Source organism: Mucilaginibacter sp., assembly GCF_028288225.1.
Taxonomy (GTDB): Bacteria; Bacteroidota; Bacteroidia; order Sphingobacteriales; family Sphingobacteriaceae; genus Mucilaginibacter.
The window spans coordinates 1-103,037 of record NZ_JAQBOC010000051.1 but is presented as its reverse complement, the minus strand read 5'-3'; the positions used below and the strand labels follow the sequence as shown (position 1 = coordinate 103,037).

Annotated in this window: 88 protein-coding genes and 2 pseudogenes; 39 read left to right on the top strand and 51 right to left on the bottom strand. The window is 40.8% G+C overall.

Going from position 1 to position 103,037, the window contains the following annotated elements; translation table 11 throughout:
• Window positions 1-198 (bottom strand): hypothetical protein (locus JWQ54_RS15945; RefSeq protein ID WP_299586592.1); only part of this gene is annotated, 198 nt, incomplete at its 3' end.
• Window positions 199-305: 107 nt separating this feature from the next.
• Here JWQ54_RS15945 and JWQ54_RS15940 point away from each other — a divergent pair.
• A complete protein-coding gene (locus tag JWQ54_RS15940; protein ID WP_299586589.1) occupies window positions 306-2,060 on the top strand; it encodes an ABC transporter ATP-binding protein in 1,755 nt (584 codons plus the stop codon).
• A 68-nt stretch (window positions 2,061-2,128) separates the two neighbouring features.
• Here the strand turns inward: JWQ54_RS15940 and JWQ54_RS15935 are convergent, their stop codons facing one another.
• The 6 genes from JWQ54_RS15935 to JWQ54_RS15910 form a co-directional block, all read right to left on the bottom strand.
• The gene (locus JWQ54_RS15935) at window positions 2,129-2,782 is read right to left on the bottom strand and encodes a response regulator transcription factor (protein WP_299586587.1); all 654 of its coding nucleotides are present in this window, start codon (window positions 2,780-2,782) and stop codon (window positions 2,129-2,131) included.
• A 40-nt stretch (window positions 2,783-2,822) separates the two neighbouring features.
• Entirely contained in the window at window positions 2,823-3,608 is a 786-nt protein-coding gene (locus JWQ54_RS15930; protein WP_299586584.1) for a sensor histidine kinase, read from the bottom strand.
• Window positions 3,578-4,225 (bottom strand): hypothetical protein, encoded by a 648-nt coding sequence (locus tag JWQ54_RS15925; protein ID WP_299586582.1) that lies wholly within the window; start codon window positions 4,223-4,225, stop codon window positions 3,578-3,580. Before JWQ54_RS15925 ends, JWQ54_RS15930 begins: the two co-directional genes overlap by 31 nt.
• An 11-nt stretch (window positions 4,226-4,236) precedes the next feature.
• A complete protein-coding gene (locus JWQ54_RS15920; RefSeq protein WP_299586579.1) occupies window positions 4,237-4,656 on the bottom strand; it encodes a hypothetical protein in 420 nt (139 codons plus the stop codon).
• A 234-nt stretch (window positions 4,657-4,890) separates the two neighbouring features.
• Window positions 4,891-11,301, bottom strand: coding sequence for an alpha-2-macroglobulin family protein (locus JWQ54_RS15915; RefSeq protein WP_299586576.1), 6,411 nt, complete (start codon window positions 11,299-11,301; stop codon window positions 4,891-4,893).
• Window positions 11,302-11,737: 436 nt separating this feature from the next.
• Window positions 11,738-15,061 carry a vitamin B12-dependent ribonucleotide reductase gene (locus JWQ54_RS15910; RefSeq protein WP_299586573.1) on the bottom strand — a complete coding sequence of 1,108 codons (3,324 nt, stop codon included), beginning with the start codon at window positions 15,059-15,061 and terminating at the stop codon, window positions 11,738-11,740.
• Window positions 15,062-15,487: 426 nt separating this feature from the next.
• On the opposite strand from JWQ54_RS15910, the gene JWQ54_RS15905 reads away from it, so the two are divergent.
• The gene (locus JWQ54_RS15905) at window positions 15,488-16,009 is read left to right on the top strand and encodes a thioredoxin family protein (RefSeq protein WP_299586570.1); all 522 of its coding nucleotides are present in this window, start codon (window positions 15,488-15,490) and stop codon (window positions 16,007-16,009) included.
• A 447-nt stretch (window positions 16,010-16,456) separates the two neighbouring features.
• On the opposite strand, the gene pyk is transcribed toward JWQ54_RS15905, so the two are convergent.
• Together pyk and JWQ54_RS15895 are read right to left on the bottom strand one after the other, a co-directional pair.
• Window positions 16,457-17,893 carry a pyruvate kinase gene (gene pyk / locus JWQ54_RS15900; RefSeq protein ID WP_299586567.1) on the bottom strand — a complete coding sequence of 479 codons (1,437 nt, stop codon included), beginning with the start codon at window positions 17,891-17,893 and terminating at the stop codon, window positions 16,457-16,459.
• 68 nt (window positions 17,894-17,961) lie between these two features.
• Window positions 17,962-18,387 (bottom strand): IPExxxVDY family protein, encoded by a 426-nt coding sequence (locus tag JWQ54_RS15895; RefSeq protein WP_299586565.1) that lies wholly within the window; start codon window positions 18,385-18,387, stop codon window positions 17,962-17,964.
• A gap of 144 nt (window positions 18,388-18,531) precedes the next feature.
• Here JWQ54_RS15895 and JWQ54_RS15890 point away from each other — a divergent pair, with 144 nt between their 5' ends.
• The 3 genes from JWQ54_RS15890 to rnc are packed head-to-tail and all read left to right on the top strand — an operon-like array spanning window position 18,532 to window position 20,777.
• On the top strand, window positions 18,532-18,768 hold the full coding sequence (locus tag JWQ54_RS15890; RefSeq protein ID WP_031266521.1) for an acyl carrier protein: 237 nt from the start codon (window positions 18,532-18,534) through the stop codon (window positions 18,766-18,768).
• Between the two features lie 21 nt (window positions 18,769-18,789).
• Window positions 18,790-20,043 carry a beta-ketoacyl-ACP synthase II gene (fabF, locus tag JWQ54_RS15885; protein ID WP_299586562.1) on the top strand — a complete coding sequence of 418 codons (1,254 nt, stop codon included), beginning with the start codon at window positions 18,790-18,792 and terminating at the stop codon, window positions 20,041-20,043.
• Between the two features lie 8 nt (window positions 20,044-20,051).
• A complete protein-coding gene (gene rnc / locus JWQ54_RS15880) occupies window positions 20,052-20,777 on the top strand; it encodes a ribonuclease III (protein ID WP_299586559.1) in 726 nt (241 codons plus the stop codon).
• A gap of 166 nt (window positions 20,778-20,943) precedes the next feature.
• Here the strand turns inward: rnc and JWQ54_RS15875 are convergent, their stop codons facing one another.
• On the bottom strand, window positions 20,944-21,702 hold the full coding sequence (locus tag JWQ54_RS15875; RefSeq protein WP_299586557.1) for a hypothetical protein: 759 nt from the start codon (window positions 21,700-21,702) through the stop codon (window positions 20,944-20,946).
• Window positions 21,703-21,942: 240 nt separating this feature from the next.
• Here JWQ54_RS15875 and JWQ54_RS15870 point away from each other — a divergent pair, with 240 nt between their 5' ends.
• Window positions 21,943-22,401 (top strand): PA2169 family four-helix-bundle protein, encoded by a 459-nt coding sequence (locus JWQ54_RS15870; protein ID WP_299586555.1) that lies wholly within the window; start codon window positions 21,943-21,945, stop codon window positions 22,399-22,401.
• Between the two features lie 120 nt (window positions 22,402-22,521).
• On the opposite strand, the gene JWQ54_RS15865 is transcribed toward JWQ54_RS15870, so the two are convergent.
• Window positions 22,522-28,629: an MBG domain-containing protein gene (locus tag JWQ54_RS15865; protein ID WP_299586552.1), complete on the bottom strand. Its 6,108-nt coding sequence runs from the start codon at window positions 28,627-28,629 to the stop codon at window positions 22,522-22,524.
• A gap of 400 nt (window positions 28,630-29,029) precedes the next feature.
• On the opposite strand from JWQ54_RS15865, the gene JWQ54_RS15860 reads away from it, so the two are divergent.
• Window positions 29,030-29,764 (top strand): acyl-CoA desaturase, encoded by a 735-nt coding sequence (locus tag JWQ54_RS15860; protein WP_299586550.1) that lies wholly within the window; start codon window positions 29,030-29,032, stop codon window positions 29,762-29,764.
• Between the two features lie 85 nt (window positions 29,765-29,849).
• Here JWQ54_RS15860 and JWQ54_RS15855 read toward each other — a convergent pair whose 3' ends face one another.
• The 6 genes from JWQ54_RS15855 to JWQ54_RS15830 form a co-directional block, all read right to left on the bottom strand.
• On the bottom strand, window positions 29,850-30,158 hold the full coding sequence (locus tag JWQ54_RS15855) for a HigA family addiction module antitoxin (protein WP_299586548.1): 309 nt from the start codon (window positions 30,156-30,158) through the stop codon (window positions 29,850-29,852).
• A gap of 34 nt (window positions 30,159-30,192) precedes the next feature.
• Window positions 30,193-30,831 (bottom strand): ATP-binding cassette domain-containing protein, encoded by a 639-nt coding sequence (locus JWQ54_RS15850; protein WP_299586545.1) that lies wholly within the window; start codon window positions 30,829-30,831, stop codon window positions 30,193-30,195.
• Window positions 30,832-30,938: 107 nt separating this feature from the next.
• A complete protein-coding gene (lpxA, locus tag JWQ54_RS15845) occupies window positions 30,939-31,724 on the bottom strand; it encodes an acyl-ACP--UDP-N-acetylglucosamine O-acyltransferase (RefSeq protein WP_299586542.1) in 786 nt (261 codons plus the stop codon).
• Window positions 31,721-33,130, bottom strand: a complete 1,410-nt coding sequence (locus tag JWQ54_RS15840) for a bifunctional UDP-3-O-[3-hydroxymyristoyl] N-acetylglucosamine deacetylase/3-hydroxyacyl-ACP dehydratase (RefSeq protein ID WP_299586539.1) — start codon at window positions 33,128-33,130, stop codon at window positions 31,721-31,723. Before JWQ54_RS15840 ends, lpxA begins: the two co-directional genes overlap by 4 nt.
• 69 nt (window positions 33,131-33,199) lie before the next feature.
• Complete coding sequence (gene lpxD, locus JWQ54_RS15835; protein WP_299586536.1) at window positions 33,200-34,240, bottom strand: UDP-3-O-(3-hydroxymyristoyl)glucosamine N-acyltransferase; 1,041 nt, start codon at window positions 34,238-34,240, stop codon at window positions 33,200-33,202.
• A 117-nt stretch (window positions 34,241-34,357) separates the two neighbouring features.
• Window positions 34,358-35,593, bottom strand: coding sequence for an HD domain-containing protein (locus JWQ54_RS15830; protein WP_299586533.1), 1,236 nt, complete (start codon window positions 35,591-35,593; stop codon window positions 34,358-34,360).
• 259 nt (window positions 35,594-35,852) lie between these two features.
• Between JWQ54_RS15830 and JWQ54_RS15825 the strand changes: the two genes are divergently transcribed.
• From JWQ54_RS15825 to JWQ54_RS15800, 6 genes are all read left to right on the top strand, one after another.
• Entirely contained in the window at window positions 35,853-37,406 is a 1,554-nt protein-coding gene (locus JWQ54_RS15825; RefSeq protein ID WP_299586530.1) for a bifunctional response regulator/alkaline phosphatase family protein, read from the top strand.
• Between the two features lie 146 nt (window positions 37,407-37,552).
• Window positions 37,553-37,687, top strand: a complete 135-nt coding sequence (locus tag JWQ54_RS15820; protein WP_299586527.1) for a hypothetical protein — start codon at window positions 37,553-37,555, stop codon at window positions 37,685-37,687.
• Complete coding sequence (gene tsaE, locus JWQ54_RS15815) at window positions 37,678-38,109, top strand: tRNA (adenosine(37)-N6)-threonylcarbamoyltransferase complex ATPase subunit type 1 TsaE (protein ID WP_299586524.1); 432 nt, start codon at window positions 37,678-37,680, stop codon at window positions 38,107-38,109. Before JWQ54_RS15820 ends, tsaE begins: the two co-directional genes overlap by 10 nt.
• 50 nt (window positions 38,110-38,159) lie before the next feature.
• A complete protein-coding gene (locus JWQ54_RS15810) occupies window positions 38,160-39,386 on the top strand; it encodes an alanine dehydrogenase (RefSeq protein ID WP_299586521.1) in 1,227 nt (408 codons plus the stop codon).
• A 2-nt stretch (window positions 39,387-39,388) separates the two neighbouring features.
• Window positions 39,389-40,069, top strand: coding sequence for a M15 family metallopeptidase (locus JWQ54_RS15805; RefSeq protein ID WP_299586518.1), 681 nt, complete (start codon window positions 39,389-39,391; stop codon window positions 40,067-40,069).
• 94 nt (window positions 40,070-40,163) lie between these two features.
• Window positions 40,164-41,162 carry a YihY/virulence factor BrkB family protein gene (locus tag JWQ54_RS15800; protein WP_299586515.1) on the top strand — a complete coding sequence of 333 codons (999 nt, stop codon included), beginning with the start codon at window positions 40,164-40,166 and terminating at the stop codon, window positions 41,160-41,162.
• Between the two features lie 44 nt (window positions 41,163-41,206).
• Here the strand turns inward: JWQ54_RS15800 and JWQ54_RS15795 are convergent, their stop codons facing one another.
• Window positions 41,207-42,532 carry a D-alanyl-D-alanine carboxypeptidase gene (locus JWQ54_RS15795; RefSeq protein ID WP_299586514.1) on the bottom strand — a complete coding sequence of 442 codons (1,326 nt, stop codon included), beginning with the start codon at window positions 42,530-42,532 and terminating at the stop codon, window positions 41,207-41,209.
• Between the two features lie 53 nt (window positions 42,533-42,585).
• Between JWQ54_RS15795 and JWQ54_RS15790 the strand changes: the two genes are divergently transcribed.
• Together JWQ54_RS15790 and JWQ54_RS15785 are read left to right on the top strand one after the other, a co-directional pair.
• Entirely contained in the window at window positions 42,586-43,827 is a 1,242-nt protein-coding gene (locus JWQ54_RS15790; RefSeq protein WP_299586512.1) for an aspartyl protease family protein, read from the top strand.
• 185 nt (window positions 43,828-44,012) lie between these two features.
• Window positions 44,013-46,619: a zinc-dependent metalloprotease gene (locus tag JWQ54_RS15785; RefSeq protein WP_299586510.1), complete on the top strand. Its 2,607-nt coding sequence runs from the start codon at window positions 44,013-44,015 to the stop codon at window positions 46,617-46,619.
• Between the two features lie 157 nt (window positions 46,620-46,776).
• Here the strand turns inward: JWQ54_RS15785 and JWQ54_RS15780 are convergent, their stop codons facing one another.
• On the bottom strand, window positions 46,777-47,043 hold the full coding sequence (locus JWQ54_RS15780; protein WP_299586508.1) for a hypothetical protein: 267 nt from the start codon (window positions 47,041-47,043) through the stop codon (window positions 46,777-46,779).
• A gap of 215 nt (window positions 47,044-47,258) precedes the next feature.
• On the opposite strand from JWQ54_RS15780, the gene JWQ54_RS15775 reads away from it, so the two are divergent.
• Together JWQ54_RS15775 and JWQ54_RS15770 are read left to right on the top strand one after the other, a co-directional pair.
• Window positions 47,259-48,173: a hypothetical protein gene (locus tag JWQ54_RS15775; RefSeq protein ID WP_299586505.1), complete on the top strand. Its 915-nt coding sequence runs from the start codon at window positions 47,259-47,261 to the stop codon at window positions 48,171-48,173.
• A 182-nt stretch (window positions 48,174-48,355) separates the two neighbouring features.
• The gene (locus tag JWQ54_RS15770) at window positions 48,356-51,274 is read left to right on the top strand and encodes an outer membrane beta-barrel protein (protein ID WP_299586503.1); all 2,919 of its coding nucleotides are present in this window, start codon (window positions 48,356-48,358) and stop codon (window positions 51,272-51,274) included.
• 124 nt (window positions 51,275-51,398) lie between these two features.
• Here JWQ54_RS15770 and JWQ54_RS15765 read toward each other — a convergent pair whose 3' ends face one another.
• Window positions 51,399-51,779 carry a response regulator gene (locus tag JWQ54_RS15765; protein ID WP_299586501.1) on the bottom strand — a complete coding sequence of 127 codons (381 nt, stop codon included), beginning with the start codon at window positions 51,777-51,779 and terminating at the stop codon, window positions 51,399-51,401.
• 92 nt (window positions 51,780-51,871) lie between these two features.
• On the opposite strand from JWQ54_RS15765, the gene JWQ54_RS15760 reads away from it, so the two are divergent.
• Window positions 51,872-52,072, top strand: coding sequence for a hypothetical protein (locus JWQ54_RS15760; protein WP_299586499.1), 201 nt, complete (start codon window positions 51,872-51,874; stop codon window positions 52,070-52,072).
• 88 nt (window positions 52,073-52,160) lie between these two features.
• Here JWQ54_RS15760 and JWQ54_RS15755 read toward each other — a convergent pair whose 3' ends face one another.
• From JWQ54_RS15755 to JWQ54_RS15745, 3 genes and pseudogenes are all read right to left on the bottom strand, one after another.
• The gene (locus JWQ54_RS15755) at window positions 52,161-52,574 is read right to left on the bottom strand and encodes a response regulator (protein WP_299586497.1); all 414 of its coding nucleotides are present in this window, start codon (window positions 52,572-52,574) and stop codon (window positions 52,161-52,163) included.
• Window positions 52,575-52,810: 236 nt separating this feature from the next.
• Complete coding sequence (locus JWQ54_RS15750; RefSeq protein WP_299586495.1) at window positions 52,811-54,748, bottom strand: ATP-binding protein; 1,938 nt, start codon at window positions 54,746-54,748, stop codon at window positions 52,811-52,813.
• A 65-nt stretch (window positions 54,749-54,813) separates the two neighbouring features.
• Window positions 54,814-55,302, bottom strand: a pseudogene (locus JWQ54_RS15745) (ATP-binding protein); the annotation flags it as partial.
• Here JWQ54_RS15745 and JWQ54_RS15740 point away from each other — a divergent pair.
• The 3 genes from JWQ54_RS15740 to JWQ54_RS15730 all read left to right on the top strand — a co-directional run bounded on the left by JWQ54_RS15740 (window position 55,302) and on the right by JWQ54_RS15730 (window position 56,675).
• Window positions 55,302-55,754: a helix-turn-helix transcriptional regulator gene (locus JWQ54_RS15740; protein WP_299586596.1), complete on the top strand. Its 453-nt coding sequence runs from the start codon at window positions 55,302-55,304 to the stop codon at window positions 55,752-55,754. The pseudogene JWQ54_RS15745 and the gene JWQ54_RS15740 overlap by 1 nt on opposite strands.
• An 11-nt stretch (window positions 55,755-55,765) precedes the next feature.
• Window positions 55,766-56,260: a hypothetical protein gene (locus JWQ54_RS15735; protein ID WP_299586492.1), complete on the top strand. Its 495-nt coding sequence runs from the start codon at window positions 55,766-55,768 to the stop codon at window positions 56,258-56,260.
• Window positions 56,261-56,378: 118 nt separating this feature from the next.
• Window positions 56,379-56,675: a hypothetical protein gene (locus tag JWQ54_RS15730; RefSeq protein ID WP_299586489.1), complete on the top strand. Its 297-nt coding sequence runs from the start codon at window positions 56,379-56,381 to the stop codon at window positions 56,673-56,675.
• A 13-nt stretch (window positions 56,676-56,688) separates the two neighbouring features.
• Here the strand turns inward: JWQ54_RS15730 and JWQ54_RS15725 are convergent, their stop codons facing one another.
• The 3 genes from JWQ54_RS15725 to JWQ54_RS15715 form a co-directional block, all read right to left on the bottom strand.
• Window positions 56,689-57,780, bottom strand: coding sequence for a hypothetical protein (locus tag JWQ54_RS15725; protein WP_299586487.1), 1,092 nt, complete (start codon window positions 57,778-57,780; stop codon window positions 56,689-56,691).
• 2 nt (window positions 57,781-57,782) lie between these two features.
• Complete coding sequence (locus tag JWQ54_RS15720; RefSeq protein ID WP_299586485.1) at window positions 57,783-58,607, bottom strand: hypothetical protein; 825 nt, start codon at window positions 58,605-58,607, stop codon at window positions 57,783-57,785.
• A 368-nt stretch (window positions 58,608-58,975) separates the two neighbouring features.
• Window positions 58,976-59,212, bottom strand: coding sequence for a hypothetical protein (locus tag JWQ54_RS15715; RefSeq protein ID WP_299586483.1), 237 nt, complete (start codon window positions 59,210-59,212; stop codon window positions 58,976-58,978).
• Window positions 59,213-59,543: 331 nt separating this feature from the next.
• Here JWQ54_RS15715 and JWQ54_RS15710 point away from each other — a divergent pair, with 331 nt between their 5' ends.
• Window positions 59,544-59,759, top strand: a complete 216-nt coding sequence (locus JWQ54_RS15710) for a helix-turn-helix transcriptional regulator (RefSeq protein WP_299586481.1) — start codon at window positions 59,544-59,546, stop codon at window positions 59,757-59,759.
• Window positions 59,760-59,871: 112 nt separating this feature from the next.
• Here the strand turns inward: JWQ54_RS15710 and JWQ54_RS15705 are convergent, their stop codons facing one another.
• Window positions 59,872-60,609, bottom strand: a complete 738-nt coding sequence (locus tag JWQ54_RS15705; RefSeq protein WP_299586479.1) for an N-6 DNA methylase — start codon at window positions 60,607-60,609, stop codon at window positions 59,872-59,874.
• A 575-nt stretch (window positions 60,610-61,184) separates the two neighbouring features.
• Here JWQ54_RS15705 and JWQ54_RS15700 point away from each other — a divergent pair.
• Window positions 61,185-62,105 (top strand): hypothetical protein, encoded by a 921-nt coding sequence (locus tag JWQ54_RS15700; protein WP_299586476.1) that lies wholly within the window; start codon window positions 61,185-61,187, stop codon window positions 62,103-62,105.
• Between the two features lie 105 nt (window positions 62,106-62,210).
• Here JWQ54_RS15700 and JWQ54_RS15695 read toward each other — a convergent pair whose 3' ends face one another.
• Both JWQ54_RS15695 and JWQ54_RS15690 read right to left on the bottom strand, forming a co-directional pair.
• On the bottom strand, window positions 62,211-65,132 hold the full coding sequence (locus tag JWQ54_RS15695; protein WP_299586473.1) for a type IV secretion system DNA-binding domain-containing protein: 2,922 nt from the start codon (window positions 65,130-65,132) through the stop codon (window positions 62,211-62,213).
• Between the two features lies 1 nt (window position 65,133).
• Complete coding sequence (locus JWQ54_RS15690) at window positions 65,134-65,577, bottom strand: hypothetical protein (RefSeq protein WP_299586470.1); 444 nt, start codon at window positions 65,575-65,577, stop codon at window positions 65,134-65,136.
• A 387-nt stretch (window positions 65,578-65,964) separates the two neighbouring features.
• Here JWQ54_RS15690 and JWQ54_RS15685 point away from each other — a divergent pair, with 387 nt between their 5' ends.
• From JWQ54_RS15685 to JWQ54_RS15660, 6 genes are all read left to right on the top strand, one after another.
• On the top strand, window positions 65,965-66,465 hold the full coding sequence (locus JWQ54_RS15685) for an SLATT domain-containing protein (protein ID WP_299586468.1): 501 nt from the start codon (window positions 65,965-65,967) through the stop codon (window positions 66,463-66,465).
• 481 nt (window positions 66,466-66,946) lie between these two features.
• A complete protein-coding gene (locus tag JWQ54_RS15680) occupies window positions 66,947-67,696 on the top strand; it encodes a hypothetical protein (protein ID WP_299586465.1) in 750 nt (249 codons plus the stop codon).
• Window positions 67,697-68,294: 598 nt separating this feature from the next.
• On the top strand, window positions 68,295-68,462 hold the full coding sequence (locus tag JWQ54_RS15675; RefSeq protein WP_299586463.1) for a hypothetical protein: 168 nt from the start codon (window positions 68,295-68,297) through the stop codon (window positions 68,460-68,462).
• Between the two features lie 212 nt (window positions 68,463-68,674).
• Window positions 68,675-69,748, top strand: a complete 1,074-nt coding sequence (locus tag JWQ54_RS15670; RefSeq protein WP_299586461.1) for a hypothetical protein — start codon at window positions 68,675-68,677, stop codon at window positions 69,746-69,748.
• A complete protein-coding gene (locus tag JWQ54_RS15665) occupies window positions 69,745-71,670 on the top strand; it encodes an NUDIX domain-containing protein (RefSeq protein ID WP_299586459.1) in 1,926 nt (641 codons plus the stop codon). The genes JWQ54_RS15670 and JWQ54_RS15665 overlap by 4 nt, the downstream gene beginning before the upstream one ends.
• An 18-nt stretch (window positions 71,671-71,688) precedes the next feature.
• The gene (locus JWQ54_RS15660) at window positions 71,689-72,219 is read left to right on the top strand and encodes an HD domain-containing protein (RefSeq protein WP_299586456.1); all 531 of its coding nucleotides are present in this window, start codon (window positions 71,689-71,691) and stop codon (window positions 72,217-72,219) included.
• Between the two features lie 62 nt (window positions 72,220-72,281).
• Here JWQ54_RS15660 and JWQ54_RS15655 read toward each other — a convergent pair whose 3' ends face one another.
• Window positions 72,282-73,319, bottom strand: coding sequence for a type IV secretory system conjugative DNA transfer family protein (locus tag JWQ54_RS15655; RefSeq protein ID WP_367187104.1), 1,038 nt, complete (start codon window positions 73,317-73,319; stop codon window positions 72,282-72,284).
• A 261-nt stretch (window positions 73,320-73,580) separates the two neighbouring features.
• On the opposite strand from JWQ54_RS15655, the gene JWQ54_RS15650 reads away from it, so the two are divergent.
• Complete coding sequence (locus tag JWQ54_RS15650) at window positions 73,581-74,510, top strand: site-specific integrase (RefSeq protein ID WP_299586453.1); 930 nt, start codon at window positions 73,581-73,583, stop codon at window positions 74,508-74,510.
• Between the two features lie 77 nt (window positions 74,511-74,587).
• Here JWQ54_RS15650 and JWQ54_RS15645 read toward each other — a convergent pair whose 3' ends face one another.
• The 6 genes from JWQ54_RS15645 to JWQ54_RS15620 all read right to left on the bottom strand — a co-directional run bounded on the left by JWQ54_RS15645 (window position 74,588) and on the right by JWQ54_RS15620 (window position 79,452).
• Window positions 74,588-75,265: a hypothetical protein gene (locus tag JWQ54_RS15645; protein WP_299586450.1), complete on the bottom strand. Its 678-nt coding sequence runs from the start codon at window positions 75,263-75,265 to the stop codon at window positions 74,588-74,590.
• Entirely contained in the window at window positions 75,259-76,218 is a 960-nt protein-coding gene (locus tag JWQ54_RS15640; protein WP_299586448.1) for a hypothetical protein, read from the bottom strand. Before JWQ54_RS15640 ends, JWQ54_RS15645 begins: the two co-directional genes overlap by 7 nt.
• A gap of 149 nt (window positions 76,219-76,367) precedes the next feature.
• Window positions 76,368-77,732: a hypothetical protein gene (locus tag JWQ54_RS15635; protein ID WP_299586445.1), complete on the bottom strand. Its 1,365-nt coding sequence runs from the start codon at window positions 77,730-77,732 to the stop codon at window positions 76,368-76,370.
• Window positions 77,713-78,294 carry a hypothetical protein gene (locus JWQ54_RS15630; protein WP_299586442.1) on the bottom strand — a complete coding sequence of 194 codons (582 nt, stop codon included), beginning with the start codon at window positions 78,292-78,294 and terminating at the stop codon, window positions 77,713-77,715. Before JWQ54_RS15630 ends, JWQ54_RS15635 begins: the two co-directional genes overlap by 20 nt.
• A complete protein-coding gene (locus JWQ54_RS15625; RefSeq protein WP_299586440.1) occupies window positions 78,275-78,754 on the bottom strand; it encodes a hypothetical protein in 480 nt (159 codons plus the stop codon). The genes JWQ54_RS15630 and JWQ54_RS15625 overlap by 20 nt, the downstream gene beginning before the upstream one ends.
• Window positions 78,751-79,452: a multiubiquitin domain-containing protein gene (locus JWQ54_RS15620; protein WP_299586438.1), complete on the bottom strand. Its 702-nt coding sequence runs from the start codon at window positions 79,450-79,452 to the stop codon at window positions 78,751-78,753. Before JWQ54_RS15620 ends, JWQ54_RS15625 begins: the two co-directional genes overlap by 4 nt.
• Before the next feature lie 433 nt (window positions 79,453-79,885).
• Here JWQ54_RS15620 and JWQ54_RS15615 point away from each other — a divergent pair, with 433 nt between their 5' ends.
• From JWQ54_RS15615 to JWQ54_RS15590, 6 genes are all read left to right on the top strand, one after another.
• On the top strand, window positions 79,886-80,242 hold the full coding sequence (locus JWQ54_RS15615; protein ID WP_299586436.1) for a helix-turn-helix transcriptional regulator: 357 nt from the start codon (window positions 79,886-79,888) through the stop codon (window positions 80,240-80,242).
• Between the two features lies 1 nt (window position 80,243).
• Window positions 80,244-80,795 carry an ImmA/IrrE family metallo-endopeptidase gene (locus JWQ54_RS15610; RefSeq protein WP_299586434.1) on the top strand — a complete coding sequence of 184 codons (552 nt, stop codon included), beginning with the start codon at window positions 80,244-80,246 and terminating at the stop codon, window positions 80,793-80,795.
• 438 nt (window positions 80,796-81,233) lie between these two features.
• Window positions 81,234-82,127, top strand: a complete 894-nt coding sequence (locus JWQ54_RS15605) for a tyrosine-type recombinase/integrase (protein WP_299586431.1) — start codon at window positions 81,234-81,236, stop codon at window positions 82,125-82,127.
• Window positions 82,128-82,235: 108 nt separating this feature from the next.
• Complete coding sequence (locus JWQ54_RS15600; RefSeq protein ID WP_299586429.1) at window positions 82,236-82,508, top strand: helix-turn-helix transcriptional regulator; 273 nt, start codon at window positions 82,236-82,238, stop codon at window positions 82,506-82,508.
• A gap of 435 nt (window positions 82,509-82,943) precedes the next feature.
• On the top strand, window positions 82,944-83,408 hold the full coding sequence (locus JWQ54_RS15595) for a hypothetical protein (protein ID WP_299586427.1): 465 nt from the start codon (window positions 82,944-82,946) through the stop codon (window positions 83,406-83,408).
• A gap of 104 nt (window positions 83,409-83,512) precedes the next feature.
• Window positions 83,513-85,009: a recombinase family protein gene (locus JWQ54_RS15590; RefSeq protein ID WP_299586424.1), complete on the top strand. Its 1,497-nt coding sequence runs from the start codon at window positions 83,513-83,515 to the stop codon at window positions 85,007-85,009.
• Here JWQ54_RS15590 and JWQ54_RS15585 read toward each other — a convergent pair.
• The 4 genes and pseudogenes from JWQ54_RS15585 to JWQ54_RS15570 form a co-directional block, all read right to left on the bottom strand.
• Window positions 84,981-86,039 (bottom strand): annotated as a pseudogene (locus JWQ54_RS15585) (YifB family Mg chelatase-like AAA ATPase); the annotation flags it as partial. The gene JWQ54_RS15590 and the pseudogene JWQ54_RS15585 sit on opposite strands and share 29 nt — an antisense overlap.
• 232 nt (window positions 86,040-86,271) lie before the next feature.
• Window positions 86,272-87,027 (bottom strand): UDP-2,3-diacylglucosamine diphosphatase, encoded by a 756-nt coding sequence (locus JWQ54_RS15580; RefSeq protein ID WP_299586421.1) that lies wholly within the window; start codon window positions 87,025-87,027, stop codon window positions 86,272-86,274.
• 64 nt (window positions 87,028-87,091) lie between these two features.
• On the bottom strand, window positions 87,092-87,514 hold the full coding sequence (locus JWQ54_RS15575; protein WP_299586418.1) for a response regulator: 423 nt from the start codon (window positions 87,512-87,514) through the stop codon (window positions 87,092-87,094).
• Between the two features lie 530 nt (window positions 87,515-88,044).
• Window positions 88,045-90,000: a von Willebrand factor type A domain-containing protein gene (locus tag JWQ54_RS15570; protein WP_299586415.1), complete on the bottom strand. Its 1,956-nt coding sequence runs from the start codon at window positions 89,998-90,000 to the stop codon at window positions 88,045-88,047.
• Between the two features lie 81 nt (window positions 90,001-90,081).
• Here JWQ54_RS15570 and JWQ54_RS15565 point away from each other — a divergent pair, with 81 nt between their 5' ends.
• Window positions 90,082-90,651: a sigma-70 family RNA polymerase sigma factor gene (locus JWQ54_RS15565; protein WP_299586413.1), complete on the top strand. Its 570-nt coding sequence runs from the start codon at window positions 90,082-90,084 to the stop codon at window positions 90,649-90,651.
• Entirely contained in the window at window positions 90,644-91,975 is a 1,332-nt protein-coding gene (locus JWQ54_RS15560) for a carboxypeptidase-like regulatory domain-containing protein (protein ID WP_299586411.1), read from the top strand. The genes JWQ54_RS15565 and JWQ54_RS15560 overlap by 8 nt, the downstream gene beginning before the upstream one ends.
• 100 nt (window positions 91,976-92,075) lie before the next feature.
• Here the strand turns inward: JWQ54_RS15560 and JWQ54_RS15555 are convergent, their stop codons facing one another.
• The 5 genes from JWQ54_RS15555 to JWQ54_RS15535 form a co-directional block, all read right to left on the bottom strand.
• On the bottom strand, window positions 92,076-92,804 hold the full coding sequence (locus JWQ54_RS15555; RefSeq protein ID WP_299586408.1) for a DUF4197 domain-containing protein: 729 nt from the start codon (window positions 92,802-92,804) through the stop codon (window positions 92,076-92,078).
• A gap of 67 nt (window positions 92,805-92,871) precedes the next feature.
• A complete protein-coding gene (locus JWQ54_RS15550; protein ID WP_299586405.1) occupies window positions 92,872-93,885 on the bottom strand; it encodes an inorganic phosphate transporter in 1,014 nt (337 codons plus the stop codon).
• A 6-nt stretch (window positions 93,886-93,891) separates the two neighbouring features.
• Window positions 93,892-94,542: a DUF47 domain-containing protein gene (locus tag JWQ54_RS15545; RefSeq protein ID WP_299586403.1), complete on the bottom strand. Its 651-nt coding sequence runs from the start codon at window positions 94,540-94,542 to the stop codon at window positions 93,892-93,894.
• Window positions 94,543-94,591: 49 nt separating this feature from the next.
• A complete protein-coding gene (locus tag JWQ54_RS15540) occupies window positions 94,592-95,656 on the bottom strand; it encodes an ATP-binding protein (RefSeq protein ID WP_299586401.1) in 1,065 nt (354 codons plus the stop codon).
• Between the two features lie 155 nt (window positions 95,657-95,811).
• Complete coding sequence (locus tag JWQ54_RS15535; RefSeq protein ID WP_299586398.1) at window positions 95,812-96,345, bottom strand: YceI family protein; 534 nt, start codon at window positions 96,343-96,345, stop codon at window positions 95,812-95,814.
• 140 nt (window positions 96,346-96,485) lie between these two features.
• Here JWQ54_RS15535 and JWQ54_RS15530 point away from each other — a divergent pair, with 140 nt between their 5' ends.
• A complete protein-coding gene (locus JWQ54_RS15530; protein WP_299586396.1) occupies window positions 96,486-96,725 on the top strand; it encodes a hypothetical protein in 240 nt (79 codons plus the stop codon).
• A gap of 83 nt (window positions 96,726-96,808) precedes the next feature.
• Here JWQ54_RS15530 and JWQ54_RS15525 read toward each other — a convergent pair whose 3' ends face one another.
• From JWQ54_RS15525 to JWQ54_RS15500, 6 genes are all read right to left on the bottom strand, one after another.
• Complete coding sequence (locus JWQ54_RS15525) at window positions 96,809-98,119, bottom strand: carbohydrate porin (RefSeq protein ID WP_299586393.1); 1,311 nt, start codon at window positions 98,117-98,119, stop codon at window positions 96,809-96,811.
• A 208-nt stretch (window positions 98,120-98,327) separates the two neighbouring features.
• Entirely contained in the window at window positions 98,328-98,969 is a 642-nt protein-coding gene (locus JWQ54_RS15520; RefSeq protein WP_299586391.1) for an HD domain-containing protein, read from the bottom strand.
• A gap of 8 nt (window positions 98,970-98,977) precedes the next feature.
• Window positions 98,978-99,589, bottom strand: a complete 612-nt coding sequence (locus JWQ54_RS15515; protein WP_299586388.1) for a SprT-like domain-containing protein — start codon at window positions 99,587-99,589, stop codon at window positions 98,978-98,980.
• Window positions 99,590-99,698: 109 nt separating this feature from the next.
• Window positions 99,699-101,813 (bottom strand): ferrous iron transport protein B, encoded by a 2,115-nt coding sequence (gene feoB / locus JWQ54_RS15510; protein WP_299586386.1) that lies wholly within the window; start codon window positions 101,811-101,813, stop codon window positions 99,699-99,701.
• A gap of 11 nt (window positions 101,814-101,824) precedes the next feature.
• Window positions 101,825-102,040, bottom strand: coding sequence for a FeoA family protein (locus JWQ54_RS15505; RefSeq protein WP_299586383.1), 216 nt, complete (start codon window positions 102,038-102,040; stop codon window positions 101,825-101,827).
• A 151-nt stretch (window positions 102,041-102,191) separates the two neighbouring features.
• A partial coding sequence (locus tag JWQ54_RS15500; RefSeq protein WP_299586380.1) for an Rpn family recombination-promoting nuclease/putative transposase occupies window positions 102,192-103,037 on the bottom strand: 846 nt, incomplete at its 5' end.

Here is a 103,037-nt window from a genome sequence, read left to right as displayed (position 1 = left end):
CTTTCCTGATGCGTCTTTTTCCCTTGCATAGCCTAATATACTAAAAACCAATATTTTAATCAATATTTCAAAGAACTTAATTTTAGCCATTGCTGACTTATCTAGTTGCGCAACAATCACCAAGCGGTAAGGAGGGAAGCAGAATTCTAAACTTAATGGTATTGCCTGAGCCCCCGGTGCGGGAATTGTATGAAACAAAGATGAGAATCGGGTATAGCCCTAAAATAGTCCAAATGTCAAATTAAAGTGAATGAGGTGCTTAGCCGTTCGCTTTTTTTATTTTTGTGAAAATTGTATATTAACGAATGAAGATTCTCTTATCATATCTGTCAAAACACCGCTGGGTTGTTGCGCTTGCACTGCTTATGGCGGCATTAAACATTGGTTTTTCACTGCTCGATCCCTACATTACCGGCCGCATTGTTGATGAGGTGATTGAAAAACGCACCACACTGCATTATGATCAATACATTCATAACATAATAGTATTGATAAGTATGGCAATTGGCGTTGCAATGGTATCGCGCATAGCAAAAAACTTCCAGGATTATTTTACCAATATCATTACCCAAAAAGTAGGTGCAGAAATGTATGCCGATGGTTTAACCCATTCATTAGAGCTCCCGTACCAGGTATTTGAAGATCAGCGCAGCGGCGAAACGCTTGGCATCTTGCAAAAGGTGCGTTTAGACTGCGAGAAGTTTATTACCTCATTTATCGGCATCTTGTTCGTGAGCCTTATCGGGATGGTTTTTGTAATTGTGTATTCTGTACATGTAAGTTATAAAGTAACGCTTGTTTATTTTGCCGCTATCCCGATAATTACGTTTGTAAGCATGGCCATGAGCCGTAAAATAAAGACTATCCAAAAGCGGATCGTATCTGAAACCACAGCCCTTGCGGGGTCTACTACAGAATCATTAAGAAATATTGAATTGGTTAAAAGTCTTGGTTTGGTAAAACAGGAAATTGAGCGCCTAAATAATACTACTTATAAAATACTGGGACTTGAGCTTAAAAAAGTAAAATATGTACGCAGCATGAGCTTTGTTCAGGGCACAACGGTGAATTTTGTAAGGAGCGTGATGGTGGTAGTTTTGCTGTTGCTTATTTTCCAGAACACCATTTCGCCGGGACAATATTTTAGCTTTTTATTCTACTCGTTCTTTTTGTTCAACCCTTTGCAGGAACTTGGCAATGTGATTCTTTCATGGCGTGAAGCAGAGGTGTCGCTGGGGAATTTCACCGGGATATTAAACACACCTATTGACAAAAAGCCCGAAAAGCCGGTATTGCTTGAAAAGGTTAAAACCCTCACTTTTGATAATGTTAGCTTTAAGCATTTAACCGCCAATCGCAACGCGCTCAATAATATCAGCTTTGAAACTAACACGGGCGAAACCATTGCTTTTGTGGGCCCTTCAGGATCAGGAAAAACCACGTTGGTTAAATTGCTGGTTGGACTTTATCAGCCATTAGAGGGCGATATTTTATACAACAACATCCTAAGCAAAGAAATTGACCTTGACCAGCTACGTGAAAAGATCGGCTTTGTAACACAGGATACCCAATTGTTCTCAGGTTCGATAAGAGAAAACCTGCTATTCGTTCGCCCGGGTGCTACTGATGAAGAATGTATGGACGTATTGGAGCGTGCAGCCTGCCAAAGCCTGCTGGCACGGGCAGATAAAGGCCTGAGCACTGTTATTGGCGAGGGCGGTGTAAAAGTGTCCGGCGGTGAAAAACAGCGATTGTCAATTGCCCGTGCCCTGCTGCGCAGACCCGATATTTTAGTGTTTGATGAAGCTACCTCATCGTTGGATTCTATCACCGAGGAGGAGATCACCGAAACTATCCGCGATGTATCTGTACTTGATAATCACATCACCATATTAATAGCTCATCGCCTGTCGACCATTATGCATGCCGATAATATTTATGTGCTGGAAAAAGGTAACATCATTGAAGCTGGCAAGCACTTTGACCTTATCGCCCAAAAAGGATTGTATTACGCCATGTGGCGCCAGCAGATAGGCGAGAAGGTTAGTGTGGAAGTATAAAGTTGGTAGTCTTGAGTCTTAAGTCAAAAGTAATTTCAGACTCAAGACTTTCGACTTCGAACTTAAGACTAAACATCAATAATCCCAGTTTTTATAGCGAAGATAACCAGGCCCACGAGGTTTTTTGACCGGGTTTTTTCAAATAAGCGCGCGCGATAGCCTTCAACGGTGCGGATGCTTAAGCAGATCTTATCGGCAATTTCCTGGTTGGAGTATTCCTGGCAAACCAGTCGCAAAACTTCTATTTCACGTTCGTTAAAATCAGCCAGGGATTGTGCGGCATTGCCGGGTTGGTTATTACCTGCCAGCTGCTTAATCAGCGTTATTGAAAGGTGTTCGTTAAAGTAGTAATCTTTATAAAAAACGGTTGATATGGCCTCAATGATCTCTTCGGGCTCGGCATTTTTTAGCAAATAGCCTGATGCGCCCGCTTTCATCATATCCACAATATACTTGTCCTCGTTAAACATGGAGAGGGCAAGCACCTTTATATGCTTATATTTTTGTTTAACAAGGTTTGTGGTTTGTATGCCGTCCATTTCGGGCATTTTAATATCCATCAATATTACATCGGGTGTAATATCGGTAAGCATCCCAAGCAGCTGTTTGCCGTTTGATGCCTCCAATACTAAATCAAAGTCGGCACAATCTTCCAGGGTAGCTTTTAAACCATTCCTGAAAATCTTATGGTCATCCGCAATGGCTAATTTGATTCTTCCCATGATTTAAATAAAAGTCAATAAATATAGTTATAATCAGTAGTTATACTATTACTCTAATAATTGTAATGGTACCGTTCCTGGGTTTAGTATATACATTTATCTCACCGTTAATGAGTTGAACACGGCTTTCGAGGTTTTTGAGTCCAAAACCGTGTTTAATTTCATTTATATTAAATCCTTTGCCATTATCTTTAAATTCCATTATCAGCTCCCCGGCGTCTTTGGTAATAGTTAAGTGAATAATGGTAGCTTCTGAATGTTTAATCACGTTGTTAAACAGTTCTTGCGCAATCCTGTAAAACGCCAGCTCAATTTCTGGCGCTAATCTTACGTCATCAAGGTTATTTTTACAATGAACCTTAACGCCGGTATTTTGCTCAAATTTTAAACACAATCCCTCCAGTGCTTCTTTTAGCCCATAATCTGTTAAAACAGGGGGCAGCACATTATGTATAATATTGCGGATCTCCAGGATGCACTCATCAGTTAGCTTGCGGGTATCAGCCAGCAATGGCTCCTTCTCCTGGCCAACGGCGGTTTTATCAAGCCGGTGCAGGTTAAGCTTTATGGCTGATAACACCTGACCAACACTGTCATGCAGGTCTTCGGCCAGGCGTTTGCGTTCGCTTTCCTGTGTTTCAAAAACAGCGTTCAGCAGGTCTATTTGTTTTTCATCATGCAGCTTGCGCAGATCTACCTGGTTCTTTATCATTTTCCGTTGATAGATGATTACGAAAAAGAATAAAAAGCCAATAAGTATAACAATTACAAGCGTTCCTGTAATTAATACCGGGATCAGGTCGTTTTCTGGAGCTGTGGTTTGCAAAGCAGTCCTACTGTAAATAAAATGTTAGCGATAATATTGGTTACATTGTTAATCATATAATACCCTTCCTGGTGGGTATTTAACAATTGTTTAAAAAGCATAAACAAAAAGGTATTTATCGCATAATAAAATAACACCCCCGCATTTACCCAAAACAAACCTTGTTTTTCAATATGTATAAATTCCTGCCTGTTTAACAGTTGATAAAAATACGCTAATGAAAAGCAAATAAGCAATACACTTAAAATAGTATTGGCTATTGAAGGATATTCCCAAATGCCTTCTACAAAAAACAAATTAAATATGGAGATAAGAAAGGCTGTTAAACCCAATATTACGATTGTTTTTTGGAGGGTTGTTTTAATAAATGCGTAGTAATAAATTGCCGTAAAAAACAACATACTAATTAATATAAAAATGCGCAGGATTGGATAATTATTACGTACAATCAGGTTCATTGTCAAAAAAAGCCCCAGATCAACCAAAAATGACACCAGGAAAAATGCTGCTGCTATTCTTAATACTTTATCCAGGTTCTTGTAATTGTATAATGCTGCTATAACCGGAAGACATCCTGATATAATAGAAAAAATATTTAGAAAGGAAGCTGCAGACATAAGTTATTTTATTACAGTTCAGACGCTTGTGCCGACATTGCGGTTTTAGGGCATCCAGGCGAACCAGGGCATGGTGTGGATTGTTGTGCTACCACATCAAAAGCTGTTACTGTTTTCATTTCAGTTTTTGATAGTTTTTGAGCCGAGGCTGTATTAAGCATATCATGACCATCAGCTGTTACGCCTGTTATTATAAGGTGTCTTTCGCCGCCATTTTCATTATGGGCTTTGCTGTGTGCGTTATGAAAACGCAGACCTACACAACCCGCCTGACTCAATATTTTTTCCAGTATTTCTTTACCAAAAAAATGTGAATGCGGTTCATGCGGATGCCTGTCCCTGTGGTTTTTTGCCCAGCTTATAGATAATTCCAGGTCCCACTCTTCTCCTTCTTTGCCGGTTAGAAGATCAGGTTTTTTCGAGTTTTCCATTGTTTAAATTTTTAGGTTTTTAGTAATAAATTTTTATAAAACTAATATTTATAAGTTATTATTTCAATCGGCCCAAAATGCACCGCAAACTATTTTCGATTTAAAAAATATGTAACAAATTCATTATCAGATACAAATGATAAGTTGCAACTTTTTGGCAATAAAACATCGCGTAGTTTTACGCATTAAATTCCGTGCTACTACGGAGTGAAAATATTAGCTTTTTGGGCCTTATCAAGGCCTTATAATTATCCTGCCCCCATTTGAGTGTGCATTAAATTCAGGCGCATACATGCTTTGGATAGTGGTTATACCGGTAGAAAAATCTCCCGGCTGTGCTACCCGCAGCTGGTATTCAAATACATAGCTGCCCTTGATAAGGTAACTTATAAAAAAGTTGGTAGCCACATCTTTAGTTACCTGGTAATAGTATAAGCCATCCTGGTATTTATAAGCTGATAAAGCTTCAACCGGTTCGGTTCCGGAGGGCCGCAGATCTTTTAATTGTACATATTCAAAATCGCGGTCAGCTTTGAGGTTTATTACCACTTTTAGTAAATCTCCGGTTTTGGGCTGATGCGTGGCATCAACAGCAAGCAATACTGCCCCGGCATCGGTTTGCTTTTGGATATAATATTTTCTTTCCAGCTGTATATTTGTTTGTGCCGATATGATCTTATCCAAATTCTCCAGATATTGCCAATGCACCGCCCCCCAGTTAATATTGGCGCTGTTATTCTTTATTTCGATTTTTCCTAACGATGGCTTAACCTGTTCGTCAACCCAGGTAGTTTTAAGATAGCCAGTTCCGGCATCGGCTTTAATGCCGGGCTTTAATTCTTCCAGTGGTTTTCCGTCGATCTTAATTGCCGATGCTCCGTTATCTTTAAGCAGGTCATTACCCTGCAATAACAAAGCATAGCAGGCAGCAGCTGTAGCCGTAGTAGTTTTCCAGTTGCTGGTTTGTTTATTGCGCAGCAGCCAGATCTTCATTTCGTTAACCGCTTTGGCGTTATTGCCGGCTTCTGTAAATAGCGCTATCATTAGGCTCTGCGTTGCCACCGGGTCCTGGTACCAATAATACCCCCGCTGATTTTTCGCCCAATACATCCCCATCTCGTCACTTTGTTGCGCGGTTTCTAAAAGGGAACGCTCTATCTGCATAGTTATATTGGGCTTTTTATACCGCTGCATGGTTAAGGCAATCATTCCCCGCTCATAAACATTGCGCTGGGTCCACTGTGCCGTTGCGCGGGTTAAGTAATCCGCAAGCAAAGTTTTTAAGCCGCTATCCATTGGTTTATTTAAAAAATAACTGCGGGTAAACCAGGTATGGATCTCTATGGCATCAAGCTGCCGGGTTGCATAGCCTTTGTTTTTCTTTTGTTGTTTATCAGTTGTTATTAATTGCTCATCCGCATATTTCAGCGCGTTGTTCGCTATGGCTTCCAGGTTCTTGTCGTCATTAATATTTAAATGATACAACTCACCTATGCCCTCCAATATGTGCTGGGTTATAAAACGGTCGGACCTGTCGCCGCCAAACCATGGGAAACCGCCATCAGGCAATTGCATCTTTTGCAGTTTTTCTAAATTGATCCTTAGCTCGTCGCTCATTTTATTAAGGTCGAACAATAGTGCGATCCGTTTTTTCTGTTCCGATTCATTAACAGCGTCCCGCAGCCACGGTGTTTCTTCAATTAATGTTGATTTCAGCTCCTGGTTCTTTTCAAGGTTCGAGAGCAGTTCGGTACTGTTGGTATTTTTCCACTGATCAAACACCTGTTTAATGGCAGGCAGCTTATTAATCAAACTGGTAGCCAAACTATTTGCGTAGTATCGAGTAAACGTTTGTTCCGAACATTCATACGGAAACTCCATTATATAAGGCAAAGCCTGCACCGCATACCATGCCGGGTTTTGCGTGTACTCCAGCGTTAAAGTTTTGTTTTGCAGGGTCGTGCTGGTTTGGTTTACCAGCTTATCAAAAGTAAAATTGCGGGTTTGTCCGGCACGCACCATCATCGGCATTGATTCAGTAACCAGCATCCGGTTTGGAAGTACCGGCAGGGTATTCTCTTCGCCATCGGTAAATTGACCGGCATCAGCAATGAGGCGGTAGGTCAGCGCATCCAATCCGGCAGGGATTGCGAATTGAAAAGTAACAGCTTTATTAGTGCTGCCTGCAATTTCAAATTGCTGCTCTGCATCTGCCTTAGTAATAAACAAATTTACCGGCTGCATATTTAAGGCATTAAACAGCTGCATTTTAATAGTACCTTTTAATGTTTTATCAGCCAGATTAGCCAAACGGGCAGATACCGCAATAGTATCCCCCTCCCTCAAAAAACGCGGCATATTGGCGCTTATGCTCAGTTGTTTTTGGGTAACAACTTCATTTTCAATGTAGCCGGTTTGCAGCTCCTTTGTATGCGCAAGACCACGGAATTTCCAGCGGGTAAGCGCTTCAGGGATGGTAAAATCAATCAGGATCTGTCCTTTTTCATCCGTGTGCAGCTGCGGGTAAAAGAACGCGGTTTCACTGAAGTTTTTACGGATGGTGATGGGTTTTTCAGGCTTACTTTTGTAAATATAATCCCCCGCCCCGATATATCTGTTAGCTTTTACCTCCATATCCGCTTTAAGGACCGGCGGCGGGAATTTTAAATACCCATTGGTTGATTGTGCAACACTGTTGCCATAAAGTACTTCAGCATTTTTATCTGCCTTTAATGATTTAACTCCCGGGTCTGCAACTTTCAATTCTTCAAGTACAGGCCCGTTATAATCGCGCCCGAACTCTACAGTTATTTGCATCACTGCTTTGGTTCTAATTTCTCTGACACGGAAAGGTTCCCGGCTAAAAACAAGGATGCCATTTACCGGCACTTTAATTTTAAAATACCCTTTTGAGTTTGAACGTGTGCTTATCCTGGTATTTTTAATGGTGATTTTTACCCCGCCCAGGATGCGCCCATTAAACAACACCTTTCCGCTTATATCATAGCCATTTTTCACCAGCGACGCATTTTTAAAATACTCACCAGCCAGCTTTTTATCGGCTTTCTGGTCGGCAAGGTACTCTTTTACCTGTTCCAGATAGCTGTTGTAGCCGTTATTGTCGCCGCCATAATAATCATAGCCAAATAAATTCAGCTGCTCGTACACTATATCGGCAGGCATGTGCAACGTTACATCCTGCCCTTCATTGGTATTTGCTTCCGATTCGCTGGCGAACGCTTCATCAACCCAAATGTAATAATCGGGGGTATATGGCGCATTGTTGCTGTAATCTGTGCGCCAGTATTGTGCCGGGGCAATATCATCCAGCGATGCATCGTATAAGGTAGCTAACATCTCGGCAACGTTCTTTTCATCGGCCCCGGTTATTTGCAGTTTCCATTGTTCTTTTTCGCCGGGCTGCAGTTTGTTCCGGTAGGTAATGAAACGCACATCGAGTTTTTTAACCGTGTCGGTTACTTTTACCTGGTTGTAAAAGCGGTACATTCGGTTATCATTCACTGTTAAAAACTGTACCGCAAGCGTGTTTTTCTCCGTAGCCGGCACATCAACCTTTACGGTTTGCTGAAATGGCCCAATCAGCACAATCCACTTCGACGAAAGTAGCCGCGGCCCGTCATAAGTTTCCATCAACACATGCGACGGCTTATCTATACCAATTAAATACTCGAGCTGTGCGCCCGGTTTTACATAGGTTGTAAGCGGCATTCCGTCTTCGGTTTTTAAGGTGGGCGTTGCTTTGGACAATACCTGTATAAACTGGTTTAAATATGATGTATCGCCCTTATTGGTACGGGCATTAATAACAATTTTATATATCCCTGCCGGCTGTTTTTTCAAGATGCTCAAATCCAGCATAGCGGCGGCGCTGTCGGCGGTAATTTTTGCTTCGCTTATTTTATCTAACACCGGCATTTTATAAGGATCGTCGTCGCCCTTCCAGGCATAGGCCGGGAATGCTTTTTTAAATTCATCCGTCGTTAAAATAAATTGGTCGCCCGTTTGCCAAACACGGGTTTTAATATACTGTTGCGGCTGTTTTATGTTGTAAATTTTTATTGTAACCGTTCCCTTTTGCGGCTGCCCGTTTGCATTGTTAAGTTTTATGGGGATGATGGCATTGTCCGCAACTGCCAGTTTTTTGGGGATTGTAGTAACAATCTCAATCTCTTTCGTACTTACCTGTATTGAGGTGGAAGCGCTTTGCGTTTCGCCCGAAGCATCGGAAACGTCGGCGTTTACTGAAAAATAAACCGAATAATCAAATGGATAAGCGACAACCTTTGCCGTATCTCCCATTGCTTTAAACCTGACTTCAAATTCACCCTTATCGTTCGTTTGGATAGTATCAGTGGCAACTTCTTCGTTTCGCGACCAAATTGACCCTATATTGCGATTTTTTGAAAAGCTCTCATCATATATTGGCATTGCCCGGCTGGTGACGTGGTAAGCTACTTTAGCATTTGATATGCCATAACCCGAAAAAGCCATTACCTTTCCTTTCACTTTTACCGAATCGCCAAAACGGTAGGTGGCTGTAACCGGCAAAAACGTGACCTGAAAAGTTGGCCGCTTATATTCCTCAACCCGCACGTATGCCCGGCCCTTCAAAGTCCCTATTGAAACATTGCCCGCTGTAATGCTCTGCGGGACAATAAACGAGCCCTGCACTGAGCCGAATTCGTTGGTTTTTAAGGTGAGTTCGCCTATAACCTTGTCATTCATATCGCGCAGTTTTACGTCCTCACTTTCACCGGGCATTATGGTGTTTTTGCCATTGCTGGTGCTAACTGCCAGTCCCTTAAAATAAATGGTTTGGCCGGGGCGGTATAATTGCCTGTCCGTAAAAAATATAGTGTTAACCTGGTTGCCGCTGTTGTAGCCGTAGTTGGGCTCAGGTACGTTAAACTCGTCCTGGTCATCGCTGTAACTGTCATTTTTATACGACAAGCTAATATGATATTGCTCGCTTTTTCTAACGTCAAAAGTATATTTGCCATCAGCATCCGAAAGCCCGGTTAAAACGGCGGTTGTTACTTCCTTATTCTTTATGTAGCCGGTGCGCAATAAGGTAATCTTTACACCTGTCAAAGGTGCGCCGCTGTCGCGGTCAACAATCCGCATCTCGGTTTTGCCGCCGGGGTTTCCCCGGGTTGTATATGACAGATGAGTAACCTTAAAACCGGTTATTGCCGCCATCCGGTCGTTGGCTGCTTTTGCGTCATTCACCAAAACAATATAATCGCCAATGGGTAACGCATCTATTTTAAACTCGGCGCTGTGTGGGCGATAGTCTTTTGTCCCAGGTAATGCCAGTTGCTGTTCCTGCACGGGGTGCATTTGCTGCAATTGCTTTAATACACCGGCATTGGGTGATACCTCGGTAACTTTGTGCCAATTACTTTTACCGCCCAGCTTTTTTACCTGCGCAGCAGTTAATTGATATATCGCGAGTTTGGCTTCGGTTACATTGGTGTAGCTTACCAAGCCCAATAACGGCTTGCCGGGCACGTTGACAGTCTCAACCATGGCCGAAAGCGATTTATCTTCAATTTCGGCCACCATGCGTGCTGCAGCTTTGCCGCCATGGCTTTTGGGGTATAGTGTTGTCGCTTTTTTTAAATAGCTATGTGCCATAACCAGGCTGTCCTGCTGTTTATAATAATCACCAATCAGCACCAATGCCTCAGCGCTAATAGGGTTTGTTGAAAAATTATCAGCTACTTGCCGTAGCGCTTTTATATACAGCGAATCCTTCCCCGTAATACTGCCTTGGGCAAACAATACGCCAAGCCGTTTTATATCGATATCGGCCAACGCTTCGCGGTTGTTTTTTTCGAGGTGGAAAAGCGTGGCCTGCTGCAAAAATTTGATGCCTTTGTAAAGGGTTGAGACTGTGTCGGTGGTTTTAATATCCAAACCGGCAAAGGTGCGACTGTCACTAAAAAAACGCGGGTCATTCAATGTAAACGGCAGCCGGGGCTTGTTAATAGCCGCCTCGTCCGAAAGGTAGAAATCAAAGGCCCGTTGCACTAGCAAATCATATAAAGTTGGCCGCAGGTAGCGGGTTTCTTTATCGCCTTCCAAAACCCCGTCAAGTACACCTACAGGGGTATTTTGTTCCTTTAGCGCATCCTGTAGCGAAAGCGCATACATGCGGCTGGTTTCATTAATTACAGTTTGGATGTCCCAGTTACGGAAATCTACATCCTGTTTCTCCAGCTTAGTGCGCTGGCCAAAGCGGTAGCGGTTTTCCTTGTAATACTCCCGGTACATCTGCGCCAGCTGCGATTGCAGCACCGGCTTAACCGGGAAATCAGCCTTGTCGATATCTACCTTTAACCGGGTAATAATGGCAACCAGCGCATTCTCCTCGAGATACGATTGGAAAGTCATCCGGTATATCACTGCCCTTACCTGTTGAGGCGCATTTTTATCAGCCCGGGCCATGGCATCCAGCTTATCTACCTCCTTAAGCGCCGATTTTGGTAAGCCAACATTTGCTAATGAATCAATCCGGAAGCCAAGCCTTTCATATTTATCCTGGGCATAGCCGGTATTAACACAAACAAGTAGACTTATAACAAACAGGTATTTGAGGATTTTATAAAATTTTAATGACATATATTTTCAGGTGAAGGGATTTTATCAATGCAATATAGATGCAGCGTCTGGGAGATTTCCATAAAGCGAATTTATTTTTTATGATTATTCGTCAGTGTCATTGCCTTAAAATTAAAATATGGAAAGTTAAAGGTTTACGGAGCATGGTTAATAAGGTTATCACTAGGTGAAGCTAAGCAATTTACGATTAACCAATTATTTTAACATGTTAAAGAATGTTAATATCTATTTCATTAGGTCTCTTCCGACCGCCCCCCCAACAGCCATAACATACCCCCACAAAAAAGCCCCGGCAAACTACTCCGGGGCTAACTAAAATTAAACTATAAAACTGAACACAAAACGCCTGTTTTAGAAGGTCATTGGTCATCCGTCATTAGTCATTGCCTTTCGCTTCATTGCCTTTCGCCTTTAACCTTTATCCTTTCGCCTCTCCTTACGAGCATCCCATCGAACTACCGCAATTTAAACATTTATAGCAAGTTCCCGAGCGTATGGTAGTATGTCCGCAGCTATTGCAGGCCGGGGCATCGCTTTGTACACCCATGCTCAGGTCAACACTATATTGCTTCTTAATGCTGCTACTGCTACTATCAACTGGTATGGGCTGATAAACATTGCTCTCATCGGTATTAAAATCACTGTCGTCCATTTGCGGGTTGCCAATAACACCATTTTGCTCTGTTATTACGTGTACAAGGTCTGTACGGTTTTGATATTCGTAACCCAGCATTCTGAAAATATAATCAATAATACTTGTCGCACTTTTAATATTGGCATGACCAACCACCATACCGGCAGGCTCAAAGCGGGTAAAGGTGAACTTCTCTACATATTCCTCCAACGGCACGCCATACTGCAATCCCACCGAAACGGCAATGGCAAAACAGTTCATCAATGAGCGGAAGGTGGCACCCTCTTTGTGCATATCCACAAAGATTTCGCCCAAAGTGCCATCTTCATACTCACCGGTACGAACAAACACTGTTTGCCCGTCAATACTTGCTTTTTGCGTATAGCCCCTCCGTTTAAACGGCAAACTCTTCTTTTGCACCACCCTTGAGAGCTGGCGCATAAAGTTAGTGTCCTTTGATTTTTCCATTATCGCCATAGCCGCTTCTATCACCTGCTCGCTGGTCAAATCGCTCAATTTTACATTGGCAGCCTGGCCCAAAACCTCTTCAACAGTATCCAGCTTTTCGTCACTTACGGCTTCTTTTGTATCTGATTTTGTAGATAACGGCTGCGACAATTTACAGCCATCGCGATAAAGCGCATTGGCTTTTAAGCCTAATTGCCACGATAGCTCATAACAATCTTTTATCTCATCAACGTTAGCCTCATTGGGCAGGTTGATGGTTTTTGAAATAGCGCCTGACAAGAACGGCTGTGCTGCAGCCATCATTTTTATATGCCCGTGCGAGTGGATATAACGCTCGCCTTTTACGCCGCACTTATTGGCACAGTCAAATATTGGGTAATGCTCGGTTTTTAAATAAGGGGCACCCTCAATGGTCATAGTACCGCAGATATACTCATTAGCTTCGGCAATCTCCTTGCGGCTAAAACCTAATCCTTTTAATACATTAAAATCAGTAGCGTTATATTGCTCTGCTTTAAAGCCAAGGCGTTTTAAACAATCTTCGCCAAGCGACCAGATATTAAAGGCAAAACTAATTTCGAAGGCAGCAATAAGACCTTTGTCAAGTTTCTTCAGCTCATCATCAGTTAAACCTTTTGCTCTAAGCGAATCGGTATTAATATGCGGAGCGCCTTTTAAGGTGGCTGCACCTTTGGCATAGTTTACAATTGCGGTAACTTCATGACTTGCATAACCCAAATTTCTTAAAGCCTCGGGCACTGCCTGGTTAATGATCTTAAAATAACCGCCGCCCGATAGTTTTTTAAACTTTACCAAAGCAAAATCTGGCTCAATGCCTGTGGTATCACAATCCATAACAAGGCCGATAGTACCCGTTGGGGCAATAACAGTAGTTTGTGCATTGCGGTATCCGTACCGCTCGCCCATTTCAACTGCCTTATCCCAGGCATTGCATGCGGCGGATAACAGGTAATCAGGACAATCGGCCTGTTCAATTCCCGGAGGAGTTATTTCCAGGCCTTCATAGTTCCCGGTAGAGTTATAGGCAGCATAACGGTGGTTGCGCATTACACGCAGCATATGCTGTTTGTTATCTTCATAACAACTAAAAGTACCCAATTCCCTTGCCATCTCGGCCGAGGTTGCGTAGGCAGTGCCAGTCATGATAGCGGTAATGGCGCCACTGATAGCGCGGGCCTTTTTGCTGTCGTAAGGGATCCCGTTCAGCATCAATGCCGAACCAAGATTAGCATAACCTAAACCTAATGTGCGATAATCATATGATAACTGTGCAACTTCCTTAGACGGGAACTGCGCCATCAGTACAGAGATCTCTAATACTATGGTCCAGATGCGGCAGGCATGCTCAAAGCCTTTCACATCAAACACACGGGTCTTGGGATCAAAGAAATGGGCAAGGTTGATGGAGGCCAGGTTACATGCCGTATTATCCAAAAACATATATTCCGAACATGGGTTGGATGCATTGATCCTGCCGCCTTCCGGACAAGTATGCCATTCGTTTATCGTGCTGTCAAACTGTACCCCCGGATCAGCACAGGCCCAGGCTGCAAAGGCAATCTCATCCCATAATTTTTGTGATGAGATAGATTTAACAGCCTTGCCTGTCATCCTGCTGGTTAAGTCCCATGGCTTGCCATCTTTTAAAGCCTTAAAAAAACTGTTAGGAATGCGTACCGAGTTATTTGAATTTTGCCCGGATACAGTTTTATAAGCTTCGCCTTCATAGTCAGACGAGTATCCGGCTGCTATCAATGCAGCCACTTTCTTTTCTTCTTCAACCTTCCAGTTTACAAAGCTTTCTATTTCGGGGTGGTCCAAATCCAGGCAAACCATTTTGGCTGCCCTGCGGGTAGTCCCGCCTGATTTGATAGCGCCGGCTGCCCTGTCGCCTATTTTAAGGAACGACATCAGGCCTGATGAATAACCACCGCCTGCAAGTTTTTCACTATCACCCCTGATCTTTGAATAATTGGTGCCAACACCCGATCCGTATTTAAAAATGCGTGCCTCGCGTACCCACAGATCCATAATACCACCTTCATTCACCAAATCATCATCAACAGAAAGAATAAAACAGGCATGCGGCTGCGGGCGCTCATACGCCGATGTTGATTTGCTTAACTTCTCTGTTGTTGGGTCTACATAGTAATGCCCCTGCGGCTTCCCGGTAATGCCGTATGAGTTATACAAGCCGGTATTAAACCATTGCGGTGAGTTTGGCGCGGCCAGCTGCCCGGCAACAGTATAAACTATTTCATCATAAAAGATCTCAGCATCGGTTGGGGTGGCAAAATAACCGTAGCGTTCTCCCCATTCCATCCAGCAGGCAGCCATACGGTGGGCAACCTGTTTAATGCTATTTTCAGACCCTGTGGTTCCATCAGGCAGTGGCACACCGGCCTTGCGGAAATATTTTTGCGCTAATATATCGGTAGCCACCTGGCTCCATGTGGCAGGCACTTCTACATCGCTCATTTCAAATACCGCATCGCCGGATGGATTGCGGATTACCGATGACCGTTTTTCATATTTAAACAGATCAAAAACGCTGATCCCTTCTTTGGTAAAATACCTTTCAACTTTTAATCCTTTGCCGTTTTCGGTGATTGCTTTTTTGTAGATGTCGTCTCCCATTTTAATACAAGTGTAGTAAGTAGAATATTCAGTTAAGAAAAACTATAGGGGTTTTACGTAAAGCTACATACACATGGCAATGGAATTCAATTCAGAGTTTTCCACACTGTGTGAAGAAGGTGCCTGCTTATAGCGTAATATTGGTCAAATTATTAACTTACAGCCATTTAAATGTGTTGAAAAGTGATTTTGTGGATGAACGGGCGGGTCGAATTGAATTCGACCAAAGCGTTTGCTAAAAATGTGGCCGGGGCATGTCACATTAGCACAAATAACAATTTATTGCATATTGCTTTAATCCTGTTTAACGGAATAGGGTAGTATCCACGTGCTCCTTTAAATATTAAACAACTATTATAAGGCTGACCAACTTGTGCAATTCATTAAAATTGCAGAATTTAGTAGATCATAACATCAATATTAGATATGAAAAGGCTATTGTTTATTGCATCATTCGTAATAATAGGTTTTGGCGTAAAAGCACAAACCGCAGCCGCCCCTGTTAAGCTAACCGACACCGCCAAACTCTATCATCCTGAAGCAGATGCTAAGGCCGATATTGCCAATGCGGTAAAAAAGGCATCTGCCGGGCATAAAAATGTGTTGCTGCAAATTGGCGGCAACTGGTGTATTTGGTGTATCCGGTTTAACGACCTGGTTACCCGCGATCCTGACCTGGATAAATATGTACGCGATAACTATGTTATTGTACACGTAAATTACAGCAAAGAGAACACTAACGATAAGCTGCTTGCAGAGCTGGGCTATCCGCAGCGCTTTGGCTTCCCGGTATTTGTGGTGCTTGATGATAAAGGCAACCGGTTAAATACCGAAAATTCAAGCTATTTGGAAGAAGGCAAAGGCCATAGCAAAGAAAAAGTGATGGGCTTTTTTAAGGATTGGTCGCCGGCAGCAATTGACCCGAAGAGTTACGAGAAGGCGAAATAAGATATTAATCTTTGATCATCCCCGCTGGCTGTGTCCTCACAGCTCGCCACAGGACAGGAAGTGGGATAAGCAGCGGAAGAACACACCCATCCACCCCTCTCACGAGAGAAATCGCACTACCCGGGCTTTTAAAGAAACCCTTCTAACACGACAGGTTTCACACCCATCATTATTTTAGAAATGTATTATATTTTTACATAAATATAATACTAATTAAACTTTGGCTTCGTTATTGTAGTCCTAATTGGTATAACAAAAAAGTGACAATATGAAAACTTTAAGAATTTGTTGGGACTATTACTTCGCCAATTTAAATAAATTACGGGTAAAAGCCTGCCAGGCGGAGGTGTATTAATATTTAGTGAGTGGTTGATTGGGTTGATTAAGTGAGTAGTTAAATTTAAAAAAACTTAATCAACCGCTCACTTAATCAACTTAGTCAACCCATTATTCAATAACAGTAACCTTAAGCATATTGGTTTTGGCCCTTTTTGAAATTGGCACCGAAGCTGTGTTAATTACCACATCACCTTCCTGTACCAGGTTAGCCGCTTTAAGCATGTTATTTACATCGCTTATAGTTTGGTCGGTGCTTTCTTCCTTGTCATAATAAAAGGTACGTACGCCCCATAGTAGGCTTAATGCATTTAAAAGGTGCTTGTTGGCGGTAAAAATATAAGTGCCGGCTTTTGGCCTGTAGCTTGATATTTCAAAGGCGGTATACCCTGAGGTTGTCATTGATACAATACCTAGTGCATTGGTATGCTCAGCCAAATAAACCGCCGAACCACATACAGCATCACTTAAATAATCAACAGATTTTGTATCAGTATTCGCCGCTTTATCGGTGTTGAAAGGATAGCCCAGATCTTCAACATTGCGAATAATTTTTGCCATTGTTTCAATAACTATTACCGGGAACTCACCAACCGAAGTTTCTCCACTAAGCATTACTGCATCAGCGCCATCAAGTACAGAGTTGGCAACGTCGTTCACCTCTGCACGGGTTGGGCGTGGTGTTGTGATCATTGATTCAAGCATCTGCGTAGCAACAATTACCGGTTTTGATGCTTCACGGCATTTGCGCGCAATCATTTTTTGCAATAATGGCACTTCTTCCAGCGGCATTTCAACGCCCAGGTCGCCACGGGCAACCATTACGCCATCAGTAGCAGCAATTATTTCATCAATATTATCAATAGCCTCAGGCTTTTCAACCTTGGCAATTACTTTGGCAGCTTTGCCGCTATCAGCAATTATTTTCTTTAATTCAAGTATATCCTGGCCGGTACGTACAAATGAAAGGCCTATCCAATCTACGTCCCAATCCAAAGCATATTTAAGGTTTTCAAGGTCCTCCTCTGTTAGGCTTGGGATTGATACTTTTGTGTTTGGCAGGTTAACACCTTTACGCGATGTTAAGATCCCGCCGTGTACAATTTCGCAAACAACGGTATCAACTTTGTTGGTTTCAATAACCTTCATCTGGATCTTTCCGTCATCGAGCAAAATAATTTCATCCGGCTGTACATCCTGCGGGAAGGTATCATAAGTTATGTAGATCTGGTTATCATCACCAATCAGCTCATGCGTGGTAATATTTATACGGGTTCCGTTAACCAGGTGAATGCCGCCGTCTTTTACCAGGCCTATGCGGATCTTAGGTCCCTGCAGGTCGGCTAATATGCCTACATTGGTTTTATATTCTGCATTTATTTCGCGAATGGTATCAATCACTGCTTTATGATCCTGTGCTTTTCCATGCGAAAAGTTTAAACGGCAAATGTTAACGCCAGCCTGTATCATGGCTAACAAAACTTCTTTTTTTGCCGAAGCGGGCCCCATTGTGGCAACGATTTTAGTCCGGTTATAATATAATTTCATACTTACTTGGTTAATGCAGCTTATAAAGGTTATGTTTAGTGTACCTGTAACACTTTTAAAAATTTGCGCTAAAATAAGAGATTTTCACGTGATTTTATTTTTTTAGGATCAATCTTTACTGCGGCAACAATTTCCGGTATCTTATTTAAAGCTGAAATTAGGTTATCAAGGTCATTCTCATCGATATAATTTTTTATCAACAGAAAATAATCTGCCTTCCGCATCTCGGGTATCAGATAACCGTCAGAGCCTTTATTGGCGATAAAATAAAAATCAGTCCCTGTTGCTTCCCAATTATAGTGATAAATAGAAAATAAAACAGGCTCAATTCCGTGGTTAATGTCAACTTCCAGATCGGGAATTTTTACCAAATTGAAGCTTAAAGCCTTGTTAATCAGATAACAAACGCGATAATCTTTCAGCGAAGTTGTGACCGCAATGAGAACAAAATCAAGATCGATCTCAAACTTTAAAAATTTCCTGTTCAAAATCATTACTTTTGCAGCGGTAAAAATACAAAATCGAAACACTTGCAATAAAATATTGTTGCATATAATGCAAAAGTTTTTAGATTTGATATTTAACAGAATTTATTTTTCTTTGCACTGAATTTATTTAATCATTTAAACTATAAGACTATGTCTGATATCGCTTCAAGAGTAAAAGCTATTATCGTAGAAAAATTAGGTGTTGACGAAAGTGAAGTTACACCCGAAGCTAGCTTCACCAATGATCTTGGTGCTGACTCGTTGGACACCGTGGAATTAATCATGGAGTTTGAAAAAGAATTTAACGTAGCTATTCCTGACGATCAGGCCGAAACTATCGGAACTGTAGGTCAGGCTGTTGCTTACCTTGAAAAAAACGTTAAATAAGAACTCCCCCAACCTTATTAAATGGAGTTTAAAAGAGTTGTTGTAACCGGGCTTGGAGCACTCACCCCAATTGGTAATAACGTTCCTGAATACTGGGAATCATTACTTAATGGTGTGAGTGGCGCTGCCTTGATTAAGAGTTTTGATACTGAGAAGTTCAAAACCAAATTTGCGTGCGAAGTAAAAAACTTTGATGCGGATGCCTTTTTAGGCCGGAAAGATGCACGAAAGCTTGATCCCTTTGTTCAATATGCCCTATTTTCAACAGAAGAAGCGGTAAAAGATGCAGGGCTGAATTTTGATTTGCTTGATACCAATCGTATCGGCGTTATCTGGGGTTCGGGCATAGGTGGTTTAAAAACGTTTTTAGATGAGGTTGTAAACTTTGCTAAAGGCGATGGTACACCACGTTTTAACCCGTTCTTTATTCCAAAAATGATAGCTGATATTGCCCCTGGCCATATCTCTATAAAATATGGTTTACGCGGACCAAACTTTTCTACAGTTTCTGCCTGCGCATCATCAAATAATTCGCTTATTGATTCATTTAATTATATCCGCCTGGGTAAAGCTAATATGTTTATAAGCGGAGGTTCTGAAGCTATTATTAATGAAGCAGGTATTGGCGGATTTAACGCCATGCATGCCTTGTCAACCCGTAATGATGATCCGGCAACGGCATCACGTCCTTTTGATTTGGATAGGGACGGCTTTGTAGCAGGTGAAGGTGCAGGAACTATTATACTGGAAGAGCTGGAGCATGCTAAAAAACGCGGAGCAAAAATTTATGCCGAAATGATTGGCGGCGGCATGAGTGCCGATGCTTATCACATGACAGCCCCGCATCCGGAAGGATTAGGCGCTGCCCTGGTAATGAGACATGCTTTGGAAGATGCAGGTATTACACCGGCAGATATTGATTATGTAAATGTGCATGGTACATCAACGCCAATAGGCGACCCGCAAGAGGTTAAGGCCATACAGGATGTTTATGGCGATGAGATTTACAGGATAAATATAAGTTCAACCAAATCAATGACAGGGCATTTATTAGGTGCTGCGGGTGCGGTTGAGGCCATTGCTGCTATTTTAGCTTTAAAAAATGACATTGTTCCGCCAACGATCAATCATTTTACTGATGATCCGGCTTTTGATCCAAAAATTAATTTTACGTTCAATAAGGCACAGAAACGTGTAGTAAATATAGCACAAAGCAATGGGTTTGGTTTTGGCGGGCACAACGCTTCTGTGATATTTAAAAAGTACGAAGAATAATACACTGGATGCCTATAAGTCGTTTTTACAAGCTATATTTCTCTCCCAATAGAAAATATGTAAAGATTTTAAAAAATTTGCTCGGTTTTGTACCGGGCAATTTGTCGTTATACAAACTGGCATTCCGGCATAAATCTGTTGCGCAAAATATAAAAAAGGGAGTTAAGAACAGTAATGAGCGACTTGAATTTTTAGGCGATGCCGTGCTGGGCAGCGTAGTTGCCGAAGTGCTTTTTAAACTTTATCCATATGAGGACGAGGGCTTTTTAACCGAGCTGCGCTCAAAAATTGTAAGCAGGAATAACCTTAACCAACTTGCCCGTAAACTTGGCTTTGATAAGCTGATAGAATATGATAGCCGCATGCTTAACTCATCAAGACAAGGCTCATTGCTTGGTGATGCCTTTGAAGCGCTGATAGGTGCAGTATACCTGGATAAGGGCTATGATTTTACACGCAGCTTTTTGGTAAATCATATTATCAAATCGCATGTGGATATTCATACGCTCGAACAAACCGAAAGTAATTTTAAAAGTAAGCTGATTGAATGGTGCCAGCGCCACAGCAAGGATATTTCGTTTGACCTGGTTAGTAATGAGGAAGGTGAAAACGTCAAGCTATTTACTGTACAGGCCCTTATTGACGGTGAAGTAATGGGGCAGGGAAAAGAATTCAGCAAAAAGAACGCCGAAAAGCTTGCCGCCGAAAAAGCTTGTGAAGCACTGGGGATCTGAGGGATTTCGATGGGTTGAAACCCATCGTTACAAAATGCTTCGAGCCTGCGGGTCTTAAAAAAGCTTTAGTATAAAGTCATATGAATCATCAGAGGCGTAGCCTCGGACAATATTGTAACAACGGATTTTAATCCGTTGAAAACAAGACGGCAATGGATCAGGATGCTTACGGCTGATCCTGCTTTGGCTTGATAAATGTCGGCTGGTTAAGCTGCTGTAGTTTTTCTTTATCAGCTGATTTATCGTAAAATTCGTATGATTTCCTGATCTGTTTTATTAGTTCATAATCATTCCATCCTTTAAGGTCTTCGTAGGATGGTGTATAATATTCCATAAACTTTTTCGCAACGGTATCACTGGTATTGGTTACCCGCGCTACAAGCGCTACACTATATCTTCGCCTAACCTCGGCATATTCAAGTTCGCCCTTTGAGAAGTTTGCAAAGCGGCGCGCATTGCTGGGGCCTTTACCAAAAAGCTCATATAGCCCTGTTAATGGCGATGTTAAAAAAGACAATACCGGTGGTTTCCCATCGTAATAAATGCCTTGCTTCCTATATTCGCCCATTACTTCGTTTAATTCCTGGCGCTTTGTCTGGCCTTTTATAGTAACCTGGTCAAGCTGGATAACAGGCTGCATGTAAACGGGGATATCAGCCTTGGCGGTAATTACAACCTTTTGGTCTGTATAATTAATTTTACTAAAAATAAGGGTATCACCAATGGTTGCATCGATAGAAAACCATCCAAGCTCATCACTCATTTTAATATCCCTGCTCCGCAAATTGGTTATCAGCACCTGGGCTATCCTTTCAACACTCACGCTCCTTGATATAACACCCCTTACAACAAACGTTTGCTGGGCTTGCGCCTGAATCAAAGAGCTAAGGCAAAGCAGAATAATTGTAAAAATTTTATAGCGCATCCGGGGCAAAGTTAAAGATTGTATGCCAGAGTAAATGTAAAAAAATGTTAAAGTGAGTGGTTACCGGTTGTAGATTAGCATTTCGTTAACTATAATCGAAGGCCAAAACCACAAAATTCAGGCGGGAAATCTATTTTCCGATTCCCTAAAAAAACTGTCTTATTTACTAATTGCAGCCCCATTATTATCCCAGTTTTTGGCAGGATAGTTGTGCATTTTATATATTCAAAAACTATAGCTATGGAAGCCATTGAAAAATCAATTGAGGTATTAAACGACCTGATAGAAATTAACAACGACCGTGTTGCTGGCTTCACCCATGCGGCAAAAGAATTAAATGATAAAGATCTTGATCTAAAGGTTCTTTTTAAGGAGTTAAGGGATGATAGCCGTGAAAATGTGCATGAACTTGGTACGGCTATAAATAAAAATGGCGGAGAAGTTGAAATGAGCATGAGCGGGAGCGGTACCTTGCATCGCATTTGGCTTGATGTTAAAGCTACCTTTAGCGGGCACAACCGTAAAAGTATATTAGCAGAATGTGAACGCGGTGAAGATGCTATAATAAAAGCATATCAAACGGCCCTGTCTCCAAATAGCGGTTTGTCTCCTGCATTTAAAGAAATTGTGCTGCGCCAGCAAAAAGGCATTGTAGCATCACATAACAAAATAAGAGCATTGCGCGATAGCGAGACATAAATGTTGAGGACTGATTAATTTGCAGTTTAGATATAAACAAATTCTGAACAAGTGCTGCTTTTATGAGCAGCCTTTGTTTAGAACTTGGGGGGTTTGGTGAGTATGGCTACACTTATTCTACTAATATTTTATCAGGAAATAACCCGTTTTATGCCTTAAAATCCCTTTATCCTTATATTCCAAAATATAAAAATAAGTGCCCGCGTGCTGCATTGTTCCGTTAATGCTGGAATGTCCGTCAAACACTTTATTTACATTGTTGTAACCTGACGTTTCGTATACCTTTTGTCCGCTTTTGCTCATTAACACCAGCTTATTATCCGGATAATTTAATATGCCATCAACCATCAGCACATCTCCCACGCCATCACCATTTGGCGACATGGAATGTTTTACTGCAGGTTGCCCGGTTGCATCAAGAGCCAAAGTATCAACCTGGAAACTTAAAGCCATACCCTGTGTTGCCGCGACGTCTACTTTAATGTTTAATGTGGTAATACTGGTTCCTCCTGAATTATAGGCCGTAATAGTGTAATTTGTAGCTGCATGCACAGCTGTTGGCGTACCGCTTATAATACCTGTTATAGGGTTAATAGTTAAACCGGAAGGTAAAGCCGGACTTATGGAATAACCTGTAGGCCCAATTTTTCTGATCATAAAATTATACATGTCTTTTACATATAAATTGCCGGATGCATCAAAAGCCATACCTGCAGGATTGTTAAAACGTGAACCTGCAAGGTCTGAGTTTATTACGCCAGCCGTAGTACCTGCATAAGTAGTTACAACCCCGGCTTGAGTAACTTTGCGAATAAGCTGGTTACCTGAGTCGGCTATATATAAGTCTCCTCCTTTATCTATAGCAATCCCCTCTGTAAAATTAAACCTGGCCTGGCTGCCCGTTCCATTAATTGCTGAGCCATAAAAGCCAAAAACCTGGCCGGCTATTGTTGTAAATGTGCCATCGGGGGTTATTTTGTTTACATCATCATATCCTGTAGTATATAAATTTCCTGCGCCATCTATAGTTATTCCATAATCCAGAATTAAACCGCTATTATACAATAACGTTGTTACTACCCCTGCCGGGGTAATTTTCCTGATTTTTCCGTAATCTAAAACAATAATATTTCCCGAAGCGTCTGTAGTAAGATCCTGTATTTGTGAAAAACCTGCTGCGGAACCCGTCCCATCATATGAAGTATTACTGCCTCCGGCAAGCGTAGTTACTACACCATCCGGAGTTATTTTTCTTATGTATCTCACATCAGAAACATAAAAATTGCCCGATGAATCAATGGTAATAGCATTAGGGCTTATAAAGCCTGCGTTTGTACCGGTTCCATCACCTAATCCATTATTGTCGCGGTTCCCGGCAAACGTGCTAACAACACCTGCCGGTGTAATTTTTCGAATTACAAAATTAAACTGATCAGCCAAATACATATTACCCGCTTTATCAAAAACCATTTTGCCAGCACCTGCAGCAAACCTTGCCGCAGTTCCGTTTCCATCCAAATAGGCACCCACCCCGCTTCCTGCAAACGTGCTTACTGCCTGCTGTGTATTTAAAGGTACTGCACCACCGGTGTTTACAGGGCTTAAAGGTGCTATAGCGTTATCTTTAGTGTATGTTTGCGCTTCCCCATAACTAATTGATGGTGCTGCTACTGTTGATGAATTAACAGTGAAACTAACAGATACCGAACTGCTTCCCATTGTATTATAGCCCGTAATGGTAAATGGGGTTGTTGGTATTATTGCCGTTGGGGTACCACTAATTACTCCTGTTGTGCCGTCAAATGACAACGTCTGTGGTAGTGGCGGATAAATGCCGTAGCCGGTAATATTTATTTTTTCAATTTCGTTGTTTCCGCTATCACTGATATAAAGGTTGCCCATGTCATCTAAAGCTAAAGAGCTGGGCGTCATTAATGAAGCCGTGTTATATGATGGCACAGTGAAGATGTGACTGCTTGCTACAGTTGTTACTACGCCGCCGGGGGTTATTTTCCTAATTGATCCGCCAAAAGAATCAGCCACATATATATTTCCCGCCTTGTCAATAGCTAATCCCATGGGGTTGTAAAAACTTGCTGCCGTTCCGGTACCATTAGCACTACCTGCGGTACCGCTTCCAGCAAAGGTTGTTACTACACCCGCCGCGGTTATTTTGCGGATAAGGTTGTTACCCGAGTCGCCCACATAAACGTTTCCGGCGGCATCGGCAACAACCCCGCGGGGTGTTAAAAAAGTTGCCGCAGCGCCTGTGCCGTTATCAGCCCCGCCCATACCATTTCCGGCAAGAGTTGATACAATACCTTCAGGCGTTACTTTACGGATCTTATTATTACCATTGTCGGCAACGTACAAATTCCCTGATACATCAATTGCTATATTATAAGGATTTTTAAAAGTTGCAGCAATCCCGGTACCGTCTGCCGAACCTGCAGCGCCACTGCCGGCAAAGGTTGTTACAACTGCCGTCGGTGTTATTTTACGAATAACATTCCCGCCATATTCGGAAACGTAAATATTACCCGATATATCAATAGCCAGGCCCCAGGGAGCATTAAAGCTTGCTGAGGTGCCAGTGCCATTTATGGTACTGGCATTACCGCTTCCGGCAAATGTACTAACTACTCCAGCCGGAGTTATTTTGCGGATAAGGTTATTATAGGCATCGGCAACATATAAATTACCGGCCTTATCTGTAGCGGTGGCTACAGGGTTACTAAATTTTGCTGCCGGACCTGTGCCATTAATGGCTCCCGCGGCGCTGTTCCCTGCTAACAGGCTCACCTGACCGTAAATAGCCTGGGGAACCGCACCGCCAGTATTTGCCGGGGTTAACATTGTTATAGGTAAACCTAGTACATATGGCTCTGGCTGATTATAACTTATTGCCGGAACAGCACCCGCTACAGGGTTATTAACAGCAATATTTAAATTAAATAAACTGTTGCCACCCAGGTTAGCGGCGGTTACAACGTATGTTGTTGCCGGGCTTACCACTGCTGTTGTACCACTTATAACACCCGTTGGCCCATCAATATTTAAACCGGCAGGCAAGGCAGGGCTTACACCATAGCCGGTTAAATTTATTTTCCTGACGACACGGTTATAACTATCAGCAATATATAAACTCCCGGAGCCGTTTGTGGTTAAGCCCATCGGGTTGTAAAAGCGTGCGGCGGAACCTATACCATTTATTGCGCCTGATGACTGATTGCCCGCGATGGTTACAACTGTTCCATCGGGCGTGATCATCCTTATAAAATGGCTATCGGTTATGTATATATTGCCCCAAATATCGGTGGTTATGCCGTTTAATTCACTAAAACTTGCTGAAGTGTTTTTTCCGTCAATAAATGCATTACGCCCAGAGCCTGCTAATGTGGTCACTACCCCGGCGGGCGTAATTTTACGCACCAGGTAGTTAAAAGCATCATCCACATAAATATTACCCGAACCATCTGAGGCAATGCCACGCGGGCTATGAAAATAGGCGACCGTACCGGGTCCGTTTAATGATCCCTGATTACCACTGCCGGCAAAAGTTGTTACCACCGCGGCAGGAGTTATTTTCCGGATAATGTTATGATATGAATCGGCCACATAAATATTCCCTTCGGGGTCGCAGGTTAAGCCGTCAATATAACCAAAACTGGCAGCCGTACCTGTGCCATTGTCTGTGCCAAAAGTCCCACTGCCCGCAAATGTAGTTACCACGCCGGCGGGGGTTATTTTACGGATAACAAAATAGTTTACTTCACCAACATATAAATTACCGCTCGGGTCAATGGCTATTGATCTGGGGTCAACAAAGCTGGCTGCTGTGCCGGTTCCGTTAACTATAGCACCTGTACCATTACCGGCAATGGTAGTTACTATGCCGGCAGGGGTTATTTTCCTGATGATATTATTACCTGCATCGGCAATATAAAGATTGCCGGCAACATCAGATACAACAGCTTGAGGTAACGAAAAACTGGCCGCCGTACCTGTCCCGTCAACCGCACCTATTGTACCGCTGCCTGCATATGTGGTAACCTGCCCATAGGCGGCGGCAGGCACTGCTCCGCCCGCATTGGTTGCACTCAATGCAGGTATTTTAATCCCGCTTGTATAAAGCTGTGGGTTTGAATAACTGATAAGCGGCGCGTTTAGGCCCGATGCTACATTTAAAGTACCGGCCACATAAGTAATGGCATAGTTTGCAGCAACAGCCCCGCTTACAGTAATTGGATAGCTGCCTGCGGCTGAAGTTGTTGTAGCTGTTGTAGATACTGTAGGCTGTGTAGTTAAACTTGCTGTGGTGTTGTCATTTACAAAACCGGTATAAGTTACCGTTAATGCCGGGTTTGCCGCGCCGTAAGCTTTTGTTTTATTTTCGGCTGTTATAATTAATGGGGCTTTACTTACTGTTAGTGCCCCTGCAATATATTTAATTGTATAATTTGCCGAAGCAGCACCGCTTGCTGTTATTGGATACGACCCTGGTATTGATGCGGCTGTTGCTGTAGTTGCAAATGCCGGTTTGGTTGTTAGGCTTGTTTCGGTATTTTCATTTACAAAGCCTGTATAACTTGCTGTAAACGCGGGGTTTACCGCCCCGTAAACCCTTGATTGGTTTATCGCGGCAATAGTTAAAGGTGCGGGGTTTATTGTTATTTTGCCTGCTAAATAAGTGAAGGTATAATTTGCAGAAGCCGCCCCATCCGGGATTAACGGATAACTGCCAACCGCCGACGCAGTCGTAGCCGTTGTAGTAACTTTTGGCTTTGTGGCTAAACTGGCCTCTGTGTTACCGTTAACAAAGCCAACATATGCTGTTATAAATGTGGGGTTTGCCGCGCCATATGTTTTTACCTGGTTAGCTGCGATAACTGTTAGCGGCGCTTTGTTAACGGTTAAGGCACTGTTAACATATACAATAATGTAGCTTGCTGCTACTGCCCCGCTTACCGTTATCGGGTAACTTCCCGCTGGAGATGTTGTTGTTGCTGTTGTTGTTATTGTTGGTTTGGTTGTTAAACTAGCGTCTGTACTGCCATTTACAAAACCGGCATAGGTAAGTGTTAAGGCGGGGTTTGCCGCTCCGTAGGTTTTTGTTTTGGTTACCGCTGTTATTGTTAATACCGGCTTGGTAACAGTTAAGGTGCCGTTAACATAGGCGATGGTATAATTTGCCGCTGCTGCCCCGCTCACTGCTATCGGATAACTTCCTACCAGCGACGCTGCTGTTGCCGTAGTGGTAATTGTTGGCTTGGCTGTTAAGGTTGCCTCGGTATTGCCATTTACAAAACCGGTATAAGTTACTGCTAAAGCGGGGTTGGCTGCTGTATAGGTTTTGGTTTGGTTTACGGCTTTTATTATCAAAGCAGCTTTATTAATGGTTATTTTACCTGCTAAATAGGTAAAGGTGTAGTTTGCAGAAACAGCCCCGCCAGGGGTTAAAGGATAGTTTCCCGGTACAGATGCTGTTGTTGCCGTAGTGGTAACAGTTGGCTTTGTGGTTAAACTGGCTTCGGTATTGCCATTAACAAACCCCACATATGCCATTACAAATGCAGGGTTTGCAGCTCCGTAACTTTTAACCTGATTTGCCGCAACAACGGTTAATGTTGCTTTATTAACGGTTATTTTACCTGCTAAATAGGTAAAGGTGTAGTTTGCAGAAACAGCCCCGTCCGGGGTTAAAGGGTAATTTCCCGGTACTGATGCTGTTGTTGCCGTAGTGGCAACAGTTGGCTTTTTAGTTAAACTGGCCTCAGTATTGCCATTAACAAAACCTACATAAGCAATTACAAATACAGGATTTGCGGCTCCATATGTTTTTATTTGATTTGCAGCAATAACAGTTAATGCTGCTTTATTAACCGTTAGCGTTTGCATAACAGCTGCAGCTGCGTTATAATTTGCGTTTCCGGCCTGTGTTGCTGTAATTATCGCTGTGCCAGCTGCTATTATATGGATCTTGCCACTTACAATGGTTGCAACGGCTGTGTTGTTGCTGGTATAAGTAACGGCTAAACCTGAACTGGCCTTAGCGGCCGGATCCAGATCTGCCGCACCGTACTTTTGTGCAGCCATCGCAGTAAATGTAATGGCTTGATTTGTTTTGGCAAACCCATTAGAGTGATTATTATTTACGCGTATAAATTTGGCATCGGATCCCGGTACAATAAATATAAATACTAACAGGAAAAGTATAATTTTATTCATATTGTGATATTAAGGCCTTAAGCATAACAGCCGGTTATTCGTCAACAGGATTATAATAAATGGACTGTATTCATCCTGATCAAAAAATTTATATTTCTTCGTCAAAAAATGCCGTTTTATGCATGTTTATTTTGAAAAAGTATTGCTGTTGCAATATAAGCAACAAGTATTCAAAGTATTACAGCGATGATAAATAATTATTATTTTCGTTTGTGTTAAAGTTTGATCGTTTTAATATGATAATAATAATTTCACCTCCTCCTTTTAAAATCTCTAAATTCTCTTAATTCCGTACACCTTATTAACAGGTATATCAATATAAATACGCGCCAAAATATTTTAATTGTATCTTTGTTGCAGATTATAAAAACAATTCCGTTACAAATTATATTATATCCTCGTGATCATCCTCATATTCTTTCTTGCGCATTGGTTTCTGTCATTATTTTTTCAAACATTTTTTTTGCACCGGTATGCTTCACACAAAATGTTTAGTACGCATAAATTTAACGAGCGTGTTTTTCACCTGTTAACTTTTATTTGCCAGGGTTCATCATTTTTAAATCCGCGGGCGTACGCCATAATGCATCGTGAGCACCATGCTTACAGCGATACGGAAAAAGACCCGCATTCACCTTATTTTTTCAGGGACGTTTTTCAAATGATGTGGCGCACGGCACAGAGCTATAAGCTTTACGAAAAACGCTTAAAAGAGCCCGATGCACAGTTTAAAGGCAACTACCCCGAATGGCGCTTACTGGATTACTGGGGCTCAACGTTTGTATCACGAATTATATTTGGCGTATTATATGTAGCATTTTACGTGTTTTTTGCCACCCATTGGTGGATGTTCCTGCTGCTGCCAATTCATTTTATGATGGGGCCTATCCATGGGGCTATAGTTAACTGGTGCGGCCATAAATATGGTTATGCTAATTTTGATAACGGCGACAAATCAAAAAATTCAACTCCTTTTGATTTCTTTATGCTGGGTGAGCTGTTCCAGAACAATCACCATAAGCGCCCAAACAATGCCAATTTCGCTGCTAAATGGTTTGAGTTCGATCCGGTTTACCCGGTAATGAAATTTATGCACTGGATTCGGCTGATAAAGCTTAGAGAAGCATATTTGTAATTGAGCTGAAAGGTTAAAGGTTTTGCCTGAGAAAGCCCTGTGAAGTTTTCAAACTTTACAGGGCTTTTTTAATTTCAGAATTATTTTAAGAAGCGTGACTTATTAGTTCTGGAGAAATCCTGTGAATCCCGTGTACTCGTCCACTGTGTTTAACTTTCCAAATATCATCGGCTTTTTGCATATCCAGCCAAAATTCAGCGTTAACTCCGAAAGCATCTTCAAGACGCACTGCCATTTCGGCTGAGATAGATGCCCCCTCATTAACAACTTCGGACAGCTGTTTACGGCTAACTTGTAAATTTTGGGCTGTTTTAGTAATTGACAGCTTCATTTCTTTTAAAATATCTTCCCTCAAAATTGCACCGGGGTGAACCGGTGGCATGTTGTTTTCCATATCTAAGAGTTTTCTTTCTTATACCTTTCGCCCTTTACCTTTTACCTTTCGCCTCTCCCTTATAATCCGTTATGTTCAACCTCTCATCACAAAAACTATATTCATGTTCCTGATTTGAGCAGATGATGGTTAGGCGATTTGCGGCAAATTTTTGTACCAGGCTTAAATACCAGTCAACACCCTGGGTGTCTAAATTAGAGGTTGGCTCATCAAGCATCAGCATGGGTGTATCTGAACAAAAGGCAAGCGCCAATTTAAGCCGCTGTTTCATCCCTGATGAGAAATACTTGATCATTTTATTTTTACTGCTGTCCATGGCAAGTAATTCAATCACCTCATTTTTATCTATCCCGGCTTTATAAGGTTTAAATTTAAAATGAAAATCTATGACCTCGCCAAGCGTAAATTCTTCAATTAATTCAAGGTAAGGCGCGGCGAGGCTAAGGTGCTTATAAACCTCGGTAATCTCCACCCCGGCATCATTATAAAAATAATTGAGCTGCCCTACAGAAGGCGCAAGGCTGCCATTCAGAACCTGCAGCAAGGTGGATTTGCCGGAACCATTCGGCCCAAGGATAGCATAGGTTTTATTATCAGTAAAAGTATGATCAACTCCCCGGAAAATCCACTCACGGTTAAAACGGCGGCCAATGTTTTGGAGGGAGATTTTCATAGTCCATGGACCATGGTCGATGGACCATGGCTATTTTTGGTGGAGATTAATGAAACAAGTTACACATTTTAACTATGGTCCATGGACTATCGACCATGGACTATCAACTAACTATTCCCAAACCCCTTCATGATACCCCGTTGTGAGTTTTGAACAAAATTAATGATCTCATCGCGCTCAACAGTTGGGTTAAATTCAGCCTCGATTATATCAAGAGCTTTGGTCATGTTATATTTTTTAAGGAATATAATGCGGTAAATTTCCTGGATCTCGTTAATGGTTGCTGCCGAAAATCCCCGGCGGCGTAATCCTACCGAATTTATACCGATATATGATAATGGTTCGCGGCCAGCCTTTGTAAACGGGGGGACATCCTTACGCACAAGGGATCCGCCCGAGATCATGCTGTGTGCACCTATCTCAACAAACTGGTGCACAGCTGATGTACCGCCAATAAAAGCATAATCATACACGTTAATATGTCCGGCAAGCTGTACCGAATTTGCTATGATCACATTATCGCCTATAACACAATCGTGCGCTACGTGCACATAAGCCATCAACAGGCAATTGCTGCCAATGGTGGTTGTGTTTTTATCAAGCGCAGTGCCACGGTTAAGGGTTACGCATTCGCGGATGATGGTATTGTCGCCAACCGAAACAGTGCTTTGCTCGCCACGATATTTCAGATCTTGCGGTGGGGCCGATATTACTGCACCAGGAAAAACACGGCAGTTTTTACCTATCCGTGCGCCATCCATAATTGTGCTGTTGGAGCCTATCCAGGTGCCTTCGCCAATTTCGACATCCTTATGAATGGTAACAAATGGTTCAATTACCACATTATCGGCTATTTTAGCCTGCGGATGTATATATGCCAGGGGCTGGATCATGCTTCTTCAGTTTTTGTTCTTTTTACTATTTGTGCCATCAGTTCAGCTTCAACAACTATGCGTTCGCCAACCATACCTATTCCTTTCATTTGTGCAATACCGCGCCTTATCGGGGCCATCAGGCTGCAATGAAAAATAATGGTATCGCCGGGCACCACCGGGGCCTTAAACCGGGCATTTTCTATTTTAAGGAACAAGGTAATATAATTTTCAGGATCGGGCACTGTATTTAATACTAATATGCCTCCTGTTTGTGCCATCGCTTCAATTTGCAGTACCCCCGGGAACAATGGCGTTCCGGGAAAATGCCCCCGGAAAATCTCCTCGTTCATGGTCACATTTTTTAACCCCACAACATGACTTTTAGTTAATTCAAGAATTTTATCTATCATTAACATAGGCTGCCGGTGCGGAAGAATGTTCATGATCTGAACGGTATCATACACGGGCTTGGTATTAGGGTCGTATATTTTTATATGCTTGCGGCTTCTTTCCTTTTTTATAAGGGTTTTTATTTTTTTGGCAAAGGCTACGTTAGCTGCATGGCCGGGCCTGGCAGCCATAATATGTCCGCGTAATGGAACGCCTACCAGGGCCAGATCGCCTATCATATCAAGCAGTTTATGCCTTGCAGGCTCGTTTTGGTGCCTAAGCTCAATGTTGTTGAGGATCCCCTGCGGTGCTACTTTTATATCTTTACGGTTAAATATTTTTGCCAGGTGCGCTAATTCCTCCTCGTCAACTTCCTTATCAACCACTACAATGGCGTTGTTTAGGTCGCCGCCTTTTATAAGATCGTGCTTTAACAGCATTTCCAGCTCATGCAAAAAACAAAACGTGCGGCACGAGGCTATTTCTTTAATAAACTCTGACATGGTTGAGATACTGGCGTGCTGGCTGCCTAAAACCTGCGAGTTATAATCAACCATACAGGTAAAGCGATAATCATCCAGGGGCATGGCCACCATTTCAACCTTGCGGTCGGGTTCAGAGTAATGAATGTTATAAGGGATGTGGTAATATTCGCGATCGGCCTCTTGTTCAACAAGCCCCATATCTTTTATGGCATCAACAAATTGGATGGAACTGCCATCCATTATAGGGGTTTCAGGGCCATCCATGTCAATCAGCACATTATCAACTTCTAAGCCAACCAACGCCGCCAGTACGTGTTCTATAGTGCTAACACTGGCTCCGTTTTGCGAAATAGTAGTGCCCCGCGAGGTATCCGTTACGTTGTCAACATCGGCATCAATAACCGGTGATCCATCTATATCAACCCGCCTGAATTTATAACCATGATTTTCAGGGGCAGGATTAAAGGTCATCGTAACGCTTTGACCGGTATGTAAACCTGTGCCCGAAACCGAAACCGGCGCTTTAATAGTTTTTTGTTTTACATTCATGTTTTATGGTCATTGGTCATTGGTCATTAGTCATTAAGTCATTGGTCTCAGCACACGGAAAAATCCGCACTAATGACCTTTCTTCAATTCCGTAATTATTTTTTCAAGTTCGTTAATTTTTCTCTCTAATTCAGGCAGACGGTTTATAACAATTTGCGAGCGCATATGATTTGAATAAGGCTGTGCCGGCGAGCCCATCCATTTCTTACCTTCATCAGTTAAAGACCGGCTTATACCTGATTGTGCTTGTATCTGTGTGCCTTTGGCGATAGTTATGTGGCCCACAACGCCCACCTGTCCGCCGATGATGCAATTTTCGCCAATCTTTGTGCTGCCAGAAATGCCCGTTTGTGCAGCAACCACCGTATTTGCCATTATCTCAACATTATGGGCCACCTGTATCAGGTTATCAAGCTTAACCCCTTTGCGGATTATAGTTGATCCCATGGTTGCCCTGTCTATAGTTGTATTTGAGCCTATTTCAACATCATCCTCAATAACTACATTGCCTATTTGGGCTATTTTACTATAAGTACCGTCGCCTGCGGGGGCAAAACCAAATCCATCGGCACCAATTATAGTACCTGAGTGAATAATTACGTTGTTGCCAATTTTACAGTCAAAATAAATTTTTACGCCTGCATACAAGGTTACATTATCTGCAAGCTCAACATCATCGGCAATATAAGTTTGCGGGTAAATTTTGCAGTTATTGCCAATTTTAACATTTGGACCGATATAAGAAAACGCACCTATATATACATTTTCGCCCACGGTTGCTGATGGGTGGATAAAACTGGGCTGCTCAATACCGCTTTTGTTTAATTTTAGGGTGTTGTACTTCTCAAGCAAAATGGAAATTGCACTGTACGCATTTTCAACGCGGATGAGCGTGGCTTTAACTGGTGCAGAAAGCACCTGGTCGTTATTTACAATTACAACAGACGCATCTGTTGTATACAAGTATTGTTCATATTTTGGGTTGGCCAAAAATGAAAGTGATCCGGACCGGGCTTCCTCTATCTTACCCAGTTGATTTACCGGCACTAAGGGGTTACCTTCAACTGTTCCATTAAGCATTAAAGCTAATTGCTGTGCGGTAAATTGCATCGGGCAAATTTAATTTTTAATAGTGTAGTAACAAAATTAGTTGATTAGGTTGATTAAGTGAGTGGTTGATTAGGTTGAACTCAGCTATGTATAGATAACTTACTCAACCTAACCAACTCAATCCAACCTAATCAACTCCTTTTTATAACAAAGTATATATTTTTTTACGGTTTTTGCTAATGCCTCCAAATTTGAGTTGTCGCTGGCTGCCGTAATATCTTTTATCGATCCATTTTTCATCAGGATCCGGATATTGCCATCGCCCGGTTTATAGGCTTTGTTGCGGATGGTGTCTTCAAAAACAAAATAGGATGCATCGTGCTCATTTATACCATATTTTTCAATTGCATGCCTGGTTAATTTGGCAATAAATTCTTTATCGGGCGGTTCGTTGGAAATATCAACTTTGTACAAGTCACGCTGAACAAGGTCGGTGCATAGTTTTGACAGTACAAAATCAGGGTGCATTGCCCATACTTTTACCGCTGCCATAATATCGGTATCATCAAGGCTTGCAAAGGTTTCCAGGTAATGGTCCTCATTCATAAAAGCATCACGGCTGATGGGTTTTTTCAGAAATTTGCTCAGGGCAGGTGTTGTAAAGACCTCTTCGCCCCTTAAAGCCAGCTCGCGGCTGCGCTTAAGTATTTTTACCAGCAGCTGTTCGGCAGCTATTACTGTTTTATGCAGGTAAACCTGCCAGTACATCAGTCTGCGGGCAATTAAAAACTTTTCAATTGAATAGATGCCTTTCTCTTCAACCACTATCTGGTCATCAACTACGTTAAGCATTTTTATTATGCGGTCTGAGCTGATCACTCCTTCAGAAACGCCTGTAAAAAAACTGTCGCGGTTCAAATAATCCATCCTGTCCATATCCAGCTGGCTGGATACTAGTTGGTGCAAAAACTGGCGCGGGTAATTACCTTCAAAAATATTTATAGCCATGCTAAGCTTTCCGTTAAATTGCAGGTTAAGCCTTTGCATTATCATAGTAGAAATATCCTCGTGCGAGATGTTTTCAACTATACTCTCTTCTAAAGCATGTGAAAACGGGCCATGACCAATATCATGCAGTAATATGGCAATGGTTACAGCTTCTTCCTCTTCTTCACTAATTTGGTGTTCCTTATTGCGCAGGGTTTCAATGGCCATGCTCATTAAGTGCATTGCCCCAAGCGCATGGTGAAAGCGGGTGTGCAGGGCACCCGGATATACCAGGTGGGTCATGCCCACTTGTTTTATATATCGTAACCGCTGAAAATAAGGGTGTTCAATCAGGTCGAATATCAGCTCCGTTGGGATGCTGATAAACCCGTAAACAGGGTCGTTAATTATTTTCTTTTTATTCAATGTGGTTATAAACTGTGCAAAAATGTTAAATAAAGGTAAAAGCTGTGTCTTATATTTGTTAATTTATGTTAATCCCTTTAATAAGTAACAACAAAAGCCGTGCTTTGGGGTTTAATAAGTCTGAATCAGAGTTTTCAGAATTTAAGAATTAGCCGGATGAGGCTAATTAAAATCCATATCTTCAACAACTTCAATTCTGTTGATCTTCAATTTCCGAAAACGCTGATTCTGATTATACATACTACTTAAAATATATACCATGCAGGATACCACTATATTATGGGCCGATGATGAAATTGACCTTTTAAAGCCCCACGTACTTTTTTTAACAGAAAAAGGCTACAAGCTTACAACCGTAACCAATGGCAACGATGCAGTTGAAGCGTTCAAAAATAACCATTTTGATCTTGTTTTTTTAGATGAAAATATGCCGGGCTTAACCGGGCTGGAAACATTGTCGCAGATAAAAAATATCAATAACGATGTTCCCATTGTTTTGATCACAAAAAACGAAGAGGAATACCTGATGGAGGATGCCATAGGATCAAAAATTGATGACTACCTGATAAAGCCGGTAAACCCAAAACAGATTCAGCTCACCATAAAAAAGCTTACCGAAAATAAACGGCTGGTTACTGAAAAAACTACCATGGCTTATCAGCAGGATTTCAGGAACCTGGGCATGACCCTTAATGAAAACCTGAGCTACCAGGAATGGGTTGACGTATACAAAAAACTTATTTATTGGGAACTGGAGCTGGAGCAGTTAGAAGATGCCGGGATGCACGAGATCCTGACCCTGCAAAAAGCAGAAGCAAACGTGCAGTTCTGCAAATTTATTGAACGTAATTATATAAGGTGGCTAAAAGAACCGGAAAACGCACCTATCAATTCATCGCAATTATTTAAAAAGAAGGTGTTCCCTCTCCTTGATGGAAAGGGACCGGTATTTTTTATACTGATAGATAATTTACGTTACGACCAGTTTAAGATCATCAACCCTATTTTAACGGAATATTTCAGACTGGAGGATGAGGACGCTTATTACAGCATTTTACCAACAGCTACACAATATGCACGTAATTCTATATTCTCGGGACTGATGCCATTAGATATGGAAAAACGCTACCCCGAAATGTGGCAGAATGACGAAGACGAAGGTGGAAAAAATTTATATGAAGGAGATTTTATTACCGACCAGCTAAAGCGTGTAATGCGCAGGGACGTTAAACACTCTTATCATAAAATTTTAAATATTGATGAAGGCCGTGCCTTAAACGAATCGGTAAACAACCTTATGCAAAACGAGCTCAATGTGGTTGTTTATAATTTTGTTGATATGCTGTCGCATGCACGTACAGATATGCAGATGATCCGTGAGCTGGCCAGCGATGATGCTGCCTACCGTTCATTAACGCTATCATGGTTTGAACATTCGCCATTATTTGACCTGCTTAAATTTTTGGCTCAAAAACAAGTAAGAGTTGTTATCACTACAGATCATGGTACTATCCGGGTTAGGAACCCGAGTAAAATTGTGGGCGACAGGAACACCAATACTAACCTGCGGTATAAACAAGGTAAAAACCTGAATTTTAATCCGAAGGAAGTATTTCATGTTCGTAATCCGCACGATGCCATGCTGCCCAAGCTGCATGTAAGCTCAAGCTTTGTATTTGCCAAGGAAGACAGCTACTTTGTTTATCCAAACAACTACAATCATTTTGTTAACTTTTATAATGAAACTTTCCAGCATGGCGGGATCTCGTTAGAAGAAGTTTTGATTCCGATTGCGGTTTATGGGCCTAAATAAAATATTATTTTTATTTTTGATCGTTATCCCTAATGTCATTGCGAGGAATGAAGCAACCTCGTAGCTTGCATATCCGACATGCTTGCGATGAGATTGCCACGCTATCGCTCGCAATGACAAAGTGGGTAATTTTTAAGCAGATTACAATGAAACAAATTACGCAAAAAGCTAAGAGTAAACAGCCAGATAGAAAAGTAAGATTGAGTAAACTTTTCGGTGCAATAAAACTCAAAGAAGATGCTGTAGTTCTTCAAAGAAGATGGCGCGATGAATGGAACTAACACCGATGCTTTTAACCGCTAATTCCACTACCCAACTTCCTTCCATCGCATCTGAAATAATTTCATTTGCAAGAGGCATACGGATCTTTCTTTTTTATGGCGATATGGGGGCCGGCAAAACCACGCTCATCAAAGCCTTATGCGAAAGCCTGGGCACAACCGAGCCTGTAACAAGCCCTACGTTCTCAATAGTAAACGAGTACATCGGCACAAAAAACAGGATCTACCATTTTGATTTTTATCGCCTTAAAAACCAAACCGAGGCACTGGATATGGGCTACGAAGAATATTTTTATTCAGATGCTTACTGTTTTATTGAATGGCCCGAAAAAATCCCCGACCTTTTGCCTGCAAATTATATCAGTATTAACATTAAAGTGCTTGATGATAATTCCCGGCAGATAATTATTAAGCAAATATAATTTAACTTAAACGTTTTTTGCTTAACTTCATCAGCCAGAAATTAAACATAATGAGTTCAGGGAAATACAGTGGGTTTTCAGACATTGCCAAGCAAGCTTTGATGCAACCCCAGGAATCAATGCTGGAGGTTAAGAATAAAAAAAATAAACTTTATATCGGAATCCCAAAGGAGATCTCCTTCCAGGAGAACAGGATCCCCTTAACGCCTTTATCCGTTGCTTTATTAATAAATAACGGCCACGAGGTAATGCTGGAAAGCAATGCCGGACAGGCCGCCAATTTTTCAGATAAAGATTACAGCGAGCAAGGTGCACAAATTGTTTACGACACCAAAAAGGTGTATGAGGCTGATATCATCATAAAGATAGCTCCGCCAATGTTGGGCGAAATCGAGATGATGAAACCAGGTCAAACGCTTATCTCGGCGCTGCAGTTATCAACCCTTAAATCTGAAACCATTAATGCTTTGATCAACAAAAAGATCACCGCGCTTTGTTTTGAGCATTTACGTGACGAGGGCAATTCATTAAGCGTGGTAAGGGCCATGAGCGAAATTGTTGGGGCTACATCTATATTAATAGCTGCGGAGTACCTGAGTAATATATTTGATGGCAAAGGCTTAATGCTCGGAGGCATAACCGGAGTGCCGCCAACCGAAATTGTAATATTAGGGGCCGGTACCGTGGGCGAATATGCTGCCCGTACTGCTATATCACTGGGAGCCGAAGTAAAAGTTTTTGACCCTTCAATTTATAAATTGCGCAGGCTGCAAAATAATATAGGCAGCCGGGTTTTTACCTCTGTAGTGCAGCCTATTGTTTTAGAAAAAGCCATAACCACTTGCGATGTTGCCATAGGCGCAATGCGCGCCGAAGCAGGTCGTAGTCCCTGCATAGTGTCAGAAGCCACGGTTAGCCGCATGAAGCCCAATTCGGTTATAATTGACGTAAGTATTGACCAGGGCGGATGTTTTGAAACGTCAGAAATAACTAACCACACGCATCCCACTTTCAGAAAATACGATGTTATCCATTACTGCGTGCCAAATATAGCATCGCGCGTTGCACGCACGGCCACCTATGCGCTTACTAATATTTTTGCACCCATTTTGCTGGATATAGGCGATCATGGCAGTTTAAAGGACCTGATCTGGGCAAAATCAGGCATGCGGGATTCTGTTTATATTTATAAAGGGCAGCTTACCAATAAATATATCGGCGAGCGATTTTCCATACCTTGTAAAGACCTCGACCTGCTTATAGTTTCCCATCGTTAATTATGAAGCGCTTCATCCTGCTCAATCCTTTTGTGCTGATAATTAATATGGTTTTCGGGCAGCATTATAAATATATTGATAGCTCAAAAGTTATGGGTCTAAAAAGCTATGTCAGTGAAATTAAGCAGCACCCCGATTCGCGCCTGGTAGAAATTAAAAAATATATCCCTGAAATTGTATTGGACATAAGGTATGCCACCACTAATAATTTTACACATCATCGCATGTATCCACAGGCCAGGGCGTTTGCCAGGCTGCCGGTTGTAATGGCTTTAAAAGATGTGGAAACCGATTTAAAAGCCCAGGGTCTTGGTTTAAAAATATATGATGCTTATCGCCCCTATACTATCACCGCAAAATTTTACGAGATAACACCTGATACCAATTTTGTTGCCGATCCGCGTAAGGGCTCCAAGCACAATCGTGGCTGCGCCATTGACCTTAGCCTTATTGATTTAAAAACCGGCAAAGAGCTTGATATGCCTACAGCTTTTGATAGCTTTAGCCGGAAAGCCGCTGCAGACTACCCTGATTTGCCCAAACAGCAGATCGCAAACCGTGAGCTGCTGAAAAGCGTGATGCAGGCGCATGGATTTAAGGTTATAGCAACAGAATGGTGGCATTATGATTTTAATGGTTGGGCAAACTATCCCCTGCTTGATATTCCTTTCGCTGCAATTTAATAACGTTGATTTAAAAATTGCCTGCAAACATTTTTAGCTATTAAATATTATTATAGATAATAGTTGAACATGTGAAACAATATTTTAGTTTACAATGGCATTTAAAACCGGCATGAAAGTTTTCAGCGCAGCATATCTTAAAGAATTCTGGAAAGTACTGGTAGCAACGTTTTTGGGTTTTATTAATGATAATGGCTTAAAATTAAGCGCTTCGCTGGCCTACTACACCATTTTTTCAATAGCACCTTTACTTATCCTTATCATCTCTATAGCGGGCCTGGTTTGGGGGCATGATGCCGCTACAAACGCTTTATACCCGCAAATTACTCACTATATAGGTGCACAGGCCGCCCTCCAGGTGCAGGATATATTAAAACATCTTGAGTTATCAGGTAAATCAGGCACGGCAGTTATTATTGGAGTTGTCATTTTATTAATAGGTGCAAGCAGCATTTTTATAGAGATCCAGGATTCGTTAAACATTATATGGAGGGTAAAGTCTAAACCCCAAAAAGGCTGGCTAAAATTGATCGAAAACAGGTTTCTTTCATTTTCATTAATTATAAGTTTAGGTTTTTTATTATTAGCATCTTTATTGGTAAATTTTATTATAGATGCATTGGGTAAAAGAATAGAACATTTTTTACCGGCAATAACAGGCCCAATATTAAAGGGGGTAAACCTGGGTATTACCCTTATTGTAATTACAACATTATTTGGGATAATATTTAAGTTTTTGCCTGATGTTAAAATTCGGTGGAAAGATGTGCGGTCGGGGGCAATTTTTACGGCATTGCTTTTTATGCTGGGTCAGTATGGTATAAGTTTATATATTCAATATACAGCACAAGGCTCTGCTTATGGCGCGGCGGGTTCAATTATTGTTATTTTAGTCTGGATTTATTACACAGCTGCAATTTTATATATAGGCGCCGAGTTTACACAGGTATATGCCGAAGCCACTGGCTGCCGTATTGAACCTGCAGATTATGCAGTAAGCGTTCAGCAAACGGAGGTATTAAAAGATGTATCCGTGTTGCCTGCCCAAAACCCCGCGCTTAAGGGTGCTTTGAAGCCGGGTGAAAAAAGTTGATTAAGTTTGGATTTCTCAACAACCTAATTAACTCAATCAACCACTCACCACTCATCATGTATAAAAGTAATTATCCGCACCATTTCGTCCCTTATTTCTGTAGCGGGGCGGGTAAAATTATTGTTCATAAATGAAAAGGCCAGGCGTTTCCCCTTTTTTGTAACAAGGTAGCCGCTTTGATTATAGTTATTTGAAAATGATCCTGTTTTTGCCCAAACAAATGGCTGCCCGTTTTCTGTTTTATAGATCTTTTTAAGGCTGCCTGTAGCACCCCCCGCAGGCAGCAGGCTATGCACCAGTTCTTCGTTTTTTACCTCATCCAAAATTTTGCATAAAAGAGAGATGATACTTCGGGGTGTAAATAAGTTATATCGTGAAAGCCCCGAACCATCAACCCATTGCGGTGTATCAGGCAAATCATTTAAAAAATGAGCCTTTGAATAATTTATAACAGAATCCGTATTAAGTGTTTGAAATTTTGATGATGAGCAAGCCAGCAAAAGCTGTTCGGCAATAAAATTATCGCTGGGTAGCAGCATGCGCCTGTAAACAGAGTCAGCATTAACATTATATATAATTTGAGCGTCGGCAGCAAGGGGAAGGTGTACTATGGTTACTGGTTGTTTTAAAGTATCCATTAATAAGTCTGCCGTTAACTCAGCGCTTGTTTTCCATGGGATCTCCTGTTTGAAATTTAGTGGCAGCGGCATAAAAGGATAAACAAAAGTATTACTCAAAAAATCACGCTTTACCATAAACCTGCCAGGCCGGTAAAGCGTATCGCATTTTAAATATTTTTTCAGGTAAGCAGGCCTTATTTGCAGCGTGTCATTCTTGTCGGCATATAAAACAGCCACGTTATCCTCAATCGGGAGCTCTGTTATTTCGGCCTGGTAGTAATCATTATAATCGTCCCAGGCCCAGCCTGTTCCATAAAACGGGTTAGTGTAACTACCCGGAGAAAAAAATAGCTTTTTACCGCTGTTCTTTAAAAAACTAATACCGTTGGTGCCTTTTAAATCGCTGTGCAAAAACGAAGGATCGCCGGTTCCCCAAAATATCAGCGAATCGTTATGAATTACATATTTTAATGCTGGTAACGAGTCCCCAAGCATTTTAAGACAGGTATAAAAGGTAAATAGTTTGGTATTTGAAGCAGGTGCGAAATATTTATCATCATTAAGCTTATATATCATTTTTTTATTATCCAGGTCATACAACGCGAACCCGGTGAAATGATCATTCATTATTTGCGAACGTTTAAACAGTTTTTTGATTTTTCTTTTTCTTATTTTACCTGCATCAGCGTTATGAAAAGATATAAGCAGGCTAATAATAACCGTTATCAGTATGTATACTTTTCGTTGCATAGGTGCTAATTTTATATGATTAATGCGTATATTTAGTAACCAAATATAAACGTTTGTTAATTAGACTATTCCATACCATAAAACACTTACGTGTTATTGTACTGTTAATGCTGTTATGCTGCTGTCATTTAGCTGCAAATGCTCAATATTTTGATCTGAAAGGCAATAATAAGCGTACTACTATCCCTTTCCGAATGATACGGGATATGATAATTATTCAGTTAAATATAAATAGCAAGGGTCCCTTCAATTTTATTTTAGATACAGGTGTGGGCCTTATGCTGATAACTGATCCAAAATTAGTCGACTCCATAAATATTGTTAGTAAACGTACCTTGAAAATATCAGGAATAGGCGAGGGCGATGCGTTTGAAGCCTATGTTACTTCGGCCTTAGATGTGCAGATCCGCGGCCTGACCAGCTATGATGTTGCAGCAGCTATATTAAAGACCGACCATTTCGGGCTTTCAAATTATGCAGGTATTCCAATTCATGGTTTGCTGGGATATGAATTTTTTAATAACCTGGCGGTTAAGATAGATTTTTCTGATAGCACACTAACTGTTTCAAAGCCAAAAAACATGAAGCTTTTCAGAAAAGCAAGTAAGATTCCAATCAGTATTGAAGACAGGAAACCATATATAAATACAAAAGTTACATACGCTGATGGGGTTAAAGCCGATAATAAGCTGGTGTTTGACCTTGGCGCCGGGCACTCTTTATCACTTGAAAATGCTATTGAAAAACATGGCCTTCCTGCAAAGTTTGTAAAAGCCAATTTGGGAGTGGGATTAACCGGGCCGGTAAACGGCTTTTTAAGCAGGGTAAAAGAGCTTGACATTGGAAAATATAAAATAAAGGATGTGATAACTTCTTTTCCGGAAGGCGAACAATTTAAGTCCCTGGCTGTAAAGCGCGATGGCAATCTTGGTATTGGCATACTTAAACGGTTTACCGTTATTATTGATTATCCTGATAGCGCCTTGTATTTAAAACAGGGGTCGAACTTTAAGCAGCCTTTTGAGCATGATATGAGCGGCCTGGAATATTATAGTGCCGGGGAAAATTTTAGCCGTATAATTATAAGCAGGGTTGAGCCAGGATCGCCGGGAGATTTAGTTGGATTGGCTAAAGATGATGAGATACTTGCCATAAACTTAAAGCCTGTTGTAAAAATGACCCTTGAGCAGATCGATAGCATATTTAAATCGCAAGCCGACCGTAGTCTTTTACTGGAGATCTATCGTGATAATCGCAGGGACGATGTGATATTAACCTTAAAACGACGGATATAATTAAGCTGCTGATAATGGAACTTTTACATACATCAGGGCAATCGTTAAATATCTAAAGCACTTTTCGCTATCCCCCCTAAAGGGTGAATTTAACTGCTACAGTGTAATAAAAATGTTGCTATTGGTAAATGCTTTGTATTTTGCATAAGTTTACATTTTAACCCTGGTTATTTAAATTGATATATATGACTAAACAATTACGTGCAAACTCTTATTTATGCATAACAGCCGTTGTTATTGCTGTAATTGCAGGCTCCTGTAAAACAAAAAAAGAGGCAACAGGACAAACAGTAACTCTTAAAACCACAGCCACCCCTACAGGATCAAGTGCTACAGCAACTATAGGCTCCGGTAAAAAGGAAGGAATTAAAAAATTCGGAGACCTTATCCCGTCTAAAACCAAAGTTGATAGCGGGCTTTTTAATACTTATAAAGTTGATGGTAAGTATTATTACGAGATCCCTGATTCATTATTGAATCGTGAAATGCTGGTAGTTACCCGCCTGGCTAAAACCCCTGCTAACATACAGGTATCAAACCAGCAATATGGCGGCGAAAAAACAAACGACCAGGTATGGAAATGGGAGCGGCATGATAAGCAAATATTTATCAGGGTGCCCAGCTATTCAGTAAGGGCCGATAGTACAAGTGATATGTACAGATCTGTAAAAAACTCAAACCTTGATGTTGTGCTGGCATCATTTGATATAAAAGCTTATAATAAGGATACTACAGGGGTTGTAATTGATGTGTCTGATTTTTATAACGGCGATATAACCGCAATCGGGATCACAGAAGATGTGAAGAAAGCCTATAAAATTTCTGCTTTAGATAATTCAAGATCATTTATTGATACTATAAAAAGCTTCCCTATAAATACAGAGGCCCGCGTATTAAAAACGTACCGTGCTACTGAATCTCCAACAGATAATACCAACGCCGCCATAACATTTGAATTAAATACTTCTATGTTATTATTGCCAAAAATACCAATGGACGTTCGTTTGAGGGATACAAGGGTAGGGTATTTTGGACAACGCCAAACAGATTACGGAACGGATGCACAAAAGGCTGAGGTAACATCATACATACACCGCTGGAAACTGGAGCCTAAGGATGAGGCTGCTTATGCCAGGGGAGAATTGGTTGAACCTAAAAAACAGATAGTTTTTTATATTGATCCGGCTACGCCTAAAAAATGGGTGCCGTATCTTATTCAAGGGATAAACGATTGGCAAAAGGCTTTTGAAGCAGCCGGATTTAAAAATGCGATCGTTGGCAAGGCAGCACCAACTGCAAAAGAAGATCCCGAATTTAGCACTGAGGACGCCCGGTACAGCGTAGTAAGATACTTTGCTTCAAATGTAGAGAACGCTTATGGACCGCATGTAGCTGATCCGCGTACGGGTGAAATATTGGAAAGCCATGTAGGCTGGTATCACAATGTTATGCAGTTACTGCGCGATTGGTATTTTGTTCAAACCGCCGCTGTAAACCCCGAAGCACGCAAAGCAAAGTTTACAGATCCGCAAATGGGCGAGCTGATCCGTTTTGTTTCATCGCATGAAATTGGTCATACCCTTGGCCTGCCGCATAACTTTGGTTCAAGCTATGCTTACCCCGTTGATTCATTGCGTTCAAAATCATTTACTGATAAACATGGTACTGCACCATCAATTATGGATTATGCCCGCTTTAATTATATTGCACAGCCCGGCGATGGCGTAACACATTTATATCCTCAAATTGGTGAATATGACAAGTGGGCTATAAAGTGGGGCTATACCTGGTTTCCTGGTAAAAAGTCACCTCACCAGGAAAAGGAAATATTGGATGCGTGGACAAAAGAAAAGACAGGTAACCCGCTGTACTACTTTGGGCGCCAGGGAACAAGCATTGATCCGCGTTTACAAAACGAAGATCTGGGTGATAATGCTATGAAAGCCAGTACTTACGGCATAGCTAACCTAAAGCGCATTTTACCAAATATTGAAAAATGGACCTATCAGTCGGGTGAAGAGTATGATGACCTGCAGGAAATTTATGGCGAGGTTTTAACCCAGTTTTACCGTTACATGGGCCATGTAACAACAAACATTGGCGGTTTGAACGAAAACTTTAAAACTTATGACCAAAAAGGCCCGGTTTATGGCTTTGTTGCCAAAAATCTTCAGCGTGATGCGGTAATGTTTTTTAACAAAGAATTATTTACAACGCCGTTATGGCTGATAGATAGCCAGGAGCTTGGCAAATTTGATAACGGTGTAATGCTTAACCGGATTAAAAGTGTACAGGTTAATACATTAGGCAATGTGCTTTCGCCTTCAAGGCTATCACGTATGTATGATAATGAAACAAGGAACGGAAGTAATGCATACAGCGTAGCAGAGCTATTTACCGATTTACGGGGCGGGATCTTTACTCCTGGCAGGCCTGATGCATTTAAACGTAACCTGCAGCGTGGCTATATTGAGAACTTAAAGAATCTGTTAAATGATGATTTCAAAGGAATTCCCGGTGTGCCGGCTGCAGCTTTGGCTGACTATGGCTTAACACCTATAAACATGGCACTGTCTGATTTAAGGCCAATGGTTCGTGCTGAACTAAAAACAATTGATGCAAAATTGCCCAAAGGCGGCGATGTAATTACAACAGCTCATTATATTGACCTGCATCAGCGGATAAAAGAAGCTTTAAACCCGACAAGGCCGGTTGTGAACTTACCTGCTGCAGCAGGCGGTCGTAGTTTAACTGACGATTTGCCGGCAAAAAGTGATTTGGAAAATTATTGAATTGCTGGAGAGCTGAGTTTTAAAAAAATAAACTGTATACTAAAAAGAAACCCCGTCCTATAAAACAGACCGGGGTTTTTTATTTGGTTGCTTGGGTAAGCGTAATATGTAAGTAAAATAATCTCCTGACTAATCTCTGATCCCGAGTCTCTAATCACTATAACTGACTGATGTTTTCAAAAAAAGCCGTTTGCAGATCAAGAAGCGATTTTACATTTATTGACTCGCCATAGGCGTCAAAACATAAAAATTTTGAATTTTTCACATCATTATTCTTAGCTCTTTCAAAAAAGTTGAAAGTTTCAAAAAAATAATGATTGGTTGTGACATTATTTTCGTTGGTTTGCGACCCATTGAGCCGAAAACCGATCGCGTCGATCCAGTTATGCACTTTTGAGTGCAGGGAACCATTAATATTAGCCATAGGTTAATGTTTATTAATCTTAAACGAAAACCATGCCACATTGTTACCTCAATATTATATTACTTTTAAACATTTGTTGGGTGATGGAGTGCAAACTATAACTGCTTAATTTAATAAGATTGTAAGCAATTTTTGTTCATAAAACAACAATTGTAACTAATTTGAAAATAGTTACGTAGAAAGTGGACATTAAAAAACAATTATTATACTTGAATATGAAACCATTTAGACTTTTACTCCCAATTTTATTTATATGTCTTTTTAGCATCTCTGCATGCAAAAAAGATAAAACGGCGGGACCAGCCGGGCCGGCCGGTGCTACAGGCGAACAAGGTGCAACCGGCGCAAATGGTGCTGCCGGGCCACAAGGGCCGGCAGGACCAGCAGGTGGACCAGTAGGCCCGCAAGGACCAAAAGGGGATAAAGGCGATACCGGAGCTGCAGGCGCAAATGGAGCAACCGGTGCCACTGGTGCACAAGGCGCAACAGGAGCTACTGGCGCACAGGGAGCAACAGGTGCAACCGGCGCAACAGGTGCTGCGGGAGCACAAGGGCCAATAGGTTCGCAGGGGCCAATTGGCGCAACAGGAGCTGCTGGTGCACAGGGTGCAACAGGGGCAACCGGAGCTACCGGTGCAGCAGGACCTAAAGGAGCCACGGGCGCAACAGGCGCTACCGGTGCCGCAGGCCCCAAAGGAGCAACCGGTGCCACAGGCGCTCAGGGACCTAAAGGTGATAAGGGAGACAAGGGTGATCCCGGAAATGCTGATGTCCAAAATTTTGTATTGGTAAATAAAGGTGTTGTACTAGCCGGTTTAACCAAATTTTCTGTGCCTGCAATTACACAAACCATAGTAGACTCAGGAACTGTTTTAGTTTACCTCCGCAATACAGGCTCAACCTCGGGATGGTATGCTTTACCATATTCTGAAGGTAATAACACTATTACATTCAATGATTATGGTGTAGGATATATTGACCTTAAAGCTAACTTCACCCAAACAAGCGGGATTGATTTTAGGGTAGTTGTAATTCCCGGAACAGCAATTACTATATTAAATGCAGCCAATCCACATCTTAATGTTAAAAACTTTAGCGAAGTAGCTGCAGCGTTGCATTTGTCAAACTAAGTTTTATACTTAAATACTTCATATTCTCTTAAATATAAAAAGCTCTCTGGTTGTCAGGGGGCTTTTTCTGTTGTATGTAACAATGATATGATTATTAGCTATTTGGCGATTTTTAATTGAACATTTGCGCCTGATTAGTGTCTTTAAAGATGTTATTAACCCCTGATATACATTAAATTAAAATGAAACCTTTACTATTTGCAGCAACAATTATTTTTTTTACAATTACTTATTCCTTTGCTCAAACCGGGCGGGAGGTGCACGGAACCGTTATTGATTCAACAAAATTATCAGTTCCATCAGCCAACATTAAACTAATATCTGATAAAGGCGACAGTACCGTATCTATTGCCGATGTAAAAGGGAAATTTACTTTTAACAATATAAAAGGCACTAAACTAACAATAACTATAACATCCATTGGTTACCAGGCACTAAGAAGGCATTACACGTTGGATAATTCCGGTAATCCCTCTGATTTAGGCTACATCATTTTAAAAACAGAATCAAGAATGCTGGATGAGGTTACCATTGTGGGTGTTGTACCGATAACATTAAAGGAAGATACTGTTCAATACCAGGCAAGCGCCTATAAAGTGCGCGAAAATGCCCCTGCCGAAGACCTGATCAAAAAACTTCCGGGCGTAGATGTGGATGTTAATGGCAATGTTACTACACAGGGTAAGCAGGTTACCAAAGTACGCATAAACGGGAAGGATTTTATGGGTGGCGACGTTCAAAGTGCTACAAAGAATATTCCGGCTGACCTGATTGAGAATATCCAGATGATTGATGATTATGGAGATCAGGCCAACCTTACAGGCGTTAAAGCCGGTGAGCCTGACAAGATCATGAACATCACCATCCGCAAGGATAAAAACTACGGCTATTTCGGCCAGGCGACAGTTGGTGACGGGGAAGATGTATTGCCTAAAGACCAGGGTGTTCCTGATAAGAACCGTTATATTGGCTCCGTAAACACTTTTAAATTTAACGGAGATCAGCAGATTGCTGTTTTGGGGAGTATTAATAATACCAACGTAAATACCTTTTCTTTTGGCACTCCGGCTGGCGGTGGCGGCGGCGGTTTTGGCGGTGGCGGTGGTCGCGGAAACGCGGGCAGGGGCGGCGGTGGAAATACGGGAAGCCTTACTACTTCGCAGCTGGGTACTACCACTGCGCATTCTTTAGGCGCAAACTTTCGCGATCAATGGGGGAAAAAGCTTTCTGTTTATGGCAGCTACAGCTTTGCAGATAATACTGTAAATACCATCACCAGTAACTTTCAGCAGAACACATCGCCAGCAAGGCCAACGCTTCAAAAACAAGCTACTAACGAAACCGACCGGAACACCAACCATCGTTTTACCTGGAACATGGAATATAAGCCGGATACCATAAATTATTTAAAAGTTACGCCAACGTTTTCATACGCAGGTGTAAATACAAATGAATCTGAAAGTTCCGTTTTTTCAAGAAATAACACAACGACATCGGCGTATACTGCAGCTACAACCGGCAATTCGCAGGCTCCAACTTATGGCTTTATAGCTTTATATAATCACAAGTTTAAACATCGCCGTAACTTAAGTGTGAATGCAACAGTGAGCGCAGGTAAAAGCAATGCGTTTCAGAACCCCATATATGATTTTACCACTTTGCCAACAGCACCCGCAAACCAAATTATAAATACCGATAGCCATACAACTAGCTATGGCGTAAATTTCTCTTATCTTGAGCCGTTGGGCAAGCGTTCGTACCTGGAGTTAAATTATGCCTTTAACCGTACCAACACCAATAACAACAAGCAAACAGATACGTTATATGACACTGCAGACTATCTTTTCAGAAGTGACAGCGCATTAAGCATACGTTACAATTATAATTTTACAACAAACAAGGTTGGCTTAAACTATCGTTTTATTGAGAAAAAATACAATTACACCCTGGGTGTTGGCGTACAACCATCTGTTTTAGATGGAACAGCACTGATAACGGGTATTACAACACATGAGTCAACCTTTAATGTAATTCCATCGGCAAGGTTTGTTTATAACTTTTCAAGAAGCAAAAACTTCAGTTTAAATTATAATGGATCAAGCAGTCAGCCGAGCTTTTCACAGTTGCAGCCCGTTGTTGATTTTTCAAATGCCGCTTACCCTACCCAAGGTAATCCGGATCTGAAGCCTCAGTTCACCAATAACTTTTCTATACGGTATAACAACTTTAGCTTTGCTACCGGCGATGTGTTTTTTATCAACCTGAACGCTTCAACTATTCAAAACCAGGTGGTAACCAATACTATTACGTACCCGTCAAATTATCCGCCGGATAAAAGGTTCGGGAATACCATATTAACCAAATATTTGAATGCAGATGGCTATTATACTATTAACAGCCGTGTAACCTATTCAAAACCCTGGGACAATCGTAAATACACATTAACTTTTAGCGGGATCCTGTCATATAATAACAATATTGGTTTTCTAACTGATGTAGATTCGGTTACGTTTAAGGAAAATATGCAAAAGAATATCGCTAAAAACCTGCAGTTTACACCAGGAGTAGCATTCAGGGTTGATATCACAAACCATATTGACGCGCAGATCCTTACAAATTATGCTATAAACAGAACAAATAATACAGTACAAAATAATTTCACAAACGGTACATCAGATGTAAGGACCTGGAATACCGGTGTGAACGGCAAAAGTTACTTTGGCGACTGGACGGTTAGTTACGATTTTAGCAGGTCGATTAACTATGGCTATGCCTCCAACATTAACATAACCAATCCTAATATTTTAAATATGTATGTTGAGCGAAGGTTTTTGAAGGATCACCGCGGAACTATTCGTTTATCGGCCTTTGATTTGTTTAACGAAAATACAGCTTATACATCAACCACTACTGCCAGTGCTATTACACAAACACAAACAAATAAGCTGTCGCGCTATTACCTGGCTACATTTACACTGCGGTTGCAAAAATTTGCGGGTAAATCACCTATGCAGGGCGATCCTGCTTCGCGTGGATTTAGAAGGGGTGGAGATGGTGGTGGCCGTCCTCCGGGTGGCGGACCAGGTGATGGCCCCCAGTAAAAGATATAAGAAAGCTTTCCTGTTAACCAGGGAAACTTTTTTGTATAGGATATGGACGTAAGAACCAGGAATTAAGATAAAAAGAATATGCCAGGAACCAATTCCCGACTCTTCGTCTCTCTTTTTATTTACCCGCTGGAATCAGCACAGCATTAATAACGCGTTCAAGTTCTTCCAGGTCAAAAGGTTTGGCCAGGTAGCTTTCGGCGCCGGCATGTGTTGCCAGGGATTCAATATCACTGTTAGCCGAAAAATAAATAATGGGAATGTTTTTCAGGCTTTCGTTTTGTTTAAGCTTTTGAGTTGCGATAATTCCGCCATCATCAGGGATCCAATTATCCATCAGGATCACATCCGGCATAATATTCGAAACTTTTTCAATTATATTATTGCAATCCGCAAAAGCACTTACATTCCACCCTTGTTCCTCTAATATAAAACTACAGATAGCAAGTATGTCTTCGTCATCATCAAAAATAATAATCCTTTTTTCGCGGTTATCCATGGGCTTAGTGATATGTGAAGCTATAGATAACTATCAATAAAAGCAAGTATTTTCTTAGTAATATATTAAATTTATAAATAAGTTATGTTTTGATGGCTTTTAAATGGATAAGCAAACTGTTTGTATTTAATAATAACCTGGTAGCCGATAGATTTATGTTAAAAATAAATGATGTATTATTGGTAAATAAATTCCCTGACTTTAATGTTAAAGGCTTTGATAGTGAGGCTTATAATGTGAATTTTAAACACTCAAACATTGTTAATTCACGACAACAGTTCCCGAAAATATAATAACAGGATTTGCTTTATCAAATGATCTGGTAGGATTGATTGTACAGTAAACTATCTAATCTCAAGTCTTGATTCCTGACTCTTAACATTAACCGGCGTCCCGCTTTATGGACTGGTATAAACTGTGCAGGTTAAGCAAGGTTTCCATTTTTACCGGCTTACATAAACAAGCTTTTACAAAAGCATATTTTTCAGGGAGCAGCCTGTCTTTAGGATCTATCGAGGAAGAAATAATGTAGATGTCAATAGTTTTTTTTATTCGTTTATAGATCCGTTCAAAGCTATCCAGAAAATCCCAGCCGCTAAAGCCCGGCATATTCAGATCAAGGAAAACAACATCAGGCAATAAATCCGGTGTTAAATAACTCCGTTCAAAAAGATCCATGCTTAACCGGGCATCTAAACTATGTGAAGCAACAGGGAACAAATGAAATTTATTAAGCATCTTTTGCATAATAAGATGCTCTATTGGATTATCGTCTATCATTAGAAAGTTAATCATCTCCGTAATATTTAAGTGGATTAGGAAATGAATAACTTGCAAAATGCGTTCCAATAATTGACTGAAAGTCAATAAATTAACACCTTCCCCCCGAAATGACAAGTTATTGCGAAGTTTAAAAGCTTGCTAACAGCCAAATTTTTTGTAGTTAAATGATGCTAACAGGAAGATAAGTGATTAGAAAAAAGTACATTTTTTAGAAATGAGCCTATCAAAATAGTAGAGAGAAGAAATTATTATGATTGTAGTTCGATGATTGCTCTAATTTGGGGGGTGATGGGTAAAGAATCAAATGGTATTAAAGTAGTATCCAGTGAATAATTAGTTTTTAATTCGTTATAAACTTCTTTTCCAGGTAACCAATTTAAAAGGTCTTCACTAATTATTCCCTCAAAAAAATCATCTAATTTTTGCCTTATTTTATCATTGTTTTCTTCAAGTTTAATTAAAGGATCAATCATTTTTTCAAATGTGCTTTTTAAAGTTTCAGAAGACTCATTATCAAAATATAGTGGTTTGATAATGCTTCTTTTATAAGTTTTATACCAGCTATTGATTATTCGTTCCTTATTGAGTTTAATGATACTTAGATATTTAGTATGCGTTAATGGATGATTAGCATTGTCTTTCCAATAGGGAATAATATCTTTCAACAGGTATAAATTTTCGATTTCCCAACAATTAAAATAACAAGTCTTTTTATCTTGAAAATTAGATGGGTATATATAAAATTTAATAAACGATTTTAATTTATTTATTATAATCGATAATTGACTTTCTTCATTCAAATACAATTTAAGTTCTGTAACTACAAACATATCTCCATCTAAGATTCCAAATGTTTTGCTACCGGGTTGCGTTTTTACAATTTGTTCAATAATGGAAGCATATTGTTTATAGGTTTTTACTTGCCCACTACTTCCAATCGGGATTATATTGGGCGATTTTACAACACTGAAAAAATCCGAATAGAATTTTTGGTGTACTTGTCCAGTTTGTGGGCTGTTTTCTATAAATAAATTGGGCCTTTTAGAGAGATACAGCGGACTAAATTTAACTCCATTATTGTGCAATACATTTATGAATTCGACATCTTCATTTGAATTAGAAATCTGTTTATCGGTTATAGTAATTAAATTCAGTTTTTCTTTTTCAATTTCTGCTAATGTTTCTATTAAAACACTTGAATGAGTGGAAATTACAATACAAGCGTCTGGCAAATCATGTGATAAAGCATAAATTTCTTTAATCATTGTTCTTATCATATCATCATGCATAAAAAGTTCCGGTTCATCAAAGTATATTAGAACTGGTTTATTCGTTCTTGCTGTTGCAAGATTGATGATTAAATTAAAAAGATTCTTTTCTCCATCGCTCAAACTTTCAAATTCAATAACGTTGTCACCTTCTGTAAGAACCAAAGCCCGGCCATTAAATAGTTTGGGATCAAGGGTGATTTGTATCCTCTTGTTGGTTTGGTCAAAAAAATTATTATATTGAATAATGATGGCGTTTTTAAGATCTTCTAGTTCTTTTAATAACTCCGGATCTTTTTTTACAAATTGTTTGAGTCGTTTTTCGAAGAAAGTATTGAATGAACTAACAATTGAATTTACAATAGGATTTGGTGAGTCGTGCACTTTATCGAAAAGAGTAAGTCCTTCGTTAATTCTTATATCATTGTTATCTAATTGGATTTTTGCCTCGATGTCAACAGTTTGTAAGTAACGGGATGGAGCAATAGAAATAAGGCCGGATGAAAATCTTATTTCTTTCATGTTTTTGAGAAAATCTTCTAACTCTAATTCACCGTTATAATTAAAAGAAATATTCCCAGGTGCTTCTTCAAATAGAAATTTGCAAAATGGTACTGCATTAAAATCACTTGGAATTATTTTATTGAAAAAGTACGCATTTTGAGGCGAATCTCCATTTCTGCGATTTTCGTAATTTTCAACCGTTTGTTTTATAATTTCATCAACAATTGGTGTTTCAAAAAGCCTTTTGTTGGGTTGATTATTTGTATTGAAAATAAATTTTAATAACCATGCTAAGTTTGATTTGCCACTTCCATTCTTACCAATAATTAGATTAATTCCCTTCTTAAATTCAATTGGCTCATTGTTTTGCAATCGTAATCCCGCGTATCCTTCTAAAAAAAATATTTTTATCATAAATAGGTTTATAAAAAATGGTTCTTAAGGAATTAAAGTATACGAACTGAATTTCTATCATTTATCTACCCTGCCCAGCCCTCTCTATCCAAACTCCTGAAATTTATCGCTTCGGCTAAATGCTCCAATTCTATTTCCTCGCTGCCTGCAAGGTCAGCAATAGTGCGGGATACTTTTAAGATCCGGTCATAAGCCCTTGCGGATAACCCTAATTTTTCCATGGCTTTTTTGAGCAATGCCTGGCCGGCGGCGGTTATTTTACAGATGTCACGCACCATTTGAGGGCTCATCTGTGCGTTGGCATGCAGGTCGGGTTTGTTACCGAAACGTTCGGCTTGAACATCGCGGGCCTTAATTACCCTGTCGCGGATGAACTCACTTTTTTCGGCAAGGCGGTCTGATGCCAGTTCGGTAAAGTTAACCGGGGTTACCTCCACATGCAGGTCGATCCTGTCAAGCAGCGGGCCTGAAATTTTGCTCAGGTATTTTTGCACCATGCCCGGCGGACAAATACAATCCTTCTCCGGGTGGTTAAAGTATCCGCATGGACAGGGTGGCGTTGACCTTTCTTCCTTACGCGAAAATAGTAAAAAAACCGTCACTGAAGCCATACAATGCGAATCCACAAACGCTTGGCGAACATATCAAAAAAAGACGCATTGAGACGAATCTTTTGCAAAAAGAAGTAGCCGCCATAATTGGCGTGTCAGAGGATAGTGTCACCTATTGGGAAAATGGCAGAGCCATACCGCAAGTACAGCATTATCCCCGCCTCATCACCTTCCTCGGCTATTATCCGTTCATCCACGAAACAAAGAGTATTGCAGGAAAATTGAAACAAGTGCGCAATTGCCTGGGCCTGTCCTATGAGCAGTGCGGCGAAGTCTTCTCTGTGCACGCGTCAACCATCAGGGCATGGGAGCTGAAACATCATTGCCCGCCTGCGGTCACGCATCTACTTATCACGGCCCTGTGGGACTCGCTCCCTGAATTTGTTACAATCTAAAACCACATAACATGAAAGTACCAGCGACACAGATTGATACCGCGGCGTTATATAACACGGCGGTACACCAGGCCTATGGCCGTATCTTGAAACACACTAAGCAGCTCCTTGCCTCCATTGAGCAAACGGAATTGCGTTATGCCTTGGAACGGATGGAGCGAAGCAAAAAGCCCAATACCGTCATTCATGAGTTACTTACACCGCTCCTGTATCTTCGGCTGGAATGTTCCCCCGAAGCGACCATGACCATTCATTTCGGCATTGAACACGTCGACAAGACGCCCCTGCTCGGTGTCATCACGTCAAGCTTTTTGCGGGCTCTCTACAAAGAAACCGCTCAGGAAAGTACCGCTATCGACATCGAGGCCAGCGTCAAAACCGACTGGTTTATCAAAAGCTGCTCCGAAATGTTCGAGTATGTCGAAGAACGAAACAAGTACCACACGTTCAAACAAATCAAGTACAAACGCTCACCGCAACAAAAGAAGTTGTTGGCGGTGGCGTAACAAGCAAGCTGCCTTTTTAAGGGCGGCTTTTATATTGGGACGAATTCTCGAAAGTTTAGATGTTATTTGAATAAATCATTGCTATATTTATGTATGATTTCATAGCAAACACTTAATAATGAAGTTTCTAAACCGGTCTTATTGGGAAAAGTTCTTGGGCCTGACACATAAAGCAGCAACCAAAGAAGATGTCATGTATATGCCCATTAAAAAACTTGGGCTGGGTAAGGAATTTAACCGCCAGTGCAAGACCATGGGATTTAAGACCCTCCATGAAGTTACTTTGATAGAACCAATGGAACTGGTCGAGTTGGACGGGTTTGACTACAACTGGCTCAGCGAACTGGTTAAATTTCTCAACGAGCGTCAATTATTACATCTGCTGCAACCGCTGCCTGGGAAAAGTGTCCGGTAACTCGGATAATGCATTATTCTGAAATGACGGTTATTCCTGCTTTGTTTGCTTTATACGTGATCTTTTCTTTCAATCCGTAATAGCTCCAATTACGCAAGAGGAATGAATCCTCCTTGGCAATTTCCTCTTTTTGTTCCTGATTGACAAGTAACAGCGTAGCCGCTTGATGCTTAATGCAAATATCAATTAGTTTTTTGCTATACACGTGCAGCTTATAATGCACGTATTTTTTCTCGTGATTGTCATAATTTATAACTGGTTTTAATTTCCGTTTTCGGCCATGTCCGGACTTGTTGAATGCCGCGCCCTGCTGCAATCTTCTTCGGGCGGCTTGCAATGCAATCCTCCTATGAAGAAATTCTTCCTTGTTGCCAATTAGGAAATTGGCGCTGCCAATTTTAACAGCAATGGGATATTCGAGCGACAGAGACGCTTCGGCTATAACCGATATATCAAGTTCATGTTGTTCTTTGTCAAAATGCACGGAGAGTATCAGGAACGTCTTGTTTTTTTCCAATTGCAGTTGTGAGGTGCCAATTTTCATACTACCGCCCATTACTTTTAACAACACACTTCTTCTATCGGACTTATCCTGCCCTAAAAAGGTCTCAAAGGGAATTTTAAACAGGGTAAATTTAAAGTTCTTCCCCTCTGAAGCACTTAATTTTAAGACTTGACTGTTAAATGGTATGGGAATGTTCCGCTTGTAGTTGCGCAAGGATTTTTCGCCATTCCAATAAGCCTTTCGCTCTTGGTTGTAGAGTGATACTAACGTGTGATTCAATGGTGAAAGAATATTCATTGGAATATCACCCTTAAAATACCGTGATAACAACTGATAGGTGGTGTTTTCTTTGGACGTTGTTAAAATGCCATCCGCATCAGTTGTAATATCAGCTAATTTTACTTTCACGTTGTCGGTTATATAAAAAAGCTCTTTTATTTGATCCTGCAAGTAATGATGGGAGAAAATAAAGTTTGCAGCCCGAAAACAAGCAGTTTGCCATCCATACATGCGCTTTAAGCATTCTTTCTTGAATTCCGCATCGGTCGTGTTAATTCGTAGCCGGATTTTCCTGGTTAGGACAATCGTTTTTTTCTCCATGGTTAGTTGGATTTGATTTTCTTTGCCATTGAGCAAGCCTCAACAAAGACTGTCTGGACATAGGCCTGCGATAAGCGTAACTCCGCTGAAATTTCCTCGAAGCTCATTTTTAGTTCGTATCTCAAGCGGAAGATACAAGCTTGTTCTTCACTCAAATCGCCTTGGTAAATGAAACTGTTCGTTGTTTCTAAGTTGTTTAACTTATCTGAATTGACGACGGCGTTTTTTAAGTTTTCAAGTGTTTTCTGTACTTTCCGATACACTTCAACATCTGAAATCCCTCCTAAATGAAGCGCAATCTTTTCAAAGCCAAACGAATACCTCAAGCAGAGCTGAATAAACAGCTGTTCGTTTTGCGTGAGGTTTGGCAGGAATTTTTTTATGCTTTTTAGTTTGGCGCGGTTTTGCTCCTCAAAATTTTGCTGAGCAATACTATCAGCATCGTCCGTTTCTTCTTCCGGGTTATACCCACCCAAAAAATTTTGGTAATCGTCTATGCCATCTAATTTTATAAGGTCGCGATGAAATCGTGCAGACCGTTTACTATAAAACGCTTGGCATCCTTCATTAATTTGAGCCTTGAGAAAAGCCATCACCTTTGTAGTATCTTCCATCTTATCGCGAACCATCCAGAGCCGCAAAAATGCCTCTTGAGCAATGGCAGTGCTTGCCAAATCATCTTTAACCCTTTTGCGAGCTTTATATGAAAAACTGCGGAATAGTCTGTTGTAAAAATGCTCCAGTCCGGTTTCATTACCATTTCTTAGTAAATCAACGTAAAACGTGTCCTGGCGGCGTTTGATAGTAGCGTGAGAAGATAAGTGCATTAATAGTATCTGATTGCGGGCATTAGCGGAAAACGGTTTAGAGCTTGTGCATTGAACCTGTATATTTCAAACGGGCGATTTGAGTTGTATTCTACTGTTCATCTGATTAGTGATTCTGTCCTATTAACTGATCTAACGGAATCTATGCAAACAAATGAAAGTAGTTAGTGAGTGTTATAAACCTCACCCTACGGTTGTACAAACAACCTCGTAATAACGGAAAGAACCTTCGTGTCATAGAATGCTAGCAAGGTAGTGTGTCCCTCCGGCGATTATTGTCTTTCCATCGGTGACACACTACCGTGCGGAGAATTTCCCCGGCCCCTTTTTATTTACTGCACACAGTCTTGGTTGCAGTATGTTAGGATTTAATGCGTATACGTGTCACGCTCGCCATAGTATGTTGAGGCGACGCCATTTACCGAATACGCAAATGATTCATGACTATTGGTCAATACCATACTATCCGACGTGAGGGTAGTAATATCGTAGGTGGTGGACGTGATAGTAATACTTTTGCCATCATTGAATGTACTCCATGTTCCGTTGTAGCTGTGGGTTCCTCCGGACGTGGCTTCGTAGGTGCCATCGGACTTGAAGATCAATGCTTGGTCGGCTAAGAGGCTTGGTGGTGCTGTTTGATGCCAGGTGCCGCCGCCGTCTAAGACCTCAAATGTGCTCATTTTCCACGCACCGCTAAAGAGTGCTGATGAATTTGAGGTACTTGATCCTTTGCTATCTTTTTTACATCCTGGTGCAGTTATGATAACTGTGCAGATGAGGGCGAGATACAGCCCGGTGAGGTGTTTTTGCATGCTCATAATTTGTTTATGTGATTTGGTACTAGTGTTTGATCAAACCTACAAAAGAGTTTTATTAAATACAACATATTCGTTGTATTAATTATAAATATTTAACTATTCTTTTATGTTTCCAATGGACAAGGGAGCATTACTAATACGGTTAGGGCAGAACATACAGCTATTGCGACAGCGCAAGGGTATGACGCAGGTGCAACTTGCCCATGCGATTGGCAAGGATCAGCAGTCAATCCAACGGCTCGAAGCTGGGAATATCAATCCGTCTTATTTTTATCTGACCGAAATTGCAGAAGGTTTAGGCATTGCAATTGAGGAATTGGTTAAAATATGACATAGGGCAAAAAGAAACATTCCCCCGTAGGACATTGCCGATTATTACCTCAACGACCTCCATGTAACATCAATAAAAAAAACGCCAGCGTGCTGACGTTTCGAAATAAGAATTAATTGTGAAATAAGTTACCTTGTACACCTTGATGCATCAGGGGCGATTTGGTCGGTTCAAAAGGCACGTCAAACGCGCTCTTTGCAGTTTTGGGATCGGTAGGGCGTAGCCAAATGACACTTTCGTTAGGGTCGGTAAATTCTTTGTAAAATGGATGGTAGTAGCCATTCTTCAATACCGTGAGGAGCTTGTACCCTTTAAAGAAGGTATTTCGTAAGGTATCGATATGACAGACCTCTCCTGTCAGTGAATTCAAAAGCATATTAACGACCGTCATTTTGCAACACACTTCGTCAATATCTGCTCCATAGAATTTCAACCGACGATTGATTTTGGCTGCGGCAAGTAACATTCTCCCTGAACCACAGGCGGGATCATACACCGTTTTATCATTCTGTAACGATTCAATACCCGCCATCATAGCCATAAAATCGCAGATTGGATCGGGTGTAAAGAATTGTCCATTTTTGCCTTTGGAAATTTCCGCTTCATACAGTGCTCCGATTGGATCACCAAATTCTTCTGAGAGCGCTCCGATTTCGGTATACAGTTCAACCAGTATTTCTTTTTTGGGATGACTTTGTAAGCGATGTATGACGTGCTGGCTCCCTTCCGCCGTGTCGTGCCATTGAAAGGGCAGGAGAAAAAAGTCCAGCATCTCGGTGAATGCCAAGGCATAATTTTGAGTGTACGCAAATTGTCCAAAGAGCGAGTACAGTTTTTTAGTATCATTCATGCAATAATTTTTGCAGCATTATTGCAGAATGGACATTACCGAAATCTAAACTTTGTATAATCCAGGGGCGGTGTGTTCGCGGTGAAGGATGTGCGCTATTTAAGTACCCTCTCATCAAGTACCTCTAATGTTACCTCTTACGAAATCGTATTTTACAACCAGTGGCAATAACTGCCTTATGTCCTACTATTAAGACTATTGACAAAACTACTATTTTAGTTTACACTATATATGAGGTTCTTTCTAGATTGTAAGGCGACCAAAGGCGCTTAATCCAAATGGCATTTCTGGTCACTTTACAATCAAAACATGGAAAAGTTCTATAAAGTATTTATTAAATTTATACTTCCTTTAATTACACTTAGCATGATTCTTTGTATATTGAGCATGGGAACAATCCCTTATTCAATATACAAAAACAGTACAGATTCTGGACTTAAAACGGCTTGCGTAATTATTCTCTGCTTGATGGCAATAGGAATTATAATTATTATCTTACTGGCAAGATGGACTATTAAATCAATGAAATCTTAAACAAAGACCTCCTAAAAGAGGTCTTTTTAATGAACTTAAATATGAATGCTTTTGATAAAATGTATCATAGAGTCCAATTGCGATTAAATAGAAGTAATCGAAAAAAAATTATTTCGAACAAGGAATTTGAAAGAAAATTATTTGTTCAAAAAACGATAATGCTCTGGCTCGGTTTGTTTATAGCCTTTTTTGGAATAACACTTACAGTTTTAATTTATAAGTTTCAGGTAGATGATCAAAAGAATCAAAATTCATTTGAAAAAAAATCACAGGACGATTTACAAAGGTTTCAGAAAAAATTAGAACAACAGAAATTTGAATATACTATAATACAAAAATCTTCTGAATTACCCACTTTTGATGCGGTAGCTAAAAATTTAGACAGTTACATTAAATTAAAGTTAATAAGCGGTGAAGAAAGGCATTACGAAAAGTTAATTGAAAATTTCAAATTTGATGAAATTCCTTTCGCACATAGAAAATTTGTTTTTATAAGCAATTTTCCAGGTGAAGAAATCTTCTCGATATGTAACACGAATGACGATTGTAACATTGATTCAACTAATGGTAATTGGAGAAATGTAATTAATGCCAAGCCAGGAGATATTGTTATTGTTAAAATTCAACTTCATAATAATAGTGATCAATTGTCTAAAACAGTGGCAGTAGGGATGAACCCAAAGGTAACGATATTGGACAATAACCATGTATTCCGCGTTGTAATTGCCGCCGATAATGAATATGACCGCGACTCTGTATTTGTAAAAACAGATAAATCCACCATACTTCGTTTTATACCTGGTAGCATGCATGTAACCCGAGGTGACAAGTTATTAAAAGCTTATTCAATAAATGATGAATCTTACTTATTTGGAAGAGCAGGATTAAATGCTGGAGATATTGGTGCAGGTCTAGAAAATCGACAAAGGCTTGTTGTAAGTTTCAAGGTATCTACATATTAATTTGAAACTATCCATGGCCGTGCGAAATTGAGATTTCGATATAAAGCGGAACTGTAATTATTTAGCCAGAAAAGCGTCAAATAGATTACACCCTAAGCATGCCGTTTACGGCACCCTATTTTTTATGATGCTCCGCACCACATCCTGCTTGTTCACACCGCCCGCGTCATACTGCACCTTCACCCGGTAGCCCTTCATAACGGTGTGTGTTGGATGCGCAGACTCAGGTGCAAGAACGGTGATGAATTCATCTGGTGTCACGTACGAGATTTTGTGATGCTCCTGCTGTGGAATGTGTTCGTTCACCAGTCGTTCAATTTGTGCGCGCTTCCTGGCATTTGTTGAGCACACCACCACCTGTGCAAATCCTGCCCCCAGGCATTTTTCAATATTGTGCAGTTCATACTCGGGGCTGTTGGTGACAGAAATTTCAACCGCAATCCGCATCTCGCCCTTTTGGAGCACCACATCAATTTGGCCGCTCCCTCCCGGTACTGGGGCTTCTAGTTGCGCGGTATAGCCATGCTCCTCGGCGAGCTTCTTGATAAATGTTTGCAGATACCGATGTTCTCTGAGTGCTTCTTTTGAGGGTGGCGGTATGGTTGGTTCTGGTGATGGTGCCGGTGAGGCGGGTGGTGCAACTGGTGGCGGAGCCGGGATGTCTTCAGGCGCTGCCGGTTCTTCAGGAGGTATACTGGATACGCAATATTGTGCCCGCGAATAGGCAAGAATGTCGGCGGTGTAGTCGTCCCCTGTTTCTTTTCTATATGGCATGACGGTGCAATTGAAATCATTGTCCGCAGCACCGACCCGGACAATGGCGTCTCCAATCGAGAGATTTTGTAAGTCATCGGTAGTAAATGCCCGAAAGCCGTCCTGCATACGCTTCGCGTCTGTGTCGCCCAGGCGAAAGCACATTCGGGTCCCGGCATTAGCAACCACGCTGCTTGCAATATCCGGATCAATTGAGGTCACTTGGTGCATGTCTTGATGTGCCAGGATCAAGCCTAAGCCGTATTTTCGGGCACCGGAGAGAATAGCAGCCATTGAGGGCGTGACAAAATGCTGAAACTCATCGATGTAGCAATAAAACGGAATGCGATTGGTTGCGGACTGGGCCTGTCGGGCCATAGCGGTCTGTTGCAGCTTTGAAACAATAAAGGCTCCCAAGAGATAGCTGTTTTCGGCTCCAATCAATCCGTGAGAGAGTTTCACCAGGATAATCTTGCGCGTGTCCATGAGCGTTGCCATATCAAGTCCCTCTGTTTGGCACAGCATTGAGCGGATGGCTTTGGGACGCAGAAAGCTATCAAGGCGCGTCAGGAGTGACCCGATGGACCCGCCCTTCAGAAGCGGAAACTCTTTGTGCCAGTAATAGACAATATGGTCATCGGTGACAGATGTGAGAATAGTTGCACGGTATGCGGGCTCTATAAGAAACCGCCGTAAATCCCCAATATGATAGACGTTTTTATTGTACAAGAGCGCAAGAATGGCATTAGCCAAGACGCTGTGCATTTGATCGCCCCATGAGGTACTAAACCGTTTAAAGACCATTACCAAGTCAGATGCCAGTAACTCCTTTTCGAGTGCTGAATGCGCGGAAAGGATATTGAAGCCGATGGGATGCTCACTGTCTGCGGGATCAATCAATACCACGTCCCCTACGCGGTCGAGTGGAATATCTACCAACAACGCGGCAATCAAATCACCATGCGGGTCAAGTACCATGCAGCCGTCCCCAGCACAAATATCTTGCATGATGAGCGCGTGCAGGAGCGTTGATTTGCCCTGACCGGTTGCACCCATAATGTGGATATGTCGCAGACGTTGTTCGGGCGAAATACCGACAACGTGTGCAATGCCCTGGTGAATATTCATTCCAAGGCAATAGGCCTCATTGCGCAATGAATCAGGAGCGGCTTTGGTTGTCCGGGCGCTGTCGATGACTTTTGCAGTTTTGAGTCCCGGGCCCGGGTAATGAACAAACGTCAACAACTCCCGGCTGTTTAGCAACATGCCGGTGCGGTGGGTTTGTCGTAATACGAGGTCGGATAACCGCTTGGCAATGGGGTATCGCGGATTGGCGGCGTATTCCGCAAGTGGCACCAGGGCGTTGTAGGGCGAGGTTGAGGCGTGGACGAGGGAAATGGCCGCATGCTGCAATAAGTGCAAAGCGTCTTCAGTCGTGGCACTCGCGGTTACTATCCGAATGGTTGCTGCAACCAGTGGCCGGGCAATTTTTTGGGTGGTCAGTGTGGGCATGTCGGGGGCATCCAGGAAAAACGACTGTTTCCGACTGTCATCGCAAACCGCATTCAGCATGCTTTCCGACCAGGCATTGCAGGTGCCGGCAAAGAGCACTTGCACCGCAATGTGTTGCTCGTCGTGCAATCGCTCCATGCTGCCAAATAGTGAGGTGTATGGGTCATGGTCAAGATTGACAGTGGTTGCAAGTGGGCGCATGAATTCTTCTTGCAAGCCGAAGTCCACCGTATAGACACACGGTGCGTCCTCAATCATTTCAAACAGATGATCCTCTGCGGTTGAGCGTATTTGCACATCCGGAAAAAAGGCTTTCAGTTGGGTGTACACAAAGGCTTCATCGTCTTGTCGGCATGTCCACTGCATCGTAATACGGTCAGCAGAGCCGACAAGTTCAAAGCTCATGGGGGTATGGCGATATGAGAGCATAATGAGCACTTGCTCCATCTGCTCAAGGGACTGTTTGCTGCCTTTGGGCACACTGACCGAAAAGACGCTTAATTCAATGCTTTTGGTATCAGGAAATGACCGAATGTTTTGAGTCGGTTCCGTCTGAACTGGAGCTGGAGGGTCAGGTGCAAACAATGAAGAAAACCACGAGGGCCGTTTGCCGTCATCGATAATGTCGCCCGTGATGGAGTGTTCCCAAAAGGGTTCAAAAGCCGGTTCAAGCTCAACGATATGGTCAGTGATAAACCAGCCACGGCCTCGGTTTTCCCACTCATAAAATTGCTCTGTCAGCGCGGTGGACTGTACTTCCATGCTAGTGCAGGACTATGGCGTCCGGTTGGCGGAATCCATGTTCCTCCATGACTTTGCCAACCACGTTTTTGACCAATGCGGTGATGCTGTTAGAAAACATGACTTCCGTATCCTGTTCGTAAAAGGACTTGCCTTTCTTGCCCTCTATCCAATTTGAAAAGCGCGTCCAGGTACTGACGTACTCTTGCAGACGCCAACTGATAAAAAAATTCTTGCCAAAGGGTGCAGCGCAGACATAGTATTTAAACGAATGATATTTGATTTCAAGGTATTCCCGCCGGGAAAAAAATGAGCCGTTGTCGGAGAGGGGCGTCACTCTACAGGTGACCTCGGGAAATTGGTATTCGGTAATAAGGCTGTGCAATTGGGTGTAGAAGTCTTTCGCAGAGAGTTGTAGATTCTCAAAATGCTGATACGTGTGGGTGTGGATGGTGGGCTGTGCCATGGGTGATAAGGGTTTAGGTGTACAATTATTTCTAAATATCGAAATGATACCACCATGCAGTCAAGCGTACTTTTACGCAATTCTACCCCGTTTTTTCACCCTCCGAACAATAATTATTTCAAAAAAACAAAAAGAGAAAAAAAGAAAGCTTTGTAGTCGGCGCGGGAAAGCCCCGCAAGGAGGAACGGAATAAATGGCTTCTGTGGGTGAAAGGCCATGCGGGTTTATGCCGGAAATTCCTTGCAGGGCTTTAGGAAGTGGCGCGTGTGAGTCGAATACCTTTGGGTTTTTTTTCTGTTTGTTACAATAGTATTAAATAGTATATTTAAATCATTGAAAATCAATACTGTTAAATAAAAAACGATAGCGTCGATAACGGATTTTGCCATGTTTACATCATCAGAACAAGAAACGTACTTAGCAGGCTTAATTGAGGGTAGCGTTTTTAAATTTAAAAGTAAAACAAAGTGGTCAAAGATTGCAAACTATGTAGTTTCAGTAGCGATTATTGTATTGTCTGCACTTTTAACCATTACGCTCGGGCTAAACTTCAACACCACAGGGGCAGCAGTAGTATCGAATGTATTGCAGATAAAAAATTATGCCTTAATTATCGGTGCGAGTATAACCCTGCTTTCGGCGCTTAAAGCCTTTTGGAAATTGGATACCTACTGGATCAGGCGTAAAATAACATTTGGAAAATATGAGGATCTTCAATATGAATTTAAGTATAAACAATTGTCTAAGAAACCGGAAGATTTAGCCCCATTGTTTGAACAATTTAGAGCCATCCAAGCCAATCAAATGAATTATTGGGAGGATGCCTATAAGCACTTAAAAACAGAAATGGACAAAAAGAAAGTTCCAAACCCTCAACAGAGTGAATAAATTCATGGCTGATTCATAAATACTTCATGCGTTTGCTGCTTGGAGATTTTTGTCTACATCTTATCATAATGCATAAGTAAGCGCGTGCTTTGAAACGGCGAGATAGCATGCCTTTTTATAACAAGAACTATTTCTAAAAGCAGTATATTTAGTTGCTAAACCATTCACAATGAAAAAAATACTTTTGATTGTCACAATACTTGTCGGTGTCTCTGCGAGCTATGCAACACCGATCAGGCCCCATAACAAGTCCGCTGTTGATTCGGTCTATATCTGCCAAAGCAGAGCAGCCTATGCCTATCACTCCTATGAGTGTCGAGGGCTGTTACATTGCACCCATGGTATTGTGAAGATAACCAAAGTACAGGCAATCAAGCAGGGGTACAAGGCGTGCAAAATTTGCTACCGGTATTGATATAAAACCAATTGAGAATAATATGTATGGTACGCCATAATTTTTTAGTTCTAAACTCCCCACAAAATGAAAACTCCAAGCAATGGTACCATAATTGGTATCCTAATCGGATGTATGCTTATTTACGCTGCATTCAAACATTTTACCGAACCAAAGGAAGAAAAAGTAATAATCAAAAATGGATATTATAAGCCAGTTAATGATACTTTAGACAGCCCACCTGCTGGCACTCCCTATAAGGTATTAGAAGAAGACACGACTAGTGCGGGCGACAAATATCAATCCTTGGTATCCGTGGCTGTAACAGGCGATTTAAGCCAGGAACAAATGAAATCGTCTTTATATGAGATTTACCATAAGGAACTAAATAATCCCATTTTCAACGGCCTAACCAAACCTAATGCAATTGCTGTTTATCTATATAGTTCTGAGAAAAAATTTACTAAGTCAAAAGGACAATGGGACATGATGCTTTGGAAGAATATCACTGACAGTGAACCCGCTTTTACCATGGGGAAATCTTTAAAAACAGCTAATGACACTGAAAGTCAGGTTGAATTTGAAAAGGTTAAAAAGCAATTTGACGTTAAAGGACTCAACTACTGTGACTTTTATTACCAATATAAAGAATGGGAATCCGAGGCTAATAAAATGGATGATGCTTATTATGAGCAGCACCCGGATGATCCTACGACTGGGAGCAAAAAGGCGGACGAGTGGCTGAACAAAAAGATACATTCATGGCTACAGCGGAGAGGTTTGCCCAACAGCGCTGGCGAAATGGTTGAATTTTATGGGCCTTCTTGCTGTAAATAACTAAAAGCAAATAGTCAATGTTAAGTCGGCTATTTTTTACATTTGTAGTTACCACGCTATGATTTAAAATATCAATGGAAAGTAAATTTAAGATAAACGACAACGTTGTTTTAATAGATCATCCGTATCAGGGAACAATGTTAATTGAAGAATGCTATGAAGATGGGACATATTTATGCTATTACAAAGAAAGAACTAAGGAGAGTAAATATATGCCAGTTCCAAAACGAAGTGTATTTAAGGAAGTCGATTTAATGTATCCCTTGTCGAGAACCATTATACTTCGACCAAATTTAAACAGGTAATCTTATTCGAATACTGCAAAGCAGTATTCCTGAAGTTCATCCGGATTTGAAAAATAATGAGCAAATAACTCAAACATTCTAACTTGAAATTCGGCGACTTTCTGGGTTTACATTACCTTTAGTTTTTGTACACATAATAAATCCGCAGAGCATATGCTATGCGCGTGACAGGTGTTCTGCGAGCCGCCTCTGACAACGGAGCGCAGCGGAGTTGTCGCGAGCGGAGCAAAAAGTCCAGGCAGAGGGAGCGCCAGCGACTGAATGGAATGTCTGGACACGAACGAGCGGCAGCAGTGTGGAATGTGTGGGTTGGCCACCGCACCGGGGCATTCCACGCGCTGCCGGGAGTGAAGCTTTTTGCGACAGCGCAGGCGAGCCAAACCAAAAAAGCGGTTGGCTTTTACAATGCTGAAACGGGAGGTGAAGCGTTGTATAAAGCCAAAGGGAGCTTTTATGAATGACACCCTTTTTCTCTCAAAACTACTGACAGGCTCGGCTCGCGGAGCGAATAACAGCCGGTCAGCATGTATATGTGCTTAAAAAGCTTATATACATGCTGACGAAAGCCTGGCGTTAGTTTTGAAGAAATTGGGTGGAATGAATGCCTTATTTCCTATTTCATTTTTTTTAATTAAATTTGTGATTAACAAGACCTTATCTAAGTAAACCTATCATGAACAACCAGATAGAAATAGAAAAGCACATTGAGGAATTTAAAATAAAACAAGAGCTCTATAAGCAATTTGCTGAAGAAATAGCGAAATTTCTTAAAGTAAAAATAGAAAATAAAAATGTCAAAGACTTTAGTGTAAAGCATAGACCAAAGGATTTAAAAAGCTTTGCTGGAAAAATTAAAAGAAAGGAGTATGCTGATCCTTTAAATGACATCACGGATTTAGCAGGTGTAAGAATAATCGTTTGCTATATTGATCAAATTAGAATAATTGAAGAAATTATCAGTAATGAATTTTTAATAGATACTGAACGTTCGATTGACAAATCGAAGTTCCTCAAACCAGATACGTTTGGTTATTTGTCAGTGCATTATATTGTGTCGATAAGCGCTCAAAAAAAGAGCGATCTTTCATGGAGTCGTTTCAGTGGTTTATTGGCAGAAGTGCAATTGAGAACGAACTTACAAGACTCTTGGGCAATAGTTTCACACACGCTCTATAAAAATGAAAACGATGTTCCAGATAGTTTAAAAAGAAGGCTCAACAGATTAGCAGGTATATTTGAATTAGCGGATCAAGAATTTTTGGAAATTAAGCGTGCAAACGAGCGTTATATCATCGAGTTAGAAAAAAAATATGAATCAGGGGAAATCGATGAAATTGGAATCAATTACTACAGTATACTTCAATTTATTTCTCATTCGCATGAAGTTATTGAAGCTAGAAACGTGGCTAAAAGTATAGGAATGTTAAACGACCAATCTGTTACGGAGCATTACAACAAGATTGACTGTTCGAATATTGTTGAGCTGTGCAAGACTATTGGAATAACTTCTATTGGTATACTTGAGGAGGTTATAAAGGAATATAGTAGAAATAACATTAAATATATTCAAGTGATTGGTAATGGAAAGGTTTGGTCAGTCACGAACGGCTTTATTTTGTTTCTTTTAATTATTAAAGCAAAGTGTGAGGAAATCTCAACTGACTTTTTGAAAAGAATCTATGGATGGGAAAAGCCTACCGCGGAATATATTTTGCAACAAGCTAAATTATGTAATGACATACTATGATTTATATAAGCTACAATCCTCAAGATGTTAGTTCCAGTACTTATCTAACCCAGCAACTAAAGAATAAGGGGTTCAACGTTTGGTTGGCATTTGAAAATTTAATTGCCGGGGAGTCGTTTTCTATTTCTATTGAAAGTGGATTGAGAAAATCAAATGTAATGATTCTTTGCATTGGAAAGTCGGGTCTTATCAAGGGACAATTGTATGAAATAGAAATTGCGCTACAATTAATTAAGTCCAATTCTTTTAAAATTATTCCTGTTTTACTCCCAGGAAGCGACAAAAATGAAATACCCGAAGGATTAGATTTAAATTTGGTTATTGACTTTAGGAAGGAATTTAAAGATGTTGAAGGAAATAAAAAGTTATTGTCCATTTTAACTAATACCCCATTTAATTCGATTAAACAAGTAATTGGAACTGTCGATATACCGGAACGGAAGAAGACTAACATCAGAGCAGCCAGTGTCGTAATGATACAAGATGGTAAATTGTTACTCCTTCAACGATCTGAGTTTCAAAAATCAGGTGCAGGGTTATGGCAATTACCGGGAGGAAAAGTAGAAGAAGATGAGAGTGCTGAAGATGCTGCCATTAGGGAAGTTGAAGAAGAGTGCGGTATTAAATTAAAAAAAAATGAGGTAACCTATATAACCGAAATAGTTGATAATTGGGTGATTGATAATAAAGACGATTTTATAGTTATGTCTATATTCGTTGCATATGTTGACAAAAAAACAATTGATACAGCGAATGAATTTAAGGACTCTAGATGGCTTGAACTTCCTGAGGTTTTTTCGAATCGCGAAATGATTTATTTTGGATCAACGGCAAAATTTATAAAAGCCGCAAAACGATACATTTATACCTATAAGCCTTTGATGCATATTAGTAATTTTTTATCGAAAAATTTAAAAACAAACAACGCGCTCCCCACGCAACTCCCTGATTTAACAATTGAATCGACCCAGATAATCTATTCTTTTTTGTCTCTTTTGGGTTTTTTAAATGACCAGGGCAATTATACGGCCTCGTCAACCCTATCTCATCAATTAATTAGACTGCTTTCGGAATGGTCATTAACAGAAGGCGTGATCTTCGAAGCAATGGGTTCGAAGAATTCGTTTAAACAAATTGAACAAGGTGCCAATATGGTAACGCTTAGAAAGTTTAAAGAAGGGTTGTTTGACCAACATGAGAATCTGTTAGGAATACTGTCTGGCAAACTTCCTAAAGCGCTAAGTATGCGAAATGTTTGCGATCTCCTGATTTTTGGCAAAAAAGATGAACAAAAAGATAAATATATCCTTGTAAGATGGGATTTCCTTGCAAATAAATTCCAAATCCCATCTTCAGGATTAGAGGACGTAAATTCTGATATAAAATCCATTAACACTGCTAAAATTGTGGTTGGAAAACGTTTGGTTGCGGAATTAACTGATAAATTCAATTATAGATATTTGTCTAAATTTGAAACCCAACATATAGGAGCAGGTAGCCTTGGATTAAGTGAGGGCGATGGCCCGATTTTAAGAAATTATAAAATTTCAGTATTCCAGTTGATACCTTGTAAGGCTGATCATGAGGACATTAATAAATATTTATCCAGAATCAATGAAGACTCGATCGCCTTCTTGGAATCAAAAGAAAATAACACAGAAAATATTAAACAGGAAGACAAAAGAAAATTGAATTTTTATTGTTGGGTATCTGTGGAAAAACTGTTGTCGTCTACGTCATACCTTATGGGACTAAAGATTCAGGGCGTTGACGAGTTAATAGAAAACTGTGGAGATGAGACCTTTAGGGTTCAAAAATCTGATTGTGTAACGATAAAAAGCACCAATAATATGCCAATTATTAGCTTCGATGGTGGCGCTGATGAAAATATGCATTTAATTGAAAAATATGCCATTATATAATAAGCTTACTAAATAACAATGTATAAAATCGACCTTTTTCTAAAAGCCTTTAAATTCGCATCATTTGTTCATAATGGCCAGTTAATACCAGGAAGTGAACTTCCTTATATTGTACATATTGCAAGCGTCTGTTTTGAGTTGTCCAGCATTCTAGATGAGGCCACAGACAATGATCTTATTATGACTTGTGCGGCTTTACATGACAGCATTGAGGATACAAACACAAGTTACGAGGAAATAAAAAAAGCTTTTGGATTGCAAGTAGCTGAAGGCGTGCAAGCTTTAACAAAAAACTATACACTCCCTAAAGAAATTCGAATAACCGATAGCATAGAGAGGATAATATTACAACCAAAGGAAATTTGGATGGTAAAATTGGCTGACCGCATATCTAATTTAAATCAGCCACCGTCAACCTGGGACAAAAAAAAGATTGAAAATTACTACTATCAATCATGTGAACTATACGAAAAATTACATGATTGTAGTGTTGAGCTATCATCCAGATTTTTAATTAAATTAAAGGAATATAAAGAATACTTTAGTTAATTTGGTTGTTATAAAATATACGAATTGAGATTTTCTTCAAAAGTTAGCTCCCCAAATGTATCTTATATTCGGGACAACGTTACTAAGGAAAATGTCACCGCACTAAATGCAGTGCAGCCGACCCCGTCAATCAGTAGCTTTAAATACACATTAAACCTCGGCAAGTTGATAAAATCATCAATTTTGAATGTCGGGTAAAACTCTTCTGCCATTACTTTTGCGTCAGTTGTTCCCAGGCGAAAGCAGATAATCGTCCCTACATTTCCCAATATCCCGCTTCGCACGTCGTCGTGTAGTTGCTCTAAATATTGATGGGTTAAGAATAAGCCTATTTTATACTTACGAACCTCACTTAATATGGCAGCAAATGTAGTGGTAATAAAGGAATGGCATTCGTCAATGAAGACCATAAAGGGCTTGCGTTCTTCCTCTGCTATTATGGCTCTGCGCATGGCTGCGGTCTGGATGCTGGTCGTCAGCAGGCTTCCCAGTATCTGCGACACATCCTCTCCGATGCTGCCTTTCGACAGGTTGCAAATCAGTATCTTGCCCTTGTTCATGATGTCATAGAGGGAAATGCTCTCCTGCTGGCCAACGATATCCTTCAGGATCCCGTTGGCCGTGAATACACCAGCCTTGTTCAGAATTGGCACGATGGCTTCTGTTCTAAAGCTGTTGGTGTACTTGTCATATTCATTGTGCCAAAAGGATAGGATTGCAGGGTTGTCGGTATATAGCAGCACCATGTTCCTGAATGCCTGGTCTAACAGGAGCGGTTGAATATCAAGGAGCGTTGCGGTGGGATAGTCCAGAAGGGTCAGTATGGAAAAGCGCAAAATGTACTCCAAGCGCGGCCCCCAGGAATCGCCCCATATCTTTTTAAATGACAATACGATTTCAGACGCCACCAAGTGCCGCGCTTCTTCCGGCACGTTCAAGAGCGGGTTAAAGCCGGTGCGGTGGGAAGTGTCAGCCGGGTTGAAATAGATAACGTCCTTTCTGCGGTGTTCGGGAATGGCTTGCAGCAGCTTTGCACTCGCGTCCCCATGTGGCTCAATCAGGCACACGCCATAACCCTTGTGGATATCATCGATAGCCATGTTTAAAAGCAAGGTGGTTTTTCCGACCCCAGTCTTTCCGATGCTGTAGATATGAGAAAAACGGTCTTGAAGTTTGATGCCAAAGAGTTGGTTGGTGTTGCGCCAGTTGGTGTAGCCAATGGGGGTGAATGGTTTTGAATGGTCGTTGGTTGCCTTTATATACTAATCAATACACATGTGGATTTGTAGGCGGCAGTAATTGGGCTGAAGCCCTAAAATACGAATCTATTTATATCCGCTCATGTAGAGGAAAATAGATACATGGACATCCATGAGCTATTTCAGCAATTTATATGGGAGTGTGAATTTTCTCAAAAATTGAGGCCAGAAACCATTCGGGGCTATACGGATGTTTTTTCTCTTTTCGTCAAAATTATACCCGATATACAACTCACGGACTTAACTAGTATTACAATAACCAATTTCTTTAAAATACTCAATGAGCGTAAACGCATTGTAGGTAAAGGAAAAATAAAGGTTGGGGTCAAAAAATCAACCGTGGCAACCTATTGGGGCAAGCTCAATAGCTTTTTCAATTGGCTTGAAAAGCATCAGCATATCGAAGCGAATCCCTTTTCTGACATGAAATATCCAAAAGTGACCTATGAGGATAAACGGTTTTTAAAAAGAGAAGAGGTTGAAAAGATTTTTGCAGCGATTTATGTACATCATAACAACAACCTTTTAATACTGAAACGCAATCTTGCACTCTTTAACATATTGTTATTCTGTGGCCTACGAAGAGAAGAAGTGATACTGTTACAAATTCGAGATATTGATTTAGAGCGCAAAACGATTACCATCCGTGCAGAAACCTCCAAATCCAGCATGTCCCGCAGCTTGCCTTTAACCAGTACCGTTATTACAACTTTAAAAGACTATCTAAAGGAGCGAAAACACTATACGTGCCAGCACTTGTTTGTTTCCAGCACATCCGACAAACGCTTTACCCGAGATGGTCTAAAGCATTTAGTTCGTATGCTCAATACGGCTTCAAAAGTTAGATTTCACTTACACCAATTCAGACATACGTTTGCTATTAACTTTCTAAAGCAGAGTAGTAACCTGTTTAGTTTAAAACAGTTAATGGGTCATCGGGATATTCGCATGACTGCGGTGTATTTACGGTGCTTGCCAGTTGATGAGATGCGTTCTGACATAGAAAAAATGAGTATTGACGGGTTGATTTAATGAAATCTTCGTCTCTCGAATTCAGTTGGGGCGCAATATCATTGCGCACACTGCATGTCAATATAATAGATACCGCATTAAGCAACCAATTTTCTTTCCAAGATATCTTGTACATCTAGTTTTATATTATTAATGAAGCTTTTGGCCACGGGTAAATCATCTGCAAATGCGCCGGATAAAAACTCGATGGGAAATATTCTTCGAAGATTTGCTTTAAAGTCAGCCAAATTTATATCCGGGTAATCTTCTTTTACCTTTTCTACGAAATTGATAGCATAAGATTCATCAAGCGTAGTGGAGTCCCAATCTGTATAGGTGAAGTAATCCTGGTCACTCAAAAATCCTTTAATTACATTTAGACAAAAGCCGACACAGGTCATGTATTCCGGGAACGCAGAAGGACTCAAAAAATCACCGTTGGCATTGTAAAGTGCACCATCGTAAAAGTAACCGAATTTTGGTTGCGCCTTTTCTAACACTAGTTCGCATTGCGCCAAAAACGCCGGTAATAAAATCGGATCGATAAAATCCAAACGCTTATGATAATATGCTTCATCCAAACTTAATACATCTTCAATCATCACATTCTTCCCTGTGAAATGAAACATTTGTGATTCTCCATTATATCGGATAAAAATTGCTGCATGCTGAGAACCATCCTCATTAGATACAATAGCAGCACCAATCATATTTTCAGGGAGATCATCAGCCAGGCAGCTGATAATGTTGTCTTCTATGTTTTGATAGGTTACCACTTATTATTTTCTTTACGTTTACGGTATATCCTCATTTGTTTATCAAATAGGGTTTTCATGTCATTGCGCATGCCTCCAAGTTTTTCATGGTCTTTAAAGGCCTGCGTGATTATCAGTATTGTCTTTAATACATTTACATCGGTGCTGTCATGTATAAACAGGCGTATAAATTTTCTAAAAGAGCCATAATTTTGCACATCAAGGTAAGAGCGGCATTTATAATGAAGTTTTTTTAGTTGCTCTATCTCATTGGTTGTGCCAACAAAATCCTCCATAAAAGATTTAAAGTCATTAAAAGGCTCTTTGTTCCAGTAAGAATCACACAGCTCATACTTATGCTCATCTTTCCCTGTTTTTACCCAGCAGCTTATCATAATGGGCTCATACAGGAATTTATTAGCTTTTTTTGCATTGTTTTCTGTACAACTTATCGTCAGGCGTTTTCCATCAACTTCTTCCAGATGGATGTTAGGATTTGAACCGCCTACAGCAATAAGTTTTCCCGTTAAAAAGCGAATAGAAGATTTGATTTTATAACTTACCGGTTTGGCCCGTAATTTTTTGCTGGTTTTAAGTGTATGGAAAATAGAAACTTTATGGTCATTTTTAAAAATATTAGCGGCATATTCCAACCCGTTGGCATGAAAAAGTTTCTGTACTTCGCGCCAGCCGTTCACCAGGTCTTTGTTAGAAGATTTATATTGAATGACATCATTAAAGTTCTGTTCAATTTCTTCGATTTGCTCCTCTGATCCTTCAGCGATCAACACTGCAGAGCCAGCCTTGATTTGTATTTTAACGCCTTGAGGGTCGTTATTCAGCTGAACAATATTAATCATAGCCGTCAGTAATACCGAAAATGCTTGAGCGGCATTTACAGACATATTATCCAGCTCAATATCTCTTTGAGATGAATCTTTACTGATGATAAATTCTAATTTGTTTTCAGCCATGGTTTATATGGATACATTTGAGTATGTACACATAAGGTATAGTCCGCTAATGTATAATATTTATTTTAATAAATACATAAACAAAGCTTACAAATAATAAAACAAGAAGCCGGCAAAATAGCTTCTTGTTTTATTAAGGCTTGCGGGTTTTATACTGCCTCTACGTATAGATTTTTGTAAATCCCTGCACTCTGATGCTGGCAAATTGCACAATTAAATGCCCTTTCCTGATCATCAAGCAACACGCCATCACTTGTAGACATGTTAAACTGAACAGTATTTTCATCAGGCCTTTTTCCTAACTTATACTTAACGAGTTCTGCCAGAGCTACTACTGCGGCAGCCGGAGAAAGAAAAGGCAATATACTAGCATGGGGCTCTTGCGCATCAGCTGCATTATCTTCAACAGGTTTTTGTGGCATCGCACCTTCAGCACATACGGGCACATATTTCGTCCTTGCAAGTTGCTGAAACGTACACATAATGCAGTTATCCTTTAATGGAATATGCCGGCCAACGTTGATACCCCAAGACCTGCTTGTCGTAGCGTGAAATACAGTCGGCGGGTAAAGATGTTGTACCGTAGACCAGATATCAAAATCATTAGCGAAGCAAAGTATAACTTCAGCAGATTTAGCCGGTGTATCGTGCTTATAACCGAAATTTTTATAATCGCCATCAAAAATCTCGCTAACCAGAAAGTTTCTATTGATGTAACCTGCGCATAGGCTTGCCTTAGTCAGTCCACTACCCACGTTTGCAGGTGTGAACAACAATGAGCTGCTGGTGTTATGTAACTCTACGCCCTGATCAGCATCGACAAAGGTCAATGTGCCATAAAGGTCGGTCAAATTAATTAAATAAGTAAACGAAGAACCAATGGCCCCGCAACCTACCACATGTAGCCGGCCAAGATCCGTATTAGAAAATTCTACTGGGCAGATTAAGGAGTTTGTAGAAACCGAAAGATCATATAAAGAATACCATTTGGAATAAGGCACGCTTATAATACTATTAGCCCACCTAAACAATTCGGCGTTTGCCAGGCAGGCAGCCATAGCCGGGCCTAAGGGGTTGCTGTCATTGGTTACTTTTTCACAATGCCCATAATTATTGAAAGAACAGCTGGAAATCCAGCCACCGCTATCGATAGCAATGAATGGCTGTAAATAGTCACTTTCAGGAGGGCCGATAAAAACTGTAATATCACCCTGTTGTGCTTCATCACCGAAGGTAAAGTTTCCAAACGGGTCTATCTTTGAAAGCAGGCCCCGCATCGATACAGGCAGCGTTGAATTAACTTCTGAAATATCTCTTACTTCGGGGCAGCAAACATGAATATTATTACACCACCGCGCTAAAATGTTTAATAAAACCTTTAACATAACCTGCGTGTCATAATGCCCGGCATCCGCCGTTACTTTAATAGTTGCATGTACTTCATGGCAAACCGACTTCACGTCCGCAAACCCATCGGTGCGTTTATTTCTCTCTTTATACCAGTCCTCTTTCATTGCGAAAATCTTTAAATGTTATAACTTCTTTATTAAGCTTAGCTACTTTAAACCTTTTTTTAACGTACCGTGAGGCGAGTCGCCGAAACGTGCCACTTACAAACAAATGAACACCACACTGCGACCAGGGTAAAATTCCACGCTGCGAAAACACGGGAACAACAATGGATAAGAACCCCTCAGAACGGAATGCCGTTTCTTCGTTGTCCACATCAGAATGCTCAACCCAGTTACCGGGGTGGGAATGAACCTGTGAGATATATACCAGGTTATTATCGCACAGGTATTCTACAACAGCCGCATTTGATTCATGGGTAGTAAAAAGCCCGTAACGCGAAGCCTTTGTTTTAGGGGCTATGGCATGGGTAATGTAATGTTTGTTTTGCTGTACATAACCAGCTAGATAAATCAAACCTTCACATGACGGTTTTTTATTTCCATAATCTCTTAATACCTGATGCGTAAAAGTCAGTACCTGCTCATCTATATAATAGCTATTGCTATCTTTCGGGTAATACCCGGGGGATTTCTTAAAAAAATGTCTAAACCATTCTACCAACATAATATTGCCTGTTTGAAATGCGTGAATAAATTGTGTCCAGAATCGCGCAAAGGTTTGTTAAGCCACCCGCAATAGTTCTCCATGACGATACCTGCCAGTCAGCATGTATTCCGGTATAGCCGGAATAAGATTTTCTGGAACACGGATGGCAGATAACACCTTGTGTATTATACTGGTTGAAAAAACTGTCACCGCTATACTTAGGATATGCCGCTGGTGTACCTTTTATTTTACTTTCAGGATGTATAAAATCGATCAGGTAGGGGGTCTCAGGGTAATTATCATAAGAAAAGTGAATGATAAACTGCTGTTGGTCAATAGGTGACTCCATCGTCACCGTAAAGGACTGGCTAACCTCATCTAATGATGAGATCAGCCAGCCATAATCTTTACAGTAATCTTGGCAAGTCGATATTTCCTCGGCTACAGTTTGCTGCGAAATATAGGCTAACACACTCATGCGCCCTTGCCCAAATCGGTGAATACCAAAACCTGTCCGTCACAAAGCTGGTAGCTTTTTAACGTGCGGGATTTTTCAAGATGGTCTGTGGTACCCTTGAGTTTTAACTGATAGTTACCATCAGTAGCAAAGCCGAAATGAGCTATTACGGCAGCAATTAACGCCTCAACCGTTAAATCAAGTTTAAAAGTATCAGTCCATGCACCCTTGGGGGTTTGGATAGTAAGTTTAACCTCGCATTTTTCTGTAGAATAAAAGTGCTCAATTCCCGGCCTGGCCAAATTAATTTCTTTGTCATCTGGAACCGGTTCGTCCGGCCACGGCTTTCTGATGGCTAAAAATAACTCATCGCATTCGGGGACATGGCCCAGTTTTTTAATCTCTGCGCCGGTGATGTACTCTTTCGTCCATTCATATTTCTTACCGTTTACAACGAGTAGCAGAATATTCTTGAAATAAAAGTGTTCAATTTCCTCTCTGGCCAAATCTACTTCCTTATCATTTTGAATCAGCTCATCGATCCATGGGTGTTTGACTGACAAAAACAACTTTGATTCCGAAGAATCATCAGGTGCGCCAGTTATGTGGCGTATTTGAGCGCCAGTAATATACTGCTCGAATGACTTATATTCCTTGCCATCAACGGTAAACAGCAGCACGTTACCTTCGGCTCCTGTATTATTATTTGTATTTTTCAATTGTGTGTTATTTAAAGTATTATGAAAATTTATTAAAAAGCATTCCAGTCAGCTACATAATCATAAATGAGTAGCTGTTAAATTGCCGCTAAAAGCGACTGGGGCCGGTTGAAATTTTACTTTTTAGCTAAATAAATCCTTTAAAATCACTAAATTCAGAACGGAAAATTCATAAATCACGCATTGGGTCTTGCATTTGCCGAGGAACGGCCTTATATTTGGAGCTGCAACACAACATTTATAAGGCGACAGGTTAGCTAACCTGTCAGTCATTAGCAAAATTAGACCAGGCGAATTTTCTTTGTCTGGTTTTTTTATTCGATAGCAAAGATACGAAAAAAAAATAAAAAGTAAAGTAAATATAACTTTTTTTTTGAAAAATACATCGAACTAACAAATTTTACTTATCATTGTTTAATGAGAAAAGGCAAACATGCTTGACAAAGAGCAACAAACGGTATTTTATGAGGCGCTGGGCGAAAAAATCAGGGACGCCAGAAAGCGTAAAAATTTAAATCAAGAAGATTTGGCAGAGAAGCTGGGTATGTCACGTGTTTCTATTGTTAATATAGAGACGGGCAAGCAGCGTCTTCCGCTTCATGTGTTATCCGATATTTCAGAAATATTAAATATTACTTTAGGTGAGTTGCTGCCACAGGTCAAAGCTGCCGATAGTAACAATCTTGATCCGGCTATTCTTAATAAAATAAGAAAGGAAACAGAGGATAGCTCGAATTCATCGGAGAAAGTTATGAATTATGTGTTATCTTTAATGAAAAAAAACAGCTGATATGTCCAAGTCAATTTCAAACCTGAAATTTAAAAAGGTCACAGATGCGGCTTTACAATTGTTAGTCAATGCCAAGGTTACAAAAGTTCCAATTGACGTCTTAAGGATAGCCAGGTTATCCGGTGTTGTCGTCGAACAAACCGATCTTGGGGATGATGTTTCTGGTCTGTTAGTTATACATGACCGCCAGGCTGTAATTGCCTATAGCCCGAATCAGGGCGAACAACGAAAACGATTTACTATAGCACACGAATTGGGTCATTATATATTACACAACCAAGATTCATCTGACGCTGTTTTTGTGGATAAAGACTTTATAGTTAAATACAGAAGCCAAAAAGCCTATTCAGAAATTGAGATGCGGCAAGAACAGGAAGCAAATGCATTTGCAGCATCTTTGTTGATGCCTAAGGAACTAATTTTTGAAGAACTAAAAAACGATAAATTACAAAATATGTCGGAAATACAGGTTATAGATGAGCTAGCTCGTATATTTGATGTAAGTATTCCTGCCATGACTTTCCGGTTAAGTAACCTTAATATTTTGTATTGATAGTTACATAATTAAAAATGAATGTTTTTTGAAGATTGACGGGGGATTGAAATTCTTCTATAGTAAAAACACCTGTTACTTATTAATTTAATACTCACACAATTGCACTGTTACGGGCATTTACCCGCGTGCTAAACAGGTCGTTGTATCAGAAGAAAATATTCCATTCATTTCCTATTTTAACCTTATATAATAAAGCTAAAAATGAAAAAATGGCACTAACCATTGCTTTTAAGGAGACGGTCGCAGGTTCGAATCCTGCTGGGCGCACATATCATACATATATACCCTTTGTTTACAAAGACTATATGAAAACCCTCTCTTGAAAAACACAGACTTCATGTCAATGTGCAACCACCTCTCCACTAGAGAAGTTCCCAGCGACTATCCTCGTTACAATGAAAAGCACCGTGCATTGTGTGGGCAGCCACAACTAATATGTATATTGAAGTTGCCCTGCAAGAATTTACAACCTACTACCACGTTATTAAAGGATACTCAAAAGACACCATACGCAGATACCATGATTGTATCTTAAATCTTTGCAAGGTTCATCGTGTTACCACATTTGACGAAATCAATGCTGATATAATTCGGACATTCTTTTATACCGGAAGAATTGAACGCCAGTGGAAATCATCAACCTTTCGGACGTATCATAAAACACTGTTGGTGTTTTTTCGATGGGCGGTAGATCGGCACTACATTGCAAGTAATCCGGTTGCAGATATTGAAATACCACGATTAGAAAAGACCCTGCCCCCAAAGCTTACAAAGCAAGTGGCATTAACACTCTTAGAGAGTGTGTATAACTACCCTTATGAAAATCGATTTCTTCGGTGCCGCAATCACGCAATGTTTGCAACATTCCTTTATGCGGGGTTACGAAAAAGTGAACTACTCCACTTACGTTTTACCGATGTTGACCTTGAAAACCTCACGATTTTTGTAAGCCAGGGCAAAGGTGCAAAAGATAGAATTATTCCAATAAGTTTCACCTTGGCCCAAAGTCTTCGACGATATGCGGATGAGCGGAAACGACTAAAAAAAACCTGCCCAGAGTTCTTCGCGTCTTTTAATCGCAATATGGGTCTTACTGAAAACGGTCTAAAACACCTTACAGATGATATTAAAGGTTCTTCCAACATACAATTTAGTGTGCATAAGTTACGACATACCTTTGCAACGCTCATGCTTGAGGGTGGGTGTGATATCTATAGTTTATCAAAAATGATGGGACACTCTGATATAAAAACGACGACCATTTATTTGGCTGCGAGCGCTGAACACTTACGGTCTCAAATGATAAAGCACCCTTTGAATAATATATAAGATCCCAAAACACTGGCGGTGTTTAACATCTGCCTATAAATTTTATTAGTTGTTTATCACTAATTTACTTCCCTTACGATACACTACTCGCGTTGATATTGTTTAAACGTGGAAACAGGACATAGACCTATTCCAAATAGATTACGATTACACCGCAAGCGGGTCGGTTACACGCAGCTGTACGTTGCGGAACTCATGGGACTCTATGACAGCGTATCAATCTCCTTATGGGAACGTGGTGCAATGCTTCCCAATACCATCAACCTCATAAAGCTAAGTGCAATCTTTCGCACTTTCCCTAACGAACTTTACCCCGAACTCTTCAAGGAAGAAAAAGAAAAGCTTACAGCGCTGGAACATCAATTAGCTTCTCAACAATAAAAGAGGTACACAAACTTCACCAAACGAGTGTGTGTTTTTTTCTTGTGTCCGATAGAGTCTAAAGGACAAGTTATTTCTATGAGTATGTGAATGTAATACGACGACGTAATCGAAATATTAAAAAAAATCGACCGCTCGACGACGGTACCATTAATAGATAATGAAACCTATCAAAGAATATATGTACACCCCTGACGAAATACGTTTAGCACACGAAATCGCTGAACGGTTAAACGATCCTGGTTCAATAAATCAATTCATGCGATATGCAAAAAGATACTCACATCGCATATTACGAGAAAAATTAAACTATGTGTGCTCAATTCCCGACAGGAAAATCACCAGTTCGCGAGCCGCATACTTTGTGTTCCTTATCGAACAATTGGACGATTCGAGTGAATCTGAACATTCCGATAACGTAATCGATGAATTACAATGGTAGTGTTGGGTATAAGCGTAGGAGCACGGCGAACTGGAATTGCCATTATTGCTAACAAAGAACTTATCATATGGCAAACACTAACCATAAATTCCATTACCGAAACTCATCAACAAGTTCTGTCCCGGTATGTTGCTCAATTCCGTGTTTCTGTTGTTATTATAAAATTGCCGCCTGACACCCATATAACCAAACGTATAGCAGACCTCTTGCAGTCATTGATAACACTCTTTCAACAATTCGGTTGCGCAATACATCGAAGAACAGATAAAAGTATAAAACAAGCCTTACCTACAATTAAAAACAAAGAAGACTTAATTGATTTTACAACTAATCAATATCCCGACCTTATTCCAGAAAAAGGAAAAGAACAGTCAAATAAAAATACATATTACATCAAAATATTTGAAGCGGTGCTTATCGCTCACCAATATCTGTTAAGCGATTCTCCACACTATTAGGTTCCTATCACAAATTTGCCTCCCTACCGGGAGGTTTATTTTTTCGCTATCTTTAATACAAATAACCCATTCCTTTCACAATACAATAGTTAATCTCACACACCATGGAACAATCCAAACGCGTCGGTATTTGGATACGCGTATCCACCGATATGCAGGTAGACGCAGAAAGTCCCGAACATCATGAACGCCGTGCTCGGTATTATACCGAAGCCAAAGGCTGGCAGGTTTTGGAAGTGTACCGACTGGAAGCCGTGAGCGGCAAATCAGTCATGGGACACCCCGAAGCAAAACGGATGCTCGCCGATATCAGGAGCGGACATATCACCGGCTTAGTCTTTTCAAAACTTGCCCGCTTGGCCCGCAGTACTAAAGAATTATTGGAGTTTGCCGACATTTTCAGAACCGAACAAGCTGACCTCATTTCACTGTCCGAAAACATCGATACCAGTTCACCGGCAGGCAGACTGTTCTTCACCATCATTTCCGCTATGGCCGAATGGGAACGGGAAGAAATCGCCAGTCGGGTACAAGCCTCGGTGCCTATCCGGGCCAAGATGGGTAAATCATTGGGAGGCCAAGCGTCATTTGGGTACAGTTGGGTAAACAACCAATTAGTCTTGAACGAGGCCGAAGCCCCGATCAGGAAACTGCTCTATGAGTTATTTCTGACCCATCAGCGCAAAGCAAGTACCGCCACTGCTTTAAACGACTTAGGATACCGAACCCGCAACGGCTCGCAGTTTTCAGACACCACCGTCCACCGGCTCTTACGCGACTCCACCGCCAAAGGTGAGCGCCGCGCCAACTACACCAAAAGTTCCGGCAAAGACAAACAATGGATGATCAAGCCGCAATCAGAATGGGTTATGATGCCGTGCCCTCCGGTGGTCAGTGCTGAGTTGTGGGAGAAATGCAATAGCATTCTCGATACTCAGGAACAAAAAAATGTCCGGGTCAGTGTCAAAGCGGTGTATTTATTATCGGGCTTTGTGCAGTGTGAATGCGGCAAAACCATGTACGTCCGGCACAAGTCGAAAATGTATTTATGCGGCGTGTGTAAAGTGCGGATCAGTACCGCAGACATTGACGAGATATACCAGGTCTATTTGAAAGACTATCTCGGCAGTATCAATCACGAGGAATTCGTGGCCCAGTCTGACAGCCAATTACACGAAAAAAAGCAACTCTTGGAAACGACCCGGAAGGAGCGCACCAAGCTATCAAAGCGCATGAATGATCTCTTAACCTTGCGCCTTGATAATGAACTGTCCAAAGAGCGGTTCACAGAACAGCACAAACCGATGGAAGAGCGATTGGCCCAACTTGATGAACAATTGCCAGACCTGGAAGCGGAAATCGATGTCCGCACCATGCAATTATTATCCAGCGATGCCATTCTCACTGAAGTACAGCAATTGCACTATAATTGGGCTGACATGACCTTTGAGCAAAAGCGGGCCATTGTGGAAACCATCACCACGAGTATTGTGATAGGCACGGAGGACATCACGATCAATTTAGCCTATGCTCCCAGCATTTCCGGAAATGGAAAGAATGTTCCACACACCAACAGGGATTCATACTCGCCACCAGCATAAACGAGCTCGGGTAATCAACCGTAAACTTGGCTCTCGAAATAGTTACCCGGCGTTCTTCCAGCGGCTGGCGCATTACCTCCAGGGCGCTGCGTTTAAACTCAGGTAATTCATCCAAAAACAGCACACCATTATGCGCCAGCGAGATCTCACCTGGCTGCGGATTGCTGCCGCCACCCACCAGGGCCACATCGCTAATGGTATGATGCGGAGAACGGAATGGCCGGGTAGTAACCAGCGCATCAGCAGCAGATAGCTTACCCGCAACCGAATGGATCTTGGTAGTTTCTAATGATTCGTACAAGCTTAGCGGGGGCAAAATAGAAGGCAGCCTGCGGGCCAGCATAGTTTTACCCGCTCCCGGCGGACCTATTAATATTACATTATGCCCGCCTGCGGCCGCAATTTCGAGGGCGCGTTTTATATTTTCCTGGCCGCGTACTTCGCTAAAGTCGCTATCATAAGCTGTAAGGCTTTTATAAAATTCATCGCGGGTATTAACCACTTCGGCAGTTAGCTGGGTTTCGCCATTAAAAAAACCAACCACCTCTTTTATGTTTTCAACGCCATATACCTCCAGTTCATTTACTATGGCTGCTTCGCGGGCGTTTTGTTTTGGCAGGATGAAGCCTTTATAACCTTCTTTACGAGCTTGTATGGCAATAGGTAAAGCGCCTTTTATAGGCTGCAAACTACCATCGAGCGAAAGCTCGCCCATGATCAGGTATTTTTCAAGTTCTTCATTTTCTATCTGCCCGGAGCTGGCTAATATGGCAGTGGCTATGGTAAGGTCATAAGCAGAACCTTCCTTGCGGATATCTGCCGGCGCCATATTCACCACTATTCTTTGCCTTGGCATCCGGTAGTTATTGGTCTGCAGGGCAGCCTCAATTCGCTGCATAGATTCGCGAACTGCATTATCCGGCAAGCCCACAATAAAGTATGCCAGCTTCCCCGGACTTATATTTACCTCAATGGTGATCGTTATTGCCTCGATCCCATAAACCGCACTTCCAAAAGTTTTAACTAACACAAATGATAAAGTTTATTCAAAAGCGAAAGTTATATAATTTAATCGAGGGATAAAACATTGAATGCATTATTGATGTGAGGCCCTGACATTATAACCGATAAAGATGGCGATGCCTCATTTGAATATTTTAATGCTGATGGAAAGGGCAATTACCGGGTTGTAGTAGAAGGTATTGATGATAAAGGAAACTTGGGCAGGCAGGTATACAGGTATAAGGTGGAATAATTTAATATTATTCCCCTTTTTCAAAATATTTAAGGCTTACCGTTTCACCATCAAAAACGGCATAGCTACAAGCGTGTACCCATTCGCCCAGGTTTATATAACGGCTTTTTTCATTTAATTGAATATCAAGAGGTAAATGGCGGTGGCCGAAAATCAAATAATCATAAAAATGTGTTTTCAGTAATTGATTGCTAAAAGTTACCAGCCATTCTTGTTGCCCGGGTTTGGGGTCTTCCTTCTTTTCATTGGCTATCCGGCTATGTGCCGACCAGTAATTGGCAACACCCACACCAAGATTTGGATGGATGCGTGCAAAAAGCCACTGGCAAAACTTACTTCTGAAAAATCCTTTTAAAAACTTGTAAAATGTATCGCCGGGGCCTAAGCCGTCACCATGATGCAGGAAAAATTTTTTGCCGTTGCGCTCTATCTCCAGCTCATTACTGATGATGGTTGCACCAAGCTCGCGTTCAAAATAATCAAACATCCACATATCATGATTGCCCCTGAAAAACCACAGCTTCACACCGGCATCTGCCAGCTCGGCAAGCTTCCCTAAAAAACGGATGTATCCTTTTGGTACAACGGTTTTATACTCAAACCAGAAATCGAACACATCGCCCATTAAAAAAACCTCAGCGGCATCTGGTTTAATAAGATCGAGCCAGCGTACAAGGCAGTCCTCACGTTTGCGACTGGAAGCATAAGTTCCTGTGCCTAAATGAAAGTCAGAAGCGAAATATAGTTTATTACGGATAGCCATTATTGCCGTAAAAATAAGCTAATAATGTTTAGATGTGCAAATTGGTAAAACCGGAAGGTTTTATTTACGATGCTGTATTTAATTGTTGGTTGTTAAAAGGATTTGCCTGTTCACATAACTGGTTTACCAGGTCGCGGGATAAAGGCTTGGTCATGAATGAATTTACGCAGGCATATTTTTTCGATTGAAAAACATCTGCGGTGCGGATAGACGAACTCATGATATGAACCCTAACATTCTTTTTAGCATCGGCATTAAAGCTTTCAAGTTCATCTAAAAATTCCCAGCCGGAAAGCTGGGGCATATCAAGGTCTAATAGTATTACATCGGGCATAGTACCATTGTCTTTATTTTCTTCTAAATAATCTAATACTAATCGGCCGTCAAAGGTATAAGTAGCTTGCTGGCAGTTGTAATTATTATGCAGTAAGCGTTGCATAATATAGTGATCCGTGGGGTTGTCATCAATTACTACAAGTTTGCACATAATAAATAGTTTAAATAATTGCGAATATAAGTATTTTAAAACTAAGGCTTTAAGTAATATTTAGCCATGTAACAATACCGTTACATGGTATTTAAAATCGCCTTGCTTGCTCATAACAGGACAATAGATGTGCCACATAATTATTTAAGCCGACACGATGGTTTATTCTTGTTTCGGAAAATTTATTTTACTTGAGGTTAACAATCCCAAAAATTGGGGAGAAATTTAACTGTGGTATTGGGGAAAATTTAACGCAGGTGTGGTGTTGAAATGGATTTTGAATTAGAAGATATAATAAGTATGAGACTGTATCAAAAAACTTAAATCTAAAAAAAACACTCAAAATAATATTTGGTCCCTGCGATCTCCGTGCCTTCTTTGTGATCTCCGCGGTAAAAAATCATTAACCAGAAAGTACGCAAAGGAGACATAGAGCCGCATGGAGTTTTTTATTGCCCCAAATTTAATTTTGTCCGGTATCTTATAATTTTACTTTTGATACAGCCTCATGGGGTTAAGCAATCCAAACTTTACTTTGCTGCCAGCTCACTTTTGGCAAGCAATTTTGCACTTTCTGTCAACCTTACAAATTCAGAACGGTAGCCTTCCTCATCATTTCCTTTGGCTGCCCTTGCCAGGTTGATTGCCTGTGCATAAGTAGATCCCTGTTTAAATTCCGAATCGCGCAGCAGCATGCCAAACTCGGCAACGGCAGCAGCAAATCTGAAATCGGCCGATGTTGATTTCAGTTCTTTTGGATTATCATTTACAGCAACCTGGCTCATTTTGCTAACTGTTGATGCGGGCTCTTTATAACGGAATTTAATGGTTACCATCTCATCCGATCCCTTGTTTGTAGCAACAGTTGCAGGCTTTTGGTATTTAAGCGGATCAACACTGCCCGCATAATCATCTTTTATTCCAGCAGGTACAATCTCATATAATGCAGTAACCGTATGGCCTGATCCCATATCGCCGGCATCCTTTTTATCGTTATTAAAATCCTCTTTGTTCAGCATCCTGTCTTCATAACCCAACAGGCGGTAAGCCTGCACTTTTGCCGGGTTAAATTCAATTTGCAGCTTTACATCTTTGGCTATGGTAAATAAAGTGCCGCCAAATTCACTAACTAATGCCTTGTGCGCTTCGGTAATATTATCAATATAAGCATAGTTGCCATTACCTTTGTCGGCCAGCGTTTCCATTTTGCTATCCTTATAATTACCCATGCCAAAACCCATTATAGATATGGCCACTTTGCTTTCGCGCTCTTTGGTTATCAGGTGTTCCATATCTTCATCACTGCTTGAACCAACATTAAAATCGCCATCGGTAGCCATAACAATGCGGTTATTGCCTTTAGCCATAAAGTTTTCTTTAGCAATTTTGTAAGCTAGTTTTATACCCGCGCCACCGGCTGTTGATCCGCCTGCACTCAGGTTATCAATGGCATCATTAATGGTTGTTTTTTTATCACCGGCTGTTGATGGCAGTACCAGGCCCGCGTTGCCGGCATATACTACTATAGCTACTTTATCGTGTGCCCTTAGCTGGTCTGTAAGCATTTTCATAGATGATTTTACTAGCGGCAGCTTGTTCGGCTCGTTCATTGAACCGGATACGTCAATTAAAAACACCAGGTTTGATGCGGGCAAATTTTTTGTTTCAATAGTTTTTGCTTTTAATCCGATGCGCAGCAAGCGATGTTTACTGTTCCATGGAGTTGTTGAAAGCTCTGTAAGGATAGCAACAGGCTCATTATTGATTGGCCCCGGAATGTTATAATGAAAATAATTTATCATTTCTTCAATGCGTACCGCATCGGCCGGCGGAAGCTGCCCATTATTTATAAAACGCCTGATGTTACTGTATGATGCTGCATCAACATCGACAGAAAAAGTTGAGAGCGGGTTGCTTTTAACATCATTAAACCCGTTTTCATTAAGGCCTTTATAGCTTTCGTCATTTGCTGGTACAGATGTGGGGAAGGAAGATATGCCTCTTATCGTTACTTGTGCTGCCGAGCCGGGAGCTGCCTGGGAAATAACACTAACACCAGCCGCTTTTCCTTGCAGCAATAATTTATTGCTGGTAACAGCTTTATCAGCGCTAATTACAGACACGCTGCCGCTAATATCTTTTCTGCGCTGTGTTTGGTAGCCGGTTATAACAACTTCATTAAGCGAATTTGTTGAAGGTTGAAGATAAACATTAACGGTGTCGCTTTTGCCTATTTGTACTTTGGCTGTTTGAAACCCGACATAAACAAAAGATAAGGTCTTTTTACCGTCAAGGACATTGATGGTATACTTTCCGGAAGTATTAGTTTGTGTTCCTGTTGATGTTCCGTCAACTATAACTGAAACACCAGGAAGCGGAAGCCCGTCATCCTTACTGTAAACCGTTCCGCTAATATGGCGGATAGTGCTGTGCTTAAACCCGGTTAAGCCTGCAAATACTAAAATAATTAATAAAAGCTTTTTCATGATTGTTTGATTTTTAATAAGGATGCAGCAGAAAGCATATTTCCATAAGCCATTAAAAAAAATTATTTTTGCCGCCCCGGAATGAATTTTTTTAGTAAACCAATTAAACCAACCAGTGCAGATGATGAAACACTGCTAGCCAATTACCGCCAAAGCGGTGATCTGACGGTTTTGGGCAAACTTTATGAAAAGCAAATGCCATTGGTTTATGGAGTTTGCTTAAAATATCTAAAAGATGAAGAGCAGGCAAAGGATGCGGTTATAGGGATATTTGAGGAGCTGATAATGAAGATTAAGCAGCACGATATTAAACAGTTTAGGGGCTGGTTATATGTGCTGAGCCGTAACTATTGTTTAATGCAGCTGCGGGCAGACAAAAAGATTGAGGTGATTAATTTGGATGATGTTATGGAATTTTCACTGGTTTTGCATCCTGATGATAATAACCGTGAAGCAGCGATGCAGGCATTGGAAAAGTGTATGGATAAATTACCCGGCAATCAAAAACAAAGCATAGATTTTTTTTATTTAAAAGAGAAGTGCTATAAAGAAATAACAATTCTAACGGGCTTTACCCTTAACGAAGTGAAAAGCTATATACAGAACGGTAAAAGAAACCTGAAGATCTGTTTGGAAAAAGATAGTGAGTAAAAAGGAAACAGACATATTGCTGATAAGGAAGTATCTGAACGGAGAGCTTGATGACCGTGCTATGCACCAATTAGAAAAGCGTGCACAGGATGATCCATTTTTGATGGATGCGCTGGAAGGCTACGAAAATGCACAGGCTGATCAGAAAGTAAATTTGGATGAGCTTAGCGGCCGTTTACAACAACGGATAACACCTAAACAAAGGCGGATCATCCCTTACAGAACTTTAGCTATTGCTGCATCCGTACTGATTGTATTTACCATGGGCTGGTTATGGTTAAGTAATGATCATAAACAAACACCGCGAACTTCTGCAAAGGTTGTTAAGCCTGTAGCTAAACCCCCTTTGGCCATCCCCACTCCGGCAGTAGCAGATACAACTATTAATAATCAAATTGCGGCCAATACGGCGCCTGCTCCGGAAAAATTCCCCAAAACAACATTAAGAACGAGGCCTTTGCGCGAGATTATTATTGCTGATAAAAAAACAGAAGCCGATAATATGATAGCCAGCGCGCCGCCGGTTGCAGCTAAAGCAGATACTGTGGACGGGGATACCACACCTTTGAACGAAATGGTGGTAATGGATTACACCTCGAAACAAAAAAAGGATACAAAAGAAAACCTGCAGGCTGCTGAAGTAAGTAAATTAAAAAACCCGACTCCTGCCACTACTGAACAGGCAGTGCAAAGCCAGGTTGCAGGAGTAACAAAAACTCCTGCCGGCTCACCTTTTAGCGCTCAGTCATCAAAGATTATTCTACAGGGTAGAATTGTAGATAAAACTGATGGCACGGCCTTACCGGGTGTATCCATTCGTGTGCCCGGGACTGCATTCGGTGCCGTTACCGACAATAACGGAAAGTTCTCTATCCCGGTTGATAGCAATAAATCAAGCATTGTTATTGCTTATATTGGCTATAATACACTTAAAATAAATGCGCGTAACCGCGATTCATTAAAAACAATAGGTTTACAACCTAATAATCAATCTCTTAACGAAGTGGTTGTTACCACTTCCAGACCAAAAGATGAAAGCAGCGATATGCTGGCCGTAATAGCCGCTCATCCCCGGGAAGGGTGGCATAGTTTTAAAAAATATTTAAGTGATAATGCATTATCGCCCGATGGTAAAACCGGTACTATAACGCTTTCATTTATGGTTGACAGGAATGGCGATATCAGTGAAGTTACTGTTATAAAAGGCTTAAGCACGTTTACAAACAAAAAGGCCATTGATTTGATAAACAATGGCCCTGATTGGGTTGGTAGCACCAGCGGACAAACCGAACAGGTTAAGATCCGTGTAAAGTTTGCTAAATAGAATCACTAAGAGAGAATCAAGAACTTAAGAGTCAGGAATCAAGATTAAAGGAACTCTATTCTTGGCTCTTGATTCCTGACTTCTTGATTCTATTCCCCCTCTATTTCTTGTTCTTATCGGCAAAAGCAAATACCTTTTGCAGCAATGGCGAAGTACGTGCGCTGATGTTTTTGCGGATATTTAATTCTTCCAGCGCAATTTCATAAAATAAACCGTCAATAGCTTTTTGGGTTACATAGGCGCTTATATCCGGGTTAAGTTTAGATACAAACGGGATTTTATTATACTCGCTTGCGGCATCGCCATAATATTTTGTTGCACCTACTTTATTTAAGCTGCCCTGTATAACCGGCTTAAACGAAGCTGTTAGCTGAACTGTAGTGGTGCGTTTAAAATATTGTGTAGCTGCATCCTGGCTGCCAAGCAAAATGTTGGTTACATCCTGTAGTGTCATTTGCTTAACAGCGTTTATAAATATAGGTTTCGCCTGTTTTGCAGCATCTTCCGCAGCGCGGTTAAGTGACAGGATCACATTATCTGCCAGTTTACCTAAACCGATGCTCCTCAATGTTTTTTCAGCTTTCTGTGCCTCAGGAGGGAAAACAATTTTTACGGCAGCATTTGCAAAAAAGCCGTCAACAGCCGAAAGCTGATCCGAACTTTTTGATGTGCCTATTTGAAGGGCCTCTTTTAACCCGTTACCTATTTCGAGGTTTGTTGGATTGGTTAATTGTGCTGCACCGGCTTGCGAAATTTTATTAAGAGAATCGCAGCTGGTAAGCGTTATAAATAGAACGAGGCAGGGGATAAGTAAAAGTGTTTTTTTCATTTTGGTAGTTAAGGATAGATGATGATTTTTATCGCTGCCAAAATAAACAAATTTTTTAGCAGACGGATTATTTAACAAAAACTCTCAATAGGCTAAATATACCTGCGGCAATAAGCGCTGATACCGGGATAGTGATTACCCATGCCCAAATAATGTTTATAGTTAAGCCCCAGCGGACTGCTGATAAACGTTTTGTTAAGCCAACACCTATAATTGAACCAGTAATGGTATGTGTGGTTGAAACCGGGATCCCGAACCGTTCTGTAAAAAATAAAGTAATTGCCCCGGCAGTTTCAGCACTTACACCCTCCAGCGAGGTTATTTTAGTGATCTTTGAACCCATTGTTTTTACTATTTTCCATCCACCCGACAAAGTGCCCAGGGCAATGGCAGAGTAACAGGCCAGCGGGATCCAATCCGGCATAGCATCGCCGGGTTTTATTATTTTTGCTGTAACTATTGTCACATACAATATGCCCATTACCTTTTGAGCATCATTGCCACCGTGTGCAAAGCTTAATGCTGCGGATGATACAAGCTGCAATCTTTTAAACCATCGGTCAGCAACAGCAGGCCTGGCATTTTTACAGATATGCAGAATAATAATTGTTACTAGATAAGCAACTATTAAACCAATTACCGGCGCCAGTACAATATAAGCTAATATGGTAATTATGTATGACATATTTACCGCACTTAAACCGCTTGCACCCATGTATATTGCATTTGTGATGCCGGCACCTGCAAATCCTCCTATCAAAGTATGCGATGAACTGGATGGGATACCAAACCACCAGGTTACAAGGTTCCATGAAATTGCCGCTATTAAACCTGCAAGTATTACATGCAGCGTGATAAAATTTTCAACTACTATTTTCGAAACGGTTTTCGCAACCTTATGATCTTTTATAAAAAAATAAACCAAAAAATTAAAAAAAGCGGCCCATACAACGGCCTGGAAAGGTGTCAATACTTTGGTTGATACAATGGTAGCAATAGAGTTTGCCGCATCATGAAAACCGTTAGTGTAGTCAAATATCAGCGCAAGGCAAACAATAACAATGAGGATAGGTGTAACCATTAAAATTTAAGCGTTTTTAACCAAAATCGATTCCATAACATCTGCGGCGTCTTCGCACATATCAGTAGCTGTTTCCAGTGCAGATAAGATCTCTTTATATTTGATAAGGCGGATAGCATCTTTCTCATAAAGAAAAAGATCGGCCACGGCGCGGTCAAAAACATAATCGGCCTGGTTTTCAACACTGTTTATCCTGATGCAGGAGTCGGCAATGTTGCGCACATTTTTAAGGTCCTTTAGCTCCCTTACTGCTTTTTCAAGGTCAATGCTTGCCTGCAGGGTAAGTTCAGAGAGCTTGCGGATATGTTCGTTATAATCATCAATGCGGTAAAGGCTCATGCGGTTTGCCGCACCCTGTATATAATCGGCAACATCATCAATTGCTGATGCCAGTGCGTGGATGTCTTCACGGTCAAAGGGGGTAATAAAGTTTTTCCCGAGCTCCAAATGTACCTGGTGCGTTATTTCATCACCCTTATTCTCTAATTTATCTATCTGCTTAAACAGTTCTTCCCTTGTGGTGGGATTATTTGAATTAACCGCTTCCACTAATATTGTTGCCATGGTTACAACATTGTTTGCCGCCTGCTCAAATAATGGGAAAAATATCTTTTTATCTTTTGGTACAAAATATTGAAAGATGCTGTTTAATGACATGATTTTATTCGGATTTGGACAAAGGTAACTTTGCAATGTTAAGTTAATGTTAATTTTTTAGATTGGGTATGTTAGGCAAATGTAAAGTCTGCTTTGATCTTTGAAGTGTAAACCCAAAAGTTGAGCCCAATCCCTCGGTGCTCCGCACATTAATGGTTTGCTCATGCGCTTCAATAATGTGTTTAACAATGGCAAGCCCCAGGCCCGAACCACCTATCTGCCTTGAGCGGCTGGTATCCGTGCGAAAAAAGCGCTCAAACAGGCGTGGAAGGTATTTTTCCTCAATGCCGATCCCATCATCAGTTACTTCAACAAGCACCTGGTCATGCAGTTCAAACAGGCTAACGGAGGTATTGCCCTCTTCGTTTCCATATTTAAAAGAGTTGTCGATCAGGTTAACCAGCACCTGTCTTATTTTTTCGCGATCGGCATTTACCAATATTGGCTCATCATATTTTTGTTTGAATATTAATTTAATATTATGCTGCCTGGCCTTAAGCTCCAGCGACTCAAAAACTTCTTTTATCAGATCATTTATTTTAAAACGCGTAAGGTTTATGGGAATCTCGCCTGTTTCTAATTTTGAGATCTCATCAAGGTCTTTTATGAGGTAACTTAACCGGTCAACGTTTTTTGATGCTTTGGCCAAAAATTGTTTCGCCATCTCTTTATCTTCAAAATCATCATCCTGTAAGGCCTCAATGTATCCCTGGATAGCAAATAGCGGCGTTTTAAACTCATGCGAAATATTAGATAAAAAATCTCGCCGGAACTTCTCCTGTTTGCGCAGTTCATCAATTTCGCTTTTCTTTTCTTTGGCCCACTCTTTTACCTCGTGCTCTACGTCGTTAATAGGATCGGCGCTCATATGCTCACCAAGGGCATCGCGCAAATCACGGCCAAGCTTTAAATTGTGAATGAGTTTGTAAATGAGCTTTATTTTGGAGTACACGTACTTTTCTATCAGGTAATAGAACACCAAAAAGCTGGTAATTATGGTAATAAAAAATGTTACTACAACATTATACAAACTGTGCTGAAAATAATAATTTACGGCTGATAGGGTTACGGCAACCGCTGCCGCGTTAATTAAAACAAGTATGCGAAGTTTCATAATCGTAAAGATACTTGTTTAGTTTGTAGTTGATTAAGTTGGATTATGTTGATTAAGTTATGTTATTAAAAATTTCAATTAAATAATTACTATTAACTAAATTCAGCGAGAACAGGAAGAACGTAATCAACAACTCACTTAATCAACCCAATCAACTACCTCTCCACCCCCGCATCAATATTAACGGTAACCTCGTCTGCAAGCACCAGGCTGCTGCTGCCAATTCCGTAATCAAGGCGGTTTAATTTAAAGCTGCCTTTAAAGGATGATGTATTGCCGGTTTGGGTATATGTAAAGGGAATATCAACAAGTTTGCTTTTGCCTTTTATGTTGAGATTAAACTGGCCTGTATAATTATCGCCGTTTTTATGTTTGAATGAAACAGATTTCAATGTTATTTTGGGGTAATGGGCCACATCAAAATAATCTTCACCTCTCAAATGTTCATCCCTACTTGAATTGTCGGTATTAATGCTATTTGCATCAACAGAAGCGTCAATGGTGCTGGTTGCCGGATCAGAAGGATTAAAATGAACATCGGCTTGTAATCCACTGATCGTGCCGTCTACCCCAATACCCATGTTCCTGGTTTTAAAAGTAATAACCGAGCGGGTAATGGTACTGTTTATATAGGTAAAAGCAGTAGTTGTTATTATAATTAATAATATGGGCAGCAGAAATTTCTTCATTGTACTAATTAACGTATTTTATTTAGAACGGTTATAAACGCATTGATTTTTACATTGGATTGAGAAAAGAGGAAAAGGATTAATGAAGGAGACAGAACTGAACTCGTTATTTTTTGGTAACTTTAAATAAATTAAGTGATATGGAAACTTTATTAGTTAAAGTGAGCGAACATAAAAAAGCAACCATGCTTGTTGAATTGCTTAAATCAATGGACTTTATAGAATCTGTTGATTTAATTGGTGATATGAAATCTTTTAAAGAGTTGTTTAATAAGGTAAACGAAGAAGCGGCTTTAACAGACTTAAAGGATATGACAATGGATGATATTAACAAAGAAATAAAAGAATACAGACTTGAAAAAAAATCTGGCAGTAATTAATCCGATTTCATTATAAAAACCTATAAAGGCATTTCTATCTGTTCTCCGAAGGAGTTTTATGATAGTCAGACCTCGAGTTAGTTCTAAAACTCCACATGCGCCCTTATCGAAAATACGTTAACCGGCCCGCGGTCTTTATTATAAGCTGGGTTCAGTATAAACTGGTAATCGGGTGTTAAAAAGAATTTATGTTGATAGGCATTAACCTTATAGTATAATTCAGCAATCATTTCAGGAGCATAATTAAGCTTACCATCGCCAATTAAAAAGCCATAGCCACCTGCTGCAAGGTAATTACGGTGGGGAGATGATAACCCATTGGCCACAAATGCTAAACCAATTTCATCATCGCTGCGTTTCCATGACGAGCCTTTTAATACACCGCCAAGGCTCAATGACCGGTCAATTTCAGTAAAGAACCAGGTTTGTGTATGGCCATCGTTATAGCTTGCTTTGGCAAATACACCAAAATCTTTGCTAAGGTATTGTTCGGCATTTATGCCAAAGCCATATTTGTGCCGGCCATAAGCTTGTGTGGTATCAACATTGGGAGCAGTTGGATTTTGGGCTATTGCTAAATTATAATTGCCAAATTTACCATTGTTCCTAAATGCCAGTAAACGTAACGTTCCTTTCTGTCCGCTTAAAGTGTAGCGTTTTTCATATTCAAGTGTTTGGGTGTTTGCTTTACCTATCTTGCTATCCCATATAGATGAATTGGCTTCGGTTACCACCATAGTAAAAGCAAAACGTAAGGCCCAGGTGGGTTGGCCCAATTCAGTGACGGCTCCTATTGTATAACCACGGGTATTGGCCGGATAATCCCAGGCGCCGTTATCCATTAAGGCCCAATTCATAAATTGTGTACGCGGATCATGACTAAAGCTGTTGTCATCAAAAAAATCGGCCATGCCAAACTTTCCTAATGCTATTGAGAAATAGCGTTTACTTTTTAAACCGCCCAGCACGTTGGCATCACTTTGTATCGTATCTTTCTCCGTTCCCCATTCAAAGTTTTGTTTAAAATAAAAACGGGCGATATAAATTTTAGGTTCGGCAGCGCCAACCCTGAATGTTTCGCCATTGGGAAAACCTGCAACACCTAATGTTTTGCTAAGACCCGCGCCTCCCGAGATCTCCGGATTAAAATACGCTTCGGCCCCTTTCCATAATCGTGCAGCGCCAAAAAAAGTGGAGGTAATTGAGCTTTGCGTTTCCTCTTTGGTTGATAAACTGTTTAACCCGCTATACTTAGCGCTAAACCCTGGCTTGTATTGCGTAATAATAGTTTGTTGAAAGTGAAAGCTAAAGCGTTCCTGCTTAACAGTATCCTGGGCCAGGGATAGTTTTACAACGATAAATAATAGGATGGTGATCAGCAGGTGTTTTTTCATGAAGGAATTTTTTCAATAAGTTTAGTAAATGCAAGTTTTGGTTTCAGTTTAAATCAATACTGCTACGTTTATTTATACAAATCTAATAATAAATTTAGACTTGTCTAAATTTATTATTTTAAATATATGTCACTCCTGCCGGCAATATCCTATGCGACGTATTTTTATAAAAAATCAGAATAAATAAAAGATCAGAATAAAAAAGAGATTAACACTCCGAATAAAACTGTTCTAAATAGCTCAGCATAAAATTATGCCGCTGCTCTGCCAGCTTTTTACCAGTTGCAGTATTCATTTTGTCCTTAAGCAGTAATAGCTTTTCGTAAAAATGATTAATAGAGGGTGCAGTTGAGTTTTTATATTCCGCCTTGGTTAGGTTAGGGTTTGGCTTAATTTCGGGATTGTAGATCTCTCTGCCTTTAAAACCACCATAATTAAAAGCCCTTGCTATGCCAATGGCGCCAAGAGCATCTAAGCGGTCGGCATCCTGCACAATATCCAGTTCTATGGAGTGAAAGCTTGCTTCATCAAAGCTTGATTTAAAGGAGATATGCCGTATAATTTGTTGTACATGCTGAATGGTTTCCTCATCAATATTAATGCTGTTTAAAAAATCACCGGCCATTTTTGGGCCAATTTCTTCATCGCCATTGTGAAATTTACTGTCGGCGATATCATGCAGCAGGGTGGCAAGCTCAACAATAAAAGGGTCAGCCTGTTCGGCCCGGGCAATCAGCTTTGCATTGTTCCATACACGGTTTATATGCCACCAGTCATGCCCTCCCTCGGCATTTTCAAGTGTTTGGCGAACGAATGCTGCTGTTTTATCTATAAGTGCGGAATTATCCATAGTGCGTGCTATGCAGTGATCAGTTCAACTTCGGCCACAGGGCTAAATAAATAAATTCGCCTTGAATTTATCTCGATGCATTTATATCTTTTCCGCAATTTTTCTTCTTTACTGAAAATGCGGCCATCCTTCAGCTTAAATACAGCTTTTAAAGGTAGCTTTTCAACCGTTACAATTGATTCTTTTGGCTCGTCATATTTACGGAGCGAACGGTATAATGTAAGATCAGAACAGCTTGATGCGGCCGGGTTATTTAAGTAGCCTGTAATTGCATGCTTTATATCAACGGGAAAAATATCCTTTTCAAAAAAAGGCTGCATCATCTTTTTAAAGTTCAGCTTCCATTCGGTGCCATGCGGTTTGGCTTTGTGTTTATGCTCGTTCCAGGTATGAAGGTGTGCAAACTCATGTACCGTTGTTACTAAAAAAGCATACGGGTTTAAATCATAATTAACAGAGATGCGGTGTCCTTTGCCAGAGTGGGGGGGCCTGTAATCACCAAACTTAGAGTTGCGGTTACGCGAAATTTTGAACTCGCATTTAAAGTGGTCAATCCAGCGACCGATGAGCGGCGCTGCATCAGGTGGAAGATACTTTTCTAAAACTTTTACTTTATCCAATTTTTACCTCGGTGCAAAGATAGTAAAAAGCGGAAAGACTAAAGCCCAAAGCAAAAAAATTAGAACGTAGCAAAAAGCTTTATCCTTTCGGCTTTTTGCTTTCAGCTTATCACTTCAACAAATTATACGCCAGCAAACTTGCGGCATATGCCAAAATGGTCATATATGCAAACTGGATAGCCGGCCAGCGCCAGTTTTTTGTTTCGCGGTAAACTACTGCAACCGTACTTGCGCATTGCATGGCAAAGGCATAAAACATCATGAGTGAAAATGCTACCGCCAGTGAAAATACAGGCTTGCCTGTTTCAGGGTCTTTAGCCGAGCCCATTTTTTTCTGTACCGATTCTATTTTATCGGCATTGCCATCCACACTATAAATGGTGGCCATGGTGCCAACAAAAACTTCACGGGCAGCAAAGGAAGTGATTAGTGCTATGCCTATTTTCCAATCAAAGCCTAAGGGCCTGATAACAGGCTCTATAACATGGCCCAACGCCCCGGCATAGGAGTTTTCGAGCTTTTCTGAATTGATGGCCCTTTTAAGATCATCCGGGTTAAGTTGTTTTGCATACTGGGGCTGCTGATATTTTTGCTCAATTTTAGCAAAGCGATCACCTGGCCCGTAAGATGCCAGCACCCAAAGAATAACTGATACTGCAATGATAACCTTACCCGCCTGTAAAACAAATGCTTTTGACCTATCGTACATACTGAAAGCAACATTGCTCCATCTTGGCATCCGGTAAACCGGCAGCTCCATAATAAAATAGCCGCGCTCGCGACCTTTCAGGATCAGTTTAAACGCAAAGGCTACTACTATGGCCGATATCAAGCTGAAAACATACATCCCTGTTAACGCCAATCCCTGCATGTTAAAGATCCACCACACATTGCGGTTTGGCACAACCAATGCGATAAGCAGGGTATAAATAGGGAGCCGGGCAGAGCAGGTAACCAACGGCGTAACCATAATGGTTATCATCCGGTCTTTCCAGTTCTCAATAGTACGCGTGCTCATTATAGAAGGAACTGCGCACGCAAAACCACCAATAAGGGGTACTACTGATTTGCCATTGAGACCGACTTTGCGCATTAGCTTATCCATCATAAACGTAACCCGCGACATGTAGCCGGTATCTTCAAGTACAGAAATAAAAGCAAAAAGTATAGCTATCTGCGGGATAAATACCATTACGCCGCTTAAGCCGCCTATAACACCGTCGACCAATAAACCCGTAAGCGGGCCTGCCGGAAGTAACTGGTGCAATGAATTTTGAACCCATACAAACAAGTCCCCGATTTTCTCCATCGGGTAAGCCGACCATGCAAAAATGGATTGGAACATAAACAGCAGTATGCCCAGGAAAATAATAAAGCCAAACACTTTGTGCGTAAGAATCTTATCAATCTTGTTGCTTAGGGTTTCGTCTTTTGCTGTTTCAGGGATCTTAACGGTATCATACAGCAGGTCATTAATAAAATTATACCGGGCAATGGTTTCTGTGGCCTGCGATTTTTGCGAGTGGAAAGAAAATTCTTTTTCCAGATCTTCGATATGATCGCTTTCTGTTGGGGTTAAAAACTTTACAGTTTCGTGCTGATGCGCAAGTTGCAGCGCAAAATAGGGGTTATCCAGCTTTAAATCTGCACTTATTTGTGCTATTAGTTGGGGGGCTATTGCTTCTACATCGATTGATGGTTCCTGCAGAGCAATTTTATTGGCAAAGCTTATTGCCTGCTTTAATTTATCAATACCCTCAACCTTTCGTGCAGAAATTGGTACAACCGGCACGCCAAGCTTTTTCGAGAAAAGATCAATATCAATAGTTATTCCTGCTTTTGTTGACAGGTCGGTCATGTTTAATGCTGCAATAACCGGTATTTTCAGATCAGCAACCTGGGTATAAAGCAATAAGTTCCGTTTAAGGTTTGTTGCATCAATAATTACAACAACAAGGTCGGGTGTATGGGCATTTGATCTGTCGGCCAGTACAGAAAACACGATGGATTCATCCTGGCTTTTTGGGTAAAGGCTGTAAGTACCCGGAAGGTCAATGATCTCGGCAGTGCGGCCATCAGGCAGGGAGCAATAGCCGGTTTTTTTATCAACCGTAACGCCTGGAAAATTTCCTATTTTTTGATTTAAACCGGTTAATGTATTAAAAAGAGTTGATTTACCGGTGTTTGGATTTCCTACAAGTGCAACTCTTATGTCGGCTTTCAATTTTTAAAGTGCTACTGTAAAATAATAGTAGAAGCTTCAAATTTGCGCAGGCTTAGCTGGTATCCTGATACTTTAATAGCCATGGGATCGCCCATTGGTGCAATACGCGAAACGGTAATCGATTCGCCTGGTAAACATCCCATTTCCATCAATTTTACTGACATTTCAAGATCGGTAAACTCTTTTACAATTCCAATTTCACCTGGTTCAAGTTCGGAAAGCGTCATATCTTTATTTAAACTACGGCCAAATGTATAGCTTATTTAAATTAAATCCAAATAAGAACAATCAAAATTTACACCAGGAATACTTATCTCATAATAATAATGACTGGAATGATTTTTAGCTGAAGATTTATGTTATTCTGTTATGTGGAATTTATAATTTTTCTATTTCTTCAACGGATAGCTTGGTTGTTTTGGCAATAAAGTCAATGCTTAAACCTTCCTTTTTTAGTTCACGGGCAATATCGCGCGCTTTTTCCAATTCACCTTCTAACTTACCTTTTTCCATGCCTTCTTTTATTGCATAGTCCAATACATTTTTATTGTCCCATTTATATTTCATACTGCTATCGTACATGGTTTTTTCCTCCTTTGTCAAATTACTATATTCAGCAATGTTAAACAGTTTTTCAAATATGGGTTTCCGCAAGTATGCCGGGATCTTATCCATCCGGCTCATGTTTTTTAATACATAAAGCCATTTGTCTAAATCAGTCACCAAGTTGGCACCCTCTTTTACAAATTTACTTAATTCCAAATAAATGTAGCCCAGCTTATTGTAAAATATTTCACCTGTTTCTCTATTACACAGGCAAATATCATGCAGGTATTCTTTACCATCGCTTATCTGTAAGGTAAAATCCTCCAGTAACGCAACCAAATAAAATTCGGTAAGGTTATAAGCCCACTCGCTGCGCCTGCATTTTGGGGCCTGGTCGCTGATTAGCCGCGATGTATATAATAAAGCCCTTTCTTTAAAGTGGCACTGCCTGCCACGCTGCACTTCAATTAAAAATTGTTCGCTGTTATCGCCGGTACAAAGCAAGTCGAATATTGCAGCACCTTCATCTTTCAAATCGCCGGGATGCTCATTCTTATTGTACACCAGATCGACAATATGTTTTCGACCACGAAATACTTCATTTAAAAAAGCAATTAGCAGATCTTTATTAGGTTCGCTGCCAAATATTTTCTTGAAGGCGAAGTCAACTAAAGGATC

Excerpts from the sequence above, each read along its gene's own strand:
- JWQ54_RS15685 (WP_299586468.1), top strand. The coding sequence starts at position 65,965 with ATGTTTACATCATCAGAACAAGAAACGTACTTAGCAGGCTTAATTGAG.
- JWQ54_RS15935 (WP_299586587.1), bottom strand. The coding sequence starts at position 2,782 with ATGGGAAGAATCAAATTAGCCATTGCGGATGACCATAAGATTTTCAGG.
- JWQ54_RS15670 (WP_299586461.1), top strand. The coding sequence starts at position 68,675 with ATGAACAACCAGATAGAAATAGAAAAGCACATTGAGGAATTTAAAATA.
- JWQ54_RS15720 (WP_299586485.1), bottom strand. The coding sequence starts at position 58,607 with ATGCACTTATCTTCTCACGCTACTATCAAACGCCGCCAGGACACGTTT.
- JWQ54_RS15785 (WP_299586510.1), top strand. The coding sequence starts at position 44,013 with ATGACTAAACAATTACGTGCAAACTCTTATTTATGCATAACAGCCGTT.
- JWQ54_RS15610 (WP_299586434.1), top strand. The coding sequence starts at position 80,244 with ATGTCCAAGTCAATTTCAAACCTGAAATTTAAAAAGGTCACAGATGCG.
- JWQ54_RS15680 (WP_299586465.1), top strand. The coding sequence starts at position 66,947 with ATGAAAACTCCAAGCAATGGTACCATAATTGGTATCCTAATCGGATGT.
- JWQ54_RS15505 (WP_299586383.1), bottom strand. The coding sequence starts at position 102,040 with ATGACGCTTTCCGAACTTGAACCAGGTGAAATTGGAATTGTAAAAGAG.
- JWQ54_RS15550 (WP_299586405.1), bottom strand. The coding sequence starts at position 93,885 with ATGGTTACACCTATCCTCATTGTTATTGTTTGCCTTGCGCTGATATTT.
- JWQ54_RS15665 (WP_299586459.1), top strand. The coding sequence starts at position 69,745 with ATGATTTATATAAGCTACAATCCTCAAGATGTTAGTTCCAGTACTTAT.
- JWQ54_RS15595 (WP_299586427.1), top strand. The coding sequence starts at position 82,944 with ATGGTAGTGTTGGGTATAAGCGTAGGAGCACGGCGAACTGGAATTGCC.
- JWQ54_RS15870 (WP_299586555.1), top strand. The coding sequence starts at position 21,943 with ATGGAAGCCATTGAAAAATCAATTGAGGTATTAAACGACCTGATAGAA.
- JWQ54_RS15635 (WP_299586445.1), bottom strand. The coding sequence starts at position 77,732 with ATGAAAGAGGACTGGTATAAAGAGAGAAATAAACGCACCGATGGGTTT.
- JWQ54_RS15730 (WP_299586489.1), top strand. The coding sequence starts at position 56,379 with ATGAAGTTTCTAAACCGGTCTTATTGGGAAAAGTTCTTGGGCCTGACA.
- JWQ54_RS15855 (WP_299586548.1), bottom strand. The coding sequence starts at position 30,158 with ATGGAAAACAACATGCCACCGGTTCACCCCGGTGCAATTTTGAGGGAA.
- JWQ54_RS15690 (WP_299586470.1), bottom strand. The coding sequence starts at position 65,577 with ATGGCACAGCCCACCATCCACACCCACACGTATCAGCATTTTGAGAAT.
- JWQ54_RS15805 (WP_299586518.1), top strand. The coding sequence starts at position 39,389 with ATGAAGCGCTTCATCCTGCTCAATCCTTTTGTGCTGATAATTAATATG.
- JWQ54_RS15705 (WP_299586479.1), bottom strand. The coding sequence starts at position 60,609 with ATGAATGATACTAAAAAACTGTACTCGCTCTTTGGACAATTTGCGTAC.
- JWQ54_RS15725 (WP_299586487.1), bottom strand. The coding sequence starts at position 57,780 with ATGGAGAAAAAAACGATTGTCCTAACCAGGAAAATCCGGCTACGAATT.
- JWQ54_RS15580 (WP_299586421.1), bottom strand. The coding sequence starts at position 87,027 with ATGGCTATCCGTAATAAACTATATTTCGCTTCTGACTTTCATTTAGGC.
- JWQ54_RS15565 (WP_299586413.1), top strand. The coding sequence starts at position 90,082 with ATGAATTTTTTTAGTAAACCAATTAAACCAACCAGTGCAGATGATGAA.
- JWQ54_RS15775 (WP_299586505.1), top strand. The coding sequence starts at position 47,259 with ATGAAACCATTTAGACTTTTACTCCCAATTTTATTTATATGTCTTTTT.
- JWQ54_RS15910 (WP_299586573.1), bottom strand. The coding sequence starts at position 15,061 with ATGGGAGACGACATCTACAAAAAAGCAATCACCGAAAACGGCAAAGGA.
- JWQ54_RS15755 (WP_299586497.1), bottom strand. The coding sequence starts at position 52,574 with ATGATTAACTTTCTAATGATAGACGATAATCCAATAGAGCATCTTATT.
- JWQ54_RS15925 (WP_299586582.1), bottom strand. The coding sequence starts at position 4,225 with ATGTCTGCAGCTTCCTTTCTAAATATTTTTTCTATTATATCAGGATGT.
- JWQ54_RS15750 (WP_299586495.1), bottom strand. The coding sequence starts at position 54,748 with ATGATAAAAATATTTTTTTTAGAAGGATACGCGGGATTACGATTGCAA.
- JWQ54_RS15575 (WP_299586418.1), bottom strand. The coding sequence starts at position 87,514 with ATGTGCAAACTTGTAGTAATTGATGACAACCCCACGGATCACTATATT.
- JWQ54_RS15555 (WP_299586408.1), bottom strand. The coding sequence starts at position 92,804 with ATGAAAAAAACACTTTTACTTATCCCCTGCCTCGTTCTATTTATAACG.
- JWQ54_RS15865 (WP_299586552.1), bottom strand. The coding sequence starts at position 28,629 with ATGAATAAAATTATACTTTTCCTGTTAGTATTTATATTTATTGTACCG.
- JWQ54_RS15525 (WP_299586393.1), bottom strand. The coding sequence starts at position 98,119 with ATGAAAAAACACCTGCTGATCACCATCCTATTATTTATCGTTGTAAAA.
- JWQ54_RS15545 (WP_299586403.1), bottom strand. The coding sequence starts at position 94,542 with ATGTCATTAAACAGCATCTTTCAATATTTTGTACCAAAAGATAAAAAG.
- JWQ54_RS15570 (WP_299586415.1), bottom strand. The coding sequence starts at position 90,000 with ATGAAAAAGCTTTTATTAATTATTTTAGTATTTGCAGGCTTAACCGGG.
- JWQ54_RS15890 (WP_031266521.1), top strand. The coding sequence starts at position 18,532 with ATGTCTGATATCGCTTCAAGAGTAAAAGCTATTATCGTAGAAAAATTA.
- JWQ54_RS15800 (WP_299586515.1), top strand. The coding sequence starts at position 40,164 with ATGGCATTTAAAACCGGCATGAAAGTTTTCAGCGCAGCATATCTTAAA.
- JWQ54_RS15615 (WP_299586436.1), top strand. The coding sequence starts at position 79,886 with ATGCTTGACAAAGAGCAACAAACGGTATTTTATGAGGCGCTGGGCGAA.
- JWQ54_RS15850 (WP_299586545.1), bottom strand. The coding sequence starts at position 30,831 with ATGAAAATCTCCCTCCAAAACATTGGCCGCCGTTTTAACCGTGAGTGG.
- JWQ54_RS15605 (WP_299586431.1), top strand. The coding sequence starts at position 81,234 with ATGTATATTGAAGTTGCCCTGCAAGAATTTACAACCTACTACCACGTT.
- lpxA (WP_299586542.1), bottom strand. The coding sequence starts at position 31,724 with ATGATCCAGCCCCTGGCATATATACATCCGCAGGCTAAAATAGCCGAT.
- JWQ54_RS15710 (WP_299586481.1), top strand. The coding sequence starts at position 59,544 with ATGGACAAGGGAGCATTACTAATACGGTTAGGGCAGAACATACAGCTA.
- JWQ54_RS15700 (WP_299586476.1), top strand. The coding sequence starts at position 61,185 with ATGAATGCTTTTGATAAAATGTATCATAGAGTCCAATTGCGATTAAAT.
- JWQ54_RS15625 (WP_299586440.1), bottom strand. The coding sequence starts at position 78,754 with ATGAGTGTGTTAGCCTATATTTCGCAGCAAACTGTAGCCGAGGAAATA.
- JWQ54_RS15795 (WP_299586514.1), bottom strand. The coding sequence starts at position 42,532 with ATGCAACGAAAAGTATACATACTGATAACGGTTATTATTAGCCTGCTT.
- JWQ54_RS15895 (WP_299586565.1), bottom strand. The coding sequence starts at position 18,387 with ATGATTTTGAACAGGAAATTTTTAAAGTTTGAGATCGATCTTGATTTT.
- JWQ54_RS15630 (WP_299586442.1), bottom strand. The coding sequence starts at position 78,294 with ATGTTGGTAGAATGGTTTAGACATTTTTTTAAGAAATCCCCCGGGTAT.
- pyk (WP_299586567.1), bottom strand. The coding sequence starts at position 17,893 with ATGAAATTATATTATAACCGGACTAAAATCGTTGCCACAATGGGGCCC.
- lpxD (WP_299586536.1), bottom strand. The coding sequence starts at position 34,240 with ATGCAATTTACCGCACAGCAATTAGCTTTAATGCTTAATGGAACAGTT.
- JWQ54_RS15875 (WP_299586557.1), bottom strand. The coding sequence starts at position 21,702 with ATGCGCTATAAAATTTTTACAATTATTCTGCTTTGCCTTAGCTCTTTG.
- JWQ54_RS15915 (WP_299586576.1), bottom strand. The coding sequence starts at position 11,301 with ATGTCATTAAAATTTTATAAAATCCTCAAATACCTGTTTGTTATAAGT.
- JWQ54_RS15765 (WP_299586501.1), bottom strand. The coding sequence starts at position 51,779 with ATGGATAACCGCGAAAAAAGGATTATTATTTTTGATGATGACGAAGAC.
- JWQ54_RS15760 (WP_299586499.1), top strand. The coding sequence starts at position 51,872 with ATGGCTTTTAAATGGATAAGCAAACTGTTTGTATTTAATAATAACCTG.
- JWQ54_RS15810 (WP_299586521.1), top strand. The coding sequence starts at position 38,160 with ATGAGTTCAGGGAAATACAGTGGGTTTTCAGACATTGCCAAGCAAGCT.
- JWQ54_RS15590 (WP_299586424.1), top strand. The coding sequence starts at position 83,513 with ATGGAACAATCCAAACGCGTCGGTATTTGGATACGCGTATCCACCGAT.
- JWQ54_RS15650 (WP_299586453.1), top strand. The coding sequence starts at position 73,581 with ATGGACATCCATGAGCTATTTCAGCAATTTATATGGGAGTGTGAATTT.
- JWQ54_RS15640 (WP_299586448.1), bottom strand. The coding sequence starts at position 76,218 with ATGGCTGAAAACAAATTAGAATTTATCATCAGTAAAGATTCATCTCAA.
- JWQ54_RS15840 (WP_299586539.1), bottom strand. The coding sequence starts at position 33,130 with ATGAATGTAAAACAAAAAACTATTAAAGCGCCGGTTTCGGTTTCGGGC.
- JWQ54_RS15695 (WP_299586473.1), bottom strand. The coding sequence starts at position 65,132 with ATGGAAGTACAGTCCACCGCGCTGACAGAGCAATTTTATGAGTGGGAA.
- JWQ54_RS15540 (WP_299586401.1), bottom strand. The coding sequence starts at position 95,656 with ATGAAACTTCGCATACTTGTTTTAATTAACGCGGCAGCGGTTGCCGTA.
- JWQ54_RS15905 (WP_299586570.1), top strand. The coding sequence starts at position 15,488 with ATGAAAAGGCTATTGTTTATTGCATCATTCGTAATAATAGGTTTTGGC.
- JWQ54_RS15770 (WP_299586503.1), top strand. The coding sequence starts at position 48,356 with ATGAAACCTTTACTATTTGCAGCAACAATTATTTTTTTTACAATTACT.
- JWQ54_RS15660 (WP_299586456.1), top strand. The coding sequence starts at position 71,689 with ATGTATAAAATCGACCTTTTTCTAAAAGCCTTTAAATTCGCATCATTT.
- JWQ54_RS15920 (WP_299586579.1), bottom strand. The coding sequence starts at position 4,656 with ATGGAAAACTCGAAAAAACCTGATCTTCTAACCGGCAAAGAAGGAGAA.
- JWQ54_RS15655 (WP_367187104.1), bottom strand. The coding sequence starts at position 73,319 with ATGGCTATCGATGATATCCACAAGGGTTATGGCGTGTGCCTGATTGAG.
- tsaE (WP_299586524.1), top strand. The coding sequence starts at position 37,678 with ATGGAACTAACACCGATGCTTTTAACCGCTAATTCCACTACCCAACTT.
- JWQ54_RS15735 (WP_299586492.1), top strand. The coding sequence starts at position 55,766 with ATGAAAGTACCAGCGACACAGATTGATACCGCGGCGTTATATAACACG.
- fabF (WP_299586562.1), top strand. The coding sequence starts at position 18,790 with ATGGAGTTTAAAAGAGTTGTTGTAACCGGGCTTGGAGCACTCACCCCA.
- JWQ54_RS15820 (WP_299586527.1), top strand. The coding sequence starts at position 37,553 with ATGAAACAAATTACGCAAAAAGCTAAGAGTAAACAGCCAGATAGAAAA.
- JWQ54_RS15520 (WP_299586391.1), bottom strand. The coding sequence starts at position 98,969 with ATGGATAATTCCGCACTTATAGATAAAACAGCAGCATTCGTTCGCCAA.
- JWQ54_RS15535 (WP_299586398.1), bottom strand. The coding sequence starts at position 96,345 with ATGAAGAAATTTCTGCTGCCCATATTATTAATTATAATAACAACTACT.
- JWQ54_RS15780 (WP_299586508.1), bottom strand. The coding sequence starts at position 47,043 with ATGGCTAATATTAATGGTTCCCTGCACTCAAAAGTGCATAACTGGATC.
- JWQ54_RS15940 (WP_299586589.1), top strand. The coding sequence starts at position 306 with ATGAAGATTCTCTTATCATATCTGTCAAAACACCGCTGGGTTGTTGCG.
- rnc (WP_299586559.1), top strand. The coding sequence starts at position 20,052 with ATGCCTATAAGTCGTTTTTACAAGCTATATTTCTCTCCCAATAGAAAA.
- JWQ54_RS15825 (WP_299586530.1), top strand. The coding sequence starts at position 35,853 with ATGCAGGATACCACTATATTATGGGCCGATGATGAAATTGACCTTTTA.
- JWQ54_RS15530 (WP_299586396.1), top strand. The coding sequence starts at position 96,486 with ATGGAAACTTTATTAGTTAAAGTGAGCGAACATAAAAAAGCAACCATG.